The 114,480-nt window shown below is 69.2% G+C and carries 104 protein-coding genes and 1 riboswitch (2 of these 105 only partly in view); of the genes, 50 read left to right on the forward strand and 54 right to left on the reverse strand.

The window, feature by feature from the left end:
• From HUN08_RS08915 to HUN08_RS08980, 14 genes are all read left to right on the forward strand, one after another.
• On the forward strand, positions 1 to 281 hold the 3' portion of the coding sequence (locus tag HUN08_RS08915; protein ID WP_124246372.1) for a bifunctional 3,4-dihydroxy-2-butanone-4-phosphate synthase/GTP cyclohydrolase II. Its footprint begins 1,024 nt before the window's first position; the window shows 281 of its 1,305 coding nt (coding positions 1,025–1,305); its start codon lies off the left edge, out of view; its stop codon occupies positions 279 to 281.
• Positions 278 to 748 carry a 6,7-dimethyl-8-ribityllumazine synthase gene (gene ribH, locus HUN08_RS08920; RefSeq protein WP_124246373.1) on the forward strand — a complete coding sequence of 157 codons (471 nt, stop codon included), beginning with the start codon at positions 278 to 280 and terminating at the stop codon, positions 746 to 748. Before HUN08_RS08915 ends, ribH begins: the two co-directional genes overlap by 4 nt.
• Positions 745 to 1,266 (forward strand): PH domain-containing protein, encoded by a 522-nt coding sequence (locus HUN08_RS08925; RefSeq protein ID WP_124246374.1) that lies wholly within the window; start codon positions 745 to 747, stop codon positions 1,264 to 1,266. The genes ribH and HUN08_RS08925 overlap by 4 nt, the downstream gene beginning before the upstream one ends.
• 254 nt (positions 1,267 to 1,520) lie before the next feature.
• Positions 1,521 to 2,033, forward strand: coding sequence for a hypothetical protein (locus HUN08_RS08930; RefSeq protein WP_124246375.1), 513 nt, complete (start codon positions 1,521 to 1,523; stop codon positions 2,031 to 2,033).
• Positions 2,034 to 2,301: 268 nt separating this feature from the next.
• A complete protein-coding gene (gene uvrC / locus HUN08_RS08935; protein WP_124246628.1) occupies positions 2,302 to 4,254 on the forward strand; it encodes an excinuclease ABC subunit UvrC in 1,953 nt (650 codons plus the stop codon).
• Positions 4,247 to 5,131, forward strand: coding sequence for an RNase adapter RapZ (rapZ, locus tag HUN08_RS08940; protein WP_124246376.1), 885 nt, complete (start codon positions 4,247 to 4,249; stop codon positions 5,129 to 5,131). The genes uvrC and rapZ overlap by 8 nt, the downstream gene beginning before the upstream one ends.
• Complete coding sequence (gene yvcK / locus HUN08_RS08945) at positions 5,128 to 6,183, forward strand: uridine diphosphate-N-acetylglucosamine-binding protein YvcK (protein ID WP_124246377.1); 1,056 nt, start codon at positions 5,128 to 5,130, stop codon at positions 6,181 to 6,183. The genes rapZ and yvcK overlap by 4 nt, the downstream gene beginning before the upstream one ends.
• Positions 6,184 to 6,229: 46 nt before the next feature.
• The gene (gene whiA / locus HUN08_RS08950; protein WP_174900981.1) at positions 6,230 to 7,207 is read left to right on the forward strand and encodes a DNA-binding protein WhiA; all 978 of its coding nucleotides are present in this window, start codon (positions 6,230 to 6,232) and stop codon (positions 7,205 to 7,207) included.
• A gap of 117 nt (positions 7,208 to 7,324) precedes the next feature.
• Positions 7,325 to 8,344 (forward strand): type I glyceraldehyde-3-phosphate dehydrogenase, encoded by a 1,020-nt coding sequence (gene gap / locus HUN08_RS08955; protein ID WP_124246379.1) that lies wholly within the window; start codon positions 7,325 to 7,327, stop codon positions 8,342 to 8,344.
• Positions 8,345 to 8,378: 34 nt separating this feature from the next.
• Positions 8,379 to 9,605 (forward strand): phosphoglycerate kinase, encoded by a 1,227-nt coding sequence (gene pgk, locus HUN08_RS08960; RefSeq protein WP_124246380.1) that lies wholly within the window; start codon positions 8,379 to 8,381, stop codon positions 9,603 to 9,605.
• Positions 9,595 to 10,386: a triose-phosphate isomerase gene (gene tpiA, locus HUN08_RS08965; protein WP_124246381.1), complete on the forward strand. Its 792-nt coding sequence runs from the start codon at positions 9,595 to 9,597 to the stop codon at positions 10,384 to 10,386. The genes pgk and tpiA overlap by 11 nt, the downstream gene beginning before the upstream one ends.
• A gap of 77 nt (positions 10,387 to 10,463) precedes the next feature.
• Positions 10,464 to 10,700 (forward strand): preprotein translocase subunit SecG, encoded by a 237-nt coding sequence (gene secG / locus HUN08_RS08970; RefSeq protein ID WP_124246382.1) that lies wholly within the window; start codon positions 10,464 to 10,466, stop codon positions 10,698 to 10,700.
• Between the two features lie 57 nt (positions 10,701 to 10,757).
• The gene (ppc, locus tag HUN08_RS08975) at positions 10,758 to 13,607 is read left to right on the forward strand and encodes a phosphoenolpyruvate carboxylase (protein ID WP_124246383.1); all 2,850 of its coding nucleotides are present in this window, start codon (positions 10,758 to 10,760) and stop codon (positions 13,605 to 13,607) included.
• A 46-nt stretch (positions 13,608 to 13,653) separates the two neighbouring features.
• Positions 13,654 to 14,472 (forward strand): SDR family oxidoreductase, encoded by an 819-nt coding sequence (locus HUN08_RS08980; RefSeq protein WP_124246384.1) that lies wholly within the window; start codon positions 13,654 to 13,656, stop codon positions 14,470 to 14,472.
• Positions 14,473 to 14,477: 5 nt separating this feature from the next.
• On the opposite strand, the gene HUN08_RS08985 is transcribed toward HUN08_RS08980, so the two are convergent.
• Genes HUN08_RS08985 through HUN08_RS09000 form a run of 4 tightly spaced genes read right to left on the reverse strand, consistent with a single transcriptional unit; the run spans position 14,478 to position 19,475 of the window.
• Complete coding sequence (locus HUN08_RS08985; RefSeq protein WP_124246385.1) at positions 14,478 to 15,767, reverse strand: flotillin family protein; 1,290 nt, start codon at positions 15,765 to 15,767, stop codon at positions 14,478 to 14,480.
• A 17-nt stretch (positions 15,768 to 15,784) separates the two neighbouring features.
• Entirely contained in the window at positions 15,785 to 16,318 is a 534-nt protein-coding gene (locus HUN08_RS08990) for a hypothetical protein (protein ID WP_124246386.1), read from the reverse strand.
• Between the two features lie 39 nt (positions 16,319 to 16,357).
• Complete coding sequence (locus tag HUN08_RS08995) at positions 16,358 to 18,730, reverse strand: excinuclease ABC subunit UvrA (protein WP_124246387.1); 2,373 nt, start codon at positions 18,728 to 18,730, stop codon at positions 16,358 to 16,360.
• A 7-nt stretch (positions 18,731 to 18,737) separates the two neighbouring features.
• On the reverse strand, positions 18,738 to 19,475 hold the full coding sequence (locus HUN08_RS09000) for a TetR/AcrR family transcriptional regulator C-terminal domain-containing protein (protein ID WP_124246388.1): 738 nt from the start codon (positions 19,473 to 19,475) through the stop codon (positions 18,738 to 18,740).
• Positions 19,476 to 19,567: 92 nt separating this feature from the next.
• On the opposite strand from HUN08_RS09000, the gene HUN08_RS09005 reads away from it, so the two are divergent.
• On the forward strand, positions 19,568 to 19,945 hold the full coding sequence (locus HUN08_RS09005; RefSeq protein WP_124246389.1) for a VOC family protein: 378 nt from the start codon (positions 19,568 to 19,570) through the stop codon (positions 19,943 to 19,945).
• Between the two features lie 75 nt (positions 19,946 to 20,020).
• Here HUN08_RS09005 and HUN08_RS09010 read toward each other — a convergent pair whose 3' ends face one another.
• On the reverse strand, positions 20,021 to 20,326 hold the full coding sequence (locus HUN08_RS09010; protein WP_165353435.1) for a GlsB/YeaQ/YmgE family stress response membrane protein: 306 nt from the start codon (positions 20,324 to 20,326) through the stop codon (positions 20,021 to 20,023).
• A 178-nt stretch (positions 20,327 to 20,504) separates the two neighbouring features.
• Between HUN08_RS09010 and HUN08_RS09015 the strand changes: the two genes are divergently transcribed.
• The 4 genes from HUN08_RS09015 to HUN08_RS09030 all read left to right on the forward strand — a co-directional run bounded on the left by HUN08_RS09015 (position 20,505) and on the right by HUN08_RS09030 (position 23,109).
• Positions 20,505 to 21,191 (forward strand): type 1 glutamine amidotransferase domain-containing protein, encoded by a 687-nt coding sequence (locus tag HUN08_RS09015; protein WP_124246390.1) that lies wholly within the window; start codon positions 20,505 to 20,507, stop codon positions 21,189 to 21,191.
• The gene (locus HUN08_RS09020) at positions 21,188 to 21,310 is read left to right on the forward strand and encodes an antitoxin MazE-like protein (protein WP_301546955.1); all 123 of its coding nucleotides are present in this window, start codon (positions 21,188 to 21,190) and stop codon (positions 21,308 to 21,310) included. Before HUN08_RS09015 ends, HUN08_RS09020 begins: the two co-directional genes overlap by 4 nt.
• A gap of 324 nt (positions 21,311 to 21,634) precedes the next feature.
• Positions 21,635 to 22,270 carry an LGFP repeat-containing protein gene (locus HUN08_RS09025; RefSeq protein ID WP_124246391.1) on the forward strand — a complete coding sequence of 212 codons (636 nt, stop codon included), beginning with the start codon at positions 21,635 to 21,637 and terminating at the stop codon, positions 22,268 to 22,270.
• A 119-nt stretch (positions 22,271 to 22,389) separates the two neighbouring features.
• Positions 22,390 to 23,109, forward strand: a complete 720-nt coding sequence (locus HUN08_RS09030) for a VIT family protein (RefSeq protein WP_124246392.1) — start codon at positions 22,390 to 22,392, stop codon at positions 23,107 to 23,109.
• 474 nt (positions 23,110 to 23,583) lie between these two features.
• Here HUN08_RS09030 and HUN08_RS09035 read toward each other — a convergent pair whose 3' ends face one another.
• From HUN08_RS09035 to HUN08_RS09055, 5 genes are all read right to left on the reverse strand, one after another.
• A complete protein-coding gene (locus HUN08_RS09035) occupies positions 23,584 to 23,793 on the reverse strand; it encodes a KTSC domain-containing protein (RefSeq protein ID WP_124246393.1) in 210 nt (69 codons plus the stop codon).
• Positions 23,794 to 23,911: 118 nt separating this feature from the next.
• Complete coding sequence (locus tag HUN08_RS09040; protein ID WP_124246394.1) at positions 23,912 to 25,120, reverse strand: Dyp-type peroxidase; 1,209 nt, start codon at positions 25,118 to 25,120, stop codon at positions 23,912 to 23,914.
• A gap of 1 nt (position 25,121) precedes the next feature.
• Entirely contained in the window at positions 25,122 to 25,646 is a 525-nt protein-coding gene (locus tag HUN08_RS09045) for a copper chaperone PCu(A)C (protein WP_124246395.1), read from the reverse strand.
• A gap of 18 nt (positions 25,647 to 25,664) precedes the next feature.
• Positions 25,665 to 26,573 carry a ferric reductase-like transmembrane domain-containing protein gene (locus HUN08_RS09050; protein WP_165353436.1) on the reverse strand — a complete coding sequence of 303 codons (909 nt, stop codon included), beginning with the start codon at positions 26,571 to 26,573 and terminating at the stop codon, positions 25,665 to 25,667.
• Positions 26,574 to 26,677: 104 nt separating this feature from the next.
• Positions 26,678 to 27,199 (reverse strand): hypothetical protein, encoded by a 522-nt coding sequence (locus HUN08_RS09055; RefSeq protein WP_165353437.1) that lies wholly within the window; start codon positions 27,197 to 27,199, stop codon positions 26,678 to 26,680.
• 226 nt (positions 27,200 to 27,425) lie between these two features.
• Between HUN08_RS09055 and HUN08_RS09060 the strand changes: the two genes are divergently transcribed.
• Both HUN08_RS09060 and HUN08_RS09065 read left to right on the forward strand, forming a co-directional pair.
• On the forward strand, positions 27,426 to 27,863 hold the full coding sequence (locus HUN08_RS09060) for a pyridoxamine 5'-phosphate oxidase family protein (protein WP_165353438.1): 438 nt from the start codon (positions 27,426 to 27,428) through the stop codon (positions 27,861 to 27,863).
• Positions 27,856 to 28,317, forward strand: coding sequence for a nuclear transport factor 2 family protein (locus HUN08_RS09065; RefSeq protein WP_165353439.1), 462 nt, complete (start codon positions 27,856 to 27,858; stop codon positions 28,315 to 28,317). The genes HUN08_RS09060 and HUN08_RS09065 overlap by 8 nt, the downstream gene beginning before the upstream one ends.
• Here HUN08_RS09065 and HUN08_RS09070 read toward each other — a convergent pair.
• From HUN08_RS09070 to HUN08_RS09105, 8 genes are all read right to left on the reverse strand, one after another.
• Positions 28,314 to 30,020: an ABC transporter ATP-binding protein gene (locus tag HUN08_RS09070; RefSeq protein WP_124246398.1), complete on the reverse strand. Its 1,707-nt coding sequence runs from the start codon at positions 30,018 to 30,020 to the stop codon at positions 28,314 to 28,316. The two genes, HUN08_RS09065 and HUN08_RS09070, sit on opposite strands and share 4 nt — an antisense overlap.
• Complete coding sequence (locus HUN08_RS09075) at positions 30,017 to 32,551, reverse strand: ABC transporter ATP-binding protein/permease (RefSeq protein WP_301546956.1); 2,535 nt, start codon at positions 32,549 to 32,551, stop codon at positions 30,017 to 30,019. The genes HUN08_RS09070 and HUN08_RS09075 overlap by 4 nt, the downstream gene beginning before the upstream one ends.
• Before the next feature lie 154 nt (positions 32,552 to 32,705).
• Complete coding sequence (locus HUN08_RS09080) at positions 32,706 to 34,148, reverse strand: NAD-dependent succinate-semialdehyde dehydrogenase (protein ID WP_301546983.1); 1,443 nt, start codon at positions 34,146 to 34,148, stop codon at positions 32,706 to 32,708.
• A 39-nt stretch (positions 34,149 to 34,187) separates the two neighbouring features.
• Complete coding sequence (gene gabT, locus HUN08_RS09085) at positions 34,188 to 35,540, reverse strand: 4-aminobutyrate--2-oxoglutarate transaminase (RefSeq protein WP_124246401.1); 1,353 nt, start codon at positions 35,538 to 35,540, stop codon at positions 34,188 to 34,190.
• Between the two features lie 9 nt (positions 35,541 to 35,549).
• Entirely contained in the window at positions 35,550 to 37,091 is a 1,542-nt protein-coding gene (locus HUN08_RS09090; protein WP_124246402.1) for an APC family permease, read from the reverse strand.
• Positions 37,091 to 37,951, reverse strand: a complete 861-nt coding sequence (locus HUN08_RS09095; RefSeq protein WP_124246403.1) for a universal stress protein — start codon at positions 37,949 to 37,951, stop codon at positions 37,091 to 37,093. Before HUN08_RS09095 ends, HUN08_RS09090 begins: the two co-directional genes overlap by 1 nt.
• Positions 37,952 to 37,963: 12 nt before the next feature.
• Positions 37,964 to 39,913 (reverse strand): primary-amine oxidase, encoded by a 1,950-nt coding sequence (locus tag HUN08_RS09100; protein ID WP_124246404.1) that lies wholly within the window; start codon positions 39,911 to 39,913, stop codon positions 37,964 to 37,966.
• A gap of 46 nt (positions 39,914 to 39,959) precedes the next feature.
• Positions 39,960 to 41,390, reverse strand: coding sequence for a gamma-aminobutyraldehyde dehydrogenase (locus tag HUN08_RS09105; protein WP_174900982.1), 1,431 nt, complete (start codon positions 41,388 to 41,390; stop codon positions 39,960 to 39,962).
• A 136-nt stretch (positions 41,391 to 41,526) separates the two neighbouring features.
• Between HUN08_RS09105 and HUN08_RS09110 the strand changes: the two genes are divergently transcribed.
• On the forward strand, positions 41,527 to 43,101 hold the full coding sequence (locus HUN08_RS09110) for a PucR family transcriptional regulator (protein WP_165353440.1): 1,575 nt from the start codon (positions 41,527 to 41,529) through the stop codon (positions 43,099 to 43,101).
• Here the strand turns inward: HUN08_RS09110 and HUN08_RS09115 are convergent.
• The 7 genes from HUN08_RS09115 to HUN08_RS09145 form a co-directional block, all read right to left on the reverse strand.
• Entirely contained in the window at positions 43,046 to 44,509 is a 1,464-nt protein-coding gene (locus HUN08_RS09115) for an aldehyde dehydrogenase family protein (RefSeq protein WP_124246407.1), read from the reverse strand. The two genes, HUN08_RS09110 and HUN08_RS09115, sit on opposite strands and share 56 nt — an antisense overlap.
• A gap of 17 nt (positions 44,510 to 44,526) precedes the next feature.
• Positions 44,527 to 44,943 carry a Zn-ribbon domain-containing OB-fold protein gene (locus HUN08_RS09120; RefSeq protein WP_124246408.1) on the reverse strand — a complete coding sequence of 139 codons (417 nt, stop codon included), beginning with the start codon at positions 44,941 to 44,943 and terminating at the stop codon, positions 44,527 to 44,529.
• Positions 44,944 to 44,960: 17 nt separating this feature from the next.
• Positions 44,961 to 46,169, reverse strand: coding sequence for a thiolase family protein (locus tag HUN08_RS09125; protein ID WP_124246409.1), 1,209 nt, complete (start codon positions 46,167 to 46,169; stop codon positions 44,961 to 44,963).
• A gap of 5 nt (positions 46,170 to 46,174) precedes the next feature.
• Positions 46,175 to 46,687, reverse strand: a complete 513-nt coding sequence (locus tag HUN08_RS09130; protein WP_124246410.1) for a MaoC/PaaZ C-terminal domain-containing protein — start codon at positions 46,685 to 46,687, stop codon at positions 46,175 to 46,177.
• 37 nt (positions 46,688 to 46,724) lie between these two features.
• Positions 46,725 to 47,879 carry an acyl-CoA dehydrogenase family protein gene (locus HUN08_RS09135; protein ID WP_124246411.1) on the reverse strand — a complete coding sequence of 385 codons (1,155 nt, stop codon included), beginning with the start codon at positions 47,877 to 47,879 and terminating at the stop codon, positions 46,725 to 46,727.
• A gap of 78 nt (positions 47,880 to 47,957) precedes the next feature.
• Positions 47,958 to 49,304, reverse strand: coding sequence for a phenylacetate--CoA ligase family protein (locus HUN08_RS09140; protein ID WP_124246412.1), 1,347 nt, complete (start codon positions 49,302 to 49,304; stop codon positions 47,958 to 47,960).
• A 153-nt stretch (positions 49,305 to 49,457) separates the two neighbouring features.
• Positions 49,458 to 50,642, reverse strand: coding sequence for a CaiB/BaiF CoA-transferase family protein (locus HUN08_RS09145; protein ID WP_124246413.1), 1,185 nt, complete (start codon positions 50,640 to 50,642; stop codon positions 49,458 to 49,460).
• A 273-nt stretch (positions 50,643 to 50,915) separates the two neighbouring features.
• Here HUN08_RS09145 and HUN08_RS09150 point away from each other — a divergent pair, with 273 nt between their 5' ends.
• A complete protein-coding gene (locus HUN08_RS09150; RefSeq protein WP_124246414.1) occupies positions 50,916 to 52,214 on the forward strand; it encodes an ammonium transporter in 1,299 nt (432 codons plus the stop codon).
• A 4-nt stretch (positions 52,215 to 52,218) separates the two neighbouring features.
• On the opposite strand, the gene HUN08_RS09155 is transcribed toward HUN08_RS09150, so the two are convergent.
• Entirely contained in the window at positions 52,219 to 52,743 is a 525-nt protein-coding gene (locus HUN08_RS09155; RefSeq protein WP_124246415.1) for a hypothetical protein, read from the reverse strand.
• 96 nt (positions 52,744 to 52,839) lie between these two features.
• Between HUN08_RS09155 and HUN08_RS09160 the strand changes: the two genes are divergently transcribed.
• Positions 52,840 to 53,628 carry an SDR family oxidoreductase gene (locus HUN08_RS09160; protein ID WP_124246416.1) on the forward strand — a complete coding sequence of 263 codons (789 nt, stop codon included), beginning with the start codon at positions 52,840 to 52,842 and terminating at the stop codon, positions 53,626 to 53,628.
• A gap of 7 nt (positions 53,629 to 53,635) precedes the next feature.
• Complete coding sequence (locus HUN08_RS09165) at positions 53,636 to 54,115, forward strand: nuclear transport factor 2 family protein (RefSeq protein ID WP_124246417.1); 480 nt, start codon at positions 53,636 to 53,638, stop codon at positions 54,113 to 54,115.
• Here the strand turns inward: HUN08_RS09165 and HUN08_RS09170 are convergent.
• The gene (locus tag HUN08_RS09170; protein WP_124246418.1) at positions 54,112 to 54,528 is read right to left on the reverse strand and encodes a DUF3052 family protein; all 417 of its coding nucleotides are present in this window, start codon (positions 54,526 to 54,528) and stop codon (positions 54,112 to 54,114) included. The two genes, HUN08_RS09165 and HUN08_RS09170, sit on opposite strands and share 4 nt — an antisense overlap.
• Before the next feature lie 57 nt (positions 54,529 to 54,585).
• Here HUN08_RS09170 and HUN08_RS09175 point away from each other — a divergent pair, with 57 nt between their 5' ends.
• Positions 54,586 to 55,626 (forward strand): LLM class F420-dependent oxidoreductase, encoded by a 1,041-nt coding sequence (locus tag HUN08_RS09175; RefSeq protein WP_124246419.1) that lies wholly within the window; start codon positions 54,586 to 54,588, stop codon positions 55,624 to 55,626.
• A 21-nt stretch (positions 55,627 to 55,647) separates the two neighbouring features.
• Here the strand turns inward: HUN08_RS09175 and HUN08_RS09180 are convergent, their stop codons facing one another.
• Together HUN08_RS09180 and HUN08_RS09185 are read right to left on the reverse strand one after the other, a co-directional pair.
• Positions 55,648 to 57,108, reverse strand: a complete 1,461-nt coding sequence (locus tag HUN08_RS09180) for a wax ester/triacylglycerol synthase family O-acyltransferase (RefSeq protein WP_124246420.1) — start codon at positions 57,106 to 57,108, stop codon at positions 55,648 to 55,650.
• A gap of 18 nt (positions 57,109 to 57,126) precedes the next feature.
• Positions 57,127 to 57,405, reverse strand: a complete 279-nt coding sequence (locus tag HUN08_RS09185; protein WP_124246421.1) for a hypothetical protein — start codon at positions 57,403 to 57,405, stop codon at positions 57,127 to 57,129.
• A gap of 65 nt (positions 57,406 to 57,470) precedes the next feature.
• On the opposite strand from HUN08_RS09185, the gene HUN08_RS09190 reads away from it, so the two are divergent.
• From HUN08_RS09190 to HUN08_RS09200, 3 genes are all read left to right on the forward strand, one after another.
• Positions 57,471 to 58,736, forward strand: coding sequence for an Nramp family divalent metal transporter (locus HUN08_RS09190; protein ID WP_124246422.1), 1,266 nt, complete (start codon positions 57,471 to 57,473; stop codon positions 58,734 to 58,736).
• Positions 58,724 to 59,437: a CPBP family intramembrane glutamic endopeptidase gene (locus HUN08_RS09195; RefSeq protein ID WP_124246423.1), complete on the forward strand. Its 714-nt coding sequence runs from the start codon at positions 58,724 to 58,726 to the stop codon at positions 59,435 to 59,437. Before HUN08_RS09190 ends, HUN08_RS09195 begins: the two co-directional genes overlap by 13 nt.
• Before the next feature lie 74 nt (positions 59,438 to 59,511).
• Positions 59,512 to 60,135, forward strand: coding sequence for a hypothetical protein (locus HUN08_RS09200; protein ID WP_124246424.1), 624 nt, complete (start codon positions 59,512 to 59,514; stop codon positions 60,133 to 60,135).
• A gap of 305 nt (positions 60,136 to 60,440) precedes the next feature.
• On the opposite strand, the gene HUN08_RS09205 is transcribed toward HUN08_RS09200, so the two are convergent.
• From HUN08_RS09205 to HUN08_RS09215, 3 genes are read right to left on the reverse strand one after another with little or no spacing between them, the layout of a single operon-like run.
• On the reverse strand, positions 60,441 to 61,871 hold the full coding sequence (locus HUN08_RS09205) for a peptide MFS transporter (protein ID WP_124246425.1): 1,431 nt from the start codon (positions 61,869 to 61,871) through the stop codon (positions 60,441 to 60,443).
• Complete coding sequence (locus HUN08_RS09210) at positions 61,868 to 62,683, reverse strand: adenylate/guanylate cyclase domain-containing protein (protein WP_124246426.1); 816 nt, start codon at positions 62,681 to 62,683, stop codon at positions 61,868 to 61,870. The genes HUN08_RS09205 and HUN08_RS09210 overlap by 4 nt, the downstream gene beginning before the upstream one ends.
• On the reverse strand, positions 62,680 to 63,027 hold the full coding sequence (locus tag HUN08_RS09215; protein ID WP_124246427.1) for a hypothetical protein: 348 nt from the start codon (positions 63,025 to 63,027) through the stop codon (positions 62,680 to 62,682). The genes HUN08_RS09210 and HUN08_RS09215 overlap by 4 nt, the downstream gene beginning before the upstream one ends.
• A 132-nt stretch (positions 63,028 to 63,159) precedes the next feature.
• Between HUN08_RS09215 and HUN08_RS09220 the strand changes: the two genes are divergently transcribed.
• On the forward strand, positions 63,160 to 63,495 hold the full coding sequence (locus HUN08_RS09220; protein ID WP_124246428.1) for an RNA polymerase-binding protein RbpA: 336 nt from the start codon (positions 63,160 to 63,162) through the stop codon (positions 63,493 to 63,495).
• A 42-nt stretch (positions 63,496 to 63,537) separates the two neighbouring features.
• Here HUN08_RS09220 and HUN08_RS09225 read toward each other — a convergent pair whose 3' ends face one another.
• Genes HUN08_RS09225 through HUN08_RS09240 form a run of 4 tightly spaced genes read right to left on the reverse strand, consistent with a single transcriptional unit; the run spans position 63,538 to position 68,110 of the window.
• On the reverse strand, positions 63,538 to 64,320 hold the full coding sequence (locus tag HUN08_RS09225) for a polyprenol monophosphomannose synthase (protein ID WP_124246429.1): 783 nt from the start codon (positions 64,318 to 64,320) through the stop codon (positions 63,538 to 63,540).
• Positions 64,313 to 65,938 carry an apolipoprotein N-acyltransferase gene (gene lnt / locus HUN08_RS09230; RefSeq protein ID WP_124246430.1) on the reverse strand — a complete coding sequence of 542 codons (1,626 nt, stop codon included), beginning with the start codon at positions 65,936 to 65,938 and terminating at the stop codon, positions 64,313 to 64,315. The genes HUN08_RS09225 and lnt overlap by 8 nt, the downstream gene beginning before the upstream one ends.
• Positions 65,935 to 67,599 carry an amidohydrolase gene (locus tag HUN08_RS09235; RefSeq protein WP_124246431.1) on the reverse strand — a complete coding sequence of 555 codons (1,665 nt, stop codon included), beginning with the start codon at positions 67,597 to 67,599 and terminating at the stop codon, positions 65,935 to 65,937. Before HUN08_RS09235 ends, lnt begins: the two co-directional genes overlap by 4 nt.
• Positions 67,600 to 67,630: 31 nt before the next feature.
• Positions 67,631 to 68,110, reverse strand: coding sequence for an FxsA family protein (locus tag HUN08_RS09240; RefSeq protein ID WP_124246432.1), 480 nt, complete (start codon positions 68,108 to 68,110; stop codon positions 67,631 to 67,633).
• Positions 68,111 to 68,184: 74 nt separating this feature from the next.
• Here HUN08_RS09240 and HUN08_RS09245 point away from each other — a divergent pair, with 74 nt between their 5' ends.
• Entirely contained in the window at positions 68,185 to 69,021 is an 837-nt protein-coding gene (locus tag HUN08_RS09245; RefSeq protein WP_124246433.1) for an alpha/beta fold hydrolase, read from the forward strand.
• Positions 69,022 to 69,035: 14 nt separating this feature from the next.
• On the opposite strand, the gene cobN is transcribed toward HUN08_RS09245, so the two are convergent.
• Positions 69,036 to 72,662: a cobaltochelatase subunit CobN gene (cobN, locus tag HUN08_RS09250; protein WP_124246434.1), complete on the reverse strand. Its 3,627-nt coding sequence runs from the start codon at positions 72,660 to 72,662 to the stop codon at positions 69,036 to 69,038.
• 56 nt (positions 72,663 to 72,718) lie between these two features.
• Here cobN and cobG point away from each other — a divergent pair, with 56 nt between their 5' ends.
• The 3 genes from cobG to HUN08_RS09265 are packed head-to-tail and all read left to right on the forward strand — an operon-like array spanning position 72,719 to position 76,019.
• Positions 72,719 to 73,894: a precorrin-3B synthase gene (gene cobG / locus HUN08_RS09255; protein ID WP_124246435.1), complete on the forward strand. Its 1,176-nt coding sequence runs from the start codon at positions 72,719 to 72,721 to the stop codon at positions 73,892 to 73,894.
• Positions 73,895 to 73,905: 11 nt separating this feature from the next.
• Positions 73,906 to 74,532 carry a precorrin-8X methylmutase gene (locus HUN08_RS09260; RefSeq protein ID WP_124246436.1) on the forward strand — a complete coding sequence of 209 codons (627 nt, stop codon included), beginning with the start codon at positions 73,906 to 73,908 and terminating at the stop codon, positions 74,530 to 74,532.
• Positions 74,529 to 76,019 carry a precorrin-2 C(20)-methyltransferase gene (locus tag HUN08_RS09265; RefSeq protein ID WP_124246437.1) on the forward strand — a complete coding sequence of 497 codons (1,491 nt, stop codon included), beginning with the start codon at positions 74,529 to 74,531 and terminating at the stop codon, positions 76,017 to 76,019. Before HUN08_RS09260 ends, HUN08_RS09265 begins: the two co-directional genes overlap by 4 nt.
• Here the strand turns inward: HUN08_RS09265 and HUN08_RS09270 are convergent.
• A complete protein-coding gene (locus tag HUN08_RS09270) occupies positions 76,007 to 76,753 on the reverse strand; it encodes a cobalt-precorrin-6A reductase (RefSeq protein WP_124246438.1) in 747 nt (248 codons plus the stop codon). The genes HUN08_RS09265 and HUN08_RS09270 overlap by 13 nt on opposite strands.
• Positions 76,754 to 76,798: 45 nt before the next feature.
• On the opposite strand from HUN08_RS09270, the gene HUN08_RS09275 reads away from it, so the two are divergent.
• Complete coding sequence (locus HUN08_RS09275) at positions 76,799 to 77,257, forward strand: hypothetical protein (protein ID WP_124246439.1); 459 nt, start codon at positions 76,799 to 76,801, stop codon at positions 77,255 to 77,257.
• Here the strand turns inward: HUN08_RS09275 and cobM are convergent.
• From cobM to HUN08_RS09290, 3 genes are read right to left on the reverse strand one after another with little or no spacing between them, the layout of a single operon-like run.
• Positions 77,187 to 78,011 carry a precorrin-4 C(11)-methyltransferase gene (gene cobM / locus HUN08_RS09280; RefSeq protein WP_124246440.1) on the reverse strand — a complete coding sequence of 275 codons (825 nt, stop codon included), beginning with the start codon at positions 78,009 to 78,011 and terminating at the stop codon, positions 77,187 to 77,189. The two genes, HUN08_RS09275 and cobM, sit on opposite strands and share 71 nt — an antisense overlap.
• Positions 78,008 to 79,225 carry a precorrin-6y C5,15-methyltransferase (decarboxylating) subunit CbiE gene (cbiE, locus tag HUN08_RS09285; RefSeq protein WP_124246441.1) on the reverse strand — a complete coding sequence of 406 codons (1,218 nt, stop codon included), beginning with the start codon at positions 79,223 to 79,225 and terminating at the stop codon, positions 78,008 to 78,010. The genes cobM and cbiE overlap by 4 nt, the downstream gene beginning before the upstream one ends.
• Entirely contained in the window at positions 79,222 to 79,980 is a 759-nt protein-coding gene (locus HUN08_RS09290) for a decaprenylphospho-beta-D-erythro-pentofuranosid-2-ulose 2-reductase (RefSeq protein WP_124246632.1), read from the reverse strand. Before HUN08_RS09290 ends, cbiE begins: the two co-directional genes overlap by 4 nt.
• A 57-nt stretch (positions 79,981 to 80,037) precedes the next feature.
• On the opposite strand from HUN08_RS09290, the gene HUN08_RS09295 reads away from it, so the two are divergent.
• The 3 genes from HUN08_RS09295 to HUN08_RS09305 are packed head-to-tail and all read left to right on the forward strand — an operon-like array spanning position 80,038 to position 82,265.
• Positions 80,038 to 80,457, forward strand: coding sequence for a pyridoxamine 5'-phosphate oxidase family protein (locus HUN08_RS09295; RefSeq protein WP_124246442.1), 420 nt, complete (start codon positions 80,038 to 80,040; stop codon positions 80,455 to 80,457).
• Positions 80,458 to 80,466: 9 nt separating this feature from the next.
• Positions 80,467 to 81,618 carry a Xaa-Pro peptidase family protein gene (locus tag HUN08_RS09300; protein WP_124246443.1) on the forward strand — a complete coding sequence of 384 codons (1,152 nt, stop codon included), beginning with the start codon at positions 80,467 to 80,469 and terminating at the stop codon, positions 81,616 to 81,618.
• 2 nt (positions 81,619 to 81,620) lie between these two features.
• The gene (locus HUN08_RS09305) at positions 81,621 to 82,265 is read left to right on the forward strand and encodes a hypothetical protein (protein ID WP_124246444.1); all 645 of its coding nucleotides are present in this window, start codon (positions 81,621 to 81,623) and stop codon (positions 82,263 to 82,265) included.
• Between the two features lie 84 nt (positions 82,266 to 82,349).
• Here the strand turns inward: HUN08_RS09305 and HUN08_RS09310 are convergent, their stop codons facing one another.
• Genes HUN08_RS09310 through recC form a run of 7 tightly spaced genes read right to left on the reverse strand, consistent with a single transcriptional unit; the run spans position 82,350 to position 94,079 of the window.
• The gene (locus HUN08_RS09310; protein ID WP_124246445.1) at positions 82,350 to 83,375 is read right to left on the reverse strand and encodes a hypothetical protein; all 1,026 of its coding nucleotides are present in this window, start codon (positions 83,373 to 83,375) and stop codon (positions 82,350 to 82,352) included.
• 19 nt (positions 83,376 to 83,394) lie between these two features.
• The gene (locus HUN08_RS09315; protein WP_124246446.1) at positions 83,395 to 84,156 is read right to left on the reverse strand and encodes a hypothetical protein; all 762 of its coding nucleotides are present in this window, start codon (positions 84,154 to 84,156) and stop codon (positions 83,395 to 83,397) included.
• Between the two features lie 9 nt (positions 84,157 to 84,165).
• Entirely contained in the window at positions 84,166 to 84,807 is a 642-nt protein-coding gene (locus tag HUN08_RS09320; protein WP_124246447.1) for an RES family NAD+ phosphorylase, read from the reverse strand.
• Positions 84,792 to 85,424: a hypothetical protein gene (locus HUN08_RS09325; protein WP_124246448.1), complete on the reverse strand. Its 633-nt coding sequence runs from the start codon at positions 85,422 to 85,424 to the stop codon at positions 84,792 to 84,794. Before HUN08_RS09325 ends, HUN08_RS09320 begins: the two co-directional genes overlap by 16 nt.
• 47 nt (positions 85,425 to 85,471) lie before the next feature.
• Positions 85,472 to 87,385: an exodeoxyribonuclease V subunit alpha gene (gene recD, locus HUN08_RS09330; protein ID WP_124246449.1), complete on the reverse strand. Its 1,914-nt coding sequence runs from the start codon at positions 87,383 to 87,385 to the stop codon at positions 85,472 to 85,474.
• Entirely contained in the window at positions 87,382 to 90,759 is a 3,378-nt protein-coding gene (locus HUN08_RS09335; RefSeq protein ID WP_124246450.1) for a UvrD-helicase domain-containing protein, read from the reverse strand. The genes recD and HUN08_RS09335 overlap by 4 nt, the downstream gene beginning before the upstream one ends.
• The gene (gene recC / locus HUN08_RS09340; protein WP_124246451.1) at positions 90,756 to 94,079 is read right to left on the reverse strand and encodes an exodeoxyribonuclease V subunit gamma; all 3,324 of its coding nucleotides are present in this window, start codon (positions 94,077 to 94,079) and stop codon (positions 90,756 to 90,758) included. The genes HUN08_RS09335 and recC overlap by 4 nt, the downstream gene beginning before the upstream one ends.
• Before the next feature lie 62 nt (positions 94,080 to 94,141).
• On the opposite strand from recC, the gene HUN08_RS09345 reads away from it, so the two are divergent.
• The 3 genes from HUN08_RS09345 (at position 94,142) to HUN08_RS09355 (ending at position 96,721) form a co-directional block, all read left to right on the forward strand.
• The gene (locus HUN08_RS09345; RefSeq protein WP_124246452.1) at positions 94,142 to 94,576 is read left to right on the forward strand and encodes a thioesterase family protein; all 435 of its coding nucleotides are present in this window, start codon (positions 94,142 to 94,144) and stop codon (positions 94,574 to 94,576) included.
• A 67-nt stretch (positions 94,577 to 94,643) separates the two neighbouring features.
• Positions 94,644 to 95,282 (forward strand): GNAT family N-acetyltransferase, encoded by a 639-nt coding sequence (locus HUN08_RS09350; protein WP_124246453.1) that lies wholly within the window; start codon positions 94,644 to 94,646, stop codon positions 95,280 to 95,282.
• A gap of 17 nt (positions 95,283 to 95,299) precedes the next feature.
• A complete protein-coding gene (locus HUN08_RS09355; protein ID WP_124246454.1) occupies positions 95,300 to 96,721 on the forward strand; it encodes an NAD(P)/FAD-dependent oxidoreductase in 1,422 nt (473 codons plus the stop codon).
• 36 nt (positions 96,722 to 96,757) lie between these two features.
• Here HUN08_RS09355 and HUN08_RS09360 read toward each other — a convergent pair whose 3' ends face one another.
• Entirely contained in the window at positions 96,758 to 97,726 is a 969-nt protein-coding gene (locus HUN08_RS09360) for a hypothetical protein (RefSeq protein WP_124246455.1), read from the reverse strand.
• A gap of 182 nt (positions 97,727 to 97,908) precedes the next feature.
• Complete coding sequence (locus tag HUN08_RS09365) at positions 97,909 to 98,322, reverse strand: PaaI family thioesterase (RefSeq protein ID WP_124246456.1); 414 nt, start codon at positions 98,320 to 98,322, stop codon at positions 97,909 to 97,911.
• Positions 98,323 to 98,611: 289 nt separating this feature from the next.
• Here HUN08_RS09365 and HUN08_RS09370 point away from each other — a divergent pair, with 289 nt between their 5' ends.
• The 9 genes from HUN08_RS09370 to HUN08_RS09410 all read left to right on the forward strand — a co-directional run bounded on the left by HUN08_RS09370 (position 98,612) and on the right by HUN08_RS09410 (position 109,710).
• On the forward strand, positions 98,612 to 99,025 hold the full coding sequence (locus tag HUN08_RS09370; protein WP_124246457.1) for a BlaI/MecI/CopY family transcriptional regulator: 414 nt from the start codon (positions 98,612 to 98,614) through the stop codon (positions 99,023 to 99,025).
• Positions 99,022 to 99,972, forward strand: coding sequence for a M56 family metallopeptidase (locus HUN08_RS09375; protein WP_124246458.1), 951 nt, complete (start codon positions 99,022 to 99,024; stop codon positions 99,970 to 99,972). Before HUN08_RS09370 ends, HUN08_RS09375 begins: the two co-directional genes overlap by 4 nt.
• Positions 99,973 to 99,982: 10 nt before the next feature.
• The gene (gene gndA, locus HUN08_RS09380) at positions 99,983 to 101,425 is read left to right on the forward strand and encodes an NADP-dependent phosphogluconate dehydrogenase (RefSeq protein WP_124246459.1); all 1,443 of its coding nucleotides are present in this window, start codon (positions 99,983 to 99,985) and stop codon (positions 101,423 to 101,425) included.
• Positions 101,426 to 101,444: 19 nt separating this feature from the next.
• Positions 101,445 to 102,881, forward strand: a complete 1,437-nt coding sequence (locus tag HUN08_RS09385; RefSeq protein ID WP_124246460.1) for a GuaB1 family IMP dehydrogenase-related protein — start codon at positions 101,445 to 101,447, stop codon at positions 102,879 to 102,881.
• Between the two features lie 4 nt (positions 102,882 to 102,885).
• A complete protein-coding gene (locus HUN08_RS09390; RefSeq protein WP_124246461.1) occupies positions 102,886 to 104,298 on the forward strand; it encodes a hemolysin family protein in 1,413 nt (470 codons plus the stop codon).
• On the forward strand, positions 104,295 to 105,359 hold the full coding sequence (locus HUN08_RS09395; RefSeq protein WP_124246462.1) for a hemolysin family protein: 1,065 nt from the start codon (positions 104,295 to 104,297) through the stop codon (positions 105,357 to 105,359). Before HUN08_RS09390 ends, HUN08_RS09395 begins: the two co-directional genes overlap by 4 nt.
• A 2-nt stretch (positions 105,360 to 105,361) precedes the next feature.
• Positions 105,362 to 106,297, forward strand: coding sequence for a 3-methyladenine DNA glycosylase (locus tag HUN08_RS09400; RefSeq protein WP_301546654.1), 936 nt, complete (start codon positions 105,362 to 105,364; stop codon positions 106,295 to 106,297).
• A gap of 88 nt (positions 106,298 to 106,385) precedes the next feature.
• Positions 106,386 to 108,569, forward strand: a complete 2,184-nt coding sequence (locus HUN08_RS09405; protein ID WP_124246463.1) for a malate synthase G — start codon at positions 106,386 to 106,388, stop codon at positions 108,567 to 108,569.
• Complete coding sequence (locus tag HUN08_RS09410) at positions 108,559 to 109,710, forward strand: hypothetical protein (RefSeq protein ID WP_124246464.1); 1,152 nt, start codon at positions 108,559 to 108,561, stop codon at positions 109,708 to 109,710. Before HUN08_RS09405 ends, HUN08_RS09410 begins: the two co-directional genes overlap by 11 nt.
• Before the next feature lie 38 nt (positions 109,711 to 109,748).
• Here HUN08_RS09410 and gcvP read toward each other — a convergent pair whose 3' ends face one another.
• The 4 genes from gcvP to HUN08_RS09430 all read right to left on the reverse strand — a co-directional run.
• A complete protein-coding gene (gene gcvP, locus HUN08_RS09415; RefSeq protein ID WP_124246465.1) occupies positions 109,749 to 112,661 on the reverse strand; it encodes an aminomethyl-transferring glycine dehydrogenase in 2,913 nt (970 codons plus the stop codon).
• 123 nt (positions 112,662 to 112,784) lie between these two features.
• Positions 112,785 to 112,880, reverse strand: a riboswitch (glycine riboswitch).
• 26 nt (positions 112,881 to 112,906) lie between these two features.
• Complete coding sequence (locus tag HUN08_RS09420) at positions 112,907 to 113,485, reverse strand: MerR family transcriptional regulator (RefSeq protein WP_124246634.1); 579 nt, start codon at positions 113,483 to 113,485, stop codon at positions 112,907 to 112,909.
• A gap of 182 nt (positions 113,486 to 113,667) precedes the next feature.
• Entirely contained in the window at positions 113,668 to 114,165 is a 498-nt protein-coding gene (locus tag HUN08_RS09425) for a bifunctional nuclease family protein (RefSeq protein WP_124246466.1), read from the reverse strand.
• A gap of 26 nt (positions 114,166 to 114,191) precedes the next feature.
• On the reverse strand, positions 114,192 to 114,480 hold the end of the coding sequence (locus tag HUN08_RS09430; RefSeq protein WP_124246467.1) for a MerR family transcriptional regulator. The gene runs 380 nt beyond the window's last position; only the last 289 of its 669 coding nucleotides appear in the window; its start codon lies off the right edge, out of view; its stop codon occupies positions 114,192 to 114,194.

Below are 114,480 nucleotides of genomic sequence, written 5' to 3' on the forward strand. Positions count from 1 at the left end.
ACTCGCGCGACTACGGGATCGGCGCGCAAATCCTCGTCGACCTGGGGGTGCGCTCCATGCGCCTGCTGACGAACAACCCGGCCAAGCGGGTCGGGCTGGACGGCTACGGGCTGGCGATCACCGAACGGGTGCCCATGCCGGTGCGGGCGAACAAGGAGAATCTTCGGTACCTGCGCACCAAACGCGACCGGATGGGCCACGATTTGGAGGGCCTGGACGAATACGAACTGGAACTGCCGGACGAGTTGTCCGGCGCGGCCGAGGGAGGCGACGGGGCATGAGCGGGCTCGGGGAACCGACACTGGACTTGGCGCGCGCCGACGGGGTGAAGCTGGCCATCGTCGCGTCGCAATGGCACGAGGAGATCTGCACCGCACTCCTCAACGGGGCTACCGGAGCAGCTGCCGCCGCCGGGGTCGCCGACGAGACGATCATCCGCGTCGCGGGCGCGATCGAACTGCCGGTCATCGTGCAGGCTTTGGCGCGCACCCATGACGCCGTCGTCGCGCTCGGCGTCGTGATCCGCGGGGAGACCCCGCACTTCGACTACGTGTGCGACGCGGTGACGGCAGGACTGACGCGGGTCTCGCTCGACGAGTCCACGCCGGTCGGCAACGGCGTGCTCACCGTCGAGAACGAGGCGCAGGCACTGGCCCGGGCCGGGCTGCCGGACTCCACCGAGGACAAGGGCGCCCAGGCCGTGAACGCGGCGCTGGCGTCGGCGCTCATCCTGCGGTCGCTGTCATGAGCGAGGCCGTCGCCGACGACGAGCGGTCGCAGTGGGACCTGGTCTACCGGCCGCGGCGGTTGATCATCTGGAGTTGCGTGGCCGCGGTTGTCGTCGTGGCCATCCACGCCACTTTCGGCTACCTGCTGAACAAGGCGAACTTCGCGCTCTTCGGACACGTGTTCAACTTCGGCGACAACGGCGTGCGCAACATCGGCGACACCGACCAGTGGTCCATCCTTCTCATCGGTGTGCTGGAGGCCGGTGCCATCCTTCTGCTGACGAGGCCGCGGCTGCGCGTCGGATCACGCGGGGTCGGGGTCCGCAACCTGATCGGCGAGCGCTTCTTCGACTGGGACGAGATCGTCGGCATCTCCTATCCGGAGAAGGGATGGTCGGCGTGGCTGGAGTTCCCGATGGACGAGCACATCCCCGTCCTGGCCGTGCGCAGCGCTGACGGCGAAGCCGCGGTCGCCGCGATGGAGTCCTTCCGCGACCTGCAGCAGCGCTATACGTCGGCCCGGGTCGACGACGCCTGAGGTGGCCGCGGGAAATCGCTCTGCGCCGAGGTCCACTGTTGCTATAGAGCAGCAGATCTCCGCGTAGCGCACTTCGGGCAGCGGACAAACGTCCCGGTCCACCCACGATTCGTCAGCATCGCCGCGACCTTCTCCGCGGTGAGGCAAGGTCGTGTGACAACCTGGCCCCACCCGAGGCGCAGCGATTCGAGGCGTGCGTAGACGGCTGCGTCGAGATCGCGTTCGAGGTCGGCATCTCGGGACCGGGCGTCGTCGTGGCCGACCCGCCCATCCAACTCGACGACCAACCCGATCTCGTCGTACAGCACATCGCGGAAGCCGCGCCGCCCGACCTCGGTGGGCGCCTGTCGTCTCGCACGGGGGAGTCCATGGGGACGCTCGACGTCGACGAGGTAGCGATGTTCGAGGACCGAGCAGGTCCCTTCGCGGAGATCTTGCAGCAGTCCGTGGACCAGCTCTCTCCGTCGGAACCGTTGCCGCGATGCCAAGGCATTCTCGAGACGTCCGGGTGTCGTGACCCGCTCGCGCACGGCGTCGGCGACGACCGCGATCGCCGCCAGCTCGGATTTGGCCTCGGCCGCGACATCGAGGACGGCGTGTTCAATCCGCACGTGTGGTGGCCGCCGGTGCGGCGCGACTCTACTTGCGAGGTTGGCGTACCGATGGACGACGACACCGCTGCGATTAGGAGCGAAACCTTGAGCCTCGCCGGGCTCATCGCACCGATGGGCGCGACATCCCGCAGTCCAGGGCCTGGCGACGTGTGACCACCTCGTCCTGGCTGAACAGCAAATGATCGAGCCCAGTGCCTCCACCGGTTGTGCGCGACTCCATCGGCACAGCTTTCCCGCAGCGCCGTCGTTTCAGCCCGGAGACTCGACCTCGCGGCCGCGACCCTGTGTACGACGCGGAACTGTGGACAACACGCTCCTGCCGACTGTGCCGAGGTCTGCTGTCGTTATGGCGCAGCAGATCTCGGCACAGCAGGCCTCGTCCGGTAAGGCACTGTCCGACGGGCGGACTAATCTGGGACTCGTGCCCGATCCGTCCACCTACCGGCCTTCGCCCGGGTCCATCCCCACCGAGCCGGGGGTCTACAAGTTCCGGGATCAACACGGGCGGGTCGTCTACGTCGGCAAGGCGAAGAACCTGCGGTCGCGGCTGACCTCCTACTTCGCCGACCTCACGACGTTGCACGCGCGCACCTACCAGATGGTGACCACCGCGGCGTCGGTCGAATGGACCGTCGTCACCACCGAGGTCGAGGCCCTCCAACTCGAGTACAACTGGATCAAAGAGTTCGACCCGCGGTTCAACGTCCGCTACCGCGACGACAAGACCTATCCGATGCTCGCGGTCACGTTGAACGAGGAGTATCCCCGCCTGTTCGTGTACCGGGGACCGCGCCGCAAGGGGGTGCGCTACTTCGGCCCGTACTCCCACGCCTGGGCGATTCGGGAAACCCTCGACCTGTTGACCAGGGTGTTTCCCGCGCGCACCTGCTCAGCGGGCGTGTTCAAGCGGCACAACCAGATCGGGCGCCCCTGCCTGCTCGGCTATATCGACAAGTGCTCGGCCCCGTGCATCGGGCGGGTCACCGCCGAGGAGCACCGCGAGATCGTCGACGACTTCTGCGACTTCCTCGCCGGACGGACCGACCGGATGATCGCCGACGTGGAGCGGCGCATGCGGGTCGCCGCCGACGACCTCGACTTCGAGAAGGCGGCCCGGCTGCGCGACGACGCGACGGCCCTGCGCCGTGCGATGGAGAAGCAGACGGTCGTCCTCGGCGACGGCACCGACGCGGATGTCGTGGCGATGGTCGGCGACGAGTTGGAGACCTCCGTGCAGGTCTTCCAGGTCCGCGACGGCCGGGTGCGCGGGCAGCGCGGTTGGGTGGTGGAGCGGCCCGACGACGACACCCTGGGTGCGCAGGTCGAGCAGTTCCTCACCCAGTTCTACGGCGCCCAGGTCGACCAGGACGCCACCGTGACGATGTCGGCCAGCCGCGAGATGGGGGAGTCGGTACCGCGCGAGGTGCTGGTCCCCGAGCTGCCCGACGACGCCGACGAACTCGCGACGTGGCTCTCGGACCTGCGCGGTTCGCGCGTCAACCTGCGCGTACCGCAGCGCGGCGACAAACGCGACCTGATGGAGACCGTCGAACGCAACGCCTCGGAGGCTCTGGCGCAGCACAAGCTGCGGCGCGCCGGCGACCTGACGTCGCGGTCGGCCGCGCTCACCGAGATCCAGGAATACCTCGGGATGGACTCGGCGCCGCTGCGGATCGAGTGCATCGACATCTCGCATGTGCAGGGCACCGACGTCGTGGCGTCGCTGGTGGTCTTCGAGGACGGCCTGCCGCGCAAATCCGACTACCGGCACTATTCGATCAAGGAAGCGGCCGGCGACGGGCGCTCCGACGACGTCGCCTCCATCGCCGAGGTGACCCGGCGGCGATTCCTGCGCCACCGCGCCGACGCCGAGCCGAGCGAGGCGATCGACCCGCAGACCGGCAAGCCGCGGCGCTTCGCCTATCCGCCCAACCTCGTCGTCGTCGACGGCGGCGCACCGCAGACCCATGCCGCGGCCGCGGTGCTCGAGGAGTTGGGGATCACCGACGTGACCGTCGTCGGATTGGCGAAGCGGATGGAGGAGATCTGGGCCCCCGGCGACGACGAGCCGATCATCATGCCGCGCACCAGCGAGGGGCTGTTCCTGCTCCAACGCGTCCGCGACGAGGCACACCGCTTCGCCATCACCTTCCACCGCAGCAAGCGCAGCAAACGGATGACGACCTCGGCACTCGACGCGGTACCGGGCCTGGGGCCGACGCGGCGCACCGCACTGGTGACGGCATTCGGCTCGGTGGCCAACCTCCGCGCCGCCAGCGTCGACGAGATCGCCGCTGTCCCCGGAATCGGTCCAACAACGGCAAAGACGGTTCACGAGGCTCTTGCAGTCGGTAAACAGGAGAACAATGACTGAAATCACCGTGGCGTTCATCGCGGGGATGTCCGGCGCCGGTCGGTCCGCGGCGGCAGACGTCTTCGAGGACGAGGGTTGGTACGTCGCCGACAACGTCCCCGTCTCGTTGATCGGCAAGCTCGTGGAGTTGGCGCGCACCGGCGGCGACCAGACGTCCCGGCTGGCCATGGTGGTGCGGGGGACCGACGACCACCTCGGCCCAGAACTCACCGCGCTGCGCGCCGATCTGGAGGCGTCGGGCGCGACGGTCTGGCAGGTCTTCCTCGACGCCAGCGACGAGGTGCTGGTGCGGCGTTTCGAGCAGGTCCGGCGGCGGCACCCGTTGCAGACCGACGACACCCTGATCGAGGCGATCGGTCGGGAACGGGCACTGCTGGCCAGTGTGAAGGAGCAGTCCGACCTGGTCATCGACACGTCGTCGCTGCCGGTGGCCAAGCTGCGCGAGACGCTGGCGAACGCCGCCGCCGACACCGAGCGCAGTTCGAGCCTGTCCGTGTCGATCCAATCCTTCGGCTTCAAATACGGCCTGCCCATCGACTCCGACCTGGTGACCGACGTCCGGTTTCTACCCAACCCGCATTGGATCCCCGCCCTGCGCGAGCACAACGGCACCGAGGCGTCGGTCAGCGACTACGTGCTGGGGCAGGAGGGGGCCGACGAGTTCGCCCGGCTCTACGTCGACATCATCCGCCTGGTGGCCGACGGCTACCTGCGCGAGGGCAAGCGGTACATGAGCGTGGGGATCGGCTGCACCGGCGGCAAGCATCGCAGCGTCGCGATGGCCGAGGAACTGGGGCGACGGCTCGCCCTGAGCCAGGGAGACGACGGCCCCCGGTTCGAGATCCGGGTGATGCACCGCGATCTGGGGCGCGAATGACCGCGGCGGCATCGCACCCGGGCATCGTCGCCCTCGGCGGCGGGCACGGGCTGTACGCGACGCTCACCGCGATGCGCTACCTGTCGCCGGACCTGACCGCCGTGGTCACCGTGGCCGACGACGGCGGCTCCTCCGGGCGGCTGCGCAGCGAGCTCGACGTCATCCCGCCCGGTGACCTGCGGATGGCGCTGGCCGCACTGCTCGTCGCCCCCGCGGCGCTGGCCGATCGCGCGGCGGCAGACGCCGCCACCGGCGGGCACCGCGCCGACGACGCGAAGCTGTGGGGCGATCTGCTCCAGCACCGCTTCGGCGGGCACGGGGCGCTGGCCGGGCACCCGATCGGCAACCTGTTCCTGCTCGGCCTCATCGAGATGCTCGGCGACCCGGAAGCCGCGCTGACCAAGTTCGGCGAGCTGTTCGACATCACCGGCACCGTGCTGCCGATGTCGACCGAGCCGTTGACCATCGAGGCTGACGTGACCGGTCTGGAGTCCGATCCGCGACTGAGCCGGTCGATCCGCGGCCAGGTGGCCGTCGCGACTACTCCGGGCAAGGTCCGCCGCGTACGGCTCCTGCCCGAGGCGCCCCCGGCCAGCGCACAGGCCTGCGAGGCGATTGCCGCCGCCGATCTCGTCGTGCTGGGCCCGGGGTCGTGGTTCTCCAGCGTGATCCCGCATGTCCTGGTGCCCGATCAGCTCGACGCGCTGATTTCGACGTCGGCCCGTAGGATGCTGATAGTCAATCTCGCTCCGGAACCGGGGGAGACGCCCGGATTCTCCGTCGAGCGGCACCTCCACGTGCTGCACGCGCACGCCGACCGGCTGCGCATCGACGACGTGATCGTCGACGAGCACTCGGCTCCGGCCGGGCGCGAGCGGGACCACCTGGTTCGCGCGGCGGCACTGTTCGGCGCGGAACTACACGTCGGGGACATCGCTGTTCCCGGCAAGCACGTCCACGATCCGAGGCGGGTCGCGGACGTGGTGGAGCGATTGATCGAGTCGGATGCACATCCGTCGGGGGCTCGCCCGCCCCGACGGGAATTGGCATAGTGGGCGCGAGGGAAATGTCGTGAGTGGAGGATCATCAGCAGTGGCGATGACAGCCGCCGTCAAGGACGAACTCAGCCGACTCAACGTCACCCAGGTGAGTTGCCGTCGTGCCGAGGTTTCTGCGCTGCTGCGCTTCGCCGGGGGGCTGCACATCGTCAGCGGCTCGGTCGTCGTCGAGGCCGAGGTCGACACGGGCAATGTCGCCCGCCGTCTGCGCCGCGAGATCCACGACCTGTACGGCTATCCGTCCGACGTGCACGTGCTGCGCAGCGGCGGCCTCCGCAAGGGTTCCCGCTACATCGTTCGGGTGGTAAAGGACGGCGAAGCCCTGGCGCGCCGCACCGGCTTGCTCGACCTGCGGGGCCGCCCGGTCCGTGGTCTGCCCGCGATGGTCGTCGGCGGCAGCGTCGCCGACGCCGAGGCCGCCTGGCGCGGCGCCTTCCTCGCCCACGGCTCGCTCACCGAACCGGGCCGCTCCTCGGCCCTGGAAGTCAGCTGCCCGGGGCCGGAGGCGGCCCTCGCGCTGGTCGGGGCCGCCCGCCGGCTCGGCGTCGCGGCCAAGGCGCGCGAGGTGCGCGGCGGCGACCGCGTGGTCATCCGCGACGGTGAGGCCATCGGCGCGCTGCTGACGAGGATGGGCGCGCAGGACACCCGCCTGGAGTGGGAGGAGCGACGCATGCGGCGCGAGGTCCGCGCCACCGCCAACCGCCTCGCCAACTTCGACGACGCGAACCTGCGCCGCTCCGCCCGGGCCGCGGTCGCCGCGGCCGCCCGCGTCGAGCGGGCGTTGGAGATCCTCGGCGACGAGGTGCCCGATCACCTGATCACCGCGGGACAGCTGCGCGTCACCCACCGGCAGGCGTCGCTGGAGGAACTCGGAAAACTCGCCGACCCACCGATGACCAAGGACGCGGTCGCCGGACGGATCCGCCGCCTGCTCTCGATGGCCGACAAGAAGGCGCGCGCCGACGGCATCCCGGACACCGAGTCCGTCGTCACCTCGGAGCTCCTCGACGAGGCGTGAGGCCCGTGCTGCCCGGCCCGACCGCACCGACTAGGCTGTAAGTCACATCCACTCCGGTCCAACCAGGGCACGCGACGGGTTTGTCCGCGCGTGCCGATCCCATATAGGAGAAAGCACGTGACTGTTCGCGTAGGCGTCAACGGATTCGGCCGAATCGGCCGCAACTTCTTCCGCGCCGTGGAGGCCCAGAAGGCGCTCGGCACGACCGACATCGAGATCGTCGCCGTCAACGACCTGACCGACAACGCCACGCTGGCACACCTGCTGAAGTTCGACTCGATCCTGGGCCGCCTTCCCGAGGATGTGCGGCTCGAGGGCGACGACACCATCGTCGTCGGCGACAAGAAGATCAAGGCCCTGGAGGTCAAGGAGGGCCCGGCGGCCATTCCGTGGGGCGACCTCGGCGTCGACGTCGTCGTCGAGTCCACCGGCATCTTCACCGCGCGCGACAAGGCCCAGGGCCACCTCGACGCCGGTGCCAAGAAGGTCATCATCTCCGCGCCGGCCTCCGACGAGGACATCACCATCGTCATGGGCGTCAACGACGACAAGTACGACGGCAGCCAGAACATCATCTCCAACGCCTCGTGCACCACGAACTGCCTCGGCCCGATGGCCAAGGTCCTCAACGACGAGTTCGGCATCGTCAAGGGCCTGATGACCACCGTTCATGCCTACACGCAGGACCAGAACCTGCAGGACGGCCCGCACAAGGACCTGCGCCGCGCGCGTGCCGCCGCGATCAACGTCGTCCCGACCTCGACCGGTGCCGCCAAGGCCATCGGCCTGGTGCTGCCGGAGCTGAAGGGCAAGCTCGACGGCTACGCGCTGCGGGTGCCGATCCCGACCGGCTCGGTCACCGACCTCACCGCGAACCTGGCGAAGTCGGCCACCGTCGAGGAGATCAACGCCGCGATGAAGGCCGCCGCCGAGGGCCCGCTCAAGGGCATCCTGAAGTACTACGACGCGCCGATCGTCTCCAGCGACATCGTCACCGACCCGCACAGCTCGCTGTTCGACGCCGGTCTGACCAAGGTCATCGACGACCAGGCGAAGGTCGTCTCCTGGTACGACAACGAGTGGGGCTACTCGAACCGCCTGGTCGACCTGATCGGCCTCGTCGCCAAGTCGCTCTAACCGCTTCCGACTCGACTTCCCAAGGAGTCCTCGCATGGCCGTGCCCTCTCTCGCCGACCTGTTGGAGACCGGGGTCGCCGGGCGCATCGTTCTGGTGCGCTCGGACCTCAACGTCCCGCTCGACGACAACGGAAACATCACCGATCCGGGCCGGATCGTGGCGTCGGCGCCGACGATCCGCAAGCTCGCCGAGGCGGGCGCGGGCGTCATCGTCACCGCCCACCTGGGCCGGCCCAAGGGGGAGCCGGATCCGAAGCTCTCGTTGGCACCGGTGGCCGCGCGGTTGGGCGAGGAGTTGGGCCGCAACGTGCAGCTCGCCTCCGACGTGGTGGGCACGGATGCGCTCGCCCGGGCCGAGGGGCTGACCGACGGCGACGTCCTCCTGCTGGAGAACATCCGGTTCGATCCGCGGGAGACCAGCAAGGACGACGCCGAGCGGGAGTCGCTCGCGAAGGCGCTCGTCGAACTCACCGGCACCGACGGTGCGTTCGTCTCCGACGGCTTCGGCGTCGTGCATCGCAAGCAGGCGTCGGTCTACGACGTCGCGAAGCTGCTGCCGCACTACGCGGGCGACCTGGTCCACACCGAGGTGCAGGTGCTCTCGCGCCTGACCGAGGACCCGGCGCGGCCGTACGCGGTGGTGCTCGGCGGCTCGAAGGTGTCCGACAAGCTGGGCGTCATCGAGGCGCTGGCGCCGAAGGTCGACACCCTGGTCATCGGCGGCGGGATGGCATTCACCTTCCTCGCGGCCCAGGGCTACGGGGTCGGGACGTCGCTGCTGCAAGAGGACCAGATCGACGTCTGCAAGGATCTGCTCGACCGCTTCGCCGACGTCATCCGCCTGCCCGTCGACGTCGTCGTCGCCGACAAGTTCGCCGCGGATGCGGATTCGAAGACGGTGGCGGCCGACCAGATCCCCGACGGCTGGATGGGGCTCGACATCGGGCCGGAGTCGGTCAAGCGGTTCGCCGCGGTCCTCTCTGGTGCCAAGACGATCTTCTGGAACGGCCCGTCGGGCGTCTTCGAGTTCGAGAAGTTCGCCGCCGGCACCAAGGGGGTCGCGGAGGCGATCGCGGCCACGACGAAGGACGGCGCGTTCACCGTCGTCGGCGGCGGCGACTCGGCTGCCGCGGTCCGCGCACTGGGCATCCCGGACAGCGATTTCTCGCATATCTCGACCGGCGGCGGCGCATCGTTGGAGTATCTCGAGGGCAAGGAATTGCCGGGACTGACCGTGTTGGGAGAAGCCAATGGCGTCTAGCCGCAAGCCGCTCATCGCCGGCAACTGGAAGATGAACATGACGCACCTCGAGGCGATCGCCCTGGTGCAGAACATCGATTTCCGGCTGCCGAACAAGTACTACGAGAAGGTCGACGTGACGGTGATCCCGCCGTTCACCGACATCCGCAGCGTGCAGACGATCGTCGACGGCGACAAGCTGCTGCTCACCTACGGTGCACAGGACCTGTCCGAACACGATTCCGGTGCGTACACCGGTGAGATCAGCGGCGCCTTCCTGGCCAAGCTGGACTGCACCTTCGTCGTCGTCGGCCACTCCGAGCGCCGTACCTACCACCAGGAGACCGACGAGGTCGTCCTGGCGAAGACCAAGGCCGCGCTGCGCCACGAGTTGACCCCGATCGTCTGCATCGGCGAGGGGCTCGAGGTGCGCGAGGCCGGCGACCACATCGCGTTCAACACCGCGCAGCTCAAGGGCTCCCTGGCCGGTCTGAGCGCCGCGGAGATCGCCAAGACGGTCATCGCCTACGAGCCCGTGTGGGCCATCGGCACCGGCCGCGTCGCCAGCGCCGACGATGCGCAGGAAGTCTGCGCCGCGGTCCGCGCCACCGTCGCCGAGCTGGCCGACGACGCGACTGCCGAGAAGATCCGCATCCTCTACGGCGGCTCGGTCAACGCGAAGAACATCGCCGATCTGATCGCGCAGCCCGACGTCGACGGCGCGCTCGTCGGCGGCGCCTCGCTGAAGGCCGACGAGTTCGCGACCCTCTCCGCCATCGCCGCGGGCGGCCCGCTCCCGTAGTCCCGGCCCCGAGTCGCGTACACTCTTCGGTGGCCGTCGCGCCGATTGGACCCAAGTAGAAGCAAGGACCCGCTCCAGTGAAACTCGCCCTTCAGATCGGAATCGCCGTCACCAGCTTGCTGTTGGTGGTGCTGGTCCTGCTGCACCGCGGCAAGGGTGGCGGACTCTCGTCGCTGTTCGGCGGCGGCGTGCAGTCGAGCCTGTCGGGTTCGAGCGTGGTGGAGCGCAACCTCGACCGCATGACCATCATCGTCGGATTCCTGTGGGTCGTCCTGATCGTCGGCATGGAATTGCAGATCAAGCTTTCGCACTGATTGTGATCTGATCGCCCCCGGGTCGCCGGGGCGCCACCGGTGGGGAATACTCGACCCATGGGTGATGCAGATCCTGATCCGGCCGTACCCGTTTCCTCTGCGCAATGGCGCCCGGCGGGCACCATCGTCAGCCACCTCGAGGTGGACAAGACCGATCGCGCATTGACCGAACCCCTCCGCGAGGACATCCGCCTGCTCGGCGGGATGCTCGGCGACGTCATCCGCGAGCATTCCGGTGCCGCGACGTTCAACCTGGTCGAGGGATCGCGGCAGGCCGCCTTCGACATCCGGGAGGATGCGCTCGACCGGGATGCCCTCGCCGGCCGCTACACCGACCAGCCGGCCGCCGAACTCCTGCCCGTCGCGCGGGCGTTCTCACTCTTCGCGCTGCTGGCCAATCTCGCCGAGGACATCCACCGGGAGCGGCGGCGTTCGATCCACCTGCGTGCCGGTGACAAACCGCAGAACAGCAGCCTGGCGGCGACCTATGCGAAGCTCGCGGCGGCCGGGCTGACCAGCGAACGCGTCTCCGCTGAACTCTCCGACGCGACGGTGGTGCCGGTCATCACCGCCCACCCCACCGAGACCCGGCGGCGCACGATCTTCGACGCCCAGAACCGGATCACCGAGTTGATGCGCCTGCGCCGCCGCACCGAGCTGACCCCGGCAGAGGAGGAGGCGGCCCTGGCCGCCATCCGACGCCAGATCCTCACGATGTGGCAGACCGCGCTGATCCGCCTCGACCGCCTGAGCATCCTCGACGAGATCGCCGCCGGCTTGCGGTATTACGACGCCACCTTCTTCGACGTCGTGCCGCGGATCAACAACGAGACCCGCGGCGCCCTGTGCGCCGCCTATCCCGACGCCGGGCTGGAGAATGCCCCGCTCATCCGGATGGGATCATGGATCGGCGGCGACCGCGACGGGAACCCGTTCGTCACCGGTGACGTGGTCGCGACGGCCACCTCGTCGGCCGCCCGGATGGCCTTCGCGCACCACCTCGCCGAGTGCACCGCGCTCGCACAGGAGCTCAGCATGTCCGAACGGCTGATCACCGTTCCCTCCGGTCTGGCCGATCTCGCCGCAACGGCGGCGGGGGCTTCGGCCGACGAGCCGTTCCGCGCCGCGCTGCAGGTGATCCGCGAGCGGCTGTCGACGACGGCGTTGGCCCGTCTCGGACCGTCGGCGGCCTCCCTGCCGCATCTGATCGAGAGCGATCGCGCCCCCTACGACGGCAAGGAGTCGTTGCGCACCGACCTCGACGTCATCGACGCGGCCCTGCGCGCGAACGCCGACGACGACATCGCCGACGACCGGCTGCTGCGCCTGCGGGAAGGCGTCCGGGTATTCGGGTTCAACCTGTCCGGTCTGGATATGCGGCAGAACTCCGAGATGCACGAGACGGTCGTCGCCGAACTGTTGGCCTGGGCGGGTGTGCACGAGGACTATCTCTCACTGGCGGAGGAGGACCGTGTCGCCGTCCTGACGCGGGAACTGCGGTCCCGGCGGCCGTTGACCGGGCCGGAGGCCGAGCTCAGCGAACTCGCCGTCAAGGAGTTGACGATCGTCCGGGCCGCGGCGACCGCGATCGAGACCTTCGGACCCGAGTCCGTGCCCAACTACGTGATCAGCATGTGTACCTCGGTCAGCGACATGCTCGAGGCGCTGATCCTGCTGAAGGAGGCCGGTCTCTACGACGCCGGCGGCGGGGAGGGCGCCCGGAGCGCGCTGCGCGTCGTCCCGTTGTTCGAGACCATCGAGGACCTGCAACAGGGAGCCGCGACGATCCTGGCGGCGCTGGACGTGCCGCTGTACCGCCAGGTCGTCGAGGGCCAGCAGAACATGCAGGAGGTCATGCTCGGCTACTCCGACTCGAACAAGGACGGCGGATACCTGGCGGCGAACTGGGCGTTGTACCGCGGCGAACTCGACCTGGTCGAGGCGGCGAAGCGCGCCGGTGTCCGGCTGCGGCTGTTCCACGGCCGCGGCGGGACGGTCGGCCGCGGCGGCGGGCCCAGCTACGAGGCCATCCTCGCCCAACCTCCCGGGGCGGTGCAGGGCTCGCTGCGGATCACCGAGCAGGGCGAGATCATCGCGGCGAAGTATGCCGAGCCGGTTTCGGCCCACCGCAACCTCGAGACCATCCTCGCCGCCACCATCGAGTCGTCGCTGCTCGACGTGGAGGGGCTCGGCGACGACTCCGAGCGCGCCTACTCGATTCTCGACGACCTCGCCGCGCGTGCCCGCACCGCCTACGGCGACCTGGTCCACCGGACCAACGGATTCGTCGAATACTTCACCACGTCGACGCCGCTCTCGGAGATCGGGGAACTCAACATCGGCAGCCGTCCGGCGTCGCGTAAGCAGACCAAGCAGATCTCCGACCTGCGGGCCATCCCGTGGGTGCTGTCGTGGAGCCAGTCGCGCGTCATGCTGCCCGGCTGGTACGGGACGGGCACCGCCTTCGCCGAGTGGATCGGCGACGACGACGGATCGGCCGGGCGGCTCGAGACGCTGCGCGACTACAACCGGCGCTGGCCCTTCTTCGCCAGTGTCATGTCGAATATGGCGCAGGTGCTCGCCAAGTCCGATATGGGTGTCGCGCACCGGTACTCCCAGCTGGTGCCCGACGCGGCGCTGCGCGACCGCGTCTTCGGCCGGATCGTCGCCGAGCACGAGTTGACGATCGCCATGCACGCCCTGATCACGGACTCCGACGACCTCCTCGCCGACAACCCGGCGCTCAAGCGCTCGGTCTACAACCGCTTCCCCTACCTGGAGCCGCTGAACCTGCTGCAGGTCGAACTCCTGCGCCGCTACCGCGCCGGAGACGACAGCCGCGAGGTCCGCCGGGGCATCCTGATCACGATGAACGGACTGGCCACCGCGCTGCGCAACAGTGGCTAGGTATCCGGATCGGTCTCGGCTTCCGACGGCCGGTTAGGCTCGCAGTATGTCGTCTACGAGTGGTAACAAGACCGCGCTGGTCACCGGCGCCTCGTCGGGTATCGGGCTGGAGGTCGCGCGGGAACTGGACCGCCGCGGCTACCGGGTGATCGGCACCAGCCGCAACCCGGACGCCCTCGCCGCCGCCGACCGGCTGCCCGGCGTCGAATACGTTGCCCTTGACCTGGCCGACCGGGAGTCCATCAGCAAGTGTGCCGAGGCAGTGGGCGACGTCGACATCGTCGTGCACAACGCGGGGGAGAGCCAGTCCGGGCCGTTGGAGGAGTTGCCCGACGACGCCGTGGACCGTCTGTTCCAGACCAACGTGTTCGGTGCCGTGCAACTGACCCAGCGCCTGTTGCCGCATATGCGCGAGCAGCACTACGGCCGCGTCATCACCGTGGGATCGATGTTGGCGAGCTTTCCGCTGGCACACCGGGGTTCCTACTGCGCGGCCAAGGCGGCGCTCAAGGGGTTCGCCCTCTCCGCCCGTCAGGAGCTCTCGCCGTTCGGGGTCTGGGTTTCCCATGTGGAACCGGGATCGATCGCCACCGGGATCGGGACGCGCCGTACCCACTACATCGCCGACGACTCGCCCTATCGCGACGACTACGACACGATGATTGCCAATCTCGACGCGAATGAACAGGCCGGAATCTCACCGGCGAAGGTGGCGAAGACGATCGTCGCGGCGATCGAGGCCGACCCGCCGAAGGAGTTCTACGCCGTCGGGTCGAACGCGCCACTCGTCTTCACCCTGAAACGCCTGGTCCCGCGCCGCGTGGTCACCACGATGGTGGCACGCCGGCACGGGCTCAAGCGCTAGGTCCGCTACTCGCCCGACTTGTCGTCGTCGGCTTTGCGGACGTCGGCGCCCTGGCTCCCGGTGACCTTGTCGCCCAGATCGGCGAGCAGTCCGGCGATGTCGAGACCGGTGGTACCCCGGATGACCTCCAGACCACCGGCCAGCCCCGACCCGGCGCCGCGGGTCAGCGGGTCCACCGAGTCACCGACCAGGGTGATGCTGGCCTCCGAGAGCGGCTCCGCTGCGGCGCGGACGATCTCCGGCAGCTTGGAGAGCACCAGCTCCAGCTGACCGACCTGGTCGAGCTTGCCGAGCGCCTCGGCACGCATCTCCAGGGCCTGCGCCTCGGCCTCACCGGTGATCCGGATGCCGGCGGCACGCGCCTCCGCCTCCGCGGTGATCTCGGCTTTCTTCGCCTCGGCCCGCTGCTGCGCGGCGTACAGCTCGGCCTCGGCCGGGCGGCGGACCTCGGCGTCGAGTTCGGTGTCGCGGAGGATAGCCCGCTGTGCGGCGACCTCGTTGTCCTTCTCCACCTGGACGCGGCGACGCTCGGCCTCGACGAGCGGGCGCACGGCGTCGGCCTCTGCGGATGCGCGGTCGGTGGCCTGCCGGGCCGTCTCGCGCTGGATGTCGAGCTCGCGCTGCTGCTCGATGATGGCCTGCTCGTTCTCGATGCGGCTCTGCTCGGCGACGCGGTGTGCGATGGCGCGCGACTGGGCCGCGATGGCCGACTGGTCGGAGCGCTCCTTGGCGGCCAGGTCGCTGAAGTACTGGCCGTCGGAATCCTGGACGTCGTTGATGGAGAAGCTGTCCAGGACCAGCCCCTGGTTGGCCAGGATCTCCTTGATCGACTGGGCCACCTGGTCGACGAGCTGCTGGCGGTCGACGAGGATGCTCTTGGCGGTCATGGTGCCGACGATGGACCGCAGCTCACCGGAAAGCTGCTCGGTGACCAGCGAGTTGATCCGCATGAGGTCGTCGCCGAAACGGGGGCCGGCCTTGAGGATGTCCTCGGGGGTGTCGCCGACCTTGACGACGGCCACGCCGCGGACCTTCAGCTCGATGCCGTCGTTGGCGGGCGTCGAGGTGTCCAGGTCGGCCTTCACCGACGACAGCTGCACGCGCGTGGCCTTCTGGACGACGGGGAGCACGAACGTACCCGTACCGCGGTAAACCTTGCCCTGGTGGCCCTTGCCGGTACCGGTGACGATGAACGCCTCCTCGGCGCCGGGCACGCGGTACCGCGACAACAGCAGGATGACGAAGATGACGATCAGGACGACGGCAATACCGATCGCCGGGATCAGTGTCGACATGGTGGTGGGATTCCTTTCTAGGAAACATCCGGTTGGTCGTAGGGGAGGCGTTCGACGTGATACGCCGTGCGGCCCTCCATCTGGTTGGTGATGCGCACGTAGTCGCCCAGGACGTAGCTCTCGTCGGCGGCGATGGAGATCTGGCGGGTGCCGATCTCGGTCTTGACCTCCCCGGTGCCGAGACGTCCCGGCCCGACGGGTTCGACGACGCGCACGTGCGCGCCGATCAGGTCGACGCTGGGCAGTTCGGTTCCCTGCTTCAGCAGGTAGGACAGGAGGAACCCGGCGATCACGGCCAGGACGAGGCCCAGGGCCGCGCCGGCGGCGAGCGCGGGCAGGGCCGGCACGTCGCGCAGCACCATCAGCCCGCCGGACAGCAGGCCGAACCCGGTCACGAACGGGGTGAGCAGCGACAACAGGCCGACGCCGGAGTCGCCGACGTCGAATCCCAGGTGCAGATCGGCCGCGATGTCGAGGTCCACGCCGACGAGGGACAACAGTGTCAGGACGAGGCCGACCAAGCCGATGATCAGGAGGACGGTCCCCAGCACGTGCTGCCCTTCGGTGGAGTCGATTTGTCTGGTTCCAACCTATCCGACGTAGGCGGCCAAGTGCGCTCCGGTGAGCGTATCGGCGTCGGCGACCATCGCGGCGGGCGTGCCCTCGAAGACGATCCGCCCGCCGTCGTGTCCGGCACCCGGGCCGAGGTCGATGATCCAGTCGGCATGCGCCATCACGGCTTGGTGGTGCTCGATGACGATGACGGACTTGCCGCCGTCGACGAGTCGGTCGAGGAGGGCGAGGAGGTTCTCGACGTCGGCCAGGTGCAGGCCGGTCGTCGGCTCGTCGAGGACGTAGACCGTGGCCTTCTCACCCATCTGCGCCGCGAGCTTGAGCCGTTGGCGCTCACCGCCGGACAGCGTGGTCAGCGGCTGTCCGATGCGCAGATAGCCGAGCCCGACGTCGACGAGTCGCCGCAAGATCTTGTGCGCCGGCGGCGTCTTGGCCTCGGCCGCACCGTCGACCTCGCCGCCGAAGAAGGCCTCGGCCTGCGCCACCGACATCCCCAGGACCTCGCTGATGTCGCGTCCGCCGAGCTTGTACTCGAGCACTTGGGCCTGGAATCGCTTCCCGCCGCAGTCCTCACAGGGACTGGCCACCCCGGCCATCGTCACGAGGTCGGTGTAGATGACACCGGCGCCCTTGCACACCGGGCAGGCCCCCTCCGAGTTGGGGCTGAACAGGGCGGGTTTGACCCCGTTGGCCTTCGCGAAGGCTTTGCGCACCGGTTCGAACAGGCCGGTATAGGTGGCGGGGCTGGACCGACGGGAGCCGCGGATCGCGGTCTGGTCGACGAAGACGACGTCGTCGCTCGGTTTGATCGAGCCGTGGATCAGGGAGCTCTTCCCCGATCCCGCGACACCGGTCACGACGGTGAGGACGCCCAGCGGCACGTCGACGTCCACGTCGTCGAGGTTGTTGGTCGACGCGCCCCGGATCTCCAGCGCCGTCGACGACGGGCGGACCGCGGTCTTCAGCCGGGCACGGTCGTCGAGGTGGCGACCGGTGAGCGTCCCGCTGGCGCGTAATCCGTCGACGGACCCCTCGTAGGAGATCTCGCCGCCGTCGGTGCCCGCGCCGGGACCCAGGTCGACGATGTGATCGGCGATCGCGATGGTCTCCGGCTTGTGTTCGACGACGAGGACGGTGTTGCCCTTGTCGCGCAACTGGCACAGGAGTTCGTTCATCCGGTCGATGTCGTGCGGATGCAGCCCCACGGTCGGCTCGTCGAATACGTAGGTGATGTCGGTGAGGGCCGAGCCGAGGTGGCGGACCATCTTGATCCGCTGAGCCTCGCCGCCGGAGAGGGTGCCGGTGGGGCGTTCCAGCGAGAGGTAGCCCAAGCCGATCTGTGTGAACGCGGCCAGGGTTTCGCGGAGAACGGTCAGCAGGGGGGCGACGGACTCGTCGTGGAGATCGTCGACCCACGCGGCCAGGTCGCTGATCTGCATGGCGCAGGCGTCGGCGATGCTGATGCCCTTGATCTTCGAGGAGCGGGCCGGCTTGTCGAGCCGGGTGCCGTCGCAGTCCGGACAGGTGGCGAAGGCGACCGCGCGATCGACGAATGCCCGGATGTGGGGCTGCATCGACTCCGGGTCCTTGGAGAGCATCGACTTCTGGATGCGCGGGATCAGCCCTTCGTAGTTGACGTTGATGCCGTCGATCTTGATCCGGGTCTGCGGTTTGTTCAGGAGGTCGTCGAGTTCGCGGGCGCTGAAGTCCTTGATCGGTTTGTCGGGGTCGAAGAAGCCCGAGCCGCGATAGATGCGGCCGTACCAGCCGTCCATCGTGTATCCGGGGATGGTCAGGGCGCCCTCGGACAGCGACTTCTCGTCGTCGTAGAGCGCGGTGAGGTCGATGTCGGAGACCGACCCCATGCCCTCGCACCGCGGGCACATCCCACCCGTGCGGGTGAAACTGACTTTCTCCGCACGGCTGGCCGTGCCCTTCTCGACCTTCACCGCGCCCGACGCGGAGACCGACGGGATGTTGAAGGAGAAAGCCGACGACGCACCGATATACGGTTTGCCGAGACGGCTGAAGAGGATGCGCAGCATCGCGTTCGCGTCGGTGATGGTGCCGACGGTCGAGCGCGGGTTGGAGCCGATGCGCTCCTGGTCGACGATGATTGCCGTGGTGAGTCCGTCGAGGACGTCGACGTCGGGTCGCGACAGGGACGGCATGAAGCCCTGGACGAATGCGCTGTACGTCTCGTTGACGAGTCGTTGCGACTCGGCCGCGATGGTGCCGAAGACCAGGGAGCTCTTGCCTGACCCGGATACGCCGGTGAAGACCGTCAGGCGGCGCTTGGGCAGCTCGACGCTGACATCGCGCAGGTTGTTGACGCGGGCGCCGACGACACGGATGAGGTCGTGGGAATCGGCGGGGTGGGTGTCGGGCATGGAGGTCCTATTCGTCGGTGGTGGGGGAGTCGGGGGAATCGAGACGGGCGGCGATCCCGTCGAGGATGAGGTCGAGGCCGAAGCGGTACGCGTAGTCGGCGTCGCGGGCCGCTCCCTGGGCCTCGCCGGCCGCGGCGCCGACTCGGGAGGCCAGGGGGAAACGCGCCTCGATGCCGAGCACGGCGAGTTTGGCGCCCTCGCGTTCCCACCATTGCGCGGGGTCTTCCTGCGCACGTTCCCGGCCGGCGGCCACGATTGAGCGGGCATTGGCGCGCGCATAGTCGTGGATCAGGGTGAGGACCGCGTCCTTCTCGACGTCGGACAGGCCCAAGGACTCGACGACGCCCAGCTCGTGCTCGTACTTGGCCAGCGTGCCGGGACCGAGGATCTCGCGCTCGGATTCCAATTCGGCCATCCACGGATGTGCGAGGAACAGGGTCAGGTTGTCGTGCGCGATCACCGCGAGCTGACCGCGCCACGGTTCCGGTAGAGGGTCGTGGGCCATGTCGGCGCGGACGTCGTCGGCCATGAGCGTGACGAGTTGATCCCGACTCTCGACGTAGGAATACAGCGACATCACCGGGATGCCCAGGTCCGTGGCGACGTCCCGCAGGGAGAACGACGACCCGACCCGGTCGGCGACGGTGATCGCCGTGTCGACGATCTGATCCGTGTCGTACTTGGGTGGTCGGCCCCGTCGCGTCGCGGAGACCTCGCGTCGCCACAGGAGATCGATGGTGTCCACTGCCCTCCTTGATTTTCGTATGATGTACGTGTAGTAATTACCGTACAGCATACGATAAATGGTATCGGTACGCCATACGGAAAGGGTTTGCTATGCAGATTACCTCGACCGCCATCTCGCTCAACGTCGACGACCCCGGCGCGTCGGCGGCGTTCTTGGCCGACCACATCGGGCACCGGGTGGCCATGGAGGCCGATGGGTTCGTGTCGTTGGAACATCCGGATGGTGGGCCGAACGTCATCTACCTCAAGACCGGCTTGGCGACATTCAAACCAAAGACGCTGGCCGGTAGTGCAGGAGAGGGGTTGTTGCTGGTGTTCGTGGTCGACGACGTCGACACGAGCTTCGCGACGATGCGCGACGCCGGGGCCGCGGTGGTCACGGAACCGGAGACGGAGCCCTGGGGGGAGCGTTACTGCCAGTTCCGCGACCCGAACGGCATCGTCGTCCAGCTCGTCCAGTGGGTTTAGAACGGCCGGTCTCCACATACGACGAACCGCCCGCGCCGATGTGAGGTCGGGCGGGCGGTTCCTCGCAGTTGCCTACTATTTTCTGCCGGTGACCAGTCCGACGATCCATAGCAGGATCACCGATCCTGCGATGGCGGTGAACAGGGTGAACCACCAGCCGCCACCAGCGGTGTCGACGAAAAAGCTCAGCAGGAAACCGCCGATGAGGGCGCCGACGATTCCGATGACGATGTTCATCAGAATGCCGGAGCCGCCGCCCTTGACGATCTTGCCCGCGATCCAGCCCGCGAGCGCGCCGATGATGATGTAGCCGATCCAGCCGACTTGCTGGCTCATGGTCGTTGAACGCGCGAGAATCTCTGTGGCCTCAAACGTGGTCACTACGGTCTCCCTTCACAGTCACTCCCGACGGTCGGGGTATCTTCACCGTGGCACATCGGCGGGGCTTTGTCTGCACAAAGAATCCCGCGGATCGTCGCCGCCCCTGGAGTGCTGTGTCTTCGCGCAGGTCAGATGGCTATAGCGGGCTTTCTGTGCGGGTGAGAGTTAAGGTCTCAATATGGCCAAGCGCATCCTCAACGTCGTCACGAACGTCGCTCATTACGACGAGCCGACTCATCCGACCGGGCTGTGGCTTTCCGAACTCACCCACGCCTGGCACGTCTTCGACGACGCCGGCTACGAGCAGACGCTGGTGAGCCCGGCCGGGGGAGAGGTACCCCTGGAACCGCGCTCCCTGACCTTCCCCAACTACGACAAGACCGCGAAGGCGTGGCGGTCGGACCCGGCGAAGATGGCGCTGTTAGAGAAGACGTCGAGCCCCGACGAAGTGGATGCCTCCGATTTCGACGCCATCTACTTCACCGGCGGTCACGCCGTGATGTACGACTTCACCGACAGCGGGGGACTGCAGCGCATCACGCGCGAGATATTCGAGAACGGCGGCATCGTCTCCTCGGTCTGTCACGGCTACTGCGGACTGCTCAACACGAAGCTCTCCGACGGGTCGTACCTGATCGCCGGGCGGAAGATGACCGGGTTCTCCTGGCGAGAGGAGAAGCTCGCCAAGGTCGACGAGCTGGTTCCCTACAACGCCGAACAGGTCGCGAAGGATCGGGGAGCGCGATACGAGAAGGCGCTGCTGCCCTTCGTCTCCTACGTCGTGGTCGACGGGCGACTGGTCACCGGTCAGAATCCCGGATCGGCGAAGGCAACGGCCAAGAAGGTCGTCGCCGGCCTGTCGTGAGTGATGCATTCGCCGACGAGGCCCACCGACAGTCCGGACTTGTGGCCCGGGCCGACGCAGGCACCGACGATCAGGAGTTCATCGAATCGGTTGCGATCTCATGGGACGAGGGTGAGTGAATTGCGGTGAGGTCTGGACCGTGGCGGTAGGCGTGTACGCGACGAGGCCTCGTCCTGCGGCAACATCATGATCGACAAGCTCACCGCGGTTCGGCGATCGAGTGTTCACGAACGTCTGGGGCGGCTCACCGCGCAAGAGGTAGTCGAGATGGAACGAGCCATGATGGCCTTCCTCGGTTTGGCACGCTGAGGCTCACGCCCAGAAGATGAGCGTTCCCAGAACTAGCCCCCAACGCGCGGAATGAGGTCTAGGGTCAGGCCCGGTGCGCCAAACAGCCACCACTCGTCTACCTCGCAGTAAGCGTCCGAGAGGAACAATCCACCATGAGGAAACTCGCGAAGAGCACCACTGCAGTCATCGTCGGCCTGTCCGCCGTCGGGCTGATCGCTTCCGGCTGTACCAAGGATGACGCCAAAGACGCGGCCAATGCGGCGTCGAATGCCGTGTCGTCGGCCGTGGCCGGCGCCGAGTCCGCAGCGGGTCAGATGACCGCGACGGCCCCCTCCGAGGTGAAGGTGCCCGGCGAGCGCGGCATGGAGGTCACGCTGAGCGGTCCGCTCGCGGCGAAGTACGCATCGGCCACCGAGGCGCAGAAGAAGGACCTCGGCATGCCGCTTACGGGTGACCACAACGGGGAGAAGCGCGAGAGCGGCGTGGTATTCCAGCAGTTCCAGGGCGGTGTGATCATCGCCAAGAATGATGATCCGGGAACTCCGGCCTACATCGTCTGGGGCAAGATCCGCGACGCATGGAATGTCGACCGCAACGCCGAGGGCGTTCCGGCGACCGACGGGAAGAACGGTTCGGCCGGCCCGCTGGGCGTCGCGACCAGCGATGAGACCACCAACGGTGACATGAAGGAATCGACCTTCGAGCACGGCAAGATCACCTACGACACCAAGACGCATAAGGTTGCGGTGACCGTCAACGGCAAGGAAGTGGAGTCGGGCCTCAAGTAGGCTTCGGATTTCTCCTCCACTGGGCGCCAGCCGATTCGGCTGGCGCCCAGTGCATTTGGCCGGGTAAGTGTGTGCGTCCTTGCTGGACAATCTTCTTGCCGGCCTGATTGCATGACGTCATGGCCGATTCCCCAGCAACGCATTCGGATGAGCCGCACGCCCCCGGTACCGGAGCGAAACTGAATTGGTTGCGCGCCGGTGTGCTCGGTGCGAACGACGGCATCGTCTCGACCGCCGGCATCGTCGTCGGTGTGGCCGCCGCCACGGTGGAGCGTGCGCCGATCCTCACCGCCGGCATCGCGGGTCTCGCGGCCGGTGCGGTGTCGATGGCGCTGGGCGAGTACGTATCGGTGAGCACCCAGCGGGACACCGAGAAGGCGCTGCTGGACAAGGAACGTGGCGAGCTGCGGGACATGCCCGAAGAAGAGTTCAGCGAACTCGTCGCCATCTACGAGGCCAAGGGACTCTCGGGGGAGACCGCCCGCCAGGTCGCCGTCGAACTCACCGAACATGATGCATTCGCCGCCCATGCCGAGGCCGAGTTGGGGATCGACCCGGAGGAACTCACCAACCCCTGGCAGGCCGCCATCTCGTCCGCGGTGTCGTTCACGGTGGGCGCGCTGCTGCCGCTGTTGGCGATCGTGCTGCTCCCGGCGAACCTGCGCATACCGCTGACCTTCGTCATCGTCTGCGTGGCGCTCGCGCTGACCGGATGGATCAGCGCGGTGGTCGGCAAGGCAGACGTGCCGAAAGCGGTCCTGCGGGTAACCGCCGGCGGCGCGATCGCCATGGCCGTCACCTACGGCATCGGTTTGCTCGTGGGGCACGCCGTCGGTTGACGAGGGGCGATCCGATGTCGGATCGGTGGCCGGGGAGCGGCCTGCCGGTCGATGCCACCGGGTGAGTATCCCAAGCTAGAGTTTAGTTGACATAATGTATCTTATCGGCACTATGGTTGGGCGCGCCCACTAGGAGGTCAACCCGGTCCATGGGTTGCCGTCCTGTCCGATCCAGGACTTGTTGACAGTATTCCGCGACTGCCTGACAGTCAGCCGACTGTCGCAGTCTTTTCGCGATCACTAATGGCGTCACGTCCGTGACGCGGCTGTCGGCTTGTTCGCGCCAGTTGCTGGCGCCGGCCACGGTGGCGCCGGGCTATTCGACGCTCGTTCCGCCGCTTCCCATCACTCCTAGACTCCCTGTCGGCTCGCTCTATTACGTCACTGTGACGCAATGAGCGCCTTGGAGCCCCGCACCACCGAACGCCTCGCGCAGCACTGAGCGCCCCGTCAGGCGTCGTCACGGATCGCGCCTCACAGTCGGGAGTACCTGTACGCGTTGCGAATGTTCTGAGTGAAGTACCGCCCCACGCTGCTCGCTCCTACCAACTCTTGATACGCGGCGGCCGGAACATCGAAGTACTGATACAAAGATCCGTTTTTGAACTCGACTTCAAGGGTCATGCTTTGCTCGTCGTACCCAACAGAGTTGAGGTTCGTGCTCGAAACAGCGATTCGCTCCACAGGACCCTTCCCTTTCCTTGGCTATCAGGATAGGTAGGGCAAAGGAAACGCCGAAAGCATCGGGAACCTCAGCAGCCACAAGGCCATTACGTCACTGTGGCGTAATGGCGATCAGGGCTCACTCGAGCAGTCCTTGGCCGAGGAACTGCCCCTGCGCGATTCCGGGCGGGATGGCGAAGACGGCCGAGCCGATCGGAGTCGTCCAGGTGTTGAGCGCGTCTGCCTGCGCCAACCGTTGCTGTACCGGCAGGAACTGTGCGTCTATGTCGCGCTGATAGGCGACGAAGATCAAGCCAGCATCGGTAGTCGTCCCGGGCCCCGGCGGATCGTCGTAGTTGTACGAGCGCCGCAGGAACCGTTCCGACGGGTTGCGGTGATGGGCGCGGGCGATGTGGGCGTTGGGCGGGATGACCGTGATCCCTTCGGACGTTCGCGTGAAGTCCGGATCGTCGTGCTCATCGGTGCCGGTAAGGGGCGCACCAGTGTCCTGACGCCGTCCCATCACCAAGTCGCGCTCGCCGTCGTCGACCTTGTCCCACGTGTCCAACGACATCCGGATGCGCCGGAGCGCCATCGTCGTCCCGCCGACGAACCATGGCAGCGACGGATCGTCGGCCCAGACTACCGAGTCGAGATCCATACCAGCTTGCGGGTTGACGGTGCCGTCGCGCTGGCCCATGAGGTTGCGCATCGTCGTTCCCGACGGATGTGTCCCGACAGCGCTGCGGAAGCCTTGCTGGGTCCACCGGACCGTGGCGATGGTCCGCACATTCTTGAGTAGGACGCGAACCGCATGCGCGAGGCTCACCGGATCGTCGGAGGCGACGTGCAGCAGCAGGTCACCTCCGCTCCAGCGGTCTTCCAACCGGTCGATGGAAAATCCGGGAAGCGGCCGCACCGACAATGGCCGTCGACGTGCCCGATCGACCCGGTCGAAAAAGGTCGGGCCAAAGCCGACGGTCACGGTCAGTCGGGCCGGTGAGGCGGCCAAGTCGGGTTCGGTGTCGGCCAACGCCGCCCGACCCCCGGTCAGTCGTGCCGCGTCGGCCGTCCAGAGCTTGAGCAGGGAACGGGCCTCGTCGGCACCGCTCCCCTGCCGCAGGTCCAACGCGATGAACCTCGCGTGGGCCTGCGGCTCCGTCTCGATTCCGGCTTGGTGCGGGCCGAAGAACGGCTCGGTGTCGCCACCGGTGATCGCGGCGGATCGCGCCGTGTCTACCGCGCCGACCACCGCCGCCCCGATGCCGGTCGCGCCGACCACGGCTGCTCCGCCCGCGAGAAGTCGCCGCCGGCTGAGCCTCAGCCTGGCGGTATTCGGATCCGTCATCTCAGCGGTGGTAGTTCTCGTCGGCCCCCGGGAAATCGCGGACCTGTGCGGTGAACGTGGTTTTCGATCCATCGGACAGCTTGAGCTGGATCTTCACATCCTTACCGGGTGTTATCGCGTTCACCAGATTGAAGAGCATCAGGTGGTCGCCGCCCGGCTTGAGGGTGACCGATCCGTGGGCGGGGATGACCAGACCGTCCTTCTTCTGCTGCATCATCGACTCGCCGGACTGACTCGTGACGACCTCGTGGATCTCCATCCGCATGGCGGCCGGCGACTCGGCGCTCACGATGTGGGCCGACGAGCCACCGTCATTGGCGATCGTCGCAAACGCCGCCGTCATCCCCGAGGGCGCGGCCTTGACCCACGGATCGGTGATGTGGAGGTCACTGGCCGGAGCAGTCTTGTCGGAGGAACCGCAGCCGGCCAGCAGCGCCGCGGCGGTGACGCTGGTGATGACGGCGGCGACGAGACGACCGGGACGACGGCCGGCTGAAATGGGTTGCGCTACTGAGGTGGTGGACATGGTTGATTCTCCTTGTAGTCAGTTGTTGCTGTGGGCGATGATGCCGGCGTTCCCGGTGGTGACGATTGCGACCACCACGACGGCGACTGCGACGACGCACGCCACCGTCGCCCAGCGGATCGGAGCCTGGGCATCGGTCGGCGCGCCGACCTCGGTCCGAGAGCGGCGCAGTGGACGGGCCACCCGGTAGGCGAGCAGCGCGAGGACCGGCAACTGCGCCAGCCACAGCGTCGGGCGCACCCAACCGTTCTCCGACACATCCGCGCCGACGAGCAGTGTGTGCCAGAGCGAGAGGATGTAGACGAGCAGCGAGAACCGATGCAGGTATCGCCAGGTCGACGGCCCGATCCAGCGGCGCAGATAGTAGGTCGGCCCCAACAGCACGGAGAGGTAGAGGGCGACGATGCCGACGGAATAGCCCCACGGGGCCCACACCTGCTTGCCGGGTACGAAGACCGAGAGCCATGTGTCCCCCATCGCGTCGTAGACGGTCATCACCGCGTGCACGACCACCAGTGCGAGGACGAGCAACGAGACCTGACGGTGGAAACGGTCGATTTGCGCCCGCGTCAGCGGGAGCCAACCGATCGGTTTCCCCGAGTCGAGCAGTCCCAGCATGACGCTGATCCAGGACCAGATCAACGCGGCGACGCCGGTGGCCATGATGATCGGGACCGCCCAGTAGACATCCATGTCGTGCATGGGCATCCAAGGCATCCCCTTCGCCTCGGCGCTGCGTCCCTGGGACTGCAGGTGATAGTCCCAGAAGTAGAACGGGAGGACCGTCGCCGATCCCAAGAGTGCGACGAGGGCGGCCGACCCCGCCGTGGTGCGACGTCGACGACGGTGGGGTGTGGCTGAGGTGGGCGGCGGTGCCGTTGATTCCGCCGACACCACGGAGGTGGGCGGCGCAGTTGATGTGGACATGACGGATTCGCTTTCGGAGGTGGCGCGCGATGCGCTCGAATACCCGCCGTCCGTTGGTGGACGCGGGTGAGGTGAACGGGGTGTTCGCCGACCGGCGCGTGACGCTAGGCCGCGGCGACGACGAGCGGCGGACCGCGTCCCGGCGGTCGGCCGGTGAGCAGGAACTCGCGAAGAGCGGTTGTGCCGTGGAAGACCGGCACCCGGCGTGCCCCGGGCTCGGGGGGAAGGGCGAGTACGCGGTCGACCCACCGGCGCATCGAGGAGACGACCAGGGCCACGAGGCGCTCGGCGGACCACAAGCCCAATCCGACGGCCACGGCGGTCACGGTGTGCGCCATCACCATCGGCAGTGTCAGTGCCGAGATTTGGCAGTGCGGCGTCATACCGGTGAGCAGCAGGTGCGCGATCAACTGGCCCAGCCACAGCTGCGCGACGAGGACCGGGAGTCGTCCGGTCCGGTGCGCGGCGAACAAGCCGATCGTCGCACCGAAACATACGAGGAGCACCAGCGACGCGGACGAGGGCAACTCGCCGCCGCCGGTGCTGTGCGCCGCGACGGCGGCACCGGCACACACCAATCCGACGACTGCTCCGCGCAGGCGCGCCATCGGGCTGGACAAGTCCATTGTTAGAGGATAGCCCCGCGGATCGCCGGTGCCCGGGTTCCTCTGGACGGAGGGCAGAAGGACCTACCCCGGGGGCACCTGTTGATTTTAGAGTGAACGCACTAATATCTAGTGGGTGATGCTCGAACCCGTGGTCCGGTCGTATGGCGCCGCGATGCTGCGAGCGGTAGCGATCCGCCGGCACCGAGACGACGCCGCACGATGCTTGAAATCGGCTCGGTCCATCATGCGGTCGACGACCTACTGCAATCTCGTCACCACCGGGCCGGCAGGTCCGACAGCCCGATTGGTGCAGCCGTTCCCCGCCGACGACGAACTCGTCGTCCATCTCGGCACCGACCCGACGAGTCGCAAGGCACGGCAGATCAGGGCCGACGACAACGTGCTCCTGGTCTATCAGCGCGACCGCGACCGGGCCTGTGTCGTCGCCTACTGTCGGGCCCGGATTCAGGAGGACCCGGCAACGGCCCGTCGGTACTTCATGCCGAGCTGGCGTGCCTTCTGGCCGGACGGCCCCGGTGACGACTTCGTGGTCATCCGGTGCGAGCCGTACGCACTGGAGATCTGGGATGCACGGCGCGGGATCACACCGCCGCCCTTCGGTCGCCGCTGCGCCCGGCTCGAGTACCGCGACGACGGCGTGTGGGAACTCGACGATGTCTGAAGCCTTCGTCGACAAATTCATCGACTTCTGGACGGCGCCGTCGCCCGAACGACTCGGTGAGATCCTTCATCCCGACGTGGTGCTCACGCAACCGCTCGCCGCGCCCATGTACGGGTTGCCGGCAGCCGAGGAAGAGTTCCGCCGCATCTGGAAATGGCTGCCCGACCTACGGGCCGACGTCGACCGCTGGTCCGGCGACGACACCCTCGTGTTCATCGAATTCCGGTTGCACGCACACGTGGACCACCGGCGCATCGAATGGCCGAACGTCGACCGGTTCATCCTGCGCGGGGAGAAGGCGATCGCCCGCATGAACTACTTCGATCCGCTGGCGGTACTGCGCGACCTCCCGCTGCGCCCCGGCCTGTGGCGACGCTGGTGGAGTTCGGGTGCGGCACGACCGTGGCGGTCGGGCCATCGGATGGCCCACTACCGGCCCGACGCCGGCTCCTAGACCTGCCAACCCTCGGATTCGCGCCATCGGGTCCAGAGGTCGGCGAAGACGCCGCCACGGGCCAACAGCTCGTCCACCTTGCCCGAGTCGGCGATCCTGCCCTCGTCGAGCACGATCACCTGATCGGCCAGCGACACCAGCGCGGGGCGGTGCGTCACGATGACGACCGTCCGCTCGCCGCGCACCTGCTCGAGGGCGTCCACGACGGCACGCTCGGTGATCGCGTCGAGCGCCGACGTCGCCTCGTCGACGAGCAGGACGCCGGACGGCTTGGCGAGCGCGCGTGCGAGGCCCACTCGTTGCCGCTCCCCGCCGGACAGCGAATTGCCGCCCTCACCGACCCGGGAATCCCATCCCGACTCCAACGTCCCGACCAATTCCGTCAACTGTGACCGCTCGGCGAGTGCGACGAGCTTCCCGTCGTCGGCAGCCCCGATGTTCTCGCGCAGGGTGCCCGGCCGCAATTGCGTCGACTGGAACACGACCGACGAGCCCGCGAGGCGCGCACCGGCGGGCACGGCGTCGCCGCCGACCGAAACCCGACCCGACGTCGGCTCCCGCAGCCCGGCGAGCACGTCGAGCAGTGTCGACTTGCCCGATCCGGATGCGCCGACGACGACGGTGACCCCGCCGGCCGGGAGCACCGCGTCGACGCCCTCCAACGCGGGCGTGCCGTCCGGATAGGTGAATCCGACATCCTGCAGTCGGAGTTCGGGTGAACCGCCGACGGCGGCCTTCGACGAGTCGCCCTCCCCCGCTGCCGCCCGATCCTCCTCGACGATCTCGCGGATCTCACGGAAGGTGCGGGTCGCGGATGCGGTCGGCGTCGCCAGCAGCGACAGCGATCCGACGACCTCGACGATCCGCAGCAGCACCACGATCATCGTCGCCGCCGAGATGCCGGATAGCTCGCCGTTCAGATAGAGCGCACCGGTGGTGACACCGAAGGCCAAGAGCGTGAGCTGCAGGACGATGCTGAAGACCAGGTCGCCGGGGATCTGCCAGGCCAGCAGCCGCAAGCCGCGGCTGCGCGACTGCCGCAACACCCCGTCGACGGTCCCGGTGCCCACACCCGAGCCGCGCAGCGTCGGTTGGGCCCAGGCGAACTCGAACACCTTGTCGTTGAGGCCGCGGATCGCCTCGGAGTACGACGCCTCGGCCCGGCTCACGGCCCGCGCCGAGGCGGTGAGCGCGAGGAACATCGCCAGTGCGCCGACCAGCGCGACGAGCGCGAGTTTCCACGAGACGAAGAACAGCAGCAGGCCCAGAAGCGGTGTCAAGACGAGCGCGTGGATCAGCGGCGAGCCGAGCAGCACCATGACCGACACGGACTCGGTACCGCCCAACGCCACCAGGTCGCGCAGACGCGACGCCCGCTCGGAGTGCAGGCGGCCCGGATCCAGGCGCCGGATGGCGCCCAGACCGGACTTCTCGACCGCGTCGAGGATGTGGAATCCGACGCGCAGTCCGGTGCGGCTCGCGGCGCTGTCGGCCGCCCACGAGCCGATCAGTTCCAGGATCAGCAACCCCACCCACGGCCACGCCGACTTCACGTCACCGCTGAACAGCGCGTTGAGGAAGGGGATGAGCGTCATGATCGCCGCGGCCTGCAGCACGGTGGCCAGCACGGTCAGGGCGTAGAACCGCACGCGCAGGGGTCGTGCTTGCGGACCGGTCACGGCCGCGATATCGGAGAAGATCATGCCAGTGCCTCCATCGCCTGGTTCTGCATGCGCGCGTACAGCCCGTCGTTGGCCAACAGTTCGGTGCGGGTGCCCTGTTCGGCGATCTTCCCGTCGTCGAGGACGACGATGAGATCGGCCTCGGCGACCGTATGCAGTCGATGGGCGATCACCAAGACCGTGCGGCCCTCCAACAGCTTCGAGAGGCCCTGGCGGACCTCCCACTCGGAGTCCGGATCGGCGGCGGCGGTCGCCTCGTCGAGCACGACGAGGCGAGGGTCGCCGAGCAGCGCCCGGGCGATCGCGATCCGCTGGCGTTGTCCGCCGGACAGGCTGTCGCGGTCGACGACGGTGTCGTAGCCGTCGGGCAGCGCCTCGATCTCGGCGGCGATGAAGGCGGTCCGCGCCGCGGCGGCGATCTGTTCGCGGGTGGCCTGAGGGTGGCCGAGAGCGATGTTGTCCGCGACGGTGCCGGCGATCAACTGCACGTCCTGCAGTACGACGGCGATCTGGCCCCGCAACTCGTCCTCGCCGATCGTCTTGAGGTCGACGCCGTCCAGGGTGACACTCCCCTCCGCCGGGTCCCACAACCGTGCGGCCAGGGCGGCGACTGTCGACTTGCCCGATCCCGACGGCCCGACGATGGCGGTGGTCCCACCGGGGATGGGCGTCAGGTCGAAGTTTTCGACGACGTTGCGCCCGGGGGTGTAGCCGAAGGTGACGCCGTCGAAGCGCAGACTCGCGGCCTCGGCGCCCCGCGGTGCCGGTTCGGTGCCCGCGGCCAATTCCGGTGTCGTGAGCAGGAGTTCCAGTGCGGACTTCGCCAGCATCCCCTCGCGCAGGCCGTTGGCCGCGTAGGACACCGCCAGCAGGCGGTCGCCGAAGGAGGTGCCGAGAACCAGGAACGGCAGGATGGCCGTCGCCGGCATCCAGCCGATTCCGACGAGCGCGGTGCCCGCGGTCGCGATCAGGACGAGCGACGTCAACGGGCGGTTGAGTTGGATCATCGTCGCCTTGGTGTCGATGGTGATCCGCTGCCATTCCTTGAGGAAGGCGTTCAGCTTCGCCAATTCGCCGGGGAAGTCGACGGTCGCGCGGTCGCCGAAGACCCGGCTGACCGGCTGGTTGCCGATGTAGTTCTCCGCCTCACCGGGCAGTGTCGCATTCCAGCGCAGCATCTGGTTCAGCCGCGGCCGGTCCGACAGGCCGAGCCGCACCATGATCACGACGTAGGCGACGATCGGGATGAGCAGCACCAGGGCCAATGTCCAGTTCACCGAGAAGAGGTAGCCGAGGATCACCAGCGGCGTGACGACCGCGGTCACCAGGTCGACGATCGCGTGCGTGACCAGGTAGTGCAGCGCCGTGATGTCGTCCTGGGCGAGTTTGCGCACCTCGGCGTGGCGTCGGCCCTGGAACCAGCCCAGCGGCAGGCCGGTGAACTTCGTCATCACGCGCTGCCGCAGCGCGGCCGAGTAGAACTGGTCGTAGACGTGCAGCCCGGCCATGAGCAGGGCGGTGAGTGTGGCGCCGGCGACCAGGATGATCGCGCCGACGACACCGATCCGTACCAGCTCGTCTCGCGTCGCGCCCTCGACGAATCGTCTGGCGACCTCCGCGAACAGCACCAACGGGAGGACCGCCAGCGCCGCCAGGACCAGCGCGATGACGCCGCTGAGGATGAACGCGGGTTTCGCCGGGCGCAGGATCGATTGTTCCCGGGCCCGCTCCCGCGACGCCTTGAGCGCCTCCGTCTGCGTCTCCCGGACGGGTGCGGCAACGGCGGCCGCGGTCTCCTCGGTCCCCTCGTCGTCTACGCCGGTCAGGTCGACCTCTGCGGCGTCGACCTGTTTGCCCATCGCGCGGCCGCGGATCCAGTAGGCCTGGGCGTGCATCGTCGCCTTGTTGTGGCCGTCCTCCAGCTGCAGTCGCGATCGGACGAGTCGGGTGGCGGTGGTCTCCGCGGCGACGAAGGACTTCCATCCGCGGAAGGACTCGGTGCCCAGGGCGTCGACCAGCGCACGCGCGTCGTCGGTGCCGGGCACCCAGGTCACGGTCAGCTTCGGATGGTCTGGAAGGGGCAGGTCGCGATCGTCGTCATGGGTGTATTCGAGGTACACGCGGACCGGCACGGCGGGGTCGGCCGCCTTGATGATCGTGACGATCCCCGGCCACGAGGCGACGTCGCCGACGAGCAGGTAGCCGGCGGGTTGGTCGCCGGAGATGTCCCACCCGTCCCCGCCCAGGCGGTGCATGACGAGTTCGTCGCCGACCTGCGCCCGGGCCGCCCAGTGCGACGCCGGGCCCGCGGGTTCGTGGACGAGGAAGCAGATCGCGAAGGTCCCGGACGCGGGATCGGGGTCGAGGAAGGTGTATCCCCGCTGGTGCAGCTTGGTTCTGCCGTCCGGGTCCGGGAACCACGCGCGGATCCACGCCGACGGCAGCTCCCCGTCGGCATACAGCAGCGTGTCGCTGTGGAAATCGATCCGGATCACCGACGACGTGATGTTCCGGATCGCGGTCGCCGTCGCGGTGTGGTCCTTGGCGCCCATCGCGCGAAGGATCGCGCCCTGCCAGCCCATCCCCATATGAAGCCTCCCAAATTAGATGAGGCTTAGCTTAGCGACATACCCTCCGGGGGTGCCAGGGCTACAGGTCGCAGATCACAATCGAGACGTCGCGATCGCGGCGGCGTACGAGGTCTGCCTATGCCCGCGACGGAGGCAATGCGATGTATTTCGTGTTGAGGTACTCCTCGATCCCCTCGGTGCCGCCCTCGGAGCCGAACCCGGAGTGCTTGATCCCGCCGAACGGTGCCGCGGCGTCGGAGATGACCCCGCGGTTGACCCCGACCATCCCGGACTGGATGCGCGCCGCCACGCGCTGCGTGCGCGCCAGCGACTCGGTGTAGAAATACGACGCCAGGCCGTAGGGGGTGCCGTTCGCGAGTTCGATCGCCTCGTCCTCGGTGTCGAATCCGACGATCGCGGCCACCGGGCCGAAGATCTCCGCGTCGCGTATCTTCGCGTGCGCGGGGATGTCGTCGACGACCGTCGGCTGATAGAAGCAGCCGGGACCATCGATCCGCTTGCCGCCCGTCAACACCCGGGCGCCCGCCGCGACGGCGTCGTCGACGAGGGCCTCGATCGACGACAGCTGGCGCTCGTTGATGATGGCGCCGAGCCCGACGCCCTCCGCCCAGCCCGGTCCGACGCGGGTCGCGGCGATGCGCTCGGTCAACCGCCGGGTGAACTCGTCGCGCACCGAGTTCTGCACGTAGATCCGGTTGGCGGCGGTACAGGCCTCCCCGCCGTTGCGCATCTTGGCGGCCATCGCCCCGTCGAGCGCCGAGTCCAGGTCGGCGTCGTCGAAGACGATGAACGGAGCGTTGCCGCCCAACTCCATCGACGTGCGGAGCAGTTGCTCCGACGACTGCGCGACGAGTGCCTTGCCGACGCCAGTCGAGCCGGTGAACGACACTTTTCGCAACCGCGGGTCGCCCATGATCGCGGCGACGACCCCCTTGGAGTCCATCGTCGGCAGTACCGACAGCACACCGGCGGGCAGCCCGACGTCGGCGAAGACCTGCGCCAACAGCAGCATGGTCAGCGGCGTGTCCTCCGACGGCTTGACGATGATCGTGCACCCGGCGGCCAGTGCCGGCCCGATCTTGCGGGTGCCCATCGCCAGGGGGAAGTTCCACGGTGTGACCGCCAGGCACATCCCCACCGGCTCCTTGGTAACGAGGATCTCCCCGTTTCCCGCGGGCGCGGTTGCCGTGCGGCCGCCGATCCGAACGGCCTCCTCGCTGAACCACCGGAGGAATTCGGCGCCGTAGGCGACCTCGCCTCGGCTCTCGGCGAGGATCTTGCCCATCTCCAGTGTCATCACCAGGGCGAAGTCGTCGGCGCGCGCGGTGACGAGTTCGAAGGCCTTGCGCAGGATCTCCGCCCGCTGCCGGGGCGGTGTGGCCGCCCACTGCGGCGCAACGGCCGCCGCGGCGTCCATCGCCGCGCGCGCATCGTCGACGGTGGCGTCGGCGACCGTGGCCAGCCGCTTACCGGTGGCCGGGTTGACGACCTCGAATTCACCGGCGGCAGAACGGGATTCACCGGCAATCCACAGGCCGGTGGGCACGCCTGCGGGCAGCTCGGGGACGGAATCAGCGGACACGACGGTCACCTCTGTTCATCGGGTCGCCGCGCGAACGGCGTCGGCGAGGACGCCGATCCCCTCGTCCAGGAGGTCGTCGCCGATGACGAGCGGCGGCAGCAAACGGATCACGTTTCCATATGTACCGCACGTGAGGACGACGACGCCCTCGGCGAGGGCCGCCGAGGCGATCGCCTTGGTCAGTGCTGGGTCGGGATCGGTGGTGCCGGGTGTGACGATCTCGACGGCGATCATCGCCCCGCGGCCGCGGATGTCGCCGATGACGCCGACCTCGTCGGCCAGTGCGCGCAGCTTCGCCGTCGCGGCCGCGTTGATGGCCCGCGCGCGGCCGGCGAGGTCGGCGCGCGCCATCGTCTCGATGGCCGCCAGTGCCGCGGCGCAGGCGACCGGATTGCCCCCGTAGGTCCCGCCGAGGCCGCCGGCGTGCACCGCGTCGAGCAGTTCGGCCCGCCCGGTGACCGCGGCCAGCGGCATCCCGCCGGCGATCCCCTTGGCCATCGTGATCAGGTCGGGCACGATGCCCTCGTCGTCGCAGGCGAACCACGAGCCGGTGCGCGCGAACCCGGTCTGCACCTCGTCGGCGATGAACACGACGCCGTGCTCGCGCGCCCAGTCGACGAGGGTGGGCAGGAAGCCGGGTGCGGGCACGATGAACCCGCCCTCACCCTGGATCGGCTCGATGATCATCGCCGCGAGCTGATCGGCCCCGATCTGCGTCTCCATCTGGGCGATCGCCCGCCGCGCGGCGGCCACGCCGTCGTCCCCGAGCGGATCGCGGTACGGATAGGACATCGGCATGCGGTAGACCTCGGGTGCGAAGGGCCCGAAGCCGGTCTTGTACGGCATCGTCTTGGCGGTCAGCGCCATCGTCAGGTTCGTGCGCCCGTGATAGGCGTTGTCGAAGGCGACGACGGCTTCGCGGCCGGTGGCCAGTCGGGCCACTTTGATCGCGTTCTCCACCGCCTCGGCGCCCGAGTTGAAGAGCACCGTGCGCTTCTCGTGATCGCCCGGGGTCAACTCGTTGAGCTTCTCCGCGACCGCGACGTAGCCCTCGTACGGCGTGACCATGAAGCAGGTGTGCGTGAAGTGGGCCGCCTGCTCGGCGACGGCGGCGGCGACCCCAGGATCGCTGGCCCCGACGGTGGTGACGGCGATGCCGGCACCGAGGTCGATCAGCGAATTCCCGTCGACGTCGACGATCACTCCCCCGTCGGCGTCGACCGCGTAGACGGGGACCGACGACCCGACGCCGGCGGCCACGGCGGCCCGGCGCCGGGCGGCGAGTTCCTCCGACCGCGGCCCGGGGATGGCGGTGCGGAGGATGCGCCGCTGCGGCACCCGCGACGCGCTGGTGACGGTCGATGTCATGGGGACCTCCTAGGGCTCCGGCAGGGGTGGCGTGTCGCGGCTGAGGGTTTCGCCGCGGAAGAAGGCGGGGTGCGCCGATCGCCAGATGAGCATCAGGACCGCGCCCAGCAGCAGCAGGCCGAATCCCATGATGAAGACCAGTCCGATCCCGCCCACTGAGGTGCCGCTGCCGGAATCGGGGTTGAGACTCTCCTTCACCGAGATCACGAACACGGTGGCCAGGATGATCCCGCCGAGCAGCGGGAAGACCAGCTTGAAGACGATGTTGTGCACCGAGTCGAACAGTTCCCGGCGGAAGAACCAGACGCAGGCGAAGGCGGTGATCCCGTAGTACCAGCAGATCATGATGCCCAGCGCGGCGATGGTGTCCCACAGGGCGTGCTCGGAGAGCAGCTTCACCGCGACGTAGAAGACGCTGGTGACGATCGCCGAGACGACCGTCGCGAAGGTCGGGACCATGAACCGAGGATGGACCGTGGCGAGCTTGCGCGGGAACGCCCCGTAGGCGCCCATCGCCAGCATGGTGCGGGCCGCCGGGAGGAATGTGGTCTGCAGACTCGCGACCGAGGACGCGAAGATCGCCAGGAACAGCATCAACCCGCCGAAGCTGCCGAGCACCGGATTGGCCAGCGGCTTGAACACGTTCTCCGAGTTCGCCGTCGCCCCCAGGCCGATCCCCTTGTCGCCGACCCCGGCGTACATCATCACCGCGACCGCGACCAGCAGGTAGGTCAGCAGGATCGTGATGACGGCGAGGAGTCCCGCCCGGCCGGGCGTCTTCTCCGGGTCCTTGGATTCCTCGCCCAGGGTGAGGCAGGTATCCCATCCCCAGAACGCGAAGATCGAGCCGGTCACGCCGACGATGAATGCTCCCAGGGCGAGCCCGCTGAACGGGTTGAACCAGCTCAGCGAGAAGGCGACGTGGAACTGCGAGCTCGACGCCCGCACGATGGCCATGACCGCGAAGACCACGAGGACGACCATCTGGAATCCGACGAGGGCGTACTGCACGACCTGGCTGGTGGTGATGCCCCGACCGGCTATCCAGGCCGCGACGGCGATGAACGCGAGTGTCGTCGCGATGTTGATCAGCTTGTTCCCGGACAGGTCGGCTATGTGGTCGTTGTGGAAGACCTGCGCGAGGAAGAGGTAGAAGAAGTCGACGGCGATCGCGGCGAGGTTGGAGAGCACGATAATGGTGGCGAGGACCATCCCCCAGCCGCACATCCACCCGACGTACGGTCCGAAGGCCTTGGTCGACCAGGTGAACGAGGCACCGCAGTCGGGCGCCCGCGAGTTGAGTTCGCGGTAGGCGTAGGCGGTGAGGAACATCGGGATGAACCCGGCGATGAAGATGGCGGGCATCTTCAACCCGACGGCCGCGACGATTACGCCGATACTGGCGGTCAGCGTGTACCCGGGGGCCACGCAGGACACGCCGAGGACCGCGCCGGCGAAGGTGCCGACCTTGCCCGTGGCGAGTCCCTTGTCGAGGAGGTCGGAGCCCTGGTGGGTCGTGACGACGGTCGGGGTGGGGTCGGGAGCGCTCATCACGCGTCCTCCTTCGGGACGATGACCATCGGGACGTCGAGGACCCGCAGCATCTTCGCCGCGGTGGAGCCGAGGAATAGGCGGCGGCGGGCCGCGAGGCGGCTCGAACCGACCATGATGAGGTCGCCGTCATGCCAGTCGAGCTTGTTGACCGCGTCTTCGACGGTCGGGCCGGTGACGATCTCCCAGCGCACCTCGGTGCCCGCGGGCAGCCTGGTCCGCGCGCTCTGGAACGCCTCTTGGGCGTGGTTGGTCGCGGCGGCGATCACCTCCTCGTCGGGGCGCCGCCCCCGCGCGGTGCGGTCGAGTGCGATCAGCGACACGACCCGCAACCGGGCGCCGGTCGCCTTCGCCGCGCGGATCGCGGTGTCGAACAGCAGGTCCGCCCCCGGCTTCATCCCCAGCGCGCAGGTGATCTCGCGGACCTTGGCGATCTTGGACCGGCGCGCACCCCGCGGTGACAACACGAGTGGAAGCGGCGACGAGTGCACCAATTCGTTGACCGTGGAACCCAGCGTGTGGCCGCCGATCAACCCGCCGCCGGAACCGCCGACGATGATCGCCGACGCGCCGACCTGCTGCGCCTGCGCGATGATCCCCTCGGCGGCGGAGTCGGAGAAGGAGATGTGCGACGCGACCTCCACGTCGTCGGGGACGAGGTCGCGCGCCTGCGCCAACCATTCGTCGGCCTGTTCGGCCAGCACCGCGTCGAAATCGCCCGAGTGCAGCGCGGCCTGCTCATCGGGCGGCAGGATCATCCCGATGTCGAGCGCCGCCGAGAGCGAGTGCGCGAGGCGCACGCCGATCGCGACGGCGTCGGCACCGCCGTCGGTGGCCAGATAAGCGACATAGAGCCTCATCGTCGACACCTCTCAGTGCTCGCAGCCGCAACTCGAGCCGCCGCAGTGCGACGACTTCGACGGTGACGGCTCCACGTCGAGCGACGGGTTGCGCTCGAAGAATCCGAACGGTTTGAGCCAGAAGCTCACGGTGTCCGCTGGCATGATCGGCCAGTCCTCGGGCCGCGTGATGTGGTGGATGCCGAAGGTGTACCAGAGCACCACGTCGGTGTTCTCGATGCTGCGGTTGCGCTTGGTCCATTCCGGCAGCCCCATCCCGGTGCCGCCCTGGTTGACGAATTCGCCCGCCGGCCACCGTTCGTCTCGCGCGTTGGGCGTCACCCACAGGGAGTGCTTGATGACCTCCGCGCGGCCGAGCACCGGCGAGTCCTCGTTGAACATCGACGGGAAGGCCCCCGACGGGGAGAGCTTGTAGGCCGGGTGCAGGCCGATCCCCGTCGTCACGTTGTCGTTGGCGATCTTCCACGACCGCTGCGTCGCGAAATCAGGGTTCTGTTTGCCCTCGGATTCGGTGCGCAGCGGGGTGTTCTCCTGCCGCAGCGAGAGGCCGAACGGGTTGTCCGGGCCGATCGGCTCCGGCTTCGTCTCACTGCGATAGACCGTGTTGGCGGTGCCGTCGATGTCGAGGTCGAGCCGCGCGGTGAGGAAGTGCTGGTGATAGGGCGCGTAGGTCAGGTTGTCGACGATCGTGCCGTGTGCCGGCTGCTCGCCGGGCGCGAAATGGGTGACGACCATGATGCCGGTCGCGCGGACCTCGCATTCGATGTTGCCGTCCTGGTAGAAGCGCCAATACGTGAGGTACTCGTAGTTGGCGACGGTGACGTGGAAGGAGACGGTGAGTCGTCGCATGCGGCGGACCTGCGCGTCGCCGTTGCCGTCGACGTGCTTCCAGAGGACGGCGTTGTCCTCCTCGTGGATGCAGATGGCGTTCTTGATCGTGTACGGCTTCCCGGCGCTGTCGTGCAGCACAGCGTCGAGGTAGCGGATCTCGCCGAGACAGTCGCAGCCGAGCTCCAGGGAGGTCGTCATGAAGCCGAGGCCCCATTCGCCGATGTCGAAGGCGGTGCGGCGGAAGTGATCCGGGCAGTGGTCGCGGTAGGGCACCATCATCTCGGCGAACGACAGCCGGTGCGCAATCTTGCGGACCTTCCCGTTGTCGTTGTAGGTGATCGCGTGCAGCGTCATGCCCTCGCGGTGGTTGAACCCGACGCGCAGCGACCAGTTCTGCCACTGGAGGCGGTTACCGGTGAGCGTGAACGACGGTCCCTCCGGCTGTGTGATGTCCAGCGGCTTGAGCGGTTCCCGCGTCGACGCCTTGCGGATCCGTTCCGGGATGTGACTGGGCAGGTACTCCCCCATGATCTCCGGCGTCGGCACCGTGGCCGTCTCGTCGATCTCGAGGAGCTCCATCGAGTTCAGGTCGAGCAGACAGTGGAATCCCTTGACCGGGCCGGCATACGGATTGGCACCCTCGGAGGCCCGCACCCAGGTGTCCGACCAGCCGACACGCCGATCCCGGTACTGCTCCGGGATCACGGCCTCGCCGAAGGTCCAGGTGTCCATGAACACCAGGTCGAGATCGGTGATCCCGCGGGCGGCGAGCGCGGCGATGACGTCGGGATGGTTGCGCAGCATCTCGTCGGCCTCATGCCACTCGTCGACCGTGACGTTGGGCTGCACCCCGGCGATGTGTGTCCAGTCCCGGACCTCGCCGTCGTCGAGGGACACCAGCGCTTTGTAGGTCGAGTTGGTGGCCCGCTCGACCACGACGGCCTCGGCGTCGCGCGGGCACGCGGTCCCCTTGGCGTCGAAGGCGTCGAGCTGGTCCTTGGACGGTTCGACCATCTCCATCGACGTGTATCGCCACCCCTCGCCGACGCCGTGGCCGGCGGCGAGGATCTCGGTGATGCGGGTGAACTCGTCGGCGGTCAGCGGGTCGAGCGGATGGAAGGTGTCGGACATGGGCGGTGCTCCTTCTCGTCGGTGGGTGCGGGGCGGTGGAGCAGGGTCAGTCGTGGGCGCTCATCACATGCTTGATGCGCGTGTAGTCCTCCAGGCCGTAGATCGACAGGTCCTTGCCGTATCCGGAGTGTTTGAACCCGCCGTGCGGCATCTCCGCGACCAGCGGGATGTGACAGTTCACCCACACGCAGCCGGCGTCGATGCGGGCGGTGGTCCGGGTGACGGTCCCGTGGTCGGTGGTCCACACGCTGGACGCGAGGCCGTAGTCGACGCCGTTGGCCAGCTCGACGGCCTCGTCCTCGGTGCGGAAGGGCTGGACGGTGATGATCGGCCCGAAGGTTTCCTCCTGGACGATCGGATCGTCCTGCGCGACACCGGTGACCACCGTCGGCTCGACGTAGAAGCCGCGGTCGCCGACCCGTTTGCCGCCGGTAGCGATGGTGGCGTGCGCGGGTACCGCGTCGATCTTGGCCATGACCGCGGTGAAGTGGTTGACGTTGTTCAGCGCGCCGAAGAACGCGTCCTCGTCGTCCGGGGCGCCGGGCCGGAGCTTGCGCGCCTGCGCGACCAGGGCGGTGACGAATTCGTCGTGGACCGACTCGTGGACCAGCGCGCGGGTGGCCGCGGTGCAGTCCTGGCCGCCGTTGAAGAAGGCGGCCTGGGCGATGCCCTCGGCGGCCTTCGCGATGTCGGCGTCGGCGAAGACGACGGCCGGCGCCTTGCCGCCGAGCTCGAGATGCGCCCGCCGCACGTCTCGGGCCGCGGCCTGGGCGACGGCGATCCCGGCGCGCACCGATCCGGTGATCGCGACGAGGCCGAGGGCTGGGTTCTCGACGAGGGTGGCGCCGGTCGCGCCATTGCCCAGCACGACGTTGAACACCCCGTCGGGCAGAATGCCCCGGGTGATGTCGGCGAGGACCAGCGTGCTCTCCGGCGTCGTGTCGCTGGGTTTGAGGACGATTGTGTTCCCGGCGGCCAACGCGGGTGCGATCTTCCAGACGGCCATCATGAACGGGTAGTTCCACGGGGTGACCTGACCGACGACGCCGATCGGTTCGCGGCGCACGTAGCTGGTGAAACCCTCCATGTACTCCCCCGCGGCGCGCCCTTCGAGAAGGCGGGCGGCCCCCGCGAAGAACCGGATCTGGTCGGCGCCGACGAGTACCTCTTCGGACTTGACCATCGCCGCGAGCTGACCGGTGTTCCGGACCTGCGCGGCCACCAACTCGTCGGCACGCGCCTCGATCGCGTCGGCGAGGTCGAGCAGCATCTTCTGCCGCTGGCCCGGTGTCGTGCGGCCCCACGTCGTCGCCGCGCGTTGGGCGACGATCACGGCGCCGGCCACCTCGTCGGCCGTCGAATTGGGTGAGACCGCGACGACGGATTCGTCGGCCGGGTTGACGACGTCGAAGGTGTCGGCGGAGGCGGAGTCGACGAACTCGCCGTCGATGAAGTTCTTGAGCCTGGTGGTCACGATCAGAGCCTCTCGTCGGGTGCGGCACAGCGGTGGTGTCGGATGTACTGGCTTGATCTGTACTGTGTTCCACATCACAGGGCGGCGCATCTGCCAATTTGTCTATCCAGATGCCGAATTAATGGACAGAATGGCGGGTATGGCTGTGACTCTGCGCTGGCTCGTGGGCCGTCGGCATCTCGGTCTCACCGTCGTGGCCGGTGCCGACCGCCTCGACCGCGAGATCGGCTACGTCATCACCACCGAACTCGCCGACCCCACGCCGTGGCTCGGCGGCGGCGAGATGGTGCTTGTCACCGGGCTCGGCCTGCCCCAATCCGACGACGATCTCGACGCCTACGTCGCCCGGTTGGTCGACCGCGACGTGGTGGGGATCGGATTCGGTGTGGGGGTCAGCACCGACACCATTCCCCGCGGGCTGGTGCGCGCCGCACGCAATCGCGGTCTGCCGCTGATCGCGGTACCCCTGCCGACCCCCTTCCTCGCCGTCGCCAAGGCGGTCTCCCAGCGCGCCGAGACGCTGCGCGACCGGGCCCAGGAGGCGACCGCGCGCGCACAACCGCGGCTGACCCGGGCCGCTGCCGTCGGCGGTCGATCCGCGTTGCTCACCGAATTGGCCAAGGCGTGCGACGGGACCGCGATCCTCCTCGACCCACACGGCCGGACCGTCGACAGCCGCCCGGCGCTCCCCGGACCCGACGTCCTGGGGGCGGTGGGCGAACTCGCCCGCCGGGTCTCGTTCGGCCTCGCGGCCGGAACGACGAGCACGGGTCCGGCGGTGGTGCACACCATCCGGGTCGGCGAGCGCACCCACGGGTACCTGGCGCTGGTCTCCCCGCACGAACCCCGCCCCACCGACCACGTCCTCATCGGTCACGCCAACTCGCTGCTGGCACTCGACTTCGAGAAGCCCAGACGGGTCGACGAGAGTGCCACGCGCGTGAACGGCACCGCGTTGGGGTTGGCCCTCGGCGACGCCGCCGATGTCGACGGCATCCACCGCGTGCTGGCGCCCGCCGCCGATCACAGCGGCCGGATTCGGGTGCTCGTCATCCTGACCGAACCCGAGGGCGCCCCGGCGCTCGCCGGACATGTGGAACAAGCGCTGCGCAGCGCCTCGCGCCCGCCGTTCGTCACCGTCCGCCCGGATGGATCGGTGGTCGTACTGCTGCGGGCCGACGACGATCCGACGACCACCGCCGTCCTGCTGGGCGGACTGCCCGTCGGGGTGCGGCGCCGACTGCGCGTCGGCCTGAGCACCCCCGCCGTCCCGGCCGATGTCGCGGCGGCTGCGGCCGTGGCACGGACCGCGGCCGAGGCCGCGCGCCCGGGTGCGGCGCCGACCGACGCCGCCAAGCTAGCCGGACACTCGCTGCTCAGCATGCCCGCGACGGCGGACGCCCTGACCCAACTGGGCACGGTCTACGTCACCCCCCTCGTGGCACACGACGCGGCGCACGGAACCGATCTGGTGGCCTCGTTGCGGGCCTACCTGGAAGGACACGGCCAATGGGAGACGGCCGCCGCCATGATCGGCGTCCACCGCCACACCCTGCGCGCCCGGATCGACCGAATCCGCGAGCTACTGGACGTGGACCTGGACTCCGCTCGGGTGCGCGCCGAACTGCTGTTGGCCGTGCTGGCCCATCGCGGCGGGACTAGCGGCGCAACGAGTCGACGTGCGTCGGGGCCGTCTCCAACCACACCGCTTTGACCTGGGTGAACTCGAGCACGGCGTCGTAGCCGTTCTCCCGTCCGACACCGCTGTCCTTGTAACCGCCGAAGGGAACCTGCGGGCCCAACCCCCGATAGTTGTTCACGTACACCGAGCCGGCCTGCAGGCCGGCGGCCATGCGGTGCGCCCGGGAGACGTCGGTGGTCCACACCCCGGAGGCGAGTCCGAAGGCGGTGTCGTTGGCGATGGCCAGGGCCTGCTCCTCGTCGTCGAACGGGATGACCGCCATGACCGGGCCGAACACCTCCTCGCGCGCCAGCTCGGAGTCGTTGTCGACGTCGGCGAAGATCGTCGGCAGGAAGAACAGGCCCTCGCGGTCGGCGCGCCTCCCACCCGAGACCAGGCGGGCATCAGACTTGTGCGCGTTGCCGACGAGGTACTCGACGCGTTCCATCTGCGCGGCGTTGGCGACCGGTCCGATTTCGGCCTCGGGTTCGTCGGCCGAACCGACGACCATCTCGTCGACGCGCCTGCGCAACCGCTCGACGACCTCGTCGTAGACGCCGCGTTGGACCAGCACGCGGGAACCGCCGATGCAGCTCTGCCCGGTGAGCGTGAGGATCCCGGCGAGGACGCCGACGATCGCCGCGTCGAGGTCGGCGTCGTCGAAGACGATGTTGGGCGACTTGCCGCCGAGTTCGAGCGTGACGCCCTTGAGGTGCTGGGCGGCCAGCGCCCCAACGCGACGGCCGCCGCCGACGCTGCCGGTGAAGGTCACGTGCGCGACACCGGGATGCGCGACGAGCGCCGCGCCGGTGCCGGGTCCGTCACCGGTCACCACGTTGACGACGCCGGGCGGGAACCCCGCGTCGTCGCACAGCTTCGCGAACGCGAGCGTGGATGCCGACGACAATTCGCTCGGCTTCACGACCACGGTGTTTCCGGCCGCGAGCGCCGGCGCCAACTTCAGTCCGGCCAGGAGCAGCGGAGCATTCCACGCCGTGATCGCCCCGATCACCCCGAGCGGTTCGCGCAGCGTGTAGGTGAACATCGTCGAGCTCTCGGTCGGGATCGTCTGACCGGTGATCTTGTCGGTGTAGCCGGCGAAGAACCGGTACCACCGCGCGATGTTGCGGACCTGTCCCACCGCCTGGTGCGGCAGCCGTCCCGAATCGGAGGTGTCCAGAGCGGCCAGCTCTTCGGCGTTCTCGATGATGAGCCGGGCGAGTGAGAGCAGGCACTCCGAGCGCAGCACGTGCTCGTGGCGCCACACCTGTCCCGCCTCGGCGGCGGCGGCGGCCGCCGCGTCGACGTCGGCCGCGGTGGCATTCGGGGTCGTGTAGACGGTCTTGCCGGTCACCGGGTTGTGGACGTCGAGCCGTTCCGCGCCCTGCGAGGGGACCCAGTTGCCCCCGATCCACAGGTCGTAGGCCGTTGGTCGACTCATGGCTGGACCTGCCTCTCCTACGTCGATTCCGGTACGAAGACGGGGATCTTCTGCTCGCCGCGCGTCACGATGACGGCCCGCACGCGCAGGCCGATCGCCACCTCGTCGGCCGGTGCATCGATCTGCGAGAACAGGTAGTAGCCCTCGTCCATGGCGATGAATCCGACCGTGTACGGCGCGATCGACTGCCAGGTCGGCGTCGGGCCGCGCATCACCGTCGAATGCGACCAGACCTCGCCGGTTCCGGCGGCCGGCACCCAGTCCAGTTCGCGGGCCGAGCACCGGGTGCAGAATCCGTGGGCCGGCCAGACGTTGGCGCCGCAGGAACGGCAGCGTTGGAACAGGATCTTTCCCTCGGCCAATCCCGCCCAGTAGGGTTCGGCGTCCATCAGCGGATAGGGCTGCGGCCAGTCCTGCGTCAGTTCAGTGCTCATCGTCGAAAGTCCTTCCACTACGCGGCATTGGTCAGGAGTAGGACGGCGGCCGCGGCGAGCATCCCGCCGGCGCCCTGCACCAGCGCGACTTCCGGTGCCGTCGCGGGGGCCGCGCCCAGCGCGGTGCCGCGCAGTTGCCGAACGGTCTCGACGATGGTGTCCATGTTGCAGGAGATTCCCGGCTGTCCGAAGGAGAGCCAGCCCCCGTTGGTGTCGGTCGGCAGGTCGCCGTCGGCCAACGTGCGCCCCTCCTTGTAGAGCTCGACGCCGCGGCCCTTCGCGGCGAAACCGAGGTCCTCCAGGATGATCGGTCCCATATGGGCGAAGTTGACCGAAAGTTCCCGGATGTCGACGTCGGCCGGGGTGAGCCCGGACATGGCGTAGGCCTGCCGGGCCGCCTCGACGGTCGCGGTATAGCTCAGATTGGGTGTCTGCCCCATGTCGGCGAACCGCAGATTCGTCATGTTCACCCGGTCGGTGAGGTATTCGTGGGTCGTGGCCGTTCCGTATCCCTGCAGGTAGACGGCGTCCTGACCGGGCTTGACGTTGTCCGGCGAGGTCAGCACCACCGCACCTCCGGTGCCCCCGCCCCACCGCGAACACATCCACAGCCGCAGCGGGCTCGCGATATAGGGCGACGACAGGACCTTCTCGACGTCGATCTCGCCGTAGCGCCCTTTGACGGCGCGCGGATGATGCGCTCCCCACGACTGGTTGGCCACCGCGACGTGCGCGAGGTCTTCCTCGGTCACGCCGAACTCGTGCATGTACCGATGGGCGGCCTGGCCGTACAGGGACGGGATCGTCGGGCCGTAGGGCACCTCGTACTGCGGATCGGCGTCGGCCTCCGAACCCATGGCGACCGCGTCGACGAAGAGTTCGGTCGCGTCGGATTGCAGGCAGACCACATACTTGGCGCGACCCGCCCGGATCATCTCCGACGCGACGCCCAGCGACCCGGTCAGGCCGGCGCCGTGCAGCGTCATCTCGCTGGTGAAGGTCAGCGGCATCTGCATATACGAGATGAAGATGTTGCTCCACTGCGAGCGCTTGTCCGCCCACGGCGAGCGCCCGGTGAGCAGGACGTCGACCTCGGATTTGTCGATCCCGGCATCGGCGACCGCCGCGGTCAGCGCTTCGGCGGCCAACTGCAGCGGGTCTTTGCGGTTCTCCTTGTCGGCGTAGGAATCGCCGAGCCCGACGATGGCCGCTACCGGCTTCCCCATCTGCGTCAGTCCTTCTTCTTGCGCGGCTTCTCGGTGGGAATCGAAGCGCTGACCAATTCCTCGAGCGCCTCGCGTTTGCGCAGCATCAGCAAGCGCCACTCCGAGATCTGGCAGAGGTCGCCGTCCTGGTTGAGCGCCTTCATCTGTAGCTTGATGACGCCGTAGTCGTCGTCCTTGACCTCCTTGTCGATGATCTCGGCCTTGACGTAGATGGTGTCGCCGATGTGGACCGGGTGCAGGTAGCGCAGCCGGTCGATGCCGTAGTTGGCCTGGATCGGCGGGCCGAAGATCAGCAGGCCGGTCATCACCGAATAGGTCAGCGACCCCTGCACCAGCCGCTCCTTGAAGCGCGTCTGCTCGGCGTAGTGCTTGTTGGAGTGGATCTCGATCCAGTTGCCGGTGAGCGCGCAGAAGTTCACGACGTCGGTCTCGGTGATGGTGCGACCGCCGGTCTGGAAGATGGTGCCGACCTCGAGCTCGTCGAGCGGCATGTCGATGGTGTTGTTGATGAGAGCCATGGGCTCCGTCCTTTCGGGAAGTGGGTGCCGGTGCGGATCAGGCGTTCGCCAAGCGCATCGACTTGGCGATGATCGTCCGCTGGATCTGCGAGGTGCCGCCGCCGATGGTGGACTGGACGCTCTCCCGCAGGTAGCGCTCCATATCCGCCTCGGGAAGGTTCGCGAAGCCGCCGAGGATCTGCATGCCGTCGAGCGCGCACTGCTTGAGCGTCTCCGAGCCGTACAGCTTGGCCATCGACGTCTCGGCCGGGGCCTCCAGCCCCTGCGCCTTCATCGCGGCCGCGCGGTAGACGAGCAGGCGGGCGGCGTCCACCCGGGTCTGGTTCTCGGCCAGCATGTGCTTGAGCACTTGGAAGTTGTAGATCGCCGTGCCGAACTGCTTGCGCTGGTGCGCGTAGCGCAGGGCGTTGCCCACCGCTTCCTGCGCGTTGCCGACGTAGGCGGCGGAGACGGCGCAGCGCTCGAGTTCGAGGTGGTTGATGATGATCTCGTGGCCCTGCCCCTCGGCGCCCAGGATCGCGTCGCCGGGGACGACGACGTCGTCGAGGAAGATCTCGGTGGTACCCGTCGCGTGCCGCGACAGGGTGGGGAGCTTGTTGATCACCATGCCCGGCGTGTCGTTGGGGATGAGCAGCATGGTCAGGCCGCCGTGCTTGTCCTCCTTGTCGGTGCGCACCAGCATCGCGATCACGGTGTTGTCGGCCTGGGCGCCCGAGCAGAACATCTTCGCGCCGTTGATGACCCAGTCGCCGTCCCCGTTGCGGTGGGCGTGGGTCTTGGTGGCGAAGACGTCGGAGCCGGCGTCCGGCTCGGTCATCGAGACCGAGAAACGGATGTCGCCGCTGATGAACGGCTTGACGTAGCGGTCCTTCTGCTCCTGGGTGCCGAACTTGATGATGTTCATCGCGGTGAACGTCGGCACCAAGACCGAGCAGGAGAAGTCGAACCCGTATTTGCCCAGGCCCTCGGCCATCAGTGCGTAATCGAAGATGTCGCCGCCGGAGCCGCCCTCCTCCTCGGGGATCAGGATGCCGAGCCAGCCCTGGTCGGCGATCTTCTTGTACGCCTCGTACGGGTACTCGCGGTTCTGGTCGCAGTGGCGGACGTACTCGACGGTGATGTCCTTGTCCATGAAGTCGTTGACGACCTTGAGCCAGGCTTCCTGCTCGTCGGTGAGGAAGTTCTTGTTCATGTGGATACTCCTTATAAGCGGGTCCGCTTTCTCGGTGTGTGGGCGGACTTCGACGTTGATTTGGGTCGGTATTTCGGGTCAGACGCGTTCGATGAGATTGACCTTCACGTGGTCCGGTCGTTTGAGTGTCAATTCGGGTACCAGATTCACGATCGCCTTCACGTTCAGCGCCGAGCGCACACGCGTTTCGATATCTGCCGCCAATTTCTGCTGTGCGGTCTCGTCGACCCCGTCGGTGTATTCGACGACGAGTTGCAGCGGCTTCTGCGTCGAATGTCCGTCGAAATCGGCGCGGATCCGCATTTCGCCGGTCGCCACCGGTTCGAATTCCGACACCAGCTGTTTGACTGCCGACGGGAAGAGGTTGATCCCGCGGACGATGAGCATGTCGTCGGTGCGGCCGACGCAGCGCACCTTGTATCCGGTGCGGCCGCAGGGGCAGGAGGTTCCGGTCACGACCACGTGGTCGCGGGTGCGGAATCGGACCAACGGCGACGCCTGCCGCCCGAGCGCGGTGTACACCAGCTCGCCCTCGGCGCCCTCGACCGGCGCCTTCACCGCACCGGTGTCCGGGTCGATGAGTTCGACGGCGATCAGATCGGGGCAGTGGTGGTGCATCCCGTCCTGGGCCTCGCACTCCCCCCAGTACATGCAACCGAGGTCGGTGCCGCCGAGCATCTCGCGGCTCGTCGCTCCCCACAGTTCCTCGAGCTTCTGTCGCGTCGCCGGGAGGCCGCCGCCCGGTTCCCCGCCGACGCTGATCGCACGGACGCCGAGTGCGTCGGCGGCGGTGCCGATGGTCGCCGGGGCCTGCTCCCCGAGGAAGGCGAGGAAGTTGGGGGTGCCGATGAGCAGTTCCGGCCGTTGGTCGGCCTGGACGCGCAGCAGACGGTCGACGCCGGCCTCGGCCCCGATCGGGATGTCGACGATCCCCATGTACTGGGCGATCTGCAGCACCGGGATCCCGCCGACGAAGCCCTTGCTCATCCCCAGTCCGTGCAGCATGCGGTCGCCCGGGCGGAAGCCGTTGGCGTAGAGCGCCCGCGCGCCCAACTCCGACCACAGGGCGATGTCGGACCGGGTGAGGCCAACGTACGACGGGCTGCCGGTGGTGCCCGACGATGCCTGGATCTGCACGATGTCGGCGTCGGGGGCGGCCTGGTGAAGGCCGAGCGGGCGGCGCGCCTCCAGCGAATCGCGCAGCTCCTGCTTCTCGGTGAAGGGTAGTTCCGCCAGGTCGGCGGCGGTGCGCACCGTTGTCGGGTCCACGCCGGCCTCGGCGAATTTGCGCCGGTAGAACTCGCTGTTCGAGTTGACGTAGGCGAGTTGGTCGACCAGCGCCCGATTCTGCAACTCGGCGGTCTGCGCCGTCGACAGGCTTTCCACCGCACTCCAGTGCTCTGCCGAGTGGGGGCGAACGGCCATTGTGTCGTGCTCCTTATGGGATTCGGGAATTGATCTGTGGCGGCTACGCGGGGCAACAATTCTCATTGAATGTATGGCCGGTCACGCAGGCGATCAACGGATCTTTTCGAAAGCGCCGATTTCGCTTACGCGAATCGGATTTCGGCGCCGAAATTAGCTCCTCAACAGGCGATTCAGCGCATCGTCGTCGGCGCCGATTGCACGCGCGGAATGCAGGGCGGCGGGCCGCACTCCGTCGAAGGAGAGCGGCATGCCGACGGTGCCGATGTCGCCGTCGTCGTCGCTCGGGGTGCCGATGATCTCCAGGGCGGCGGTCTGCTCGTGGGCGACCAGCTCGGGTGTCGTCTGCACGTCCGCGGCGGGGATCCCGGAGGCGCTGAGCACGTCGCGCCATCGCGCCCGCGTATCCGTCAGCAGCACCTCGCCGATCAGGCGCTCACATTCGCCGCGGTTCTCCAGGCGGGCCGCATTCGTCGCCAGCCCCGGGTCCCGCGCCCATTCGGGGTGCCCGAGGGCGGCGGCCAGTTTGGCGAAGAGTTCGTCGTTGGCGCAACTGACGATGAGATCGCCGTCGGAGGTGGGGAACGCGCGGTGCGGAACGATGAACGAGACGCCCGATCCGTGCCGCGCACCGGGGTTGCCGTCCGCGTTGTAGCCGGCGATGGCGATGGTGTTCCACGCGATCGCGGTCTCCAGCAATGAACTGTTAACGCTGGCACCGGCATCGCTGCGATCTCGTCGGACCAGTGCGGCGAGGATGCCGATCACCGACCACATGCCGGTTCCGAAGTCGACGATCGAGACCCCGGCGCGCACCGCCGGGCCGTCGGCCTCGCCGGTGAGCGACATGATGCCGGCGAAGGCCTGCATCAACGGGTCGTAGCCGGGTTCGGCGTTCAGCGGCCCGACATGGCCGAAGGCGCCGAGTTCGCAGTGGATCAGCGACGGCTTCGCCGCACGCAGCGTCGCCGCGTCCAGACCGTACTTGGCGGAGGTGCCCGGACGGAGGTTGTGCACGAAGACGTCGGCGTGCTCGACGATCAGCCGGTGCAGCTTCGCCAGCTCGGCCGGGTCCTTGATGTCGATCCGGACCATCCGCTTGCCCCGGTTGATGGCGTGGAAGGCGGCACCGTCGCCGCGCCATTGGCTCGGCCCCCAGCTGCGCGACGAGTCTCCGGTCGGGCGCTCGACCTTCCACACCTGCGCGCCGAGCCCGGCCAGCACGTGACCGGCGAACGGCGCCGACGCACTGTCGCCCAGTTCCACCACGGTGATTCCCGACAGTGGCAGGTCATCGGTCGGCAATGCGGGGGTCTCGGATCGCGGTGAGTCGTTCATCGTCCCGTTTCTGGTGCTGGTAGATCACAGATACGGGTGAACTTAACGCGGGTCACAAGGGGTATCAATTGCCTTGTTTGCAAGGGCTTATTCACGTTTTCCGAAGCGGTGCGACCGCCCCGGCAGACGCGTTTCACACGGCCCGGCGGCCGCCCGTCACGCATGTCCGATTTGTCCGAGTGCACACGCCGTTAACATCCGCGTAACGGCAAGGGTCGGTCGTCGGCCTACGCTCAGCGACAGTTTTCGTCCCAACGGAAAGGCTGGACGGCCGTGTTTCCCCACCATGCCGCGCCGAACGGCGCCGACACCGCCTGGATGCTCGTCGCCTTCGCGCTGGTGCTCCTCATGACACCGGCGCTGGGCCTGTTCTACGGCGGAATGGTCCGCTCCAAGAGCGTCCTGAACATGATGATGATGTGCCTGACCTCGATACCGGTGGTCTGGGTCATCTGGGTCGCCTTCGGCTATTCGCTGGCGTTCGGCAAGGACCACGGCGGGCTCATCGGCGACCTCACCAGCTTTCCGGGACTGAACGGCACCTTCGGTGGATTCTCCGCCGGGGGCGCGTCGCAGACCCCCGTCGTCGGCACCATTCCGGCCATCCTGTTCGTCGCCTTCCAGGCGGGCTTCGCGATGGTCGCCGTCGCCCTGATCGCGGGCGCGGTGGCCGACCGCATGCAGTTCAAGGCATGGATCGCGTTGGCGGCGCTGTGGTCGGTCTTCGTGTACCTGCCGGTAGCGCACTGGGTCTTCGCGACCCCCGGCCTGACCGAGCCCAACGGCGGCTGGATCAGTTCACATCTGCGCGCCCTCGACTTCGCCGGCGGCACGGTCGTCGAGATCAACTCGGGCGCGTCGGCGCTGATGCTCGCCCTGCTGCTGGGCCGCCGCAACGGCTGGCCGAAGGACCCGATGCGGCCGCACAACCTGCCGTTCGTCATGATCGGCGCCGGGCTCCTGTGGTTCGGCTGGTTCGGCTTCAACGCCGGATCCGCGCTGGCCGCCAACGGGTCGGCGGCGATGATCGCGGTCAACACACTGGGCGCCGGAGCCGCGTCGATGGTGGCCTGGCTGATCGTCGAACAGGTCCGCCACGGGCATCCCACGTCTTTCGGCGCCGCCTCGGGCGTGATCGCCGGCCTCGTCGCCATCACCCCGGCCTGCGGTGCCGTGACCCCGATCGGCGCCCTCGCGGTGGGCGCGGTGGCCGGAGCGGTGAGCTCGGTCGCCATCGAGCTCAAGTTCCGGTGGCGCTACGACGACTCGCTCGACGTCGTCGGCGTGCACTTCGTCGGCGGTGTCGTCGGCATGCTGATGATCGGCCTCGTCGGCAGCAAGTCGACGCCCGGAGGGGTCGACGGCCTCTTCTACGGCGGCGGGTTCGACCAATTGTGGCGGCAGGTCGTCGCCGTTGTCGTCGTCACCGCCTATGCGGCCGTCGTGACGGCACTCATCGGGTTGGTGCTGAAGCGGACCATCGGATTGCGCGCCGACCGGCAGGAGGAGGCCGACGGCATCGACGACGCCCAGCACGCCGAGTCGGCCTACGACTTCCACGTACTCCGGTAGGCGGCTACCGGGCCTGGGTCTTGCGCAGCGCGAGCACATCCCACAGCGCGAAGAGCGCCACCACCACCGCCGCGATCAGGCTGACCAGGCGCAATCCGCCGTCGGATGCGACGATGGCGACGACCAGCAGGGCCAGCGCCGCGACGAGGTTCACCGCGGTCACGACGGCGAGGACCGCGCGCAGCGGCGAGCGAGTCGGCGCGAACCACAGGCCGATCCCCCACGCCGCCACCACGATGCCGAGCACGACGGCGACCGCCGTCGGCACGGTGCTGTGCGCGACGAGGGCCGCGATGACGACCGCCACCCCGGCCACCAGGCAGACACCCGCGTCCACCCGCAGGGCCAGGCGACCCGACCGGAAGCCCGCGCACCGCGTGGGCTGGTGGTCGGGAAGCGCGGCGGTGACGACCCGCGTCGAGCAATCCGCGCAGTCGGCGCAACAAGCCACGACGTGGTGGATCGACGGGTCGCGATGGCACGGGCAGACGCATTCGTCGCCGGCGATGACTTCGACGCTGGTTGACATGCGCAAAGCCTAATGGTTCACCACTCCTTCGGCCCGCCGTCGGGGGAATCGTGGGAACGGCCGCGGCCTGGACAGGTGTCTTGTTTACTGGGATCTGTGATCCTCGACCTCTTCCGCCTCGACGGCAAGACCGCAATCGTGACCGGCGCCGGACGCGGCCTGGGCGCCGCCATCGCCGTCGGATTCGCGCAGGCCGGTGCCGACGTCGTCATCTCCGCGCGCACCGCCGACGACCTCGAATCCGTCGCCGGGGCGATCCGTGACGCCGGGCGCAAACCACTCGCCATCGCCGCCGATCTCTCCGTCGCCGAGCCGAATCTCCTGGTCGACGCCGCAATCGAGGAATTCGGCCGCCTCGACGTCCTCGTCAACAACGTCGGCGGCGCCATGCCGAAGCCGCTGGCGGACACGCGAGGCAAGGACCTCGACCGTGCTTTCCACTTCAACGTCACCGTGGCCCACGAAATCCTCGTCGCCGCCGTGCCGCACCTACTCGCGAATCCCGACGGCGGTTCGGTCATCAACATCACGTCGGCCGTCGGACGGCTCCCGGGCCGCGGATATGCGGCATACGGAACGGTCAAGGCCGCGCTGGCCCACTACACGCGGCTGGCCGCGCTCGACCTCAACCCGCGGATCCGGGTCAACGCCATCGCACCCGGCGCCATCCTCACCTCCGCACTCGACTACGTCGCCAGCAACGACGATATGCGCGGCGCCATCGAGAAGTTGACGCCACTGCAACGGCTGGGCCGACCCGACGAGATCGCTGCCGCCGCCCTGTACCTCGCCTCCCCCGCCGGCTCCTATCTGACCGGCTCCGTCCTCCAGGTCGACGGCGGGCTCCTGCAGCCCAACTTCGACCTCCCCATCCCCGATCTGTGAGCAGGCCATGAGCACCGACCCCGCCGTCCTCGGCGACATCCACGACATCGTCACCTTGAAGCACCGCTACGGGCGCTGCCTGGACAACCGGCTGTGGGAGGAATTCGGCTCGACCCTGGCGCCCGATGCGACCGCCCGGTACGGCACCGTCAGCCAGGGCGAACCGCTGCATTTCGACGGTCGCGAGGCCATCGTCGACTACATGCGCGAGTCACTGCGCGGCAGCATCGTCACCGTGCACACGCTGGGAAACCCCGAGATCGCCGTCGACGGCGACACCGCGACGGGCAGCTGGTCCATGTCGGATGTCGTCATCGTCCCGGATTTCGACACGGTGATCACCGGAACGTCGTACTACACGGACCGCTACGCCCGGATCGACGGCGAGTGGTGCATCAGCCGCACCGAGTACTACCGCCTCTACGAGGCGGTGACGCCGATGAGCGGCACCGGGATGAAGCTGATCGCCAACCGCTGGGCCGACTAGCGCCGCAGTTCTTTGCGCACGACGAGCTTCAGCCCCGACCACACCGCGTCCACCGCGCAGACCTTGACGTCGACGAAGCCGAGCGGCAGGCCCAGCTCGCGCACGACGTCCTCGGTCACCGTGGTCGGAACCTTCGACGCCTTCTTCGGCCACGACACCCAGAGCACCGCGTCGTCGCGCAGGCGTTCGCGGGTCGAAGTGAGGATCTCGGCGAGTTCTTCCCGTTCCGTGACGAAGGCGTGGACGAGGTCGGTCCCGGCGTCGAACTGGGATGTGATCAGCACGCCGTCGGGCAGCGGCGCGACGAGCGCCGCATAGTCGTCCGGCGCGTTGACCACGCACAGTGTGCTCGCCGGCTTGATGCCGAGCTTGCGTGCGAGCGGGGTGCCCGAATAGCCGGACGAGGCGGTCATGGCGTCTCCTGTCAGAGAGCTTGAACATACCGATCGCACTCCGGGTAGGTTGCCCTTATGAAACTTGGTCTACAACTGGGCTACTGGGGCAAAGGCCCCGTCGAGAATCACGGCGAGCTGGTGGCCGCCGCCGAGGCGGCCGGATTCGACGCCGTCTTCACCGCCGAGGCGTGGGGCTCCGACGCCTACACCCCGCTGGCGTGGTGGGGGCGGGAGACGCAGCGCGTGCGCCTGGGCACCTCGGTCCTGCAGCTCTCGGCCCGCACGCCGACCGCCTGCGCGATGGCGGCCCTGACACTCGACCATCTCTCCGGTGGCCGGCATATCGTCGGGCTCGGAGTGTCCGGACCGCAGGTAGTGGAGGGCTGGTACGGCCAGCGTTTCCCCAAGCCCCTGGCCCGCACCCGCGAATACGTCGACATCATGCGGCAGGTCTGGGCCCGCGAGGCGCCGGTGACCAACGCCGGCCCGCACTATCCCCTCCCGTTGACCGGTGAGGGCACCAGTGGGCTGGGCAAGCCGCTCAAGCCGATCGTCCACCCCCTGCGGTCGGACATCCCGATCTACCTGGGCGCCGAGGGACCGAAGAACATCGCACTGGCGGCCGAGATCGCCGACGGATGGCTGCCGATCTTCTACACGCCGCGGCTGGCCGACATGTACAACGAATGGCTCGACGAGGGATTCGCGCGTCCCGGCGCCCGGCGCAGCCGCGAGGATTTCGAGATCTGCGCGACCGCCCAAATCGTCATCACCGACGACCGGGAAGCGTCGATGGCCGCGATCAAGCCGTTCCTCGCCCTCTACATGGGCGGGATGGGCAGCGAGGACACCAACTTCCACGCCGAGGTCTACCGCCGGGCCGGGTACGCCGACGTGGTGGACGAGGTCACCGCCCTGTTCCGCAACAACCGCAAAGACGAGGCGGCGGCGATCATTCCGGACGCGGTCGTCGAGGACTCGGCCATCGTCGGCGATGTCGACCACGTCCGCGCGAAGGTCCGCGAGTGGGAGGCGGCCGGTGTCACCACCATGCTGGTGACGGCCCGCTCGGTGGAGCAGATCGACCAGCTCGCCGACGTCGTGGGCCGCGCCTGACGGGTTCCCGGCGGCGACCTCTCAGAGGTGCGCCTCGGCGGCGGCCTTGAGGCGCGCCAGCTCGCGGGGGAAATAGTCCACGAGGCGCTCCGGATCGGGCACCGCCTCCGGGCAGGCGATCGCGCCGACGTGGACGACGCCGTTGTTGGAGAGCACCGTGATGTTCAACCCGGCGCCGTGGAAGATCGGCCCCAACGGATAGAGCGCGTCGATCTTCGCCCCCATGAAGTACAGCGGCATCGGCGGACCGGGCACGTTGGAGATGACCAGGTTGTGGACCACCGGTCCGCGCTCGGAGATCCGCAGTGCCGCATAGGTGCGCATGGCCAGGCCGAAGGTGCGCGGCGGGGCGAACTCGGCCCAGTCCTGCAGCGCGTCGGCCGGGATCGCCTTCTGGTGATCCTTGGCGTTGCGATTCGCCTCGGCCATCGACGTCAGCCGTTCCCACGGGTCGGCGATGTCGGTGCCGAGGCGGGCGAACAACGCCGAGACCTTGTTCATCCCCTCGGCCCGCTGGGTCTCCTCGCGCACCGAAACCGGCACCGTGGCCAGGAGCGGCGCGTCGGGCAATTCGTCGTGGTCGGACAGATAGGAGCGCAACGCGCCACCGGCGACGCTGAGCACCACGTCGTTGACGGTCGCGCCGCTGATCCGCCGGATCTCCTTGAAATCGTCGAGGAGCATGTCGGCCAGCCCGATCGCCCGCTGCCCGGTGATGTTGCCGTTGAACGGGGTCCGCGGCGCCTTGAACGGCGGCGCCATCGCCGTGCCGCGCCGTATCCGATCGACCGTCTGCACCACGAGGTCGACCGTCGGCTGCACCACGCGGCCCAGGCTCAGCGGTCGCAGGAGCGCGGCGGCGACGCCGCGGCCGAAGATCTCCAACGATCCCTGCTCCCGCTCGTCGCCCGTCGATGTGCGCCCCTCCCCGGTGAGGACGGAAACCGGCACCGAATCGGGGTCGAGCGAGCAGAGGTGCGAGACGATGCTCGCACCCGACGCGCCGTCGACCGTGGCGTGGTGCATCTTGATGAGTACGACGATCTTGTCGGCCGCGTCCTCGGCCGCCACGCGCGTCTCCTCGGGTCCGCGGCCGACGTCGCGGTACCCCTCGATCACCCACAGCTCCCACAGCGGGTGCTTGCGGTTGACGGGCAGCGAGGCAAGGTGATCGCACAGCTGCGCCAATTCGGCGAATCCGCCGTCGCCCGGCAGCGCGACGCGGTGGACGTGCCGGTTGATGTCGAAATGGCGGTCGTGCACCCACACCGGGTGGGCGATCTCCATCGGGACCTTCTGCACCTTGCGCGTGAACTGCGGAATGTCGGCGATCGCGACCTCCAGCGCGTCCCGGAACTTGGCGAAGTCATAACCGCCCGGGATGGTCGACGGGTCGAGCACGAAGACCGCACAGACGTGCATCAGCTGCTCGGGGGTCTCGAGGTAGAGGAAGCTCGCGTCGAGCCCGCTCAGGCGTTCCATGACGCCAAAGCCTAATCGTCAGTGCTCGCGTCGACTGGTGATATGCCACAGGCCGCAGCGACAGCGGTATACGTCGAGATCGGGAGTCCGCAGCCGCCCGGCGCGCATCACGGCGACGGCCAGCCAGGCGGCGTCCTGGTCGTCGTAGGCGGTCTTGTCCGGAGTCGGGCACTCCTGCACGGCCGGTCGATCGGCGGCCTCGTCACGGACCGCGCGCCGCCGCGCGGAGGCACCGCTCGTACGGGCCTCGATCTGCCGGTAGTAGCGCTCGAGTTCGGCGTCGTCGAAGGCGTTCATGACATGTCGAGTCTGCCACCGACCCAATGTTTCGGGTGACCGAAACTCTTTGTTAGCATGACCGTATGGGTGTCACAACAGAGTTGACGGTGGGCGAACTGCGCAGCACCGGCCGCCGCCGCTCGATGCTCCTCATGCTCGGACCCGCCTTCGTCGCCGCGGTGGCCTACATCGACCCGGGAAACTTCGCCACGAACTTCGCAGCCGGGTCGGGATACGGCTACCAGCTGGTCTGGGTCGTCGTGATGGCCAACGTGATGGCGATGCTCGTGCAGTACCTGTCGGCCAAACTCGGCCTGGCCACCGGCCTCAACCTCCCCGAACTGTGCCGCCGCGAATACGGCCGGCGCACCAACGTCATGCTGTGGGTCCAGGCCGAGATCGTTGCCATGGCGACCGATCTCGCGGAGTTCGTCGGGGCCGCGATCGCGCTGAACCTCCTGTTCGGCATGCCGATGCTGCCCGCCGGGATCGTCACCGCGGTGCTCTCCTTTGCCATCCTCGCCCTGCGCAACCGGGGTTTCCGCGCCTTCGAGCTGGCCATCATCGCGCTGCTCGGGTTGGTCGCGGCCGGGTTCGGCTACCTCGTGATCCGGGCCGGCGACTATCCCCCGCGAGAACTGATGCACGGCCTGATCCCCGACCTGTCCGGTGCCGGCGCCCCCGCGTTGGCCGTCGGAATCATCGGGGCCACCGTCATGCCGCACGTCGTCTACCTGCATTCGGCCCTGCACCAGAACCGCATCTCCGCCGACACCGACGCCGATCGACAGACCCTGCTGCGGTACAACCGCGCCGACTGCCTCATCGGCCTCGGGGTCGCCGGCCTGATCAACCTGGCGATGCTGGCGATCGCGGCCTCCCTCTTCCACCGCGGGGGCGGATCGGAGGTCTCCGACCTCCAGCAGGTCCACCACGAGCTGGGCACCCTCCTCGGCGGCGGCGCGGCGCTCGCCTTCGCGGTCGCACTACTCGCGTCGGGATTGTCCTCGTCGAGTGTCGGCACGCAGTCGGGCCAGGTCGTCATGAGCGGGTTCATGCGTCTGCGCCTGCCGGTCTACCTGCGCCGCGCGATCACCATGGCGCCCGCGCTGCTCCTGCTGGCCCTCGGGATCGACACCACCCAGGCTCTGATCTTCTCGCAGATCGTCCTCTCGTTCGGCATCCCCTTCGCCCTGGTGCCGCTGCTGCTGCTCAGCCGGCGCCGCGACGTCATGGGTGCGCTGGCCAACCGCCCGCTCACCACCGTGGCGATGGCCGTCGTCACCACCGTGATCATCGTCCTCAACGTCTACCTGCTGGCGGATACCATCGCTGGATGGATCACGTAGCGGCGATCGACCGCATTCATCCGGCGCTGATCGCGACGATCGTCTTCGTCATCGCCAGCGCCAACCTGATCGCCCACTACGGCCACGGCCGAGCCGTCTTCCTCGTCATCCCCACGACGGCCGTGCTGCTCGGTGCGGCTGCGCTGATCAGCGGATTGAAATGGCACGACCTCGGCGTCACGCCCTCCCAACTGCGCAAGGGCCTGCCCTGGGCCGGGGTCGTCGTGGCGGTCGTGGTCTTGATCATCGCCGTCGCGGTGGCCATCGGGCCGCTGCGCGAATTCTTCCTCGACGACCGCTGGCGATCGGGACGCACCGCACTCTTCGCCGCCTTCGTCGTCATCCCCTTCCAGACCGTCCTGCCCGAGGAGCTGTTGTTTCGCGGCGTCCTGCAGGGATCGTTGATGCGGACCTGGTCGGTTCCGGTGTCGCTCGGCGTCGGCGCCATCCTCTTCGGCCTCTGGCACATCCTCTCCTCACTGAACCTCGCCGGCGGGAACAAGGGCCTGCACGAGGTGTTCGGCGGGGGTGATTTCGGCCGGATCGCCGGGGTGGTCCTCTCCGTCGTGGCGACGACCGTGGCCGGCCTTGTCTTCGGGTGGCTGCGGTACAAGACCGACAGTCTCCTGACGCCCATCGCGCTGCACTGGGCGCTCAACGCCACCGGAGCCCTCGGCGCCGCGCTGGCCTGGCGTTTGTAGGCGGTGAGGCGCACCGGCGACACGGGGTGGGCGTTGAACCACAAACTCGGTGAAGGTGTGCCACAGTAACTCTCATGAGCAACGACGAGAACACCGTGCCGACCCCGGGCGACCCGACTCTTCCCACCCCGACCGGAGAACAGAACGCGGTCGAGGAGCCGAAGCGCAAGAGCTTCGGCGCCACGGTGAGCAGCATCATCAAACGGGCGCTGCTCGCCCTCATCGGCGTCGCCGTCTTGATCGTCCTCTACTTCGTCCTGCGCTCCGTAGTGCCGCGCCAGTGGGCCGATTTCGTCCGCGACTTCACCGGCGGCCACGGTCTGACCTGGGGTGTCGTCTTCGGTGTGGTGTTCACGCTGGTCCCCATCGTGTGCCTGGCCATGGCCGTCGCCTCCTGGGACAAGCTCAAGCACACCATCGGCGTCGTGTTCCTGCTGGTCGGGATCGTCTTCGCCATCCCCAACCTGCTCACCCTGGCCGTCAACACCAGCAACCCGACCACTCCCGGCCCGGCCTGGGAGGCGAAGAACACGCTCAACGGGATCATCGGCTTCCAAGGCGCGACCCTCGTGGGCGCCATCATCGGCGGCGTGATCGGCCTGGTGATCGTGTATTACATCGTCAAGTACAAGATGCGCGGACGGAAGATCCGGGCCGCGCAGGCCGCCGCCCACTCCGACGCTCCGGTCGAGAAGTAGCTTCATTCGCGCGATGGTGAGCGCGCTGGCCTAGCACCTCACCGGGTCTCGATACCGTTTCTCGGCTAGCGCCTCGAATCGACTCGACCACCCAAATGTGGGCGAACGACCGGCGACGGTGGTCGAGTGCCGAAGATGGTGGTCGCCGACCGGCGACGGTGGTCGAGTGTCGAAGACGGTGGTCGAGTGCCGTAGACGGTGGTCGAGTGCCGTAGACGGCGGTCGAGTGCCGTAGACGGTGGTCGAGTGCCTTCGAGGCGCTAGCCGAGAAGGCGTATCGAGACCGCGCTAGCCGAGAAGGCGCGCTACCCATCGCGCATCCGCGCGTTGATCCACGGCACGGCGGCACCGACGAGCGCTCCGGTGACCAGCGAGGCGACACCGAGGGTGAGGAAGAAGGGCGTCTCGTGGTGCTCGTCGTATTTGCCGGCCAACACCCCGGATAGCGCCGATCCCAGGGCCACGGAGAGGAAGAACAGCGCCACCAGTTGCGACTGGAATGCGCGGGGCGCTACCCGCGTGGCCAAGGAGAGCCCGACGGGCGAGAGCATGAGCTCGGCGAAGGTGAACAGCGCCAGGATCCCCACCAGCCCGAGGATCGGGGCGCTTCCCGGACCGCCCCCGGCCATCGGCAGGAAACACAGGAACGCGACCCCCATCAACGACGTCCCGATCGCGAACTTCGCCGGTGCCGACGGTTGCGCCGGCCCCAATGCCGTCCACATCGCGGCGAACACCCCGGCGAACACGATGACCAGCACGGGGTTGATCGACTGCACCCACGCGGCGGGCACCTCCCACCCGAACACCCTCCGATTCAGCCGAGAGTCCGCGTACACGGCGATGGTCGTGAATTGCTGCTGGTACAGGGCCCAGAACACCACCGACGCACCGAACAGCGGGAGGAACGCGAGGACGCGCCTGCGCTCGCCGGGCGAGATGAGCGGGCTTCGCAGGATGTGCGCGAAGTAGGCGATGGCCGCCAGCGACGTCACCACGGCGACAACGGTGGCGAGATTCGACGCCCGCAGCCAGCCGAGGACGGTGGCGAGTACGACGGCGCCGACGACCCCGGCGGCAACGGCGATCCACCGGCGCCGTTGGTCGCGCGGCAGCGGATTGGCGACCTCCACGCCGATGCCGCCGAGTTGACGACGCATCGCTATGTAGCCGGCGAGGCCGAGCGCCATGCCGATCGCGGCCAGACCGAATCCCAGATGGAAGCCGACGCGACTCTGCGCCGCGCCGGTCACCAGTGGTCCGAGGAATCCGCCGATGTTGACTCCCATGTAGTACAGCGAGAAACCCGCGTCGCGACGTCGATCGTCGGGCGCGTAGAGCTGCCCCACCATGACGGTGGAACTCGTCTTGAGCGCCCCGCTGCCGAATGCGACTGCGACGAGCCCGGCACCGACCCCCGCGACACCCGGTATCAGTGCCAGGCAGAGGTGACCGATCATGATGACCACCGCGCCGCCGAACAGGGTGCGTTCCGGGCCGAGGACGCGGTCGGCGAGCCATGCGCCGACGATCGTCGACAGGTAGACCAAGCCCCCGTAGGCGCCGACGATGCTCACGGCCGACGACTTCGGCAGCCCCAGCCCGCCGTCGGCGACCGAGAAATACAGGTAGTAGGCGAGGATCGCCTGCATGCCGTAGAAGGAGAAGCGCTCCCACGTCTCGACGCTGAACAGGGTCGCGAGACCCCAAGGGTGGCCGAAGAACCGGCGGTTCACAGTTTGGGGACGACGGAGAAGACGAGCAGGCCTTTCGGCACACCCTTCGCGCGAAACCTCTTGCGGCGCAGGACGAAGCGCTCGGGATCCACCTGGTCGACGACCGCCTGGCTGATGTAGACCTCGCCGGACCCGGCGGCCGCCCCGACGCGGGCGGCGATATTCACGTCGACGCCGAGGAAGTCGTCGCCGACCGACCGGGGCATTCCGGTGTGCAGGCCGACGCGCAGTTGCGGACGGTAGCCGTCGACCTCGACGGCGTTGACCGCGGTGATGGTCTCGAAGGCCGCGAGGATGGCCTGCTCCGCGTCGACGAAGACCGCCATGGTCCCGTCGCCGAGATTCTTGACGACCTGTCCGCCGCGGCGCCGGACCACGGCGGCGGTCGCCTCGTCGACGGCGCGGATCAGCGCCAGGACGTGGTCGTCGCCGGCGTGTAGCGCCCACGTGGAGAAACTGACCAGGTCGGTGAACATGATCGTGGCGGGAACCGCGCGATCGATCCGCTCCCCGACCGCCTTGCGACGACGGGTCAGCGTCTGCCAGATCTCGACGCCCGCCAGACCGAGTTCGCGCATCGCGCTGGGCTGCTCGCCGTGGGCCTGCTCGATCAGCCGGGCGATCCGATCGCTGGGCCGCTCGGCGGCACCCGTCACGGGTTCGGGGATCAGATTGCGCGCCGCACGGGCCAACGACACCGCGCCCTCGCTGGAATCGGTGCGGGCGATCAGGTCGGCGGCGCGACGGGCGACAGAGGCGTCCGTCGGAGCCGGCGCCTTCTTCTTCGGTTTCGGGGTCTGCGCGGCACTCATCGCAGGCGTTCCGCCGCCACGGCCAAGTCGACGAGAGTCTGCGCCAGGCCCCCCAGCTCCGTCGCGTCGGCCTCTTCGCGTACCGCCGTTGCCATGTCCTCGGCCGCGCAGCGCAGTTCGAACAGCCGGTCGGCCAGGTCGCGGACCTCTTCGGGCCGCATGATCACGGCGTCTTCGGGAATAGCGGTGCCCGCGGTGAGCGTTCGTTGTTCGTAGGCCCGCTGGCGGCAGGACCGTCGACAGTACTTGCGGCGACGCCCCAGCGTCGTCGCGTCGACGATCTCGCGGCCGCACCACGCGCACGCGACCTGGCGTTCTCGTCGCTGTGCGGTCCCGGCCGTCATGGTCGCCAACGCTACCCGATGCGATAGCGCGGAGTCGGTACCGACGCCGCCGTGACAGCGCGCGGATCGGGTGCGTTGCGACTCGCGTAGACTGGGAGGTCGCGCACGCACACTTTGGGAGAGGAAGCCACCATGGCGGATCGAGTACTTCGCGGAAGCCGACTCGGAGCAGTCAGCTACGAGACTGATCGCGACCACGATCTGGCCCCGCGCCGCATCGTCCAATACAAGACCGACAACGGTGAGATCTTCGACGTCCCGTTCGCCGACGACGCGGAGATCCCCTCGAAGTGGCCGTGCAAGAACGGCATGGAGGGCACCCTGCTCGAAGGAGCGGCCCCCGAGGAGAAGAAGGCCAAGCCGCCGCGCACCCACTGGGACATGCTGCTGGAGCGCCGCAGCGAGGAGGAACTCGAGGTCCTGCTCAACGAGCGCCTCGACATCCTCAAGCAGCGCCGCCGCGGCTGACGACCTTCGGTAAGGTCCAACCGGACGGCCCCGGGGTGCGGGCTATTTCTTCCCGCGCCCCAGGCGGCTGTCCATCCCCCACCGGGCCACCTGCAGGAATGCCTCGGTGATGACTCCGCCGTCCATCTTCGACTCGCCGATGGCTCGCTCGGTGAACGTGATCGGGACCTCCCGGAGCACGAATCCCCCTTGGATGGCCCGCCAGGCGAGGTCGATCTGGAAGCAGTAGCCGGCCGAGTCGATGGCGTCGAAGTCGAAGCTCTCCAGAACCTCGCGCCGATACGCGCGGAATCCGGCGGTGATGTCCCGGATCTTCGATCCGAGGGCCAGCCGGGCGTAGGTGTTCGCACCGCGCGAGAGGAACTCGCGTCGTTTGGGCCAGTTCACCGTCGAACCGCCCGGCACGTACCGCGACCCGATGACCAGGCCGGCGCCCTCGTTGACCGCGTCGAACAGCCGGTGCAGTTGCTCGGGAGCATGCGACCCGTCGGCGTCCATCTCGACGAGAACCCGGTAGTCGCGCGCCAATCCCCAGGTGAAACCGGCCAGATAGGCCTTACCCAGGCCGTCCTTCTCGGTGCGGTGCATGACGTGGATGCGCCCGGCCTCGTCCTCGGCCGCGAGCTTGTCGGCGACCTCACCGGTGCCGTCGGGGCTGGAATCGTCGACGACGAGCACGTGTACGCCGCCCAGCGAGGTCAGCAGTCTCTCGACGATGATCGGCAGGTTCTCCCGCTCGTTGTACGTCGGGATGACGACGAGGGCGTTCTCCCCTGCCGTGCCGACCACCGCGTGCGCCGACGCACCCTGTCCATCGCTACTCATCGAGCTCCTTCACTTGCTCTCCGGGCACCGACGGGGCGCGCAGAGGTTTCCGACTGAATCTAGTATGCGTGGCCAGGGCCGCCAAAAAGGCCATCAGTGCGAGAACACACACGACGATCGCGGGCACCCCGCCCAGTCGGCTCGCCGGCGTCCGCTCGGTGCGCAGGGGGACGCGATCGACGAGCGTTCCCGGGGTGAACACCCCGGTGCGCGCGGAGACGGCGCCGTCGGGGCCGATAATCGCACTCACCCCCGATGTCGCGGCCACGAGCACCGACCGGCCGTCCTCGACGGCGCGCACCTGGGACATGGCCAGCTGCTGGTAGGTCATCGCGGACTTGCCGAAGGTCGCGTTGTTCGTCGGCACGATGAGGACTTGGGCGCCCTGTTCGACGGAGTGACGCGCGGCGCGGTCGAAGGCGACCTCCCAGCACGTCGTGATCCCGGCGACCACGGTGCCCGAACGGGTCGGTATCCGGACGACCGACGGGCCGTGGCCGGGGGTGAAGTTTCCCGCCATGTCGGCATAGGAGGAGAAGTGCCGGAAGAACCCGCGCCACGGCAGGTATTCGCCGAAGGGCTGGATGATGTGCTTGTCGTAGCGGTCGACGATGCCGCGTTGCGGGTCCCAGACGATCACCGAGTTGGTCGGGTTGCCCTCACCGTCGGTGAGGATGGTGCCGAGCACGATCGGCGCTTTGACCGCCCGGGCCGCGAGCTGGATCTGTTCGGCGGCGTCCGGGTTGTCCACCGGGGAGATGTCCGAGGCGTTCTCCGGCCAGACGACGAAGTCGGGTTGGGCGACGCGTCCCGCGGCGATGTCGGCGGCCAGCAGAAGGGTTTCGCGCACGTGGTAGTCGAGCACGGCCCGCCGCTGGGCGTTGAACTCCAGACCCAGCCGCGGAACGTTGCCCTGGACTATCGCGATGCGCGCCGAGGCCGGCGACAACACCCGGTCCAGGCTGGTCGGGGTGACGAGGATGGCCGACAGCGGTGCCGCCAGGGCCAGCAGCACCGTCGCCACGGCGGTGACCACCCCGGCCGACAACACGCGGGGCTCCTCGTCGGCGGGCCGCGGATCGCGCCGCCAGGCCCGCATACCCAAGACGAAGAGCCAGGCGACCGAGGCGCCGAACAGCGCGACGCCGAACGACAGCCCGGTCGTCCCGATCACCGACGCCAGCGGCAGCAACGGCCCGTCGGCCTGGCTGAACGCCGCCCGCCCCCACGGGAACCCGCCGAACGGGAACATGGACCGGACGGTCTCGACCAGGGTCCAGCTCGCGGCGAACCAGACCGGGGCCAACGGCAGCCGCATGGTCAGCGTGCCGATCATGCCGAACACCGCGGTGTACGCCGCGAGCACCCCGGCCAAGGCGAGCCACGGCAGCGGGCCGACGTATTCACCGATCCACGGCAGGAGCGGTACGAAGAAGCCGAGGCCGAAGACGAATCCGAGGTAGGCCCCGTCGCGCACCCGCAAGGCGCCGGTGCCCAGGACGACGGCGAGGACGCCCAGCGAGACCACCGCGAGGAACCACAGATTGCGCGGCGGGAAGGCTCCCCACATCGCCAGCCCTGCGACGAGTGCCGCGGCCGGTCGGATCAGCCTCGTCATGCGTCCCCCGCCGCCGGGGAGAGCGCACCGGAGTCGTACAGCACCGTCTCGCGATGCACGGTCCGCACACACGTGGGTGCCTTCGCCCCCGGCGAGACGTCCGGCAAGGCGGGGACCCGTGATCGCGGATCGGTGGACCACCGCTGCACCTTCGCGTCGGAACCGGCGACGACGAGCTCGTCGACGTCGAAGACGGCATAGCTCGCCGGCGCCCCCGGCACCAGCGTGCCGGTGAGCCCGTCGTTGCGCCCGGCGGCGCGCCACCCGCCACGGGTGCAGGCGCCGTATGCCGCTCGGGCCGAGATCGCCGACTCGGGTCGGTGGTGGCCGACGGCGGCGCCGACCGTCGCCCACGGGGATACCGGTGTGACCGGTGAATCCGACGAGAAGGCCAGCGCCACCCCGGCTTTCGCCAGTGCGGCGAAGTCGTTCATCGCGGCGGCCCGCGCCGCGCCGAGGCGCTGCTCGTACAACTGTCCCGGCCCACCCCACGCCGCGTCGAAGGCGGGCTGCATCACGGCGATCACACCGCAGGAGGCCAATATCCGCGCCTGATCCGCGGACACCATCTCGGCGTGTTCGACGCGGTGCGCGCACGCGGCGACGGCCGGGGTGCCGATCTCGGCGGTCAGGCGGGCCAATGCGTCGGTCACCGCTGTCATCGCCGCATCGCCGATCACGTGGAAACCCGCCTGTCGGCGCAGCTCGGTCAGCGCGCGCAGATGGGCGTACACGGCATCGGTGTCCAGATAGCGGTTCCCGCCGGTCCGCGGATCGTCGGCATAGGGCTGCGACAGCCAAGCCGTGCGCGAGCCCAGCGAACCATCGACGAAGAGGTCACCGCCCAAGCCGTGGGCCTGCGAGGTCGACAGGAGGTTGCGGGCGTGTTCGACGCTGGTCGCCGCCTCCCCCCACAGCCCGACGATCTCGACGCCGATGCGATCGACATTCTGCGCGTCGAGGGCGAGGACCTCGGCGAAATCAGCCGGCCCGGCGATGTCCGGGCCGCCGTTCTCGTGGACTGCGACCACCCCGAGGGCGGCCATCGAGTGCAGGGCACGTCGGCGCGCGGCGGCGCGTTCGTCGGCGCCGAGCGCGGCCTGCGCGGCCGTGCGCACGCGGTGGTGGGCGTCGGCGGTGAGCGGGCCGTCGGCGTCGAATCCGCCGAGTCCGCGCAGGTCGCCGGCCCGGGCGCGCAGTGCCGTGGAGGCCAATGCGCTGTGCTCGTCGACGCGGACCAGATAGGCGGGTCGGTGCCCGACCGCCTCGTCGATCTCCGCGACGGTCGGCGGCAGGCATTGGTCGGAGTCCGCGTCGTCCCAGGTGGACTCGTCCCAGCCGAACGCCCAGACGAGCTCGTCGGCCGACACCGCGCTCGCGTGGTGGGCCACTACCCGCAGGAGATCGGCCCGGCTGTGGACGCCGGACAGGTCGAGCCCGGCATCGGCGAGACCCGTCGCGGTCAGATGAACGTGCGAGTCGACGAATCCCGGTCCGACGAACCGGCCCTCGAGGTCGATGATCTGCGCCCCGGGATGCATCCTGCGCCCCACGTCGTCGTAGCCGACCCACACGACGACGCCGTCGGTAACGGCCATCGCGGTCGCGTCCGGGTTGGCGGGCGTGTGAATCCGGCCGCCGAGGAGCAGCTGCGTAGACATGGGGTCAAGTCTGCCGTGTCGGCAGAACGCTTCAGTGCGCGGGCGGCAGTTGGCGTTGGAAGACGGGAGTGCCGTCGGTCGTGTCGACGACCTCGCCGTCGATGACATCGCCGCCCAGGAACACGGTACGGGTGCCCACGGCCGACACCAGGCCGGCGACGCGCTTGGCGCCGAAGGCGGTGACGACGGGACGTGCCACCCGTCGTACCGGGCCGGCCATCAGCACGACGCCGAGCACCGTCGTGACGATGCCGGGCAGGATCACGAGTACCGACGACAGGCCGAGCAGGGCCGTGTCGGGCAATGGCTCGGTCGGCCGGATCTCGTTGCGGGCCGCGCGGCCCAGGTCGGCCACCACCCTGCGGCCGCGGGCGACGAGGAATGCGTAGCCGCCGACCGCGGCGCCGAGGGTGATCAGCAGCGCCCAGCCGAAGCCGAGCCACGCGGTCAACCCCGCGAAGGCGGCGATTTCCAGCACGACGTACAGCAGAATGATCCAACGAATCCGCATGGGGGTTCCTTCCGTCTACTCACTCAACGTCGCAGTTGCCCATTTTGCTCCCACAGCGACTACCTTGGGGATCCGTGCCCTCCATCACAACGTTCTCCAACGACGGCCTGACCTTCGACGTGCGGGACTCCGGTCCGGCCGACGGCGAGCCGATCGTCCTACTGCACGGTTTCCCGCAGCGCGCCACGTCGTGGGACAAGGTCGCGCCGATTCTGCACGAGCGCGGGTTCCGCACCATCGCGCCCGATCAGCGCGGATACTCCCCTGGCGCGCGCCCGAAGGGCCGCAAGGCCTACTCGCTGGCCCATCTGGCCGGTGACATCGGGGCGCTCATCGACGAGGTCGGCCGGCCCGTCCACGTCGTCGGCCACGACTGGGGCGCCGCGGCCGCCTGGGCCACGGCGGCCGCCTATCCCGACCGGGTGAAGAGCCTGACCGCCGTTTCCGTCGGGCATCCGATGGCCTTCATCCGCTCGATGGGCAAGAGCAACCAGATCCTGCGGTCGTGGTACATGCTTGCCTTCCAATTCCCCGGCATCCCGGAGCGAGTCCTCTCCTCGCAGTCCCGTCAGGCGCAGGCGCCGATGAGGCGGATGGGGATGAGCGACGAGATGATCTCGCGCTTCCGCAGCGAGATCGTCGCGGACGGGGCGCTGCGCGGGGGCCTCGGTTGGTATCGCGCGCTTCCGCTCTCGTCGCCGCAAAGCATGGTCGGGAAGGTGACGGTACCGACGACGATGGTGTGGAGCGATCGTGACTTCGCCCTCGCCATGACCCAGGCGACCGATTCGCAGCGCTACGTCGACGCACCCTTCGATTTCGTGCAGATCGACGGGGCTTCCCACTGGATTCCCGAGGAGCGCCCACAGGAGCTGGCCGAGGCGATCGTCGCGCGGGCGGAATCGAGCTAACGCCCGTAGGGGTGTCAGCTCTCCGCGCGACCCTCCAAGTCACCCTCGGTTTCCAGATAGATCCGGCGCAGCTCGTCGAGCATCTCCGGCGGCGGCGCCTCCCACAGGTCGCGCTGGGCCGCCTCGAGGAGGCGCTCGGTGATGCCGTGCAGCGCCCACGGGTTGGATTTCTCCAGGAATTCGCGGTTGGCCTCGTCGAGGACGTAGGACTCGGTGAGTTGCTCGTACATCCAATCCGCCACGACGTTGGTCGTCGCGTCGTAGCCGAAGAGGTAGTCCACCGTGGCGGCCATCTCGAAAGCGCCCTTGTAACCGTGGCGCTGCATCGCCGAGATCCACCGCGGATTGACCACGCGGGCGCGGAAAACGCGGGTCGCCTCCTCGGACAGAGTGCGGGTGCGCACCGCGTCCGGGCGGGTGGAGTCCCCGATATAGGCCTCCGGATCCGAACCGGTCAGCGCGCGGACCGTCGCGACCATGCCGCCGTGGTACTGGAAGTAGTCGTCGGAGTCGGCGATGTCGTGCTCGCGGGTGTCGGTGTTCTTCGCCGCGACGTTGATACGACGGTAGGCGCTGCGCATGTCGTCGACGGCCTCCTTCCCGTCGAGTTCGCGACCGTAGGCGTAGCCACCCCAGGCGGTGTAGACGGCGGCTAGGTCCTCGTCGGAGCGCCACTGCTGCGAGTCGATGAGCTGCAGCAGTCCGGCGCCGTAGGTGCCCGGCTTCGACCCGAAGACGCGGGTGGTGGCGCGACGGTCGTCGCCGTGGTCGGCCATCGCCTCGCGGACGTGGGCCGCGACGTAGTTCTGCTCGTCGGGTTCGTCGGCGGATGCGGCGAGGCGTACCGCGTCGTCGAGCATGGTGACGACGTGCGGGAAGGCGTCGCGGAAGAAGCCCGAGATACGGACGGTGACGTCGATGCGCGGCCGGCCGAGTTCGGCGGCGTCGACGAGCTCCAGGTCGACGACGCGGCGCGACGCCTCGTCCCACACCGGTTCGACACCGAGCAGAGCCAGCACCTCGGCGATGTCGTCGCCGGAGGTACGCATCGCCGAGGTCCCCCACACCGAGAGCCCCACCGAGCGCGGGTATTCGCCGTGGTCGGCGAGGTAGCGCTCGAGCAGCGAATCGGCCATCGCGCGCCCGGTCTCCCAGGCGAGGCGGCTGGGCACCGCTTTGGGATCGACGGAGTAGAAGTTGCGGCCGGTCGGGAGCACGTTGATGAGCCCGCGCAGCGGCGAACCGCTCGGGCCGGACGGGATGAAGCCGCCGGCGAGTGCGTGCAGCACCCGCGGGATCTCCTGGTCGGTGGCGCGCAGCCGCGGCACCACCTCGCGGGCGGTGAATTCGAGGATGTCCGCGACACCTTCGGGTTGACCGGCTGCGATGTCGGCGACGGCCTCGGCGCTCCACCCGGCCTTGTGGCAGCGCTCGACGAGGTCGCGCGCCTGCGCCTCGGCCGCGTCCACCGTCTGCGTGCGGTCGCCGGTGTCGGCGTCGGCATTCTCGGTGAGCCCGAGCGCTTCGCGCAGCCCCGGCAGCGCCACCGAGCCACCCCACAGCTGGCGGGCGCGCAGCATGGCGAGCACCAGGTCGACCTCGCCCTCGTCGACGGGCGCCTGTCCGAGGATGTGCAGCCCGTCGCGGATCTGCACGTCCTTGATCTCGCACAACCAGCCGTCGACGTGCAGCAGCATGTCGTCGAAGACCTCCTCGTCCGGCCGCTGCGCCAACCCCAGGTCGTGGTCCATCTTCGCGGCGGTGAGCAGGGTCCAGATCTGCTGGCGGATGGCGGGCAGCTTCGCCGGGTCGAGGGCCGAGATGTTGGCGTGCTCATCGAGCAGCTGCTCGAGCCGGGCGATGTCGCCGTAGGACTCGGCGCGGGCCATCGGCGGGATCAGGTGGTCGACGAGGACGGCGTGGGCCCGACGCTTGGCCTGCGTCCCCTCCCCCGGGTCGTTGACGAGGAACGGGTAGATCAGCGGCAGCTCGCCCAGTGCCGCATCCGTGCCGCAGGACGCGGACATCCCCAGCGTCTTGCCGGGCAGCCATTCCAGGTTGCCGTGTTTGCCGAGGTGGACGGCGGCGTCGGCACCGAATCCCCACCCGTCGGCATCCGGTCGCGACGAGAGCCACCGATAGGCCGCCAGGTAGTGGTGCGACGGCGGCAGGTCGGGATCGTGGTAGATCGCCACCGGGTTTTCGCCGAAACCGCGCGGCGGCTGGACCATGAGGACGACGTTGCCGAAGGTCATCGCGGCGATGACGATGTCACCGTCGGGGTTGGCGCTCCGGTCGACGAAGAGTTCGCCGGGCGCCGGTCCCCACTTCTCCTCGACGGCCTCGCGCAGATCGGCGGGCAGGGTCGCGAACCACCGGCGGTAATCCTGCGCGGCGACGCGGATCGGGTTGGCGGCGAGCACCTCGTCGGTCAGCCACGCCGGGTCCTGGCCGCCCGCGTCGATCAGGGCGTGCATCAGGGCGTCGGAGTCGTCGTCGGCCAGACCAGGGATCTGGGCGGGGTCCCCGATGTCGTAGCCCGCCTCGGCGAGCGCCGTGAGCAGCCGCAACAGCGACTTCGGCGTGTCGAGGCCGACGGCGTTGCCGATGCGGGCGTGCTTCGTCGGATAGGCGGAGAGGATCAGCGCCAGCCGCTTGTCCGCGTTGGCGAGGTGGCGCAGCCGGGCGTGGCGCACCGCGATACCGGCGACCCGCGCACAGCGTTCGAGGTCGGGTTCGTACCAGGGCAGCCCGTCGTCGTCGAATTCCTTGAACGAGAACGGGACGGTGATGATCCGGCCGTCGAACTCGGGCACCGCGACCTGGCTGGCGACGTCGAGCGGGGAGAGCCCGTCGTCGTTGTCCGCCCACTGCTCGCGCGATCCGGTGACGGTCAATCCCTGCAGGATCGGGATGTCCAGCGCGGCCAGGCGCTCCACGTCCCAGGCCTCGTCCTCCCCACCCGCCGATGCCTGCGCCGGTGTCGTGCCACCGGCGGCGAGCACCGTCGCGACGAGCGCGTCGGCCGTGCCGATCAGCTCGATCAGATCGTCCGGCGCGGTGCGCAGCGAGGCGCAGTACACCGGCAGCGCCCTGGCGCCGGCGGCCTCGATCGCGGCGCAGAGGGCATCGACGTAGCGGGTGTTCCCGGCCAGGTGCTGGGCGCGGTAGTAGAGAACGGCGATGACCGGACCGTCGGCCGGGGCTGCCACGGATTCGCGCTCCAGCACCCCCCACATGGGCGTGACCTCCGGCTCGCCGAAGCCGAGCCCGGTGAGGAGCACCGTGTCGGAGAGGAAGTTGTGCGCGTTGACGAAGTTCTCGACGCCACCGGCGGCGAAGTAGTTGTGGACCTGGGCGGCGACGCCCGCGGGCACGGTCGAGCAGGCCATCAGATCGGGGTCGGGCTGCTGCTCCCCGGAAAGCGCGACGACCGGTTTGCCGGTGGCCAGGACCGCCTCGATCCCCTCCTCCCAGGCCCGGCGACCGCCGAGGATGCGCACGACGATCAGGTCGGCGTCGCGCGCCAGGTCGGGGATCTCGTCGACGAGGATGCGCGACGGGTTGGCCCCGCGCAACGGCGCACCACTGGCGGCCGCGGTGATGAGGTCGGTATCCGAGGTGGACAGCAGCAGGATCACACCGCCCACCCTATGGGAGGCCGACCACGGGCCCGAACGGTCGTAGGCTTATCCACGTGGCCCCTGCCCAGCCCCGCACCGGTGCCGACCGCTGTCCCGGCGTGCTCAGCACGCATGACGCGCTCGACGGTGCCTTGGCGCGCGTCCGCCTGCCGGGTGGTCGGATCAGTCCCGAACAGCTGTCCGCCGCCGCGGCGACCGCCAGCGCGCACGGCGACGGCTTTCTGGAGCTGACGAGCCGCGGGAACCTGCAACTGCGCGGGCTGCGCGATCCGGATGCCGCCGCCGACGCCCTCCTGGGGGTCGGACTCGGATCGGCGGGCGAGGCGGACAAGGTGCGCAATATCCTCGCCTCGCCGCTGGCCGGACGGATCGGCGGGCACGGCGGCGTCGACGACGTCGTGGCCTCCCTCGACGCGCAACTACGTGCGGGGTCGGTCACCGGGCTCTCCGGACGATTCCTCTTCGGCATCGACGACGGCCGCGGTGACGTCGTGGCCCATCGCCCCGACGTCACCGCGGTGTGGCGGGCCGATGGCGCCGCCGATCTCCTCGTGGCCGGGCGGGTGCTCGGCGGTCTCCCCCGCGACGACGTCGTGCGCAGCCTCCTGCACGTCGCGGTCGAGTTCGCCAATGCGGCCGGCGGGGCGTGGCGGATCGACGAGTTGGCCCCGCCCGAGCGGGCCGCACTGTTCTCGGTCGTCGAAGCCGTCGTCGGCGGCGCGGGAACAAGAGCTGCCGAGTCCGCGCCTCCGACGGCCGCCGCGGGTGAGGACGAGCATGAGCCGCTCGTCGGGTGGCTGCCGCAGGACGACGGGCGGGTGATGCTCGGCGCCGTCGTTCCCGGCGGTCGGCTCCCGGCACGTACCGCCGAGTTCTTCGCCGCCGTGCAATCGCCGATCATCGTCACGCCGTGGCGGGAGATCCTCCTGGCCGACCTCACCGAGGGCGTGGCCGAGGCCGTCCTGCGGGTTCTCGCCCCGATGGGTGTCATCTTCGACGCGGCGTCGCCGTGGGTGCGGATCAGCAGCTGTGCGGGCCGGCCGGGCTGCGCCAAGTCGCACGCCGACGTACGAGCCGACTCGGCCGACTACGCGGCATCGAACTCGCCGGAATCGCGCGAACACTGGGTGGGGTGCTCGCGCGGATGTGGTTCGCCGACCACGGCGCACGTGCGGGTGGAGGCACAATCCGACGGCACCTATCGTCGCATCGTTATGAGTGGCCACTAGGCTCACCAGCCATGGCCGAGTATCTGCGCGACGGCGCGGCGATCTACGAGAGATCCTTCGCGATCATCCGCTCCGAAGCGGACCTCACCGCCTTCGACGACGACCTCGCGACCGTCGTCGTCCGCATGATCCACGCCTGCGGCCAAACCGACCTGCCGGACGACATCCGTGCGACACCGGGGCTGGTCGCGGCCGCGCGCGGCGCATTGGAGTCCGGTGCGCCGATCCTCTGCGACGCCTCGATGGTCGCCGCCGGGGTCACCCGCAAACGCCTGCCCGCCGACAACGACGTTGTGTGCCTGCTGGGTGATCCCCGGGTGCCGGACCTGGCGGCCGAGCTGGGCACCACCCGTACCGCCGCTGCCGTCCACCTGTGGTTGCCGCGCCTACAGGGCGCGGTCGTCGCCGTCGGCAACGCACCCACGGCGTTGTTCGAACTGCTCGACCTCATCGACCAGGGGGCTCCCCGCCCGGCGGCAATCGTCGGGGCCCCGGTCGGCTTCGTGGGCGCCGCCGAATCCTGCGAGGTACTGGCCGCACGGACCGACGTCGAATTCCTCACGGTCCTCGGTCGCCGCGGCGGGTCGGCGATCACCGCCGCGGCGCTCAACGCGTTGGCCAGTGCGAGCGAACGATGAGCGGCACGCTGTACGGGGTGGGCCTCGGCCCGGGTGACTCGGAACTGGTGACGGTGAAGGCGGCCCGGCTGATCGGGGCCGCCGATGTCATCGCCTACCACTGTGCGCGGCACGGGCGGAGCATCGCGCGCCGGGTCGCCTCTCCCTACCTGCGTGAGGGACAGATCGAGGAACGGCTCATGTACCCCGTCACCACCGAGACGGTCGACCACCCGGGCGGATACGACGGTGCGATGGCCGACTTCTATGCCGAGAGCGCCGAGCGTCTCGCCGAACATCTGGCGGCCGGGCGCGACGTCGTACTGCTGGCCGAGGGGGATCCGCTCTTCTTCAGCTCGTATATGCATATGCACAAGCGGCTGACCGGAAGGTTCGCCACCGAGATCGTCCCGGGGGTGACCTCGGTGTCCGGGGCCAGCGCGGCGCTGGGCATCCCGCTCGTCGAGGGCGAGGAGAACCTCGTCGTGCTGCCGGGCACCGCCCCCGACGGCGATCTGGTCGCCCATCTCGCGAGCGGGTCGGCGATCGCCGTGCTCAAACTCGGGCGCACCTTCGACCGGGTATGCGCTGCCCTGCGGGCCGCCGGCCGGATCGACGAGGCCTGGTACGTGGAGCGTGCGACGACCGACGAGCAGAAGATCGCCCGCGTGGTCGACGTCGATCCGTCGACCGTCCCGTATTTCTCGATGATCGTGGTGCCCGGTGCGACGAACAATCCGCTGGCCCCGCAGGGCGCCGAAGAGGGCGGCGGGGTGACCGTCGTCGGCCTGGGCCCCGGCCCCGTGGCCCAGCAGACACCGCAGGTCCGCGCCGCGATCGCCGAGGCCACCGACCTCGTCGGCTACACCACCTATCTGAACCGCCTGACCCCGCGACCCGGTCAGCAGGTACACACCAGCGACAACCGGGTGGAGTCCCAGCGCGCCGAGTTCGCACTCGACCTGGCCCGTCGCGGCCGGAAGGTCGCGGTCGTCTCGTCGGGCGATCCCGGCGTCTTCGCGATGGCGACCGCGGTGGCCGAGGTCGCCGCGGAAACGGAATACGACCACGTGCCGGTGACGGTGTTGCCGGGGGTGACCGCCGCCTCGGCGGTGGCCGCCGCGTTCGGCGCCCCCCTCGGACACGATTTGGCGCTGATCTCGCTCTCGGATCGACTCAAGCCGTGGGAGGTCATCGAGAAGCGGATCAGCGCCGCCCTCGACGCCGACCTCGTCATCGCGATCTACAACCCGGGCTCGATCAGTCGCAACCACCAGGTCGCCGACCTGAAAGCGTTGCTGCTTGAGCGGGTGCCCGGGGAACGGGTGCTGCTGCTGGGCCGCGACGTCGGCGGCCCCGGGGAGGCGCTGACGGCGACGACCGTCGCGGATTTCGATCCCTCGGTCGTCGACATGCGCACCCTGGTGATCGTCGGGTCGTCGACGACGACCGTCGCGGAGCGGCCCGGCGGGCGGCTGGTCTTCACCCCGCGGCACTACGGGGACTGATCCACGCCCCGCTTGATCCAGGCCACCGCCTCGTCGACGGTCGACACCACGGTTTCGCAGGATTCGGCGGGACGGTCGACCACGATCACCGGTAGGCCCAGTTCACGCGCCGCCACCAGCTTGGCCTCGACGAGCCCTCCCCCGCTGTTCTTGGTGACCAGCAGGTCGATGTCGTGGTCGACGAGCAGCGCCCGCTCCTCGTCGAGCCCGTAGGGCCCGCGCGACCGCAGGATCTCGCGGTGCGGCGGGAGTGGGCCCGACGGCGGGTCGACGACGCGGATCAGGAATTCCTTCCCGTCGATCGCGGCGAAGGCGCCGACGTCCTGACGTCCGGTGGTGAGCATGACCCGCCGTGCATCCGACTCGGCCACCGCCCGCGCGGCCGCGGCGATGTCTGGGACGACGACCCAGCGATCCCCGTCCACGGGTGTCCACGCCGGGCGCAACAGCCGCAGCAGCGGGATCTCGGCCTCACCGCAAGCCGTCGTCGCATGCCGGGAGATCTGTTGCGCGAACGGATGCGTCGCATCGACGACGGCGCTGGGCCGGTGCTCTCGCAACCAGGTGACGAGGCCGTCGACGCCGCCGAATCCGCCCGAGCGGACCTCGCCGACCGGGAGCCGCGGATTCGCCACGCGTCCGGCAAGTGAGCTGATCACCGGCACGCGGTCGGCGACGAGGCGCTGTGCCACTTCGCGCGCCTCACCGGTACCGCCGAGGATCAGAACCGCCATTCGGCCAGCCTAGTTCGCCGAGTTCGGTGTGAAATGATTGCGTTCATGTCGGACGCTCGTTGGAGCCGCAACGGGCGTGACCGGCCGCTCACGACCCGCCTCGGCAGCGGGAAGGACAAGTGGGTTCTCGCCATCTGCCTCGTATTCGTGCTAGCCGGGCTGGCGATGGCCTTCTCCTTCTTCTTCGCCAATCCGGCGCAGTGCGACAACAAACCGATGGGTCCCGACGATCGCTGCTCTTCGACCGGATCGATCTTCTCGAGGGGCTACCGCGAACGACTCGTCACGCCACCACCGCCGCTGCCCTACGACCTGCCGATCCAACGCCCCGCCGGCCGGACGATCGACGAGCAGCGCGGCACGAATCGCATACAGGGGTACGCCGCTCTCTTCTGCACCGGCTTCTTCGGGTTCGGCGGCGTCGCGCTCTTCCTCAGAGCACGTCGCGACTATCGGGCCGATCCTCGGGACCGAGATGATGCTGATCCTCCCCGCGACGGCTAGCGCCCCGCAGCTTTGATACGCGGGCCTGCGAATACAGATAGCTGTCGGTGGCCCCCGGATGGGCGGCCAGCACGCGCCCCACGAAGATGACCGCGGTCCGCACGATGCCCGCGTCGGCCAGCGCCGTGGGCAACTCGCTCAACGGGCAGCGGAGAATCTGCTCGTCGTCGCGGCTGGCGAAGGCGACGGTCGCGGTCGGGCAATCGGAGCCGTAGAAGGGCACCAAGGCGTCGACGATGGCGTCGGCTTGCCGGGCGGCGAGGTGGAGCGCCAGTGTGACTCCGGTGGATGCGAGTTCGGCGAGGGTCTCCCCCGGCGGCATATCGGTGGAGAGCGTCGACACCCTCGTGATGAGCAGGCTCTGTCCGACACCTGGAACTGTGAGCTCGGCACCGAGCGCGGCCGCCGCCGCGGCGAAGGCGGGCACGCCGGGCACGATCCGCGTGGCGACGCCGCGCTCGTGCAGCAGGCGCTGTTGTTCGGCGACGGCAGAGTACAGCGACGGATCGCCGGAGTGCAGCCGCGCCACGTCCTGTCCGCCACGGTTGGCGGCGACCATGCGCTCCACGATCTCGGCGAGCGGCATCCGCGCGGTGTTGACCAATTCCGCCCCCGGCGGACAGCGATCGAGCATCTCGGCGGGGACGAGTGATCCGGCGTACAGGCACACCGGGCACCGTTCGAGCAGTTCAGCGCCCCGCAGGGTGATCAGGTCGGGCGCACCCGGACCGGCACCGATGAAGTAGACGGTCATTTCCGTGCCGCCCACTGCACGATCGCCCGCGCGGGCCGCCAGCCGCTGACCCCGCCCAACGGTTCCACCTCTTCGACCGCGACGCGGCGCAACACACCGCCATGCGTCTGCGACAGTTCGACGAGGAGTTGCTGCGTGGGGATGCTGACGGCGTTGGCGACGAAGATTCCACCCTCCGCCAACGCCGCCCAGAGTCGGTCCGAGAGCGCCCGGTCCAGTCCGCCGCCGACGAACACCGCATCCGGCGTCTCGTCGCGGCCCGCGACTGCCGCGGCCGCATCTCCCACGACGACGGTGAGCCGGCCCGCCACCCCGTGTCGAGCCGCATTGGCCTCGACCCGCGCGGCGCGCTTCTCGTCGCGCTCGAAGGCGATGACGCGGCCCGTCGGGTTCACCCGCAGCCATTCGATGCCGACGCTGCCCGATCCGGCGCCCACATCCCACAGCAGCTGCCCCGAAACGGGTGCCAGCGCCGCGACGGTGAGCGCCCGGATCGGTTGCTTGGTGAGCTGACCGTCGTGGTCGAAGGCATCGTCGGGCAGACCCGGCGCCAGCGATTCGGATGTCGTCGACGGTTCCCGACAACCGAACTCCAGCGCGACGAGATTCAGTGGGTCGATGTCGCGCCCGTCCCAGGAGGACACCGCCACACGGGTCATCCGTTCCGCGTCCCCCCCGAGTTGTTCCAGCACGATCATCGTCGAGTCGCCCCAACCGGATGCGTGCAAGGCGTCGGCGATCTGGGCTGGCGACGCCGCGTTCCGGGACAGGACGAACAGCCGCCCGTCCGCGCGCGCGGCGGCCAGGACGTCGTCGACGGTTCCGGTGACCAGCGAGACGACCTCCGTCGAATCCAGCGCCCAGCCGAGGCGGGCAGCGGCGAGGCTGACGCTCGACGGGTGCGGCACAACGCGGACCCGCGGCGGCCCCGCCACGGCGATCACCGTCGTGCCGAGCCCGTGGAACATCGGGTCTCCGGAGGCGAGGAGGTGGATCGGCGACGACCCCGGATCGGCGAGCAGCTCCCGCAGATGGGCACTCATCGGGCTGTGCCACGGAATCCGGTCTGCGGTCACCTCGTCGGAAAGCAGGCCCAACTGCCGCGCCGACCCGTAAACCGTTGTGGCGCCGAGCAACTCGCGCCGCGCCGCGCCGGTGAGCCCGTCCCAGCCGTCGGCGCCGATACCGACGACGACGAACGCGGGCTCGGTCATCGCGGCATCCGGCGCCAGAGCGAGCGCGGTAGCAGGCGGAAGACGAGGGCGGTGGGCGCCATGGCCCAGGGCACCCACACCACCCACTTGCCGCGACGGTAGGCGCGCACCACGGCGTCGGCGACCTGATCGGCGGTCCGCGACATGGGGGCCGGCTGCACCCCGCTCTCCATCAGCTCCTTGGTCATGGCACCGATGACGAAGCCGGAGCGGACCAACAGGAGACGGACCCCGGTGCCGTGCAGCGCGTCGGAGAGGCCCGACGCGAAGCCGTCGAGCCCGGCCTTCGTCGACCCGTAGACGTAGTTGGCCCGGCGGACGCGTTGACCGGCGATCGACGAGAAGGCCACGATGGTGCCGCTCCCCTGTTCGCGCAGTTTGTTGGCCAGCAGGGTGATGACCGAGACCTGGGCCAGGTAGTCGACCCGGGCGATCTCCAGCGCGTGTTCGACCTCGGCTTCCGAACGGGCCGCGTCGCCGAGGATGCCGAATGCGACGATCGCCGCCTCGACCGGGCCGCGCGAGACGAGTTCGTCGATCAGCGCCGGGTGGGAGTCGGTGTCGTCGGCGTCGAACTCGACGGTCGAGACCTGCGTCGCCCCCGCGGCCAGCAGCGCGGCCGTCTGCTCGGCCAGATCGGCGCTGCGGCGCGCGGCGAGGACGACCGGGTGCCCGGCGGCCAGCCGCGTGGCCACCGCCAGGCCGATCTCGCTGCGGCCGCCGAATAGCAGGATTGATCCAGTCACGGCAGCCAGTATCGCACCCCGGATCCCGGTCGGGGGCCGCGAAACCCCCCGACTAGCGTTGGCGGGGTGAGCGGACCCGACGACCTGACTAGCGACGCGTTGACCTTCCTGACCGAACGCCACCTGGCGACCTTGGCGACGACCCGCACCGACGGTTCGCCGCACGTCGTCGCCGTCGGCTTCACCTACGACCCCGACGAGCGGTTGGTGCGGATCATCACCCGCGACGGCAGTCAGAAGGTGCGCAACGCCGATCGTCGGGGGCGCGCCGCGGTGACCCACGTCGACGGCCCGCGCTGGTTGACACTCGAGGGCGTGGCTTCGGTGTCGCGGGACCCGATGCGGATTCGCGAAGCCGAACGGCGCTACGGCCTGCGGTATCGGGAGCCGCAGCCGAATCCGCGGCGCGTGGTCATCGAGATCCCCGTCGACCGGGTGATGGGATCGGCAGTTCTGTTGGGGCGTCCTGCGCCGTCTCGGGACTAGGGTTGGGCTGTGTCCACCGCCACGAGCGCCTCGCGATTCCCCGCCGCCGTCTACGGCCGCCGGTTGGCGCGCGCCGCCGCACTCGCCGACCGCGCCGGTGTGGCCGCGCTGATCATCACCCCCGGCCCCGATCTGGCCTACCTGATCGGGTCGCATGCGCAGACTTTCGAACGCCTCAGCGCATTGGTGATCCCGGCGACCGGCGGGCCAATCCTGGTCACCCCACGCCTCGAGGTCGCCTCCTTCGCCGAATCGGCTGTCGACGAACTGGGGGTCCGCTTCACCCCGTGGGTCGACGGGGAGGATCCCTACGCGCTGGCCTTGACCGGCCTCGTGTCGAATCCCGTTGTCGCGGTCTCGGACTCGATGAGCGCGGGCCACTTGATCCCACTCATGTCGGCGACCGGAACGGCGCCGCTGCTGGCCACCGACATCCTGCGCGACCTGCGGATGATCAAAGACGAGGACGAGATCGCGGCACTGCGCCGTGCGGGTGCCGCGATCGACCGCGTACACGCGCGGATGGGTGAATGGTTGCGGCCGGGTCGGACGGAGGCGGTCGTCGCCGCCGACATCGCCGCGGCCATCGTCGACGAGGGACACCTCGAGGCGGCATTCGTGATCGTCGGATCCGGCCCCAACGGCGCCGACCCGCATCACGAGCAATCCGATCGGGTCATCAGCGAGGACGACATCGTGGTCATCGACATCGGCGGTCCGGTGGCGCCGGGATACAACTCCGACTGCACGCGCACCTACTGCTTCGGCGAACCGTCGGAGGAGATTTCCCGCGCCTATGCGGAGTTGGCGGCGGCACAGGCGCTGGCGGTCGCCGCGGTGCGCCCCGGAGTCACCGCCGAGTCCGTCGACGCCGCGGCCCGCGACCACCTGGCCGCCGTCGGACTGGCCGACCGGTTCATCCACCGCACCGGGCACGGAATCGGGCTGTCGGTCCACGAAGAGCCGTACATCGTCGCCGGCAACAGCCTGGTCCTGGCGCCCGGAATGGCGTTCAGCATCGAGCCCGGAGTCTATTTCGACGGGGTGTGGGGCGCGCGGATCGAAGACATCGTGATCGTCACCGACGACGGATGCGAGTCGGTCAACCACCGCGACCACGCCCTGACCCGCCTGCCCGCGCAACCATCGAAGGAGCACTGAGCATGAAGCTTTCCCTGTCCCGAACAGCGGTGGCCGCCGCGGTGCCGATACTCGCCCTCGGGCTGACCTCCTGCGGTCAGATCAGCTGGCACCGGTCGGGTGCCAGCCCCAGCGACAAGGTGACGGTGACGAAGACCGTCGAGGCCCCGACCGACACCACGACGACGGCCGCGCCGAGCACATCGGAGACACCGGAGCAGATTCCGCCCAACGGCTCGGGTGCCTACACCGCCGTCGCACCGTCCGGCTTCCAACTCAACCCGCCGACATCGGTCGCGAGCTATTCGTTCAGCGTCCCCAGCCGCAATATCGCCTGCTTCGTCGGGACGGAGTTCATCTGCGAGATCCACGACGGGCCGAATGATTCCCCCGCCGACTCCCGCTGCGGCTTCTACGACGGCGACTCCGAGGTGCGCGTCCGGATCGTCGGCTGGTTCAAGTACGACAGGCCGCCCTGCTCCACGATCCTGCAGGGCGTGTGGCGCGACCCCGGCCCGGTCCTGAACTACGGCGAATCCGTCCACTTCTCGGTGCCCGGTGCCGAATTCAGCTGCTATTCGACGACGGAGGCGCTGTTCTGCACGGGACCGGAGAATTACGGCTTCAAGCTGTCGCGCACCGAGTTCTCCCGGCAGCAACTGGGCTGAGCGGTGGTACGGAGATCTGCGTTGCTGTTGATGTCGCTAACCGACACGAACAGCAACACATCGATATAGCTCCGAGCCAGTGGGTTACCCGAGCGCCGCGCGGAACTCCTCCGACTCGTAGAAGGACGCGAAACGGCGTCGGACCAGTGCATCGAGGAAGCCGCGCTCGTGGAGCCGCTCGAGAACCGGCGGGCCGAAGCGCATCGCCTCCTCGATCAGGTCGTCGCGGAAGACGCCGAGTTCCCCCAGTAGTTCCGACAGCGGTGTGTCGCCGTACTTCTCGAAGACGTATTCCACCGCCTCGTCGATGAGCCGGCGTACGAACGGCGTGGTGCGGAACTCCTGCCAGAACTCGAAGATCAGCGCGACCACATCATCCACGTCGTCTTCGGTGAGCACGTCGCGGAAGGCGCCGAGCGATTCGTCACGGTGGCTGCGCCACGCGTCGCGCACCGAATCGAGCAACAGGTCCTCGGCCTGGTCCTCGTTGCGGCGCAACACGAAGCCCGCCCCCGACCGGGTCGCCCGCTCCACCACGGCGTCGATCACGGGGCGGGCGGGGCGCACGGCGGTGCGCAATCCGCGGACGGCGTGGCCGCGCAGCCACGCGACCGGATCCTCGACGTCGGCGGTTCGCCGTCCGTCATCCGGATCGTCCACCGCCGCGCCCACCGCGCGGGTGACCACCTCGACCACGGTGTCGACGGTGGCCGGTCCTTCGAGCACCCGCCGCAGCACTCGGCCCGTGACGTCCAAATCGGCGACGGCGGTGGCGAATTCGTCGAAGTGACGGTCGTCGAGCAGGTCGCTCACGCGGAAATCGTCGTTGACGCTCGAGCGATACAGGCGCCGCGCGACCTCGCCGACCAGCTCCGGGATCGCACCCTCGACGGGGATCTGGACGGCGTACTTGCGCGCGACGTCCTTGACCGGCTCGGCCGAAATCGCCTGGGCCAGGGTGAGCCGGTCGGCCAATTCGAGGAAGTGGTCCACCTCGTCGACGACGGACTTCTCGAACTCGGCCGGGTCCAGTAGCTTCCGTAACTCGTGGGCGGTGTGCGCGTCGAGCAGCCGAGCGGCGATCTGGGCGGTCTCGTCGGGGTTCGACATGGCCAACAGAATACGGGCGCTAGTCGACGTGCTTGACGATGCACGCCTGGTCGGCGATGTCGCAGGCGTCGTGCGCACCCGACTTCGAACTCTCCCGCTGCGCGACGACGTATTGGCCGGGCTGGCCGAACGCCTCTCCCCGGTAGACCTCGGCGCCGGTCTTCGACGCCAGCTCGTTGGCGCTGTCGAGGCTGGTGAACGAGCCGAATTGGGCGTACCAACCCGACGAGGCTGCGCTGGCATCGCTGTCGTCGCCCGACCCACTCTCGGTCGAGCTGTCCGGGCTCGCCGAGCGCGACGGCTTCGCCGTCACCGTCGTCGTGGTGGTGTCCGTTTCGGTGACGGTCACCGACACCGTCGTCTTGTTGTCGGCCGCGTAGTTCTCCGACCGTCGCGCACGGCTGTCGTTCACCGCCCACAGGGTGCCGGCGACGGTCGCGGTGACCACGAAGACCGTGAGGCCGACGACCGAGGCGAGCACCCACGGGTGACGACGGGGCCGTTCGACCTCGTCGAAACCGTCGTCGGGTTGCTCGTCCTCGGGTTCGGGCAGGGGCACGCGACCGGAGTAGGCGCCCGGGAACGGACTCGGGTTGTAGGCGCTGTAGGCGGTCGTGCTCGGCGGTGGCGGCGGGGCCTGCGGCGGAACGGGCACGGCACCCGAACCGGGCGGCACCGACCAGGATCCCGAACGGGGCACCCCCGGCGGCCCGGCCGGGACGCTGCCCGATCGGTGTCGGCCTCCCCCGGTATGCGGCCCGGTCGGCGGATTGAACGTCATCGCGTCACCTCAGAGGACCGTGTATCCGAGTTCGATCGCGGCGGTCGCGATCCCGGCGTGCAATCCCGGGTGCGACAACGGCAGCGAGAGCTCCGGCCGCTCCGGCAGCGCATCCGCGCCGCGCTCGAACAACGCGACGCACGGCCCGCCGGCGAAGCGTCCCCGGTACGCGATTCCATCGATCTCCTCATAGGCCTGGTGAATGGCTCGCGACCATTCTTGCGCAATACGGTGCGGAGCCGAATCCAACGCGTATTGCGCCCCGGCCCGAGTCAACCATGCACCGCGTCCGATGCCGCCGACGTCGAGCAGTCGCACTTTGCGGGTGAACCGGGCCGCGGTCAGGTACGGCGAGCCGTGGAAGCGGTCGATGAGCCGCGTCTCCTGGAAGACCTCGGCCAGCGCTCCGCGCGGCTCGGCGGCGCCGTACCAGATCCCGTGTTCGGGGTGGATCCCCAGCGGTCGCGGCTGGTGGTCGAAGCGCAGGACCGGCCCCCACGTGCGCGGATAGTTCCACGGCAGCACGTTCTCGCCGGAACAGGCATGAACCCGCCAGACGATCTCCGACGGCAGGCCGATGACTTCTTCGCGCCGCAGCCCGAGACCTTTGAGTTCCTCGACGCTGGGCGGCCCGGTCAGACCGTCGCCCACGACGCCGCATCCACCAGGTCGAGCACGCGCTGCAGTTCCTCCTCGGAAACCGGTGCGCGACTCAGATAGTCGGCGATCGACTGTGCGTTGCCGTTGCGCCGCGTCAACGACGGTTGCGGCACGGTCAGGATCTTGTGCACTTCGAGCGGGTGGGAGTCCGGCCGCAACCGGGCGATCACCTCGTCCATATGCGGCACCACCCCGTGGGGGGTGAACTGCGCCGACGGCATCAGCCGCCGATCCCCCCACAGGAAGGACCACAGGGTCCGGGCCGCGATGCGCTGGCGCACCCGGGCCGTGGAGACGCCGAGGCGCTCGGCGACCTCGCTGACGGTCAACGATTCGGAGATGACCTGTTGCAACTGGACGTCGCGCTGCACGGTCATCACGGCGACCGCACCCGGCTTCTCGTGGAATCCGGCGTCGGAGAGCAGCTTCTCGTCGTGATACGAGACCGACGCGGTGGCCACCCCGGTGTCGGCGGCGAGGGTCTCCAACACGCCGACGAGCGCCGCGCGTTCGACGCTGAGCCCGGTGACGGCGTGGAGCGCGTCCTCGAACGCCAGCTCACCCGACAGATACCGCGTGATGGGCTCATAAGACGATGCCGACGTCATGCCGTTCCCCCTGGTCGAATCGCTATCGACTTACAGTAATTAACACGCTAGCACTCCTCACCACGGAATTCCGTGACGGCGCCGCCCAGGCCGCTGGCCCGGGCCACGCGACGGTCGACCGCGGCGCGCAGCCATTCGGCGGTCCCGACGATCCGCACGCGACGGCGGGCGCGGGTGATCGCCGTGTACAGCAGTTCACGGGTCAACAGCGCCGACTCGGCGGGCGGCAGGACCACCGTCACCACGTCGAATTGGCTGCCCTGGCTGCGATGGATGGTCATCGCCGCGGCCGGCACGGCGTCGGCCAGCTGCGACGGGTGCAGTCTGACGATCTCCCCGTGTTTGTCGAAGGCCACCACCACGTCGTCATTCGGGCCGTCGGATGCGTCGGCGGCGATGACGACGCCGGTGTCCCCGTTGTAGATGCCGATCCGACGGTCCGACGACGTCACCAGCAGGGGGTCGCCGACCTGCCACCTCCCCCGCCGCCGGGGTGCGTCGCGCCACGAGTCGACGGTCCGCGACCACCCGGCAACGCCGTAGCGGCCGTCCCGGTGGGCGCACAGTATCCGGTAGGAATCCAGCGCGGTGACCGTCGCGCGCGCGTCGCCGGCCGCACCCGCCGTCCGCAATCGTGTCAACCATCCGACGGTGTCGCGCGCGATGGCGTCGAGTTCCTCTGGCGCGACCAGCTCGATGTGCTCTGCGCCGTCGGCCTCGATCAACTCCAGCACCCGGTCGGCGTTCCCGGCGTTGACCGCTTCGGCGACGTCGCCGATCGCCGTGCCGTACCGGTAGCCCCAGCGCAGCGTGACCACCCCGTCGGCGAGCGCGATCTTCTCGGCATCGGAGAAGTCCGACGACGCCAATCCGGCCAGGTCGGCGAACCCCGCCGGTAGCGCGGCGGTCGACGACCGGGCCCGGTCGGTCAGGTCGCTGAGCACCGCGCCCGCCTCCACCGACACCAGTTGGTGGGGATCCCCGACGAGGATCAGTCGGGTGTCCGGGCGGACCGCCGCGAGCAGCAGACTCATCGCGGAGACGGACAGCATCGACGTCTCGTCGACCACCACCACGTCGTAGGGCAGCCGGTTGTGCGGCCCGTGCCGCACGGTTCCGTCGCGCCAAATCCCGAGCATCGCATGCACCGTCTGGGCCCGGGCCGCTTGCGCCTGCCCGCCGAGTTCGGCGGCCTGACGGTTCAACGAGGCCTGCAGCTGCGCCGCCGCACGGCCGGTCGGCGCGCACAGGCCGACGCGGATCGGGCCGGCGGCGATGCGTTCGAGCACGGCGAGGATGCGGGCCACCGTGTGCGTCTTGCCCGTTCCCGGGCCACCGACGAGCACCGTGGTCCAGGAGGTGGCGGCCAGCGCAGCCGCCGCCCGCTGCCGGTCGTAGGCCGGATGCTCCTGGCCGCCCGGCTCCCCTCCCGGCCTGTCGAAGACCGCGGCGATCGCCGCAGCCGCCGCCACGAGGTCGACCTCGGGCCTGGTCGATCCGCGGGCCTCGATCACCTGCCGGATCGTCCATTCCTGTTCAAAGTATTTGCGCAGGTAGACCAGTGGACGGCCATCGGAATAGGCCAGCGCGAGGGGGCGTAGCGGACCCAGTTTCCCGCCGACGACGAGAGCGCTCTTCCTCAGCGCATCGACCATCGCGTCGACCGACGGCCACGGCAGCGGGTTCGCCGGATCCGGGTCCAGCGCGGACACGTCGTCGAGCGCGACACAGATGGACCCGGTGCGCACGGCCCGCACGGCGAGAGCCGCGACCAGCAGCACGTGGTCCGCCGCGGCGTCATCCGACAGTGCCGCCAGTCGGCGCGCGACCTGCACGTCGGCGCTGGTCAACACCCCCGCCTCGTTGAACGGCCGCAGGAATCCGGTTTCGCCGACGGCGATGTCGGCGCCGCGGGGGTCCGGCTTCGCGCCGACGGCCTCGACTCCCGTGGTGCCGGTCATGAACGCACCCCGGCGAGGAGGTCGGACAGGTCGACGACGAGCCGGAACGGGACGTGCCAGGTGAAGACGCCGCAGCCCGCGGAGGTATCCGGGCCGACCATGCCCCGGACGAATTGGTACTGCACCGGCCCGAGATGGGTCTCCGGCGCATACCCGGGCAGCCGCCAGCGCAGATAGCGGTGCAACGCCACCGAGTAGAGCAGCGCCTGCAACGGATAGTGCGACGCCATCATCTCCGCGGCCATCGCCTCGGTGGAGAAGACCTCGGCGACCAGATCACCCGGCTGGATCCGGTTGGTCTTGTAGTCGACGATCACGAACTTCGGCTCACCGGCGCCGCGGATCCGCAGCACCGAGTCGATGCTGCCGGTGAGGAACCCGTGGAACCGTTCGTCGGAGACGACGGCCACCTCCTCGGCATAGGGACGCAGCGGATCGTCGGCGGGCAGGTGTCGGCGCATGAGTGCCGCGACCGACGCCAGATCGAAGCCGCCGTCGGCGTCGGCAAGCGGCAGCTCGAACTCCATCTCGCTGAGTCGGTCGGCCGGTTTGACCGACCACAGGTCCGCCGCGCCTCCCACACCCAAGCCCAGCGGCGTCGTCATCACCCCGATCAGCGCCCGCGCCAGCGCGTCCACGTCGACGTCGAAAGCCGAGCGCCGCGCCCCCACCTCGCAGAGCTCGCCGATGTGGGCCGACATGTCGGGCGCGTCGGTGTCGACGTATTCGAGGACCTCGTGGACCAGCGTGCCGAAGCGCGCGCCGAACGGCATCCCGTTCATCAACGACGGCGTGCCCGTCGGAATCGGGGCCGTGCCGTCGGCCTCGGTCTGATCGTCGGCGGGCTCGTCGAGAAGCTCGCCGTCGCGCACCACCCGCTCGTCGGGCTCGCTGCCCACCGTCGGCTCGGCGACCGCGACGGCGTGGGCCGCCTCGTGTGCCGCGCGCACGATCGACGAGTACGAACTGCGTCGATAGCCGGTGTCGATGCTCCGGCCGAACTCCGCGACCGACAATCCCTCGCCGTCGCCGCCGACCGGAGTCGGCGGATGCCAGCGCGGCTGCCGACCGTGCTCGCCGGCGTGTTCGACGACGATGCCCGGGTGGAAGCCGGCCACATCGCGCAGCACCGATTCCTCACGCGCATCGTCGAACAGCGGCACCGCGTCGGGGATGGGGAGGCGTCCTCCGGTGCGCGCCGCGGCGGCGCGCTCGACGGCGGTGAACAGGACGCGGTGCAGCGCGCCGCCAGGGGTGGTGGTGCTCGGCGACCACCAGGCCACCACCTGCGACCGCGCCCGGGTGAGCGCGACGTAGAGCAGGCGCAGCTCCTCACCGGCGGCCTCGGCCTCGGCCCGGCGGAAGCGCTCGTGATAGCCGGGGGCGGTCATCCCGCCGACGTCGAGGTGGCGCACCCCGTCGTCGTCGTGGAAGGTGAAGGTCTTCGGCTTCGACGGCCGCACCCCGTCCCAGCCGAAGGGGACGTACACGACCGGGAACTCCAGCCCCTTGCTCGCGTGCACCGTCATCAGCTGGACGGCGGCGGTGTCGCGGTCCAGGCGTCGAGTCTGGTTCGAGCGGCGCTGCCGGCCGGCGCTGTCGGCCACGCATTCGCCCAGCCAGGCGGTCAATCCGGTGAGTCCACAGCCGGTCTCGGCGACCTGTTCGCCCATCAGCGAGGCGATCTGCAGCAGGTCGGTGAGCAGGCGCTCCCCGTCTGCCAGCCGCAGGACGCGCTGGGCCACCCCGCGGTCGGCGACGATCTGCGACACCATCGCCGACGGACCGCCCGCGTCGAAAGTGTGCGCCCATCTGGCCAGGTCGGCGGCGAGGTCGCCGACCCCGGCCTCGCCACCCGCGTCCAGCTCGGCCGGGGTGCGCCCGAGTAGCGGCGTGATCGCGGCGAGCCGCACCCGTCGGGAGTCCGACGGCTTCTCGAGCGCGGCCAGGACATAGGCCCAGTAGCGCGCGGCATCGGTGGCGAAGACGCTCTGCCCACCGGCGACGACGGTGGCGATGCCGTGTGCGCCCAAGGCCCGTTGCAGCGGCTCGATGGTCTGGTTGGTCCGCAGGAGCACCGCGATATCCCCCGGCTCGATCGGCCTCCGCACCCCGTCGGCACCGACGATCCGGGCCGCCGAGGCGAGTGTCGCGGCGATGTCGTCGGCGACGTCGGCGATCACCCGCTCGCGGACGCCGGGCACGAGCGGTGTCGTACCGTCCTGGGTGTGCTTGGTGAAGTCCCGGCGAGTGAAGTACCGCAGGCGCACGGGTGGCGCGCCGACGATTCGGGGCTGCTCCCGACGGGCGCGCACCGGGTGTACCACGATGCGCTGATCACCCAACTCCGCGTCGACGAGGATCTTTCCCAACGCGTCGACCAGCGGGCCGTCCGAGCGCCAGTTGTCGGTGAGGCTGCGCTGCTCCTGCGCGGCCCGGGCTGCGGCGAGGTAGCTCAGCACCTCGGCGCCGCGGAAGGCGTAGATGGACTGCTTGGGATCACCGACGAGGATCATCGGCCGGTGGCCGTGGAAGCACCGGCGCAGGATCTCCCACTGCTGCGGATCGGTGTCCTGGAACTCGTCGACGAGGACCACGTCGTAGCGACCCCGGATCCGTTCGCAGGCCGCGGCCCCGACCTCCGGGTCGGTGATGGTCTCGTAGAGCCTCCCCTGCAGGTCGTCGTAGGTGCGGATGCGCGACCACCGCTTGCGCGTGCGCACCCGGTCGCGGACGGCGGTGGCGAAGCGCACCCAGGAGATCCCGCCCGCGGCGTTCTGGTCCACCGGGGCGAGCAGCGTGGCGGGGTTGCGCACCGCGTCGCGCGCGACGACCTCGGCGGCGGCGAACGGGAAGTCGTCGTCGGGTTGCCCGGCGAACCGCTGCAGGTAGAGGTCGCGCCCGGCCTCGCGCGCCAGGTCGTCGGCGTCCTCGACGAGCGCGTAGTGCTGGTCGCGCTCCCCCAGGAAGCCGAGCACCGAGAGCATCCGGTTGCAGAAGGTGTGCGTGGTGGCCATCGTCGCGGCGTCGAAGTCCGACAGCGCGGCCAGCAGGTTCTCGCGCCGCCGCTCCACCTCCGCGGCCGTTCCCCGCGCGAGCAGCGCCACCAACTCGTCGTCGGCCGATGGCGCCGCTTCGGCGTCGGCCAGCGCCTCGGCACACTCGCGCAGCCGGATACGGGTGCGGTCGCGCAGCTCCGTCGACGCGGCATTGGAGAAGGTCGCCATCAGGACCCGGGAGATCGGCGTGCCCTCGGCCACGAACCGCACCGCCAGCGCCGCGATGGCATAGGTCTTGCCGGTGCCCGCGCTCGCCTCCAGCACCAGGGTGCCGGCCGGCAATGGGTCGGCCAGGTCGAATGCGCGCGGGCTCACCTGGTCTCCTCCTGGCGGTTCAGGGGGGCGAACAGCAACAGTGCCGCGCGCAGGAACCCGGGCAGATCGCGGCTTCCGGTCCACGGCGTGTCGATGGCGAGATCGGCGGGGACCGAGCGCGCACAGTCGTCGAAGGTGACCGGTGCGTCGGGGTCGCCGGTCAACAGCAGCGACACCGCCGCGTTCTGCACGAAGCGGTCGTACTCGAAGCGGCTGCGAGCGCGGTTCATCGCGGAACCGGGGTCTCCGGAGTTGCCGTAGGTCTGCGACGCGGTCTCCGCGGCGTCCAGCGGCAGGGCGAACGGCGAGTTCAGGCCGGCGTCCCGCAGGGCGACGAGCGCGGCGAGAAGGTCGGCCGCATCGTCGACGGGGGTGTATCGGCGCACCGCGATGCCGTGCCCCTGACTTCCGATCACACACGCACCGGCGACCGAATCGGATGCCCCCGCGGCGAGCGCGAGCAGCGAAATCCAGGTCTCCAGGCGCTGTTTGGCGCGGATCGACGAGTACGTCACGGTCACCAGGCCGTTGTCGTACACATCCGGCACGGTGCCGTACAGGCGCCGCCCGCCGGGTAGGTCGACGCGGATGTCGACGGTCCGCGCGGCCCCGGACCGCTCGACCACGGCCCGTTCGGCCAACGCCTGCGCCTTCGCCGAGACCGGCGACAGCGCCTGCATGCCGAGTTGGAAGGGCGGCAGCGTGCCGCGACGGAATTCCGCGGCGCGGGCGTCGGCCGGGTCCGCGCCCCGCAGCAGCGCGGTCAGCAGCCGGTTCCCGACGCCCCAGCGCTCCAGCCCGTCGAGGTCCACCGACAGCTGATCGGGCGCCGATTCCGCCGGGCGCGGGACCGCGATCCCCAGGCGCTGCCGGATGAACCCGTCGGCCGGGTTGACCAGGAAGGCCACCAGATCGGCGAGGTCGACGTCACCGGTCGGGCGCGGCGGCAGATCGCCGGCCATCGTCGGCCACGGGTCGCCGCCACCGCGGCCGGCCGCCACCGCGGCCAGCGCCCGCGCCCCGGGCAGCAGCGTCCGGTCGTACGAGAACGGCTGCGCGCCTTGGAAATTCGGCACGTCGAAGGCATGCAGGGTGTGCGACGTCACCGCCGCCGCGGCCACCTCGGGACCGGCCAGGGCCGTCACCGAGTCCAGCAGCTCGCTCACCACCACCGACGGCGGCACCGGGGAGCCGTTGATCGGATCGGCGCCGGTGTAGAAGACCAGCAGGTGGTCGCGGGCCGCGGTGATCGCGTCGAGGAAGGCCTGTCGGTCCTCGTCGCGCGCGCTGCGCTCCCCGACCAGCGGGGCGACGGCGAGGATGTCGTCCCCATCGACCCACTGGGTGCGCGGGAACGCCTCGCCGTCCATGCCCAGCAGGATGATCGCCCGATGCGGCACCGAGCGCATCGGCACCATCGAACAGACGGTGAGTTCCCCGGTGCAGAAGTTCGAGCGGGTCGGCGTCGCCGCCACCAGGTCTTCGATCAGGTCGCGCACATCCGACGGGCTGAGCGTGAGTTCGCCGGTCAGCGAGTCGCGCACCAACCGCACCGCCTGTGCCCGCTGCCATTCCGATTCCCGGTCCGTGTCGGTGAGCAGGTCGACGGCGTCGGTGAGGAGTTCCGCCCAGTCCCGGCCGGAACGGGAATCGCCGATCGCCGCGAACAACGCACCGACGCGGTCGACGTACTCGGCGAAGCGGCCGACGGTCTCCGTGTCGCTGGAGTCGATCCCGCCCAGCGGCAACGCGGTGCCCAGCCATTGGCCGTCGGACTCGTCGGCGGCCACCGACAGCAGTATCCGGTTCACGCCGGCCTCGGCGGTGCCCTGCGGAAAGCCGGCCAGACCGTAGCGGCGGCGCTGCACTGCGTCGACCCCCCATCGGATATTGGCGCGCTCGGCCCAGGTCGCGAGGCTGTCCAACTCGTCGTCGGTGAATCCGAACCGGCGCCGGACGGGCGGCGTCGCGGCCAGGTCGAGGAGTTCGCTGACGGTGACCCGGCCGACGCCGAGCGCGATCACCCGCAGCAGCACGTCGAGTACGTCGTTCGTGGCGAGAAGCCCCCGGTCGGCCAGCCGGACCCGTAGGCCGGCCGCCTTGTGCGGCGCGCCCTCCGACGAGAAGGCACCGTTGATCAGGGGCGCGAAGTCCTCGATGTCCGGACACATGACGAGCACGTCGCGCGGTTCCAGCGTCGGGTCGTCGTCGAACAGCCGGAGCAGCCGCTCGCGCAGCACCTCGACCTGCCTGTCGCGGCCGTGGCAGGAGTGGAATTCCAGCGAGGTGTCGGCCCGCAGCCCGACCGCCGCCGTCGCGGTATCGGTCCGCAACGCCGTCTGCAGCGCACCCAGCAACGTGCTCGGTGTTCCGTCGGCGGCGGCGTGGTACTCGTCGTGGTCGATCGTCGCGCCGAGGGATTCCTGCAGTTCCTGCACGTCGCGCGACAGGCTGGCGAGCAGCGCATTGGACAGCCGGGGTGCGGCGCGCCGAGCGCGCGGGCGCGGTCCGGGGGCGGGCGCTGCAGCGACGGTGCTCCACAACTGCGGGCTGGGATGCGGGAGGTACAGGCCGACGTCGCGGTGGCGCGCGATCCCGTCGAGCAGTTCCCGGAGCATCTGCGGGATCCGCGTCGGGCCGAAGATCGAGAGCCGCTCCGGCAGGTCCACCCGATCGGGTTCCTCGCGCAGGGCGCCGAGCACCTCCGGCAGGATCTCCGCGAGATGCGGCCCGCCGACGTCGTCGCGGACCCTCCGCCACAGCAGCGGCTGCCAGCGCTGCGACTCGTCGAGCGCGACCTCATCACCGTCGACGCGGGCGCCGCTCACGTCGTCGCCGCGCGCCCACGCCGCGACCATCTGCGGACGCTGCCAGCCGTACGCGGCGAAGAGCCGGGCGATGGTCGTGGCCGTCGCCAGTCTGCGCCCCGCCCACTCGTCGTCGCCGGCCGCCTCGAGATGGCGCGCCAGCATCGTCAACGCCGGATCGGCCAGCGAGTCGTCCAGCGCGGCGAGCACCGACCACAGCAGGTCATCCGCCTGCCACGCCTGCGCGTCGACCCCGTGCGCCGCAGTCAGCGGATCGGTGACCCGGGACAGTAGTCGCGCGGCGGTCAGGAAGTCGATGTTCGCGGCAATGCCGTCACCGGTGCCACCGCTGCCGAGCGAAACGGCCAATTGCTGGGCCAGCCACCGCTCGACCCCGTGCGCGGCCACCGCCACGACCTCCGGCCGCATCGGATCGGCCAGCGGTGCGGCCATTGTCGCCGCCAGCACCTCGACCAGGGTGTCGGCGCGCTCGGCGCGGTGGACTGTCAGCATCACCGGGATAGTAGCGCCGTCCCCCGACAGCACCGTCGCCGCCGCGAATTAGGCTGCCAAGGGTGACCACAACTGCCGATGTCTTCGAAATCCCGCTTCGCTGGGGCGATATGGACGCACTCGCACACGTCAACAACGTGCAGATCGCCCGGCTCTTCGAGCAGGCGCGGGTGGAGGCCTTCCACCGCTGGTTCGGAGAGCAGCGCCGCGGGATCCACCTGCTGGTGGCGAGGCAGGAGATCGAGTACCGCGCGATCCTGCACTACTCCCCCGAACCCGTGCGCATCCACTGCTCGATCAGCAACCTCGGGCGCTCCTCTTTCGAATTCGGCTACGAGCTGCGCGACGCGAAGGGCACCGTGTGCGCGCTTGCCGAGACCACGGTCGTGACCATGAACTCCGCGGGGTCGACCGAACCGGTTTCCGACGCGATCCGCGCGATCCTCGACGAGCATCGGGGCGATCCGGTCGAGTTCCGCCGGCGCCGCGCACACTGATCCGTTTTCTATCCGACTCCCCGCGTGGCTCGTCGCTCACGGGCGCCGGAGCCGTTAGAGTTCCCACGTGATCATCGACACGGCGCGCCTGTGGTTGCGCCCCGTGCTTCTCGACGATGCCCCGGCCATGGTCGCCCTCGATGCCGACCCGCGGGTCATGCGTTTCGTCAACGGTGGGTCGCCGACGCCCCGGGCGCAGATCGTCGACTGGACGATCCCCCGCGCCCGCGCCGAGTACACCGCCCACGGGACCGGTATCCGCACCCTGATCCTCAAGGACACCGCGGAGTTCGCCGGGTGGATCGAGTTGCGACGGCCGCGACACAGCAGCCGGACCGAACTGGAGCTCTCCTACCGCCTGCCGCACCACCTCTGGGGTCGCGGCCTCGCGACGGAGGCGGCCATCGCGATCCTCCGCGCGGCGTTCACCGAGCACCGCGCCCAGCGCGTCTTCGCCGGCACCTCGCCGCAGAACGCCGCGTCGCGCAAGGTGCTGCAGAAGATCGGGATGCGCCGGGTGCCCACCCTGCTCGACGACGACTACGAGGTCGAGTACGAGGTGCTGCGCCACCACTGGGAGATGCACACCGCGACCACGTCGCGCATCGACCTCGTGACGGCGGCGGGCGTCGACACCGCTGCGACGACCCGGCGCGGCGCCGTCGTCGGGCGTCATCGCCTGCCCGACGCGCTAGCCGGGGCATGAGGCGATAAGGTCTGGGGGTGACCACGAGTGACACCGCAACCAGCCCCGCCCGCCACCGCGTCGTCATCATCGGCTCCGGATTCGGCGGGCTTTTCGCAGCGCAACGACTCAAGAAGGCCGACGTCGACGTCACGTTGATCGCGCGCACCACCCACCACCTGTTCCAGCCGATGCTGTACCAGGTCGCGACGGGAATCGTGTCCGAGGGCGAGATCGCCCCCGCCACGCGGATCATCCTGCGCGACCAGCGCAACTCGCAGGTCCTCCTGGGTGACGTCTTCGAGATCGACGTCAACGCGCAGACCGTCACGTCGCGACTGCTCGAGCGCGTGACCGTGACTCCCTACGACAGTCTGATCATCGCCGCCGGCGCCGATCAGTCCTACTTCGGCCACGACGAGTTCGCCGAGTACGCGCCCGGTATGAAGACGATCGACCACGCGTTGGAATTGCGCGGACGCATCCTCGGCGCCTTCGAGCAGGCCGAGCTCTCCGACGACCCGGCCGAGCGCGAGAAGCTGCTCACCTTCGTCGTCGTCGGCGCGGGTGCCACCGGCGTCGAGATGGCCGGGCAGATCGCCGAGATGGCCGACCGGACGCTCAAGGGCGCCTTCCGCCACATCGATCCGACGAAGGCGCGCGTGATCCTGCTCGACGCGGCGCCGGCCGTCCTCGCTCCCTACGGCCCCAAACTGAGCGCCAAGGCGCAGCGGCGCCTGGAGAAGCTCGGCGTCGAGATCCAGCTCAACGCGATGGTCACCAACCTCGACTACGACGGCCTCGAGGTGAAAGACTCCGACGGCACCGTCCGCCGCATCGAGGCCCAGTGCAAGGTGTGGTCGGCCGGCGTGCAGGCCAGCTCGCTGGGCAAGGTCCTCGCCGAGCAGACCGGCGTCGAACTCGACCGTGCCGGGCGGGTCAAGGTCGGCCCCGATCTCACCGTCCCCGATCACCCCAACGTTTTCGTCGTCGGCGACATGATGGCCGTCGACGGGGTGCCCGGCGTCGCACAGGGGGCCATCCAGGGCGGGCGCTACGCCGCCGACGCGATCAAGGCCGAACTGCGCGGCCAGACCCCCGACCAGCGCAAACCCTTCTCCTACTTCGACAAGGGCTCGATGGCCACCATCTCGCGCTATGCCGCGGTGATGCAGGTCCCGATCCCGTTCACCAAGAAGAAGTTCGAGACCGAGGGCTATTTCGCGTGGCTCGGCTGGCTGATGCTGCACCTAGTGTACCTGGTCGGCTTCCGCAACCGCCTCAACACCTTCATCAACTGGTTCTTCGCGTTCACCACGCGCGGACGCACCCAGCTGGCGGTCACCGAGCAGCAGGTCTACGCCCGCACCGCGATGGGCGCGCTGTCCGAGCTCGAACGGCGCGAGGCCGAGGAGATCCAGGAGAAGATGGCCCGCGCCCAGCGCAGACAGGGCGCGTAGTCGCCTATCTGACGCCTATGCCGAGGTTTACTGTCACTATGCCGCAGTAGACCTCGGCACAGTGCATTTCGGGCAGGGTTTGAACACCCCTTTCCAGCCCAGATCGGTCAGCAACTGTGCGATCTTCTCAGCAGTCACGCAGGGACGCTCCACCACCTGACCCCAACCGATCCTCTGTGACTGCAGGCTCGCGTACACCGCGGCGTCGAGGTCGCGCTCCAGATCCGCGTCGCGCGACCGAGCGTCGTCGTGGCCGAACCGTCCATCCAGCTCGATGATAAGTCCAGCCTCCTCGTACAGCACGTCACGAAAGCCGTGGCGTCCCACCGTCGTCGGCGCTTGCCGACGCCCCTTGGGCAAGCCGTGCGGCCGCTCGACATCAGCGAGATAGCGATGCTCGAGTACTGAACACGTTCCGCCGGCAATGTCGCCGAGCAACCCGTCGAGGAATGCTCGACGTCGGCAGCGTTCCCGCGACGCCATCGCTTCGCGAATGCGAGCCGGCGTCGTCGTACGCTCCCGGACCACCTCAGCAAGCACCGCGATTGCTCCCATCTCGGACTCCGCCGCCGCAGCAACATCCAACGCCGCATGCTCGATCCGTACGTGCGGCGGGTTTCGGTGCCGCGCCACCCGCTCGTCCAGCTGCGCATACCGATGCACCCTGACACCGGACAGACGTGGGGCGAACGCCTTCCTGTCGATCGCGACGTGAATCGCACCGGCCGGCGGACGTATACCCATCAGGCAGAGCACCGACTCGTGACTGAGCACGGCCCCCGGGACGGCGAGCACCGCGACCCACGCCCATTGCCGCCACGAGGCAGTACCAGTGTGGGTCAGATACACGCCCGAGCTCATCCGCACCCACTCCCGACGGTGCAGTTTCCGTCGCACCTCCCCCTCGGTGAGGCCACAGTTCAGAGCCTGCTGCCGTGTGATCACGCCATCTTGGGTGAACAGAACACCGGCGATCCGCTCATCATCGAACACGTTGCTGGCCATGCCGCTCAGTGTCGCCGACGCCATCCCTCACCCGCCGCGGTCAAACCCACGACGACGCCCGCCCTGTGGACAGCGGCGAACTGTTGGCAACCGCCGATAACAATCGCCAACGTTCGCCTACGCCGAGGTTTGCTGTCGCCATAGCGCAGTAAACCTCGGCATAACCCCCTTCGACGAGCCGCTCAGATGTTCTGCAGGCGCACGCGCCCCTGGGCCAGCAGGGTGCCGTCTTCGAGGGTCATGTCGACCTGCCACAGCTGCTGGCGCTTGCCCCGGTGGATCGGCACCGACCGCGCGACGATCGTTCCCTCCGGCACCGACTTGATGAAATCGGTGCTGTTGTTCACGCCGACGGCGCTGCCGCCGATCCCGGTCTCCTGCAGCCACAGGAAGCCGGAGATGCTGGCGACGCTCTCGGCGATGGCACAGTAGACACCGCCGTGGACAATGCCGAACGGCTGGTGATGATTGGGCGTGATCGGCATCCGGGCCACGACGCCGTCGCCGGTCCCCTCCTCGATCTCCATGCCAAGATGGGCGTCGAGTCCGGTCGGGCGCTGCGGGTCCTCGCGCAAGAGCTGCTTCTTCTCCGTCATATCGACAGGCTAACCCCGGGCCGTTCCGCCGGGGTGGTGTGAATCGGTGGGAATACAGCGGCAGGCCCCACGTTCTCCTACTACGTGGGGCCTGCCGTGCCGTGGATCGGGGGTCTCTGCAGCCCTCAGGACACTCGCGCGATCAGCGTAATTAGTAATGTAGGCTAGCCTTACCTAGTTGTCAAATCGCCTCGCAAAGAACCCGCGAAACGCGTCAGGAGCACCAGTGACCACAACGATCGACACCCGTCCCACTCCCACGCAAAGCACCCGTTCGCGAATCGGTAGTATGAAAAGGATGAATGCGTTGGGCGATCTCGAACGGGCGGTCATGGACGCGCTCTGGGACTCGACTGCCCCGCAAACCGTGCGCCAGGTCCACGAATCCCTCAATCAATCCCGGCAGCTCGCCTACACGACCGTCATGACCGTGCTTCAGCGACTGGCGAAGAAGGGTCTCGTCACCCAGATCCGCGACGACCGGGCGCACAAGTACCAGGCGGCCCACCATCGCGAAGACCTGGTGGCCAGCCTGATGGTCGACGTCCTCGACTCCGCCGACGCCCCCGGATCCCGCGAGGCGGCGCTCGTCTCCTTCGTCGGCCAGGTCAGTGCCGACGAGGCCGAGGCGTTGCGCTCCGCACTCGACGCCCTCGCCGTCAGTGAGGCGCGCCGCACCGAGAAACGCACCGATCCGACGTGACCGCGGTCGCGTTCGGCCTCCTGTGCCTGCTGCTCGTCGGCCCCGTGCCCGAGTTGCTCTCACGCGCACGATGGCCCATGCGCGCTCCGCGGGCGGCAATCGCACTGTGGCAGGCCATCGCGCTGGCCGCCGTCCTCTCCGCCTTCAGCGCCGGACTGGCGATCGCCGCCAACCTCCTGCGCCCCGGCCCCGACGGCACCCCGACGACCAGCATCACCGCCGAGATCGACCGACTCGGTTGGCCGCTCTGGCTGCTCTCGGTCGGCGCCCTCGCCGCGACCCTGCTGGTCGGCGCCCGACTCGTCGTCACGACGATCCGCGTCGGCGTCCGGACCCGCGCGCGGCGATCGATGCACCGCCGCCTCGTCGACCTCACCGCCACTCTGGACGAACCCGTCGTCTGCGACGACCACCCGCTGCGGGCGCGCTACGTGCGCCGCCTGGCCGTCGACCATCCCCTCGCCTACTGCCTCCCCGGGCGCCAACGCCGCGTCGTGGTGACCGACGGGGCGGTGGAGCGCCTCTCCGACGACGAGCTGCGCGCCGTGCTCGCCCACGAGCGCGCGCATCTGCGGGCGCGCCACGACCTGGTGATCGAGGCCTTCATCGCGCTGCAGGCCGCCTTCCCCCGATTCGTCCGCAGCAAATCCGCACTCGGGGCGGTCGAACTCCTCGCCGAGGCCCTCGCCGACGACCAGGCCGTCGCCAGGACCAGCCCGACGACGCTCGCCCGCGCGCTCGTCGCCGTTTCGGACTCCAGCGCACCGGTCGGCGCGCTCGCCGCCGGCGGCTCCACCACGGTCGCCCGCATCAACCGTCTGGCCGTGCCGAACTCCTCCTGGACGGCCCTGCTGGCCTATGCCGCGGCCGCCACCGTCCTGGTCGTCCCGACGATCGCCGTCGCCGTCCCGTGGCTCGTCGAGTTGTCGCGGATCCTCGGCGGCTAAGCTGACATCCATGACTTCTTCCTCGTCCGGCGCTCAAATCGGGGTCACCGGCCTCGCCGTCATGGGTTCGAACATCGCCCGCAACTTCGCCCGCAACGGCTATACCGTTGCGCTGCACAACCGATCGATCGCCAAGACCGACGCCCTGATCGCCGACCACGGGGGCGACGGCGACTTCATCCGCACCGAGACGATGGCGGAGTTCGCGGCCGCTCTCGAGCGCCCGCGCCGCGCTCTGATCATGGTGCAGGCCGGCGACGCGACCGACTCGGTCATCGAGGAGCTCGCCGCGGTCTTCGAACCGGGCGACATCATCATCGACGGCGGCAACGCGCTCTACACCGACACGATCCGCCGCGAGGCCAGCCTGGCCGAGCGCGGTCTGCTGTTCATCGGCGCCGGCATCTCCGGCGGCGAAGAGGGCGCCTTGCTGGGCCCCGCGATCATGCCCGGCGGCCCCGCCGAGTCGTACCGGGCAGTCGGCCCGATGCTGGAGAAGGTCGCCGCCCAGGTCGACGGCGAGCCGTGCTGCACGCACATCGGCCCCGACGGCAGCGGCCACTTCGTCAAGATGGTGCACAACGGCATCGAGTACGCCGACATGCAGCTCATCGGCGAGGCCTACGACCTGATGCGCAAGGTGCTCGACCTGCCCGTCGAGAAGATCGCCGACGTGTTCCGCGAGTGGAACGGCACCGAACTCGCCAGTTACCTCATCGAGATCACCGCCGACGTGCTCGCCCAGGTCGACGCGAAGACCGGCAAGCCGCTCGTCGACGTCATCGTCGACGAGGCCGGTCAGAAGGGCACCGGCCGTTGGACGGTGAAGTCGGCCCTGGACCTGGGCATCCCGGTGACCGGGATCGCCGAGGCCGTGTTCGCCCGCGCCCTCTCCAGTTCCCGCGCACAGCGCGACGCCGCGCAGGGCCTGGCCGCCGGCAACCTGGCCGCCGCCCCGACCGACGCCGCGGCCTTCATCGACGACATCAAGGCGGCGCTGTACGCCTCGAAGGTCGTCGCATACGCCCAGGGCTTCGACCAGATCGCCGCCGGCAGCCGCGAATACGGCTGGAACGTCGACCCCGGCGCCCTCGCCACGATCTGGCGCGGCGGCTGCATCATCCGGGCCCAGTTCCTCAACCGCATCCGCGAGGCCTATGCCGCGGACCCGGAGCTGCCCAGCCTGCTGCTGGCGCCGTACTTCCGCGAAGCCGTCGAATCCGGCATCGACGCCTGGCGCCGGGTCGTCGCGACCGCGGCCACGATGGGCGTGCCGGTGCCGGCCTTCGGCTCGTCGCTGTCCTACTACGACGCACTGCGCGCCGAGCGACTCCCCGCGGCACTGACCCAGGGGCTGCGCGACTACTTCGGCGCCCACACCTACCGCCGGATCGACGCCGACGGGAGCTTCCACACCCTGTGGAGCGGCGACCGCTCCGAAGTGACCGCCTGACCCCGACCCAAGGACGCCGATGCGTTTCCACGCCGGGCACCGCCCGGATTACGACCTGACCTACGACGACGTCTTCATCATCCCGAACCGGTCCGACGTGACGTCGCGGTTCGACGTGGACATGAGCACCGTCGACGGCAGCGGGACGACCATCCCCATCGTCGTGGCGAACATGACCGCGGTCGCCGGGCGGCGGATGGCCGAGACGGTGGCCCGCCGCGGCGGGTTGGTCGTCCTGCCGCAGGACCTGCCCATCGCGGCGGCCACCGAGCAGATCGGATATGTGAAGTCGCGCGACCTCGTCGCCGACACCCCGGTGATCCTCTCCCCGGAGGACTCGGTCGCCGACGCCGCGGCGCTGCTCACCAAGCGGGCCCACGGCGCGGCCGTCGTCGTGGACGCCGCGGGCACTCCGCTCGGCGTGGTTTCCGCGGCCGACTGTGCCGGCGTCGACCGGTTCAGCCGGGTCCGCACCGTGCTCGACACCCACTTCACCGTGCTGCCGGCCGGGACCGACCCGCGCGCGGTGTTCGACGCCCTGGTCGAGCACAACGCCGAGCTGGCGGTCCTGGTCGACCAGGCGGGACTCCTGGTCGGCGTCCTGACCCGGGTCGCCGCCCTGCGCGCCGGGATCTACTCCCCCGCGGTCGACTCGTCGGGTCGGCTGCGCGTCGCCGCGGCCGTCGGCATCAACGGCGACGTGGTGGCCCGCGCGGAGGAACTCGCGGCCGCCGGTGCCGACGCCCTGGTCATCGACACCGCCCACGGCCACCAGGAGAAGATGATCGCCGCACTGCGGGCGGTCGCCGCGGCGGACCTGGGCCTCCCGCTGGTCGCCGGGAACGTCGTCTCGGCGGTCGGCACCCGCGACCTGGTCGAAGCCGGTGCCACCATCGTCAAGGTCGGCGTCGGCCCGGGTGCCATGTGTACGACCCGCATGGTCACCGGTGTCGGGCGCCCCCAGTTCTCCGCGGTGGTCGAATGCGCGGCCGCCGCCCGTGAACTCGGTGCGCACGTGTGGGCCGACGGCGGCGTGCGCCACCCGCGCGACGTGGCCCTGGCCATCGCCGCCGGTGCGTCCAACGTCATGATCGGGTCCTGGTTCGCCGGGACCTACGAGTCGCCGGGGGAACTGCTCGCCGACGAGCACGGCCACTACAAGGAGAGCTTCGGGATGGCGTCCAAACGAGCTGTCGCCGCCCGCTCGGCCGACGACGCCGCCTATGACCGGGCACGCAAGTCGCTGTTCGAGGAGGGAATCTCCAGCTCGCGCATCCGCGTCGACCCGGTGCGGCCCAGCGTCGAGGATTTGATCGACCACATCTGCTCGGGCGTCCGCTCCACCGCGACCTACACCGGTGCCCGCACGTTGGCCGACCTGCACGAGAAGGTCGTCCTCGGCATCCAGTCGGCGGCCGGATTCGCCGAGGGCCGACCGCTGCCGGGCGGGTGGTGAGCGGGTGGACTGGGCCGACATAGCCACGACCACCGCGGCCGTGGTCGGATTCCTGGCGCTAACGGTCGGCACCGCGGTCTTCGTGGCCGCCGAGTTCTCGCTGACCGCCCTGGAGCGCTCCACGATCGCCGACGACGTCGCCACCCGCGGCGACCTGCGCTCCCGACAGGTGGAGCGCGCGCACCGAACCCTCTCGTTCCAGTTGTCCGGTGCCCAACTGGGCATCACCATGACGACCCTGATCACCGGTTACCTGGCCGAACCGGTGTTGGCCCGGTTCATCGACCCGGCGCTGCACGCGATGCACATCCCCGACGGTTGGCACCGCGGCCTGTCCACCGCCCTCGCGCTGATCCTCGCCACCTCGCTGTCGATGGTGTTGGGCGAGCTGGTCCCCAAGAACCTGGCCATCGCAGCCCCGTTGACCACGGCCCGTCTCACCGCCGCGCCGATGGTCGCGTTCTCGACGGTGTTCCGATGGGCCATCAACGGACTCAACGGGACGGCGAATTGGCTGGTCCGCCGCCTCGGCGTCGAGCCTGCCGAGGAATTGGCCTCGGCGCGTTCCCCCCAGGAACTCGCCTCTCTCGTGCGCAATTCGGCGCGGCACGGGGCGATCGACGCCGACACCGCCGAACTCGTCGACCGGTCGCTGCGCTTCGGCGACCTGACCGCGGAGGATCTGATGACCCCCCGCGTGCGCGTGACGACCCTGGGCCCCGACGACACCGTCGACGACCTGGTCCGGGTGGCCGCCGATACCGGCCACAGCCGCTTCCCGGTGTGCCACGAGGGCGACCTGGACAACCTGATCGGCGTCGTCCACATCAAGCAGGCCTTCTCCGTGCCGCATCGCGAGTTGCGCACCACCCGTCTGGGCACCCTGGTCTGGCCGGTCGCGACCGTTCCGGCGAGTCTCGACGGCGACGCCGTCGTCGAACAACTCGCCTCCGGCGGGCTCGAGGTCTGCGTCGTGATCGACGAATACGGCGGGACCGCCGGCATCGTCACCACCGAGGACGTGATCGAGGAGATCGTCGGGGCGGTGACCGACGAGCACGACGACGAGAACGAGGAGGTGACCGCCGACGGCGACGGCTTCCTGTGCTCCGGTCTGCTGCGCCTCGACGAGGTCGAGGACGCAACCGGGTTGCGTGCCGCCGAAGGCGCCTACGACACGCTGGGCGGACTGGTGATGTTCCTGCTCGGGCGGATCCCGGCCGTCGGCGACGAGGTCGTCGTCGATTCCCTCGCGCGCAACTCCGACGACGAGGAGGATCCCGGCCATTCGGCGGATCGCCCCGGCCCCGAACGGTGGTCGGCGCGGGTCACCGCGATGGACGGACGCCGGATCGACGCCGTGTCGTTGCAGCCGCTGCCCGTGTCCGACTCCGACGACGCGGGAGGCCGACGATGAGCGACTGGGTGGGCCTGCTCCTGACCGTGGCCCTGTTGGCGGCCAACGCGTTCTTCGTCGCCGCCGAGTTCTCCCTGATCTCGGCCCGGCGCGACCGTCTCGAGGCACTGGTGGACGACGGCTACGCCCGCGCCCGCACCGTCATCCGTGCCTCCGAGCAGCTCACGGTGATGTTGGCCGGCGCACAGCTGGGCATCACGATCTGCTCGATCCTGCTCGGCCGGGTCGGCGAGCCGGCCATCGCGCATCTGCTGGAGAAGCCGCTGGACTGGGCGTCGGTGCCGCACGCCCTGCTGCACCCGATCAGCTTCACCGTCGCCCTGACCCTCGTCGTCATCCTGCACATCCTGCTCGGCGAGATGGTCCCCAAGAACATCGCGCTGGCCGGGCCGGAGCGCTCCGCCATGCTCCTCGTGCCGATCCACCTGCTGTTCGTGCGCCTCACACGACCCGTCCTGGCCGGATACAACTGGCTGGCGAACCTGGTGCTGCGGGCCGTCGGCGTCACCCCGCGCGACGAACTCGACTCGACGGTCTCGCAGAACGAACTGGCGGTCATGATCGGCGACTCCCGCGACGAGGGGCTCCTCGACGACGAGGAGCACCAACGCCTGACCCGCGCCCTGGCCAGCGTCGGGCGCACCATCGCCGACGTGATGATCCCGCTGGACCGGGTCCGGTGGGTCGATGCCGCCCCCGGTCAGACCGGCCCCACCCTCGCCGCCGTGGAGGAGGCGGTCGCCGCCACCGGCTACTCGCGCTTCCCGGTGCGCCTGCCCGACGGCCAGGCGAGCGGCTATCTGCACCTCAAGGACGTCCTGGGGGTGATCGCCGACGACCGGCGCGGCCCGGACACCATCATCAGCGCCGAGCAGATCCGACCGCTGCCGGTGCTCTCCGCGGCGACCATGCTCGACGACGCGATGACCGACATGCGGCGCACCAGTTCGCACCTGGGAGCCGTCGTCGACGAGACCGGCACCACGGTCGGGTTGGTCGCCCTGGCCGACCTGGTGGAGGATCTGCTGGGCACGGTGCGCGACGCGACGCACCAGGTCTGACCGTGCGACGCGTCCCAGCGCCGCAGTGGCAGGCCGCGGCCGACGCGCACCGCGCACGGATCGACGCCCTGATCGGCGACTACCTGCATGACCGCAGGCACGGCGGGACCCATCCCGTCGTCGACTTCCTGTTCACCTACTACCCGTATCCGCCTGCCCAGCTGCGCCGCTGGCATCCGGGGTTCGGCGTGATCCTCGACGACCCGGACTCCCCCTCCGTTCCGGGGGCACCGCATCCCTATGCGGGGTTGCGCGGGTACGAGCGGGTCGTCGGCGGCGCACGGGTCGGCGACGACTATCTGCGCCAACGCGAACGCACGGTGCGCACCACCCGCGCCCTGCTCGACGCCACCGCGTCCCGCCCGGCCCGCTTCGGCTGCTTCGGACTGCACGAGTGGGCGATGGTCTACCGGACCGACGCGCCGCGCCACCGTCTCCCGCTCCGCCTCGGCGCCGACGGCACCGACGCCGTCGTCGAGGTCAACCACCTCGTCTGCACCCATTTCGACGCCTTCCGCTTCTTCACCGACCCGGCCCGCGGGCGCAACGTCGTCGAACTCACCAGGGAACGCCAACTCGCGCACGAACAGCCGGGCTGCGTCCACGCGACGATGGACCTCTACCGGGTCACCGCGAAACTGTCGCCGCTCCTGCACTCGCGGCTGGTGGCCGAGTCCTTCGAACTCGCCCATCGGGCGCGGGAGATCGACATGCGGGCCAGCCCGTACGACCTGACCTCGCTCGGCTATGCGCCCATCCGAATCGAGACCAGGGAGGGACGGGCCGAATACGTGCGCGAGCAGCAGGCGCTGACCGCCGACGGATCGGCGCTGCGGGCCCGACTGCTGGCCCGGCTCGACGCTTTGATCGCGCAGCTCCAGGGCTCGTCAGGGGCAATCGTCGACCCGCCCGGCGGAATGACGGCCTCGCTCGAATAACCGCTTTACGGGGGAGTAACATTGATGCCGCTGTTGCCCTGATAACCAGGGAAAACAATGCTAGATATATCCAATACGAAAGGCTGACATGTCTGATCGCGTCACCGTCCACGGACTCCAGGTCTCCCCGGTCCTCTACGACTTCGTCAACAACGAGGCGTTGCCCGGCACCGGTGTAGACCAAGACGCGTTCTGGGCCGGGGCCGCGGCCGTCATCGGCGAATTCGCCCCGCGCAACCGCGAGCTCCTCGCGGTCCGCGAAGACCTGCAGGCCAAGATCGACCAGTGGCACCGCGACCACCCGGCCGCCGACGGCAAGGTCGACTTCGCCGCCTACAAAGACTTCCTCACCGAGATCGGCTACCTGGTCGCCCCGCCGGAGGACTTCGAGATCAGCACCTCCGGGGTGGACACCGAGATCTCCGAGACCGCCGGCCCGCAGCTGGTCGTCCCGATCCTCAACGCCCGGTTCGCGCTCAACGCCGCGAACGCCCGCTGGGGTTCGCTGTACGACGCCCTCTACGGCACCGACGTGATCTCCGAGGCCGACGGCGCCGAGAAGGGCAAGTCGTACAACAAGGTGCGCGGCGACAAGGTCATCGCCTACGCCAAGAAGTTCCTCGACACCGCCGTGCCGCTGGAGCAGGGCAGCCACGCCGACGCCACCAAGTACGTGATCGACGGGGACCGGGTCAACGTCGTTCTGGGCGATGACACCCAGGTCACCACCTTCGCCGATCCGGATGCCTTCGTCGGCTACCGTGGCGACGCCCTCGCCCCGTCGTCGATCCTGCTGCGCCACCACGGGCTGCACGTCGACATCCTCATCGACCCGACCTCGCCGATCGGCTCCACCGACAAGGCGGGCGTCTCCGACGTCGTGCTGGAATCGGCGATCACCACGATCATGGACTTCGAGGACTCGGTCGCGGCCGTCGACGCCGACGACAAGGTGATCGGCTACCGCAACTGGCTCGGCCTCAACCGCGGCGACCTCGCCGAAGAGGTCGCGAAGGGCGGCAAGACCTTCACCCGCACGCTGAACCCGAACCGGAGCTACACCGCGCCCGACGGTTCGCAGCTGGAGCTGCACGGCCGCTCACTGCTGTTCGTCCGCAACGTCGGCCACCTGATGACCAACCCGGCCATCCTCGACGCCGACGGCAACGAGGTGCCCGAGGGCATTATCGATGCCCTGGTCACCGGCCTGATCGGCAAGCACGGACTCTCCGCCGACGGTCTGCAGAACTCGCGCACCGGATCGATCTACATCGTGAAGCCGAAGATGCACGGCCCCGACGAGGTGGCCTTCACCAGCGACCTCTTCGGCGCGGTGGAGAAGGTCATCGGCGTCCCGGCCACCACGATGAAGGTCGGCATCATGGACGAGGAGCGCCGCACCACGGCCAACCTCAAGGCCGCGATCCGCTCCGCACAGGACCGCGTCGTCTTCATCAACACCGGCTTCCTCGACCGCACCGGCGACGAGATCCACACCTCGATGGAGGCCGGGCCGATGGTGCGCAAGGGCGCCATGAAGTCGCAGACCTGGATCAAGGCCTACGAGGACAACAACGTCGACGTCGGTCTGGCCGCCGGACTGCAGCACAAGGCGCAGATCGGCAAGGGCATGTGGGCCATGACCGATCTGATGGCCGACATGGTCGAGCAGAAGATCGGCCAGCCCAAGGCCGGTGCCACGACCGCCTGGGTGCCGTCGCCGACCGCCGCGACCCTGCACGCCATGCACTACCACGAGGTCGACGTCTTCACGGTTCAGGACGAGATCGCCAAGCGCGCCCCGGCGCCGCTCGACGACATCCTCACCATCCCACTCGCCCCGAAGACCGACTGGTCCGACGAGGAGAAGCGCGAGGAGCTCGACAACAACTGCCAGTCGATCCTGGGCTACGTGGTCCGTTGGATCGACCACGGCGTCGGCTGCTCCAAGGTGCCCGACATCCACGACGTCGCCCTCATGGAGGACCGTGCGACCCTGCGCATCTCCAGCCAGCTCCTGGCGAACTGGATCCGGCACGGCGTCGTGAGCGCCGACGACGTGGTGGCGTCGCTGGAGCGCATGGCGCCGGTGGTCGACCGCCAGAACGCGGACGACCCGGACTACCGGCCGATGGCCCCGGACTTCGACTCCAACATCGCGTTCGGCGCGGCCAAGGAGCTGATCCTGTCCGGCGCCCAGCAGCCGAGCGGCTACACCGAGCCGATCCTGCACCGTCGTCGCCGCGAGTTCAAAGCGGCCAATGGGGCGTAGGTCGGCCACGCCGGGTCGCGGCCGGCCCCTGTTGGTCGCGATCCTGGTCGCCCTCCTCGTCGCCGGACTCGGGGTCAGTTGGTTCCAGGTCCGCGACCGGGTCGACCGCCAGGCCGATCAGGCGGCTTCGGCCTGTGTCGCGGGGAAGGCCGTCGTCCCGATCGCGGCGAGCCCCGACATCGCCGAGACGCTCGCCGAGATCGCCCGCCGGTACAACGCGACGCACCCGGTGGTCCGCGACCATTGCCTGACGGTCCAGGTACGACCCGTCGACGGGCGGGCGGCGTTGGCCGGCCTGCGGGGCACATGGGATGTCAAGGTCCTGGGCCCGCAACCGGCGGCCTGGATCCCTCAGTCGTCGGTATGGTCCGCCGAGCTCCTGAGCGACCGCCCGGCCACCGCCGAGGGGGCGCCGGATTCCCTGGTCACCTCTCCGGTCGTGCTCGCCGTCGACGCAGCATTCGCGGCCAAGGCCGGGACCAAGCTCTCCTGGGCGCGGCTCCCCGGTCTGGCCAAGCGCCGCGACGCGATGGCCGAGTTCGGTCTGCCCGCGTGGGGTGCGCTGCGGTTGGCGATGCCGACCGGGCCCGCCTCGGATGCGACCGCGCTGGCCGCGCAGGCCGTCGCCGCACAGTCGAACCCGCCGGCCGACGCGCTCACCGGCACCAAGGCGAAGTCGCCTGCGGCCGCCGCGGCGATCGAGGCGGTGCTCGCCGCGGCTCCCCCGGCGCGCAGCGCGGCGGGCGTCGTGGCCGAGATGGGCACCGGCGATCCGCGGCGCGGCATCCACGCGGTGCCGATCACCGAGCAGCAGTTGTTCGCCCTCACCCGCGAGGGCGACCTGGCCCAGAAGGTGCGCGCGTACTCACCCGCCGGACCGACCCCGATCGCCGACTATCCCGTCGTCCGGCTGTCCGACGAATCGGTGTCCGCCGTGGAATCCGACGGCGCGGCGCAGTTCATCGATTTCGCACGGTCGCCGCGGCAGGTGGCGCTGCTGGTGGCGCGCGGCTACCGGGCCGGCGACGCGACGCTGCCGCAGGGCAATGCCGCGGTCGCCTTCGGCCCAGTGCGCGACCCGCGCCTGACCGCCGAACCCGCTGCGGTCGCCGCCGTCAACCGCCTGGTGTTCAAGCGCTAGGTCGGCCAAGCCGCCCCCGTCCTCGACCCGTCCCCGTCTCAGTCGGCGAACGCCTCGATCGGCGGGCAGCTGCAGACGAGGTTGCGGTCGCCGAAGGCGCCGTCGATGCGGCGGACCGTCGGCCACGCCTTGGCCCGCGCCCCCGACGACGGCAACCCGGACGGGTAGACCGCCTCCTCGCGGGTGTACGGGTGGTCCCACTCCCCGACCAGGCACTCGGTGGTGTGCGGCGCGCCGCGCAGCGGGTTGTCGTCGACCGGCCACTGTCCGGCGCCGACACGGTCGATCTCGGCGCGAATCGCGATCATCGCGTCGCAGAAGGCGTCGAGTTCGGCAAGGTTCTCGCTCTCGGTGGGCTCGACCATCAAGGTGCCCGCCACCGGGAAGCTCATCGTCGGCGCGTGGAACCCGTAGTCGGCGAGGCGCTTGGCCACGTCGTCGACGGTCACCCCGGTCTCCTTGGTCAATTCGCGCAGGTCCAGGATGCACTCGTGCGCGACCCAGCCGCCGTCACCGGTGTAGAGCACCGGGTAGTGGTCGGCGAGGCGTCGGGCGATGTAGTTGGCCGAGGCGATCGCGCTGAGGGTGGCGCGGCGCAGCCCGGGCGCACCCATCATCAGGATGTAGGCGTAGGTGATCGGCAGGATCGACGCAGAGCCGTACGGTGCGGCCGAGACCGTGAGATCGTCGCCCAATTCGGGTGCCAGCGGATGCCCGGGCAGATGGGGTGCCAGGTGTTCCCGCACGCCGATCGGCCCGACGCCCGGTCCGCCGCCGCCGTGCGGGATACAGAAGGTCTTGTGCAGGTTGAGGTGGCTCACGTCGCCGCCGAAACGGCCGGGCCGGGCCACGCCGACGAGAGCGTTCAGGTTGGCGCCGTCGAGATAGACCTGACCGCCGGCGTCGTGGACGGCCGCGCAGATCTGGTCGATGGCCGCCTCGAACACGCCGTGCGTCGACGGGTAGGTGATCATCGTCGCGGCGAGTCGGTCGCCGTGTTCGGCGATCTTCGCGGCGAGGTCGGCGGTGTCGACGTCGCCGTTCTCCCGGCAGGCCACGACGACCACGCGCATCCCGGCCATGACGGCGGAGGCGGCGTTGGTGCCGTGTGCACTCGCGGGGATGAGGCAGATGTCGCGCTGGGCGTCGCCGTTGGCCAGGTGGTACCGGCGGATCGCCAGCAGCCCGGCGTACTCGCCCTGCGATCCGGCGTTGGGCTGCAGGCTCACGCGGTCATAGCCGGTGATGGCGGCCAGCCACTCGGCGAGTTCGCCGATCAACTCCCTGATCCCCGCGGTGTCCGCAGCGGGGGCGAAGGGATGCAGGTCGGCGAACTCGGGCCAGGTGATCGGTTCCATCTCCGTGGTCGCGTTCAATTTCATGGTGCACGAGCCGAGCGGGATCATGCTGCGGTCCAGTGCGATGTCCTTGTCCGAGAGCGAGCGCAGGTAGCGCAGCATCGCGGTCTCGGTGCGGTGGTCGTGGAAGGCCGGGTGGGTGAGGTAGTCCGACGTGCGGTTCTCGATCTCGGCGACCGCGGTATCACCCCCGTCGCCGATACCGTGTGCCCCGAAAGCGGCCAGCACCGTGCGCACGTCGTCCTCGGTGGTGGTCTCGTCGCATGCCACGGCGACGTGGTCGGCGTCGACCAGGCGCAGGTCGACGCCCCCGTCGCGCGCCGCCTCGACGATCTTGCCCGCCTGGCCGGGAGTCTGCGCCAACACGGTGTCGAAGAAGGAGCCGTGGACGACCGCGCTCCCCAGACCCGAAGCGATGCGCCCGGCCCGCTCATGGGTGCGGCGCGCGATGGCGCGCAGGCCGTCGGGGCCGTGATAGCTGGCGTACATCGCCGCGATGATCGCCAACAGCACCTGCGCGGTGCAGATGTTGCTGGTCGCCTTCTCGCGGCGGATGTGCTGCTCGCGCGTCTGCAGCGAGAGCCGGTAGGCGAGGTTCCCGTCGGCATCCTTGGAGACGCCGACCAGCCGCCCCGGCAGCTGTCGGGTCAGCGCGGTCGCGACCGAGAGGTAGCCGGCGTGCGGGCCGCCGAATCCCATCGGGACGCCGAAACGCTGGGTGGTGCCGAAGCAGACGTCGGCCCCCACCTCACCGGGCGGCGTGACCAGCGTGGCGGCCAGCAGGTCGAGTCCCACCGCGATCATGGCGTCGCGCTCGTGTGCGGCCGCCACCAGCGGCGCGGCGTCCACCAGACGCCCGGAGGCGCCGGGGATCTGCGTGATGACGCCGTAGAAGTCGCCCGGCGGCAATCCGACGCCGTCGAGGGCGGGATCGAGTTCGGCGACGACGATTTCGATGCCCAGCGGTTCCGCGCGGGTCTCGATCACCGCCCGGGTCTGCGGGAAGAGATCGGCGTCCACCACGAGGCGGCGGGACTTGTTCTTCGTGGCGCGCAGCATCAGCGTCATCGCCTCGGCCGCGGCGGTCGCCTCATCGAGCATCGACGCGTTCGCGACGTCCATGCCGGTCAGATCGGCCACCATCGTCTGGAAGTTCAGCAGCGCCTCGAGCCGACCCTGGCTGATCTCCGGCTGATACGGCGTGTAGGCGGTGTACCAGGCCGGGTTCTCCAGCACATTGCGCCGGATGACCCCCGGCGTGTGGGTGCCGTAGTAGCCGAGGCCGATCATGGATCGCCGGACCGTGTTGCGATCGGCGAGTTCGCGCAGCCGGGCCAGGGTCTGCACCTCGCTCAGCGGGTCGGGCAGCGCCGCCAATCCGTCCGGGACGGAGTCGGCGACCCGGTCGGCGATGTTCGACGGCACGGCGCGCTGTGCCAATTCGTCGAGGGAGGCGACGCCGATGACGTCGAGGATCCGCGCCAGCTCGTCGGCGTCGGGCCCGACGTGCCGATCGGCGAAGACGGGCGAGGCGACGGTGGAGGCTGCAGAGCTGGAATCTGCAGAGCTGGGGACTGGGGAGTTCGAAGACATGCGGTACGACTCTCTCGGGTGCCGGTGTCCTCTCCCTCTGTCATGGGGCCTGAGAGTTTGAACCGTCGTCGACGATCTTTCCCCGTGGGCGGATGGGCGAGCCCATCACTTTCCAGAGACGCCGTCAGCCCAGCGGTCCTGGATGCCTGAGAGATTGACGGAGAGGTGTTGCTCCTTCGGCGGTCACCGGGCGCGGTGACGCTCTCCCACCGGGTAGCGGCGCGAGGAAGAGTCTACCGGAGCGATTAGCCGGTTTTGCGCGCGCGGCGACGAGCGGCGAGCTCGTCCTCGGGCGCGGTCTCCGATTCGCCGCCGTCGGCGCGTTCGCCGGGGAAGTCGGCGATCGTGCCGGTGAGTTCGCGCATCGCACCGGAGACGGCGATGCCGAATACGCCCTGGCCGCCCTGCAGGAGATCGATGACCTCCTCGGCGGAGGTGCACTCGTAGACCGTGGTGCCGTCGGAGAACAGCGTCACCCGGGCGAGGTCCTCGACGCCGCGCTTGCGGAGGTGGTCGACGGCGACGCGAATGTTCTGCAGCGAGATGCCGGTGTCCAGGAGGCGCTTGACGATCTTGAGGACGAGGATGTCCTTGAAGGAGTACAGCCGCTGGCTGCCGGAACCGGCGGCGCCGCGGATGGACGGGACGACCAGCGAGGTGCGGGCCCAGTAGTCGAGCTGCCGATACGTGATACCGGCGATCTGGCAGGCGCTGGGCACTCGGTAACCGACGAGTTCGTCCGGGACCGTGTCACCGGGAAACAGTCCGGGAGCGACCTCGGTCAACGAACCCTGCGCACCCGTGCCCGACTCGGTCGGGGTCATGTCGTCGCCCACTGTTTGTCTCCTCGCCCATCTCTGGTGATCAGACTACGCCCGTCATGCCGGACGTCGCCCGTCTGTCTGGATAACGGTAGGCAAACCGGCGCAGAGGAGGCAACGCGACTCGCGGGTGACAAACCCTAAAGTTGAAGTAGAGATCGAACTGTGACCTTGGAGTGGGCGGATCAGGACTCGCCCAGGTTGAAGTCGTCGGGTGAGACCTGGTCCAAGAATTCCTTGAACCGCTCCACCTCGTCCTCCTTCATCCCCGATCCCTCGACCTCGTCCTCGTCGGGGATGACCAGTCCCGCCTCGACGAGGACCTCCTCGTCGGCGTGGATGGCCGCACCGGCGCGCATCGCGACGGCCACGGCGTCTGATGGCCGCGCCGAGACGACGACCGAGTCGGCGAACACCATCTCGGCGTAGAAGGTGCCCTCCCGCATGTCGACGATCCGCACCTGCTCGAGGCGTTGGCCGAAGGTCTCGACGAGGTCGACGATCAGATCGTGCGTCAGCGGGCGGGGCGGTTCGATCCCCTTCTGGTGCAACGCGATCGACGCCGCCTCGTTCTGTCCGATCCAGATCGCCAGGTAGCGCTCCCCGCCGATCTCGCGCAGGAGCAGCACCGGCTGAGCCGCGGGCGACTCGACCCGGATTCCGACGACCTCCATCTGACCCATACCGGCAAATCTACACTTCGCGCGGCTCAGTCGAGGATGTCGCGGACCGCCGCTTTGACCAGTTGGGTGTGCAGCGTCACCGACAGCGCCGCGATCTCGCGGACCAGTTCGTCGGCACGGTCGCGGGCGCCGGTCCCCTTGCCCTTGGCGATCGGCCCGGCGATCTGGCCGACGAGTCCGGCCTCGCGGTCGGCGGACACCTTGAACGCTCGCAGGTGCCGGGTCTGCAGGCCGTAGTTGGCCAGCGCGGCCGCGGCCTCCACCAGGCGCACGGCATCCTCGTCGAAGAATCCACCGGCCCCCGAGGCCAGCAGG

The sequence above is a fragment of the Gordonia sp. X0973 genome (assembly GCF_013348785.1).
GTDB lineage: Bacteria > Actinomycetota > Actinomycetes > Mycobacteriales > Mycobacteriaceae > Gordonia.

Bases quoted from the DNA above. Each gene is read 5' to 3' on its own strand.
- recC (WP_124246451.1), bottom strand. From the start codon at position 94,079: ATGCTGACAGTCCACCGCGCCGAGCGCGCCGACACCCTGGTCGAGGTG.
- HUN08_RS09145 (WP_124246413.1), bottom strand. From the start codon at position 50,642: ATGAACGACTCACCGCGATCCGAGACCCCCGCATTGCCGACCGATGAC.
- HUN08_RS09395 (WP_124246462.1), top strand. From the start codon at position 104,295: ATGAGCGACTGGGTGGGCCTGCTCCTGACCGTGGCCCTGTTGGCGGCC.
- HUN08_RS09070 (WP_124246398.1), bottom strand. From the start codon at position 30,020: ATGATCTTCTCCGATATCGCGGCCGTGACCGGTCCGCAAGCACGACCC.
- HUN08_RS09075 (WP_301546956.1), bottom strand. From the start codon at position 32,551: ATGGGCGCCAAGGACCACACCGCGACGGCGACCGCGATCCGGAACATC.
- HUN08_RS09315 (WP_124246446.1), bottom strand. From the start codon at position 84,156: ATGACGTTCAATCCGCCGACCGGGCCGCATACCGGGGGAGGCCGACAC.
- rapZ (WP_124246376.1), top strand. From the start codon at position 4,247: ATGACTGAAATCACCGTGGCGTTCATCGCGGGGATGTCCGGCGCCGGT.
- HUN08_RS08925 (WP_124246374.1), top strand. From the start codon at position 745: ATGAGCGAGGCCGTCGCCGACGACGAGCGGTCGCAGTGGGACCTGGTC.
- HUN08_RS09310 (WP_124246445.1), bottom strand. From the start codon at position 83,375: ATGTCGAACCCCGACGAGACCGCCCAGATCGCCGCTCGGCTGCTCGAC.
- HUN08_RS09210 (WP_124246426.1), bottom strand. From the start codon at position 62,683: ATGAGTGCCGCGCAGACCCCGAAACCGAAGAAGAAGGCGCCGGCTCCG.
- HUN08_RS09015 (WP_124246390.1), top strand. From the start codon at position 20,505: ATGGCCAAGCGCATCCTCAACGTCGTCACGAACGTCGCTCATTACGAC.
- HUN08_RS08995 (WP_124246387.1), bottom strand. From the start codon at position 18,730: ATGCCCGACACCCACCCCGCCGATTCCCACGACCTCATCCGTGTCGTC.
- HUN08_RS09200 (WP_124246424.1), top strand. From the start codon at position 59,512: ATGAGCAACGACGAGAACACCGTGCCGACCCCGGGCGACCCGACTCTT.
- HUN08_RS09110 (WP_165353440.1), top strand. From the start codon at position 41,527: ATGGCTGTGACTCTGCGCTGGCTCGTGGGCCGTCGGCATCTCGGTCTC.
- HUN08_RS09180 (WP_124246420.1), bottom strand. From the start codon at position 57,108: ATGGAACGCCTGAGCGGGCTCGACGCGAGCTTCCTCTACCTCGAGACC.
- HUN08_RS09220 (WP_124246428.1), top strand. From the start codon at position 63,160: ATGGCGGATCGAGTACTTCGCGGAAGCCGACTCGGAGCAGTCAGCTAC.
- HUN08_RS09120 (WP_124246408.1), bottom strand. From the start codon at position 44,943: ATGAGCACTGAACTGACGCAGGACTGGCCGCAGCCCTATCCGCTGATG.
- HUN08_RS09360 (WP_124246455.1), bottom strand. From the start codon at position 97,726: ATGGCCAGCAACGTGTTCGATGATGAGCGGATCGCCGGTGTTCTGTTC.
- HUN08_RS09405 (WP_124246463.1), top strand. From the start codon at position 106,386: ATGTCTGATCGCGTCACCGTCCACGGACTCCAGGTCTCCCCGGTCCTC.
- HUN08_RS09030 (WP_124246392.1), top strand. From the start codon at position 22,390: ATGGCCGATTCCCCAGCAACGCATTCGGATGAGCCGCACGCCCCCGGT.
- HUN08_RS09370 (WP_124246457.1), top strand. From the start codon at position 98,612: ATGAAAAGGATGAATGCGTTGGGCGATCTCGAACGGGCGGTCATGGAC.
- tpiA (WP_124246381.1), top strand. From the start codon at position 9,595: ATGGCGTCTAGCCGCAAGCCGCTCATCGCCGGCAACTGGAAGATGAAC.
- HUN08_RS09125 (WP_124246409.1), bottom strand. From the start codon at position 46,169: ATGGGGAAGCCGGTAGCGGCCATCGTCGGGCTCGGCGATTCCTACGCC.
- HUN08_RS09115 (WP_124246407.1), bottom strand. From the start codon at position 44,509: ATGAGTCGACCAACGGCCTACGACCTGTGGATCGGGGGCAACTGGGTC.
- HUN08_RS09185 (WP_124246421.1), bottom strand. From the start codon at position 57,405: ATGAACGCCTTCGACGACGCCGAACTCGAGCGCTACTACCGGCAGATC.
- HUN08_RS09305 (WP_124246444.1), top strand. From the start codon at position 81,621: ATGAAGCTTTCCCTGTCCCGAACAGCGGTGGCCGCCGCGGTGCCGATA.
- HUN08_RS09050 (WP_165353436.1), bottom strand. From the start codon at position 26,573: ATGTCCACATCAACTGCGCCGCCCACCTCCGTGGTGTCGGCGGAATCA.
- HUN08_RS09065 (WP_165353439.1), top strand. From the start codon at position 27,856: ATGTCTGAAGCCTTCGTCGACAAATTCATCGACTTCTGGACGGCGCCG.
- HUN08_RS09385 (WP_124246460.1), top strand. From the start codon at position 101,445: ATGCGTTTCCACGCCGGGCACCGCCCGGATTACGACCTGACCTACGAC.
- HUN08_RS09260 (WP_124246436.1), top strand. From the start codon at position 73,906: ATGGCCGAGTATCTGCGCGACGGCGCGGCGATCTACGAGAGATCCTTC.
- HUN08_RS09025 (WP_124246391.1), top strand. From the start codon at position 21,635: ATGAGGAAACTCGCGAAGAGCACCACTGCAGTCATCGTCGGCCTGTCC.
- ribH (WP_124246373.1), top strand. From the start codon at position 278: ATGAGCGGGCTCGGGGAACCGACACTGGACTTGGCGCGCGCCGACGGG.
- HUN08_RS09140 (WP_124246412.1), bottom strand. From the start codon at position 49,304: ATGGCCGTTCGCCCCCACTCGGCAGAGCACTGGAGTGCGGTGGAAAGC.
- whiA (WP_174900981.1), top strand. From the start codon at position 6,230: ATGACAGCCGCCGTCAAGGACGAACTCAGCCGACTCAACGTCACCCAG.
- HUN08_RS08985 (WP_124246385.1), bottom strand. From the start codon at position 15,767: ATGTCGACACTGATCCCGGCGATCGGTATTGCCGTCGTCCTGATCGTC.
- HUN08_RS09135 (WP_124246411.1), bottom strand. From the start codon at position 47,879: ATGAACAAGAACTTCCTCACCGACGAGCAGGAAGCCTGGCTCAAGGTC.
- HUN08_RS09060 (WP_165353438.1), top strand. From the start codon at position 27,426: ATGCGGTCGACGACCTACTGCAATCTCGTCACCACCGGGCCGGCAGGT.
- HUN08_RS09235 (WP_124246431.1), bottom strand. From the start codon at position 67,599: ATGTCTACGCAGCTGCTCCTCGGCGGCCGGATTCACACGCCCGCCAAC.
- HUN08_RS08980 (WP_124246384.1), top strand. From the start codon at position 13,654: ATGTCGTCTACGAGTGGTAACAAGACCGCGCTGGTCACCGGCGCCTCG.
- gndA (WP_124246459.1), top strand. From the start codon at position 99,983: ATGACTTCTTCCTCGTCCGGCGCTCAAATCGGGGTCACCGGCCTCGCC.
- yvcK (WP_124246377.1), top strand. From the start codon at position 5,128: ATGACCGCGGCGGCATCGCACCCGGGCATCGTCGCCCTCGGCGGCGGG.
- HUN08_RS09215 (WP_124246427.1), bottom strand. From the start codon at position 63,027: ATGACGGCCGGGACCGCACAGCGACGAGAACGCCAGGTCGCGTGCGCG.
- HUN08_RS09130 (WP_124246410.1), bottom strand. From the start codon at position 46,687: ATGGCTCTCATCAACAACACCATCGACATGCCGCTCGACGAGCTCGAG.
- HUN08_RS09265 (WP_124246437.1), top strand. From the start codon at position 74,529: ATGAGCGGCACGCTGTACGGGGTGGGCCTCGGCCCGGGTGACTCGGAA.
- HUN08_RS09325 (WP_124246448.1), bottom strand. From the start codon at position 85,424: ATGACGTCGGCATCGTCTTATGAGCCCATCACGCGGTATCTGTCGGGT.
- HUN08_RS09425 (WP_124246466.1), bottom strand. From the start codon at position 114,165: ATGGGTCAGATGGAGGTCGTCGGAATCCGGGTCGAGTCGCCCGCGGCT.
- HUN08_RS09155 (WP_124246415.1), bottom strand. From the start codon at position 52,743: ATGTCAACCAGCGTCGAAGTCATCGCCGGCGACGAATGCGTCTGCCCG.
- gabT (WP_124246401.1), bottom strand. From the start codon at position 35,540: ATGACATCGACCGTCACCAGCGCGTCGCGGGTGCCGCAGCGGCGCATC.
- pgk (WP_124246380.1), top strand. From the start codon at position 8,379: ATGGCCGTGCCCTCTCTCGCCGACCTGTTGGAGACCGGGGTCGCCGGG.
- HUN08_RS09005 (WP_124246389.1), top strand. From the start codon at position 19,568: ATGCAGATTACCTCGACCGCCATCTCGCTCAACGTCGACGACCCCGGC.
- ppc (WP_124246383.1), top strand. From the start codon at position 10,758: ATGGGTGATGCAGATCCTGATCCGGCCGTACCCGTTTCCTCTGCGCAA.
- HUN08_RS09170 (WP_124246418.1), bottom strand. From the start codon at position 54,528: ATGACCGCCTCGTCCGGCTATTCGGGCACCCCGCTCGCACGCAAGCTC.
- HUN08_RS09095 (WP_124246403.1), bottom strand. From the start codon at position 37,951: ATGAGGCTCTATGTCGCTTATCTGGCCACCGACGGCGGTGCCGACGCC.
- lnt (WP_124246430.1), bottom strand. From the start codon at position 65,938: ATGACGAGGCTGATCCGACCGGCCGCGGCACTCGTCGCAGGGCTGGCG.
- HUN08_RS09040 (WP_124246394.1), bottom strand. From the start codon at position 25,120: ATGACGGATCCGAATACCGCCAGGCTGAGGCTCAGCCGGCGGCGACTT.
- HUN08_RS09225 (WP_124246429.1), bottom strand. From the start codon at position 64,320: ATGAGTAGCGATGGACAGGGTGCGTCGGCGCACGCGGTGGTCGGCACG.
- HUN08_RS09045 (WP_124246395.1), bottom strand. From the start codon at position 25,646: ATGTCCACCACCTCAGTAGCGCAACCCATTTCAGCCGGCCGTCGTCCC.
- HUN08_RS09055 (WP_165353437.1), bottom strand. From the start codon at position 27,199: ATGGACTTGTCCAGCCCGATGGCGCGCCTGCGCGGAGCAGTCGTCGGA.
- HUN08_RS09365 (WP_124246456.1), bottom strand. From the start codon at position 98,322: ATGACGGAGAAGAAGCAGCTCTTGCGCGAGGACCCGCAGCGCCCGACC.
- HUN08_RS09270 (WP_124246438.1), bottom strand. From the start codon at position 76,753: ATGGCGGTTCTGATCCTCGGCGGTACCGGTGAGGCGCGCGAAGTGGCA.
- HUN08_RS09240 (WP_124246432.1), bottom strand. From the start codon at position 68,110: ATGCGGATTCGTTGGATCATTCTGCTGTACGTCGTGCTGGAAATCGCC.
- gcvP (WP_124246465.1), bottom strand. From the start codon at position 112,661: ATGTCTTCGAACTCCCCAGTCCCCAGCTCTGCAGATTCCAGCTCTGCA.
- HUN08_RS09190 (WP_124246422.1), top strand. From the start codon at position 57,471: ATGGGTGTCACAACAGAGTTGACGGTGGGCGAACTGCGCAGCACCGGC.
- HUN08_RS09410 (WP_124246464.1), top strand. From the start codon at position 108,559: ATGGGGCGTAGGTCGGCCACGCCGGGTCGCGGCCGGCCCCTGTTGGTC.
- HUN08_RS09275 (WP_124246439.1), top strand. From the start codon at position 76,799: ATGTCGGACGCTCGTTGGAGCCGCAACGGGCGTGACCGGCCGCTCACG.
- HUN08_RS09175 (WP_124246419.1), top strand. From the start codon at position 54,586: ATGAAACTTGGTCTACAACTGGGCTACTGGGGCAAAGGCCCCGTCGAG.
- recD (WP_124246449.1), bottom strand. From the start codon at position 87,385: ATGACCGGCACCACGGGAGTCGAGGCCGTCGGCGCGAAGCCGGACCCC.
- HUN08_RS09195 (WP_124246423.1), top strand. From the start codon at position 58,724: ATGGATCACGTAGCGGCGATCGACCGCATTCATCCGGCGCTGATCGCG.
- HUN08_RS09100 (WP_124246404.1), bottom strand. From the start codon at position 39,913: ATGTCCGACACCTTCCATCCGCTCGACCCGCTGACCGCCGACGAGTTC.
- HUN08_RS09090 (WP_124246402.1), bottom strand. From the start codon at position 37,091: ATGAGCGCTCCCGACCCCACCCCGACCGTCGTCACGACCCACCAGGGC.
- cbiE (WP_124246441.1), bottom strand. From the start codon at position 79,225: ATGACCGAGCCCGCGTTCGTCGTCGTCGGTATCGGCGCCGACGGCTGG.
- cobM (WP_124246440.1), bottom strand. From the start codon at position 78,011: ATGACCGTCTACTTCATCGGTGCCGGTCCGGGTGCGCCCGACCTGATC.
- HUN08_RS09420 (WP_124246634.1), bottom strand. From the start codon at position 113,485: ATGACCCCGACCGAGTCGGGCACGGGTGCGCAGGGTTCGTTGACCGAG.
- HUN08_RS09165 (WP_124246417.1), top strand. From the start codon at position 53,636: ATGAGCACCGACCCCGCCGTCCTCGGCGACATCCACGACATCGTCACC.